Source organism: Pseudophaeobacter profundi (genome assembly GCF_029697505.1).
Taxonomy (GTDB): domain Bacteria; phylum Pseudomonadota; class Alphaproteobacteria; order Rhodobacterales; family Rhodobacteraceae; genus Pseudophaeobacter; species Pseudophaeobacter profundi.
Window position 1 is genome coordinate 1 of record NZ_JARJEF010000005.1, and the last position, 112,616, is coordinate 112,616.

Below are 112,616 nucleotides of genomic sequence, written 5' to 3' on the forward strand. Positions count from 1 at the left end.
TGACCGGCACCGTGACCCTGCCCGAAGGCACCGAAATGGTTATGCCTGGCGACAACCTGAAGTTCGACGTTGAACTGATTGCGCCTATCGCGATGGAAAACGGCCTGCGTTTCGCCATCCGCGAAGGCGGCCGCACCGTCGGCGCCGGCGTTGTGTCGAAGATCACCGAGTAAGTCGCTTTAGCGAATGATCAAACAGAAAGGCCGCCCATTCGGGCGGCCTTTTTTTGTCGTGAAACGATACCTCGGGCAGGCCTCCGTCTGGGTGTTTCAGGTGTTTTTCTTGGGCGGCGGCGCTAGGGCGCGGGTTCTGGGCTGCGCCCGACAGCGCGATCAGCGTGGTCCGTGATGTCATCCAACCTCGCCTGCAGGCTGAGCCGGAGAGCCTCGGCCTCTTCTTCGCTGGGTTTCTTGGGCACCGGGTCCGTCCATTCCTGACAGATCAGCACGCCGCGTGAAAAGGGCAGGGGCAACATCTGCTTGTCCCAGGTGGGCAGCTTCAGCACCCGAGGCTGCGCAAAGGCGACGGTAAAGACTCGACAGCCGGTCATCCGTGCCCAGGTTATGGGCACCCCGGATGAGATGCGCGCCGGGCCACGCGGCCCATCGGCGGCGATACCGATAGAACAGCCCTCCTTGGTGCGTCGCAACACTTCGCGCGATAGCGCGACATGGCGTTTGTGGCTCGACATCGGGATGGTTTCAAACCCCAGCCGCACCAAAATCTGCCCGGCCAGCCGCCCGGCCCGCGCTGCTGATGTCAGTGCGCAGATGCGCCCGAGCGAGGTGTCGAACAGGTAGGGTGCCATGATCAGCCGTTGATGCCAGAGCACAAAGATCACTGGCTCGCCACGGCTCACCGCCGCATCCATGTCCTCAAACCCGGTGCGCTGCCAGCGCGATGTACGATGGGCGAAATCAACATAGCGGGCAAAAAGCGCCTCGATCGTGCGATTGAAGCGAGGACTGTCGGCAATTTTCTTTCGCAGGCTCAATAGTAGATCCCTTTTTTGCCTGTCATAGAATATAATCCGTGCAAGAGCCAGTCTGCCGACTGGCCGAGCTGACAGTGAAGGGCCCACCGGGGTGAGCCCAAAAAAACCCCACTATTTCTGCTGATTTCCCCCTTGCGAGTCACGCAGAGGTGGCTTAGTTACACCGGCACTGCAGGGGTATAGCTCAGTTGGTAGAGCGACGGTCTCCAAAACCGTAGGTCTCGGGTTCGAACCCTGATGCCCCTGCCAGTAAGCTAAAGGATCTAGGCCTTCCAGGTTCGCATCCATAACATCGTTTCCCACAACATTCCCTACTTTCACGATTGTATTGTTTTGATCGCTGCAATCTTGTGATCCGTGCCGACGCGCCCGGATAGCCCGGACATGTTTGGATATGACGGGACGCTTCTGGCCTTGCAGTTTTGACAAGAAGCTTGGCGTATCGTACGTGAAGAGATGAAGCTGATTGCCGTAATTTTCTTGTCTTTTTGTGTTTTTGCTGCCGCGCTGGCTTTCTTCGTCTGGCCACGATCCGCTAAAATAAAGCACTACACGGCTGAGGAGCTGGTAGGAGCTACCTGTGAAGAGCTGGGCGCAGCGCACGAGGAGGTCATCTTTGCATATCACGATGCCGAGATTGCTTACGTTAGAAGGGCAGGTGTGTTTCACGATGACCTCGGCCTTCCGCAAGAAGACGTAGTGCCATTTGTTGTTCTCATGAGGCGGTTCATGGAAGATAACGACATAAAAGAGGCCGACCTAGCAGCGCCTTTGTCTCCTTCAATACCGCTCCAGAGTTCCAAGTTTTATTATGAAATATCCGCCATATGTGCAGCAAACCCCTTGCTCGGGGCGGTTGCGGCAATGCGGCAAGCGGCAACAAAACTCAACCTGATTAATTAGGCCGTGTTTCAATGTCGTTCTCGTTTATGGCTGCTTTGGCATGTCGCATCTCAGTACTGAAATACAGTACCAAATGACCGCGTTGGGCCGCCCGTGTCGAACGGTCCAACGGCGTAGATTTCAATAGCTCTCCATCTCGTTACAGATCTGGGTGCCTTTTGATCGTCGCATTGAACGCCTGCCGTATCTTGTGCGAGCGGCGGACAAAGATATTTTGGTCTGACTGACGTCCCCTTGCTGTGACGCAGGTGCGGTCTGCCGAGCCCCCCGATGCGCCAAGCGCCGAATGCAAATCGTGGTTTGCCGACAAAACGAACTGAGCGCAGCCTAGCTGTTGGCCAGATCCTTTATCATCGATCCGGTCTCGCGCAGTTCATCCGCGTAGCCTACGCTGGCAATGGTTATCGCAACGACCTTGTCTCCCAATTTGACAGCGGCGTCTGCGGTTTCCACCGCGTGGGTGGCATCCACCAGGCCGCCACCAGCGATCGCCCCCAGCTGGACCAGCACCTTGGCCGTGTAGTTGACGCCATCCTGCAGCTTGCTGTTCTTGCCAAGCGCCGCCAGCGCCTTGCTAAGATGGGGCAGTTTCCGGTCCACTGTGTTAAAGCTCTTGGCTAGGTCCGCTGTCTTGTCGAGCAGCTCATTGAGCGATTTCTCGTTGCGTTTGAGGTTCTTCTTGAGGATCTTCTTGTAAGGATGGGTGTCGGACAGGCCGTTCACCGTCTGGTCCAGGCTTTTGCATGAATCCATTGCATTCATGATTTCATTTGTCAGCTTCTGCGTCTTGAAACCGGCATGGGCGGTGTTGACCTTGAGATCCTTAAGGCTGGATTTGGCCTTGTCCAGCGTCGGCACCAGATCAATGCCCAATGCGGCATTCAGGGTGGTGCCAAGGGTTTCCGATGCGCCCCGACCGACGCCCTTGCTGGCCTTGTCAAACGCAACGGCCAAGTATTTCAGATGTCCCTGCAACAGGGTAGCAGCTTGGGTGATCTTCATGTTGTGTTCAACCAGCTGTTGGGTCAGGCCTGCAGCCGAGCGCGCAAAGCCATAAATCGCGAGAGCCTGGGTGCCGGGCAAGGCAATGGCCACACCGCTGGCAGTGGTCATAACTACCGACTTGGCAATATTGACGCGCCTTTTCTTCAGGTCCTTCTGATACTGCGCTTCCAATGATGCATTCAGTCCCATCTTCTTCAGAACATTTGTCGGCACCTTGTGATGCAGATCCGCCAGGTCGTTGGCATGTTCGTCCAGCTTATCACCCAAGACCTTAGCGGTTTTTTTTGCATCCATCCCGACCCGCGCCTTGGACTGTGCCCGAATTTCGGCCGCAGCCTTCTTGACAGTATCCTCGAGGGCATTGCTGTATTGCGCATGCAGCGTGTTCAGCGCGTTCTTTTTATCCAGTTCCTGAACGATCACCTCCAGCAACATGATCGTCACCTGTTTGCCCTTCAACTTCAGGCCATCGCAGTACTTGTCACCTTTCAGCCTATCGTTGACCTTGTCGGCAATATTGTAGCGGTAGACTTCGCGGGTCTTGCTACCGAATTTCAGCGCCGCTTTGTGTTCTGCCTTGATCAGCTCATCGAGCTTGTCCAGATCGCTCAGGATCGCTTTCTTGCGTTTCGGCGTGGCAGACAGGCTGCTTGCGTCCTTACGCACAGCCTTGCTGGCGACGGTAAGCGCGTTGAGCGACGTAACCAGCAAGGATTGCACGGTGTCGCGCTTTGCCTCCTTGTAGGACTTGAGCGCCGCCGTCATCTTGGCCGCCGATGATGGTGGTTTCGCCCCCGGCCAGGCGGCTTTCCACCACAGGGAACTGATGGTCACGGGTAAACGCTTCTTGAGGTCCTTGTCGGTAAAATCCGCCATACAACATACTCACACTAATTACACAAAAAGGCGCTCTGTCGCGTAAATGCTGCGAAGAGCATGGTTAACTCTGTTTCAACCGAAATTCTCAAAGCGGATGATCTGCAGGCATATCCTGTCGCTGCTTTGGGTTTGAAGCAAGCATTTTAAACCCGCCGCGGGGTGGCCCAGACAGATCAGGCGCCCCCGTGTCGGACACCTGGAAAACCAGGAGGAAGTCATCAGTGTTGATGGCTGGAGCGGCCTCAAGTTGCGCCAGTCGCGCGGCATTGTCGCAGACGGTCCCTTCGACCCGCAGGCCTTTCAGGCTGGCCTCCGAAGTCTCAGCTCCTGAGCAATCAATTCCAATTGCGCGTGCAAAGATATGCGGCAAGCCGGAAGCCCGCTTCGGACCCTACCGTCAGCGGCTCTTGCATCCCGCTTTCGAGCGCTCTCAGAGATCCCGAAGCGCGTGCTCTCCACCACGGTTTAACGCCCCCCCTGATGAAGGGCGGGTGGAAACCTGTCGGCACTCACGCAAAGCACAGCAAAAATCCATTTTACCGGCACTCAGACAGATGATCTTACTGACACATGATCTTACTGACGCTGCGCAGATTGGCGGCAATCTGGACCGTCACGGAATCAACGGTCATGGTTTCGTCGGCCGCCCAGGCGACCACTGCTTCAGTCAGCGCCCGCGTCGACAGTTCCGCCAGCAGCCGCGACTCGATGGCCAGATCAGACCCCAGCCGCGTTTCCAAAAGCCCCGAAATCGAGCTTGAGGTTTCGTCGACCTGCGTCCGGAACATATCGTGAAGGGTGGGGTTCGCATCGACGACCGCAATAATTTTCAGCAGCAGGGCGCGGTCAAGTGGGTCTTCATGCAGCCCCTGGCCCAGCAGTTTCGCAAGATCATCCAGGATAGGTCCACTCGATTCAACGAACCAACCTGCGCCCTTGATATCCAGTCTGATTGCTTCGCCAAGGATCGCAGCCTGTTTGTTATTGTAATAATTAAAGAATGTCCGCGTGCTGATGCCCGCTTCAATTGCGATGGCTTCGGTCGTGGTTTGGTCCAGCCCATTGCGCAGGGCGACCGTGACAGCGGCCATCTGGATATCTCGTGCCGTCTGTAAACGGCGCCTTTCACGAAGATTCATGCCCATACCTTGCACAACCAAACTATTCACATCATGTAAATATTGCACACTGTGTATTATTATGCAATCAGCCATCAACACCTGACGACGCGCGGAACAACCGGATTATATGACCATGTACAAGTTTCCCATTTTCACCGGTGCCGCATTGGCCGCACTGGTCTCGCTGGCGACCTCTGTTGCTGCACAGATGCCACCCAAACAGGTTGGCGTCATCAAGGCGGAGGTTCAGGATGTGCCGCGGATCGTTACCTTGCCCGGGCGCTCTGTGGCGGCATCGTCTACGGCGATCCGCCCGCGGGTAAGCGGTATCGTCACTGAAATCCTGTATGAACCTGGTCGCCCCATCGAAGCAGGCACACCGATGTTTCGCATCGACGACATCACCTATCAGACCAACGTCGCGGCAGCTGCGGCTCAGGTCGCTGGCGCCGAGGCAAAAGTGACCGAGGCCCAGGCCGCCTTTTCCCGCACCGAACAGCTGGTCGGGTCGGGCAGCACACAAGCGCAGGTCGAATCCGCCCGCGCCGCGCTGGATCAGGCCCGTGCCGGTCAGGATTCCGCCCGCGCCAGCCTGACACTGGCCCAGGCACAGCTGGCCTGGACCACGGTCACCAGCCCGCTGTCGGGTGTCGCCAGCGTCTCGGCGGCTTCGATCGGGGATCTGGTGACCGAAGGGCAGGCGGATGCGATGGCTACGGTCACGCAACTGGACCCGATCGAGGTGGATATGTACGAGCCCTCGTCGCGGTTTCTCAGTGTGATGGACGACATCACCGATGGCACCCTGCGTCTGAATGATCAGCTGAACGCCACGCTGACGTTGGAGAACGGGCGCACCTATCAGGGCAAGGGCGCGCTTGTCGCGCCGGGTGTGACGGTGTCGACCTCCACTGGGTCCATCGACACGCGGTTCCGTTTCGACAACCCCGACAACATGATCCTTCCCGGAATGTTCCTGCGCGGACAGATCGACCTTGGTATCACGCAGGCGATCCTTGTGTCGCAATCGGCAACCAGCCGCGACAAGCTGGGCAATCTGTCGGCGTGGGTTGTTGTCGACGGCAAGGTCAGCCAACGCGATCTGACCGAAAACGGCAGCTACCAGCAACAGTGGATTGTTACTGCCGGTCTTGAAGGTGGCGATATGGTTGTCGTTGACGGGCTGACAGGGCTGAGCGAAGGAGCCGAAGTTGTGCCTGTCCCGGTCAGCTTTGACGCAAACGGCGTGGTACGCGAGGCCGCGCCTGATGCCGATGCGCCTGACGCCGAAATTCAGGCAGAAATGCCGACCGAAGCGTCCTCCGACGCGTCCGCGACGGAGTAACGAACAGCATGGCCCGTTTTTTCATTCACCGTCCGGTTTTCGCCTGGGTGATCGCTTTGGTCGTTATGCTGGTTGGCGCGCTTGGCCTGAACTCGCTTGCGATCGAACAATACCCGCAGATCGCGCCCACCACTGTGCGTATCTCCGCCAGCTATACGGGCGCATCGGCTGAAATTGTGGAATCCTCGGTGACCACGGTTGTCGAAGACGCGATGACCGCGCTGGACGGTCTGATCTACATGACCTCCAGCTCGACCCCTGGCGCGGCATCAGTCTCACTTACCTTTGACGACAGCGTGGATGCGGACATCGCGCAGGTGCAGGTGCAGAACAAGTTGCAGCTGGTCAATTCACAACTGCCCGACGTCGTGCAGCAACGTGGTGTGAGCGTTTCAAGGTCGACCAGTTCGATCCTGCTGGTCGGCGCGTTGACCACCTCGGAAGGACAGATGAACACCGTCGAGTTGGGCGACCTGATCTCGCAACTGATCGAAGATCCGGTGAAACGCACGCCCGGCGTGGGGTCCATCAACATCTTCGGCTCTGGCTATGCCATGCGGATCTGGATGGATCCGATGAAGATGGTCCAGTATCAGGTTACCCCCGCCGACATCACGGCAGCGGTTGCGGCGCAGAACACGAATGTCACCGTGGGTGATCTGGGTGCACAACCCAGTGCCGGCGGCCAGCGGGTGACAGTACCGATTTCGGCGCAGTCGCAACTGTCCTCGGTTCCCGAATTCGAAAGCATCCTGCTGCGTGTCGACCCTGACGGATCCACCGTGTTTCTGGGCGATGTGGCCAATATCGAGATCGGTCAGGAAAGCTATGGCGGTGCGGCGCGCCACAACGGCAATCCGGCGGCAGGCTTTGCGGTGAACCTTGCGACGGGGGCCAATGCGGTCGACACCGCCGCGGCGGTGCGCGAGACGATCAACGGTATGGCCAAGGCGCTGCCCGCAGGGGTTGAGGTGGTTTATCCCTATGACACGTCGCCTTTTGTCGAAGAATCCATATCGCAAGTTTATCACACGCTGATTGAAGCCGTTGTCTTGGTGTTTCTGGTCATTCTTGTCTTTTTGCAAAGCTGGCGCGCCACACTTATTCCCGTCATCGCGATCCCCGTGGTTCTGCTGGGCACCTTTGCCGTGCTGGCGGCAGCCGGATTCACCATCAACACGCTGACCATGTTCGCGCTGGTGCTGGCCATCGGCCTGCTGGTGGATGACGCCATTGTTGTGGTCGAAAACGTTGAACGTGTCATGGAGGAAGAGGGCGTCGGCCCTGTCGAGGCCACCGAAAAAAGCATGGACGAGATCACTTCGGCGCTGGTCGGCATCGTGCTGGTTCTATCGGCGGTCTTCCTGCCGATGGCATTCATGGGCGGGGCAACGGGCGTGATTTACCGCCAGTTTTCGGTCACGATCATCACGGCGATGGTGCTGTCGCTGGGTGTGGCTGTCATCCTGACGCCCGCGATGTGTGCCAGCCTGCTGAAGCCGCGCAAACATGGCGACGGCATCGCGCCCGCCCGCTGGTTCAACCGCAACCTTGACCGGGGCACAAACGGCTATGTGGCTGTGGTGACCCGCTATGTAAAGCGCCCGCTGCGCGCGCTGCTGGTGCTGGCTGCGGTGGTGTTTGGTGTGGTGGTGATGTTTGACCGCCTGCCCGGATCGTTCCTGCCGGACGAGGATCAGGGCGTGGCGCTGGTCATCATCCAGGGGCCCGACGGGTCCACCACCGCACAGACCCTCGCATTGGTCGAAAAGGTCGAAAGCTACCTGCTGAACGCCGAAAGCGACACGGTCGAATCCGTCTTTGCGGCGCTCGGCTTCAGCTTTGGCGGCAGTGGCCAGAACAACGCGATGGTCTTTGTGAAGCTGCGCGACTACGACGCGCGCGAAGGCTTTGACATCGGCGGGCTGGTGAACCGTGCCAACGGCTATTTCTTCAGCACCAACCGCCAGGGCAATATCTTTGTGCTGCAACCGCCCGCCATTCAGGGCATGGGCAGCTCGTCCGGCTTCACCATGTATCTGACCGACCAAGGCGGGCAGGGACAACAGGCGCTGGCCGCCGCCGCTGACCAGCTGGTTGCAGATGCTCAGGCCGATGGGCGGGTCACATCGCTGCGTGGCAACGAGGCCGCCAGCCAGACTGCACTTCGGCTGGATATCGATCAACAAAAGGCCGCGGCCTTCGGTCTGTCGATCACCGATGTGAATGCGATGCTGTCAGTCATCTTCGCAGGCCGCGAGGTCAATGATTTCGCCCTTGGCAACGATCTGCGTCCGGTGATCGTGCAGGGGCAGGCCGAACAGCGGTCACAGCCTGAAGACATCAACAGCTGGTACGCGCGCAATAGTGCAGGCGAAATGGTGTCCTTTGCCGCCTTCTCGGAACAAAGCTGGACGCAGGAACCGCAGGCGGTCTCGCGCTATGGCGGCACCCGCGGCATGGAACTCAGCGGCGCTTCAGTGGCGGGGCTGTCGTCCAGTGACGGCATGAACGCGATGGAAGAGCTGGTGGCGGAACTTGACGGTAACTACGGCACCGCATGGACGGGCCTGTCCTATCAGGAACGGCTGTCGGGCAATCAGGCGCCGTTGCTGTTCGCGCTGTCCGCCCTTGTGGTGTTTCTGGCGCTTGCGGCCCTCTATGAGAGCTGGGCAGTGCCGCTGGCCGTGATGCTGACAGTTCCGGTCGGCATTCTCGGCGCGCTCGCCGCGGCCTATTTTCTGGGGCAGTCAAACGATGTCTACTTCAAGGTGGGTCTGCTGACGACCATCGGCCTGGCCGCGCGCAACGCCATCCTGATCGTGGAGTTTGCCCAGTCGCAATTGCACGAAGGCAAAACCGTGATCGACGCGGCACTCGTCGCGTCGCGGCAGCGTTTGCGTCCTATCCTGATGACGACCTTTGCTTTTATGCTGGGCGTGCTGCCACTGGCCATCGCATCCGGTGCGGGAGCAGGGGCGCAAAACTCGATCGGTATAGGGGTGCTGGGGGGCATGACCTCTTCGGCGGTGCTGGGGATTTTCCTTGTGCCGGTGTGCTACGTTGCGGTTCTGAAACTGCGCGATCTGATAGCGCGAAAGGGAAAAACAGGGTTACCTGACCGAACAAACCCGTCGCAGCCCTGTCCTTGATCGCGCATTTGTTGACCGCCGCCAGTGCGGTCGGCGCGCAGTTCTGCCGCACCCAAGAAGACCGCTTCATGCGTCGCGCGGAGGAGTATCGCGTCGTCCGAAGGCTCGCCGGAAAACGGGAAAAGGCCCGGCGCATTGACAAGCTGATCGCATGAGCAACTGCCGCCCCTCATCATGGGGCGGCTCGCCACAGCGATCAAATAACGGGTCACGCCGAATGTGCCGTGATCGCGGAGCGGCATCGCACCCACGCAAGCGAACCGCAGGGCGGCACCATATCCCAGATCCCCATTTGCAGCGTCGAGATGGATCACCCGTCAGGCACGCCGCAATTGCAGCAATCTCATATGGCAGCCCACGTTCAAGAATGGCGCATGTCGTCAATGGGGTGGCAGGCCCATGTCAAAGCGCCCTGAGGCGCCCGACAGAAAGATCCGGGCTTACCAAGAAAGGGAATGTCGGGACCTTCACGAGGATGACATGGCCTCGTCACATATCCTTTAAGCACCGGAGGTACTGACGCGGTTAACTCTTTTACCAATAGGACAAAAATATGGCTCACGCAAAATACAGTCTGTCGCGCCGCGCGTTCCTTACCACCAGCGCCGCAAGTTTTGCCGCCCTCTCGTCAATCGTCGCCTTTCGGGCCAATGCGCAGGCCTCTGCGGGCGAACTGCTACTGGTGCCCGCCACGCCGAACCCGAATGGCACGATTGAGCGTCTCTTTCTGCTGCACGGCGACCCGCTTGCCGGGCCGATCCGCCAGATCGTGACAGAGGCCGGGAATCCCGTGCCCGCCCCCACGATGGAGCCGGGCGCGCGCCGGGTGCTGCGGCTGATGCACTTCAACGACATGCACAACCACATCACCGATATGGACGACAAGCGCGGCGACACGCATCGCATGTCCCAGATCGCGCGCCGGATGCAGGACACCCGCGCCGCCGCCGCTGAGAACGAGGTCGTGCTGCTGCTGGGCGGCGGAGACGACCACACCGGTTCGGTCTTTGACGAACTTCTGGGCTGGGCGCCCGAGGAATTTGTTGCCGATGCGGGCTATCGGGTGAATTCGGCCGCTGGTGTTGATGTCGCGGTCCTGGGCAACCATGAATTCGACCGTGGCGCCGAGATGCTGCGCATCGGGATCGAACGGGACGCCCGCTTTCCTCTGCTATCGGCCAATGTTCACAGCTCTGCGCATATCGCGCGCGACCGCGACTACACCGCTGCCGCCGTGGCCGAGGTGAAGGGCTTGCGCATCGGCTTCATCGGGCTGACCACCCAGGTCGACACTCGCATCGGCCAGCCCGATGATCCCAACATGGGGGTTGCCAGCCCGGTCGAGGCCATCCGCAACGTGATGCCCGCGCTTTCGCAGATCTGTGATGTCGTGGTGATCCTGTCCCACTGTGGCTATGGCACCGGCCAAAGCCGCTCGGGCAAGGCGGGCGCGGACCGCTCGATCGGCGAGGGCGATTTTGACATCGCGGCCGCCGCGGGTCTGCTGACGGACAAGCCCGTGATCCTTATCGGGGGCCATTCTCACACCCGCCTGAACGCCGAAGGCCTGAACCCCGACAACATTATCGAAGGCGTGCTGATGACCCAGGCCGAGGCAAACGGGAAGTACCTGGGCGAGATCACAATGTCCCTGGCTGCGGATCAGGGACGCAAGGGCTGGTTCACACATGTCGGCCTGCATCCGATCAAACCCCGTGATGACCGGGTCGCCGCTGATGATCCAAAGTTTGCGACCCTTGAAAAGGATGGCGATTTCGATACTGCCTTCGAAGAGACCCATGTCGCGCCCCTGCGTCTGGCACTGCAAAGCAAGCTGGCTGAGACCATCGGCATCGTCACCGCAGGCGAAGCCGTCAGTACCGCGACCGTGGAGGCCGAGCGCTATGTCGGGGAAAATGCGCTGCTGAACTTCATGAACGACGCGCTGGTGAAACGCTCTGCAGGCTTTGCAAATGGCACGATCGATCTGGCCCTGTTCAACGCCACCGCAATTCTGGCAGGCGTGGCGCAGGGGCCGCTGTCCTTCGGCAGCTGGTATGACGTGATGCCCTATGCCGACCAGGTGCATGTCGCCACGATGACTGGTGCGCAAATTCACGAGATGGTGCAATCAAACGCCAAGCGCATCGTCCGGCCCGAAGAGGCCGATACCCTTGATTTCAAGGGCTTCATCTCGCGTGGTTTCCTGCATTTCTCCGAAGGACTGCGCTATCGGTTGGTGCTGGGCGACAGCGTCGGCGAAGCCCGCGCCGAGGAGATCACCCTGCATGGCCAGCCACTCGCCAGCATGCCTGAACGCCTGTTCCGCGTGGCCTTCAACAGCTACGTTCGGCTTGGCGGTTTCTCTGAAGCTTGGAACGGCAAGGCCATCGGCGCCGGGGTACCCGGCCAGATCCCGGGCATGGACCTGCGCGGTCTGGATTACGAGGAAAGCGGTCTGGTCTATCGAAACGAGATCATCGCTCAGATCCGCCAGGATGGCGGCATTAGTGCCGAAACCGCGCGGCTGGATGGACGCCTGATCATCGCCTAACCGTCACGCTTACCCCGAGGAATCAAGAGCCCCGTCCGGACGCCCCGGTCGGGGCTTTCTCTACGCAGAGCTGCCGTTGATGCACACAGTCCGCCCGAGGTGATAAAACCCTACCTTTGCTTCTGATTGTGTCCTTTGCTGCGATGCCGCGACCTTTGGCCAAACAGTTGTTTGCGCCCCCCCCCGGCGATTGCACCGGGGGCCTCTCACAGCGGAATGCTGGACCCGGAAGGCCTGGCGCCGCTCAGCTGGCTTGAGAGTGGCGCAGGGCTGCTCATGCATAGTTTTGAGGGAGAGTTCCGATCTGATCTCATCCTGACGCAAGAGTTGGGCGCTGCCACGGCCTTTCGCTAAAGCCTCATTGCGGGGGGCTTCGACCGCCAGGTCGCCGAAATTCAGGTCGGCATTACTGTCCTCAATCGCTATACGGCTCTTGGTGTACCTGTTCCCGAGCCCGTAGGGTGAGACAGTCCGGGGAAAGGGCGATCATGCCCCTAGGCACTAATTTCACTGGCATTCTGTTGCTGTTTCCGGGCAAGGGATAGCGCTGCCTCAATGGGGTCGACGACGGTAAGGTTCAGCGCTTGCGATAGATCCGCAGCCAAACCGCCCATGCCGGCACACCCTAGGACAAGCGTGCGGGTCTGCGTGTGTTCCGCGCAGCGTCGTCTGGCCTGTGCGATCAGCCGTTCTTTGGCGTTTGCTCTGTCGTGTTCGAAATCCAGCACCGGGACATCTGAGGCAAAAACGCCGAGACAATGACGCTGCAGATTGTAGCTTGCGATGTTGGCCTCAAGTACCGGCACCGATAACTGGGACGTGGTCAGGACGATAAAAGGCTCGGCCAGGTCATGCGCAGTGATGAAACTGGCCTCGCCCAGCCCCACAAGCGGCATGCGGCTGCGAGATCGGGCGATCGGCAAGCCGGTGTCATCGAAACAGCCGATTACCCCCAGGTCGAATCCGCCCTCGGCCAGCAGAGAAAGCGTGCCCGGTTCCGCGGCTTCGCCATCGGCCTGGCCCTGAATTGAGGCCGGCCCGGCAGTGTTGGTGACACCTGTGACAACAAAGTCGCGAGGCGCGAGACCGCGAGCCTGGTCTACCATGCGCTCGGTCATTTCAACGGTGGAATTCGGGTTCACAAAACAGAGCTTCATCCGCGCAGGCCTTCGCTTTGGCGGCTGGTGAAGGCGGCCCATTCTTCCAGCGACATGGTCGGAAGATCAAAAGTCTGGTTAGAACGGCAGTACCCATGGCCGCCCATGCGCCCCAGCGCATCCAGCGCCGTCGGATTGACATGGTGGCGGTCGTTCACCAGGCCTGGGTGGCTGTGCATGGCCAGCACCTCGCCTAAGATGATCTCACGCGATTTGCCGATGTTGAGCGTGGTGTGGCGGCGGCATTCGAACCGCACCGGGGCTTCGGCGATCTGCGGGCAGGAGACGAACTCGCCCGGCAACATGGTCAGCCCGGCTTCGGCGATCTCGTCGATCTCGGGGCCGAAGGGCACCGCGGTTGCATTCATCGCGTGCAGGTTGGCATGCGCAGCGATGTTGACGGTGAATTCTTCCGTCACCCTGATGTTGTGGGCGGTGTCCTTGAAACGCATATCGGCGTGGTTCTCGACACCGATGGCCAGGATGGCGGGGTCGGAAGATAGGCAGTTGAAGAAACTGTAGGGCGCGGCATTGGCAATGCCCGCCTCGTTGACCGTTGTCACCCAAGCGATTGGGCGCGGCACCACCGCCCCGATCAGCAGCTTGTAGCGTTCGCGCGGTGTAAGTTCGGCGAAGTCGAATCGTGTTTGCCCTGTTGCGGGCTGGATGTCGTCGGTCATAGCGGATCTTCCATAGTCTAGGGTTTTGTCTTGGTTGGTCGATAACGTGACAGAATCGCGGCGACGTTGTCGGACTGAGCGTCTTCGGGGTTGAGCAGGGCGCGATCTTGCACCCCGTGCAGATGGCTGTGCATGCAGGCGTTGGCGCGTTCGGCGTCTCCATCTGCCAGAGCGGCTATCAGCTCGGCGTGTTCCTCGACGCCGCATTCGGCGGAGTGGACTTGTGCAAACCGCGCCAGGATCAGCGAGCAGCGTGAGACGATCTCATTGACGTAATTGGCAAGGATCTTGGAGCCCGTCAGTTCTGCCAAGAGGATGTGAAACTCGCCGGCCAGACGGATCGAGCGGGTCGAATCCTTGCCCAGGTATTTCTCTTCTTCCTTCAAATGTTCCTTTAGCGTTTTGACGATGGGCTTGGGATCCATCTTGCACAGGCGCTGAATCACCTCACGCTCAAGGCACTGGCGCATTTCAAAGATGTCATAGGCTTCCTCGATGGTCGGTTCTGCCACCGAAGCGCCGCGATTGGGCTGCAGGTCTACCAGCCCCTCGACGTCCAGGCGGACCAGCGCATTGCGTACAGTCGTGCGGCTTACACCAAAAGTTTCGCCAATCGAATCTTCGGGAAGTTTCACGCCGGGCTTTAGCGCCTGCTCAATGATGGCTTGGCGCAGGGAATCGTAAACTGGAAAGCTGCGGGTTGATGATTTGTACATTTACTGTGCTCTCATGCTTGAAATTTAAGCGTTTTCAGGCGGTGGCCTGAGGCTTTGATGAAACTAGCAGCTTTCAGTTGCTTTGTGTTGGATACAGTAATTGAATACAATCTGTAAACATTTTTGTAGACAGAAAGAAATCCAGACCATAACCTCACCTCAACGCCTGGCAGGATCCGGGTGCCGCGGATACCGCAATAAAGGCTCAGAGAAAGCCGCATTCGAAATGGATGCAATAATAACAGATTTTGTATTCACAACAGGGAGACCACAAAATGATCTCGAAGACTGGACTGAAGGCCGCGCTATTGGGCGGTATGGCGGCGGCGACGCTCGCCTCGACCGCAGCGGCGGAGACCCTTCGCTGGGGCGCGCCGCGCGACATTGTCTCGCTCGACCCTTATTCCTACGGCGACAGCTACACGATCAATTTCCTTAACCATATCTACGAAGGGCTGGTGCGCTTTGATCGCGACCTGAAGATCAAGCCGGGGTTGGCAGAAAGCTGGGAAGTCATCTCGCCAACCACCTGGCGCTTCAGCCTGCGTAAGGACGTGACATTCCACAACGGCAACACCTTCACCGCCGAGGATGTGCTCGCTTCGCTGACTCGCGTCAGTCACGAAACCTCGCCGTTGAAGGGGAACCTGCCGACCTACAAAAGCGCCACAGTGGTCGATGACCATACCATCGACATAGAGCTGACCGGCGCGTATCCGCTGTTGCTAAACGACCTGACCAACATTCACATTTTCGACAAGGACTGGCTGGTCGACAACAACGCCGAGATGCCGACGGATGTCAGCGCCGGCGTGGAGGGCTACGCCACCTTCAATACCAATGGCACCGGCCCGTTTGTTTTGGAAAGCCGCACCCCCGAGGCGCAGACGGTGTTGACCGTCAACGAGGGCTGGTGGGACGAACCAGAGCACAATCTGACCCGGATCGAATTCCAGCCTGTCACTTCTGCGGCGACCCGCGTTGCTGCGCTGCTATCCGGTGAGGTCGATTTCGTCGATAGCGCCCCGGTTCAGGATCTTCCACGGCTGGCGGCGGCGGCAAATTTGAAGGTGCTGGAACGCACCGATCTGCGCACCGTAATGCTGGGCTTCAACCGCCGCGATGAGCTGGTGGCTGGCGGCGAAAACCCATTGAATGACCTGCGCGTGCGCCAGGCGATGCAATTGGCGGTGGATATGGATCTGATCCAATCTCGCGTCATGCGCGGCAAGTCCCGCAATGCCGGTACGTTGGTCGCTCCCTCAATCCCCGGATACTCCGAAGCGCTGGACACTGTCGTTTCGGCCGCCCCGGAAAAAGCGAAAGCCCTGCTGGCTGAGGCTGGATACGAGGATGGCTTTGAGTTCGAGTTCGTTTGCACCAACGAAAGCTACGTCAACGAGGAGCAATTCTGCCAGGCGATTGCCTCGATGTGGTCGCGGATCGGGCTGAGCCCGCGTCTGGACATCGGCCCAACCGCCAAGCAGACGCCCAAGCGCGCGGGCGGCAAGGCGGATGTCTATACTATCGGTTGGGCAACACTGCCGATGCTGGATACCTATTCGATCCTGGTGCAGATGCTGCACAGCAAGGAGGGCAACTCCGGCGTATTTAACTGGGGCAACTGGTCCTACCCAGAGATCGACAAGCTGACCCAGGCGGCCTCTGTCGAACTGGACCGCGAAAAGCGCCTGTCGATGGAGACCGAGGCGCTGCGCATCGCCAAAGAGGAAATCGTGATGATGCCGCTGCATCAGCAACCGATGGCTTGGGCGGTGTCGGCAGATTTCGAGGACTTTCCGCAGTTCCCGGACAACAAGCCGCGCATGTGGTTTGTGACCCGATAATCCCCGACTGGGGCAGCGCCATTAGGGGTTGCCCCGCATTTTTCACACTACAGGGGAGAGGCACCGATGCTGGCTTTTCTGATCAAGCGGACGGCGAACGCAATCTTTGTGATGCTCTCCGTCAGTTTTATCGCCTTCATGATCTTTCGCTTTGTCGGCGATCCGGTCGAATTGATGCTGAACGAGCAGGCAACCCAGGCTCAGCGGGATGCGTTGCGCGCCAAGCTTGGGCTGGATGATCCGTTCATCGTCCAGTTCACCACCTTTGTCAAAAACGCGGCGCAGGGAGATTTCGGCATTTCCTTCCGCAACCAGCAGGACGTGCTGGCGATGATCGCAGAACGCTTCCCTGCAACTTTTGAACTGGTGATCGCGGCAACGCTGATCTCGTTGATTGTCGGCATTCCGCTGGGAGTGATCACCGCCATTCACCGCCAGCGCTGGTATGCGGAAACGCTGCAATTCACGTCGATCATCGGCATTTCGCTGCCCAGCTTTGTGGTTGGCATTGGCCTGATCCTGATCTTTTCGGTCTGGCTTGGCTGGTTCCCCGCCTTTGGTCGCGGCGAAACCGTAGACCTGGGCTGGTGGTCGACCGGGCTGCTGACGTCGTCGGGGCGCATGTCTATCATCCTGCCTGCGCTTTCACTGTCGCTGTTCCAGATCACCCTGGTGATGCGGCTGGTGCGGGCCGAGATGCTGGAGGTGCTGCGCACCGATTTCATCAAGTTCGCCCGAGCCCGCGGCATTCCAGCCCGCGCTATCCATTTCCGCCATGCGTTGCGCAATTGCCTGATGCCGGTGGTCACCATGACCGCCATGCAGATCGGTGGGCTGATCGCCTTCGCGCTGGTGACCGAAACCGTGTTCCAGTGGCCTGGCATGGGGCTGCTGTTCATCCAGGCGGTGACGTTTGTCGATGTGCCAATCATGGCGGGTTATCTCTGCATCGTCGCGCTGATCTTCGTCACCCTCAATGCCCTGGTCGACATTACCTATGCGGTGATCGACCCTCGCCTTCGCGGAGCTGACAAATGACTGATACCCGACCCCAAACCGCCGCGGCCGCGGCAACCGTTCAGGGCCGACTGGCCCGGTTCGCCGACAGCGATCTGTGGTGGAGCTTCAAGAACTCGAAATCCGCGGTCGGCGCGGCGACGGTGCTGGCCTTTGTGATCATGACCGCATTCTTGGCGCCGGTGCTGGCACCACAGAACCCCTATGATCTGGCGGCGCTGGAGCTTTGGAACGCTGAACTTCCGCCAGTGTGGATGCAGGGCGGGCAGATGCCATTCATCCTAGGCACCGATGTGCAGGGACGCGACATCTTGTCGGGTATTCTCTATGGGACGCGGATTTCGATCTTCATCGGCATTGCATCCGTCGCGGTATCGCTGGCGATTGGCCTATTGGCCGGGCTGGCCGCCGGTTACTATGGCGGCTGGGTCGACAACGTGCTGATGCGCATCGGCGATGTGCTACTGTCGATCCCGATCATCTTGGCGGCCATTCTGGTTAGCTCTGTTGCGCAGGCGCTGCTGCCGCCAGAACTGCGCGAGGCGGGCATTGCTGCGGTGCTGGTGCTAGCCATCGCATTGTATTCCTGGGTGCAATACGCCCGTGTTGTGCGGGCCCAGACCATGGTGGAGCGGCGCAAGGAATATGTGCAGGCCTCGCGGCTGGTGGGCACGCCGGGACGGCGGCTGATGCTGAAGCATATCCTCCCCAACACGCTGACCCCGGTGTTCGTGGCGGCAACGCTGAACTTTGGTCTCGCGATCCTGATTGAGGCGACGCTGTCGTTTCTCGGCGTTGGAATGCCGCCGAACCAACCCTCGCTGGGGACGCTGATACGGGTCGGCAACCAGTATCTGTTCTCAGGCTCTTGGTGGATCGTACTCTTTCCCTCGGTCCAGCTGTGTATCCTGGTGGTGGCCGTGAACATGCTGGGCGACTGGCTGCGCGATGCGCTCAACCCGAAACTCCGCTAAAGGACGACTTTGATGACTTCGCTTCTGATAAAAAATGCACACATCGGTGATGGCGAACGCACCGACATCCTGATCCGGGACGGCCGGATTGCCGAAATCGCGCAAGGGCTGGAGGCCCCCGGCGTGGCCACCGAAGACGCTGCGGGGGCGATTGCCATTCCCGGGCTGGTGGATGCTCACACCCATCTCGACAAGTCGTTGATTGGCTGGCCCTGGTACAAGAACGATATCGGCGGCGGCAACCTGATGGCGATGATCGACAATGAACGCGCGATGAAAGCGCGGCTGGGGCTGGATCCGCATGTGCAGTCGATGCGACATGCACTGCAAACCGCCGCCTACGGCGCGACGTTGATCCGCAGTCATGTGGACATCGACACTGACGGCGGTCTGCGCGCGCTGGAAGGCGTGATGCGGACCGCCGACAAGCTGGCCGATGTGGTCGAGATCGAGACCGTGGCCTTCCCGCAATCCGGGCTGACGATCCGCGAGGGCACCGCCGAACTGATGGATCAGGCCCTGGCGATGGGCGCCGACCTGGTGGGCGGGCTAGACCCCTGCGGCGTCGACCGCGACCCCAAAGGGCACCTCGATGTGGTCTTCGATCTGGCCGAGAAACATGGCAAGGGCGTGGACATCCACCTGCATGAACGCGGCGAAATGGGCATGTTCTCGATGGAGGAAATCCTGACCCGTGCCGAGGCACTGGGCATGACCGGGCTGGTCACCATCTCCCATGCTTTCTGTCTGGGGATGAATGATTACCAGCGGGTCGAGGCGATGCTGGAACGGCTGGCGGCACTGGATGTGCGCATCATGACCACCGCGCCGGCCTCTTCGCCCGCACCGATGGTCAAGCAGTTGATGGCGCATGGCATCCGCATCGGTGCCGGCAATGACGGCATCCAGGATACCTGGGGGCCTTATGGCAATGGCGACATGCTGGAACGGGCCAAGTTCATCGGCCTGCGCAACAACCTGCGCATGGACAGCGAGGTCAAGACTGCGCTTGATATCTGCGCTGGCGGCGGTGCCGAGGCAATGGCCAAGCCGCGCCGCGCACTGGAGGTCGGGGCACCAGGTGATGTGGTGTTGGTATGTGGTGAAACCGTTGTGCAGGCCGTCGTCAACCACGCGCCGCGCCAGTTGGTGGTCAAAGGCGGTCATGTGACAGCCCGCGACGGCAAGACCCTGGTGGAGGCCCCATGACCAGCTTTACCGATCTGCCACTGGGCGCGCGTCCGCCCGGTCGCTGGGCGCTGCGGGCGGCCTGGGTCATTGCCGACACCCCGTCAGGCCGCCATCTGGTGCCGGATGGTGAGGTGGTGATCGAGGGCGGTCAGGTGATCCACGTGGGCACCGCGTTCGAGGGCGAGGTCGCCGCCCGGTATGACATGGGGCAGGCGCTGATTGCGCCGGGCTTTGTCGATCTCGACGCGCTCTCGGACCTCGACACCACGCTGCTGGCGCATGACAACTGGCCAGGCGACAAGAAAGGTCGGGTTTGGCCGCGCTCTTACGTCGATCACGGCCCATATGAGATGTACAGCCCCGAGGAGCTGGCCTTTCAAAAACGCTTTGCCTTTGGCCAGCTGCTCTTGAACGGGATCACCAGTGCCGCGCCGATTGCCTCTCTGTTCTACCGCGAGTGGGGCGAGACGGTTGCCGAATTCACTGCTGCCGCCGAGGCGGCAGAGGAACTGGGCCTGCGGGTCTGGCTTGGCCCGGCATACCGCAGCGGCGGCATGATCGCCGAGGCGGATGGTCGCCTGACGGCCGAGTTCAACGAGGCACGCGGCATGGCAGGCCTCGACGCTGCTATCGGCTTTGCCGCGAAATGGCAGGGGCATGATCTGATCTCGCCGCTGCTGGCGCCCGACCGGGTGGAGACCTGTACCGAAGACCTGCTGCGCCGCACCATGGCTGCGGCTGAGGACCTGAACTGCCCGGTGCGGCTGCATATGGCGCAGGGCCAGATGGAGCGGGACACCGTGCAGATGCTGCATGGCATGAGCGCACCGCAGTGGCTGGGCAGCCTGGGGCTGCTGAATGGCCGACTGCTGGCACCGCATGCCACAGTGGCGGATGATTCCGACCTTGATCTTTATGCCAGTCACGGCGTCAGCATCGTGCATTGCCCGCTGGTCTCGGCGCGGCACGGCGGCGCGCTACGTTCGTTCCGGCGGCTGCGCGACCGGGGCATCGGCATAGCCATGGGCACCGATACCGCGCCGCCGGACATGGTGCTGAACATGGCAGTGGGCATGATGATGTGCCGGATAGTGGAGGGCGATATGACAAGCATCACCTCGGCTGAAATGTTCGATGCTGCCACTTTGGGCGGCGCAGCGGCGCTCGGTCGCGACGACATTGGTGTGCTGCGAACCGGGGGCCGGGCGGACCTTGCTGTCTTTGACCTCGCCGACAGCGCCATGGCACCGGCCATCGACCCGGTTCAGACGTTGATCCTGGGCGCCACGGGCCGGGTGGCAAAGGCCACCATCGTCGATGGCCGCCTGTCGATGCGCGATGGCGCGGTTGCCGGTATCGACATGGCGATCGCCCGCCGCCGCGCGCAGGTGCAGTTCGACGGTCTCTTGGCCAAATACCCTGACCGCACTGTTGGCCACCCGCCGGTGGCCGAGATCTTTCCCCCGACATATCCGCCGCTGATGCGGCCCCAGACGTGAAGGAAGATGAGATGATGCTGAGGCAAGCGCCTGCACCGCAGGATCCTGGCAGCCAGCCCGTGCCCGAGGGGACGCCAGCACTGGAGGTCGACAGCCTGACCGTGGAATTTCCGACCCGGCGCGGGGTATTGACTGCCATCGATGATGTTTCGATCCAGATCGCACCGGGGGAGATCCTGGGGGTGGTCGGGGAATCCGGTGCGGGCAAGTCCATCACCGGTCTTGCGGTTCTCGGTCTGCTGGAGGCACCGGGGCGGATTGCCAAGGGCGAAATCCGGGTTGGCGGCCGCCGGGTAGACACCCTGACCGAAGAAGAACTGACCCGTGTGCGCGGTCGGGAGATGGGCGCGATCTTCCAGGACCCGCTGACTGCACTGAACCCGCTGTTCTCGATAGGGGCACAGCTGATCGAAACCATCCGCCTTCACAAACCGATGCCGCGCGAGGCCGCGCAACACCAGGCGGTGACACTGCTGCGCGAGGTCGGCATCCCCGCTCCCGAAGAGCGGTTGAAGCAATACCCGCACCAGTTCTCCGGTGGGATGCGGCAGCGGGTGGTGATTGCGCTTGCGCTGGCAGCAGAGCCACGGCTGATCATCGCGGATGAGCCAACAACGGCACTGGATGTCTCGATCCAGGCGCAGATCACCACGCTGCTGCGACGGCTGTGCGACGAACACCGTACTGGCATCATGTTGGTCACCCACGACATGGGCGTGATTGCGGAGACCGCCGACCGGGTGGCGGTGATGTATTCGGGTCGGGTGGTGGAAACTGGTCGGGTCGAAGACGTGCTGCATGATCCGCAGCACCCCTATACCCGCGGGCTGATGGCAGCGATACCCAGCCTGCACGCGCGCAGCGGCACCCTGGCGCAGATCGACGGTGCCATGCCGCGGCTGAACGCGCGCCCCTCAGGCTGTGCCTTTCACCCGCGCTGCCCGCAGGCCGGACCGCGTTGCCTGTCCGAACGGCCGCAGTTGGTTTCGGCGGCGCGCAGCGAAGCGGCCTGTTTCATTCAGGATGGAGGTACCCAATGATGCAGATGAATGATCCAATCCTAACTGTCGACCGGGTCTCGAAACGCTTTGACGTTTCCGCGCCCTGGCTGAATCGTGTGCTGGAAGGCAAACCGCGATTGCTGGTGAACGCGGTAAATGAGGTCAGCTTCACCATCGCCCGGGGCAGTTGCTTTAGCATCGTCGGTGAATCCGGCTGCGGTAAATCCACAGTGGCGCGGCTGGTGACCGGGCTTTATGCCACCAGCGGGGGCGACATCCGTCTTGGCAGCGGCACCGAGGGGCGGCCAGTGCGAGTGCAGATGATCTTTCAGGATCCGCACTCCAGCCTGAATCCGCGCTGGCGCATCGGCGACATCATCGCTGAGCCAATCCGCGAGATGGGACTGCGCAACAACGAGGCTGAGACCATGGCTCGCGTCGAGGAACTGCTGCGCACGGTGGGACTGGCGGCGGATGATGCTCGCAAGTTTCCGCATGAGTTCTCTGGCGGCCAGCGGCAGCGCATTTCAATTGCGCGGGCGCTGGCCTGTGAGCCGGAGCTGCTGGTCTGCGACGAGCCGACCTCGGCGCTGGACGTGTCAGTTCAGGCCCAGATCCTGAACCTCATGCGGCGGCTCCAACAGGAGCTGGGGCTGACCTATTTGTTCATCAGCCACGACCTGAGTGTGGTGCGCCATATGTCTGATATGATTGCGGTAATGTATCTGGGGCGCATCGTCGAGATGGCCCCGGTCGAGGCGCTGTTCAGCCAGCCGCTGCATCCATATTCGCAGCTGTTGCTGAACACGATTCCCGACATCCATGCCCCTAAGCGCGACCGATGTGTCGACAACGGCGAGCCGCCAAGCCCGCTGAACCCGCCTATGGGTTGTGCCTTTCATCCGCGCTGCGCGCTGGCCAACGAGGCCTGCCGGGAAACGGTGCCACCCCTGCGGCATATTGCAGACGGGCACCAGGCAGCCTGCCTACTGGCAGGCTGAGGCACGGCGGGCGTGCGGGAGCTTCGTGCCCGCGCGCGACCAGATCCTTGGCGAGAACAGGTTGCAATTCGACCGCGTGACCCACCATGTGAGAGGTGACCTTGATGTTGTGTCGGTCCCAAAGATCAAGCAGCCTCGGCATGCCGTAGGCATGCCAGGTCGTCATTTCCCAATCTCCTTTGTTGCGAGGGAAGAGGTTTCTGGAACACCGCCATTGCCATCCGGCAGGAAGACGATGATGAGAGAAAGCACAGCCGCGCCGCCAACCGCGTAAATGGACGGAGCGAGTGCCAACCCCAAGGCTGCGAGCCACAGCAAGAGTGTCAGGACGCCGCGCTGGTCCCACGCTCTGCCGCTGGCCAGCATGGCAATAGCACAGGTCATGATTGTCGCCCGAACTATGCTGAGAGCGATATCGGTCGCGCTGCCCTGCCCCAAGAGCCCGGGGATGAACAGGAAAGCAAATGGCAAAAGGTAAATCGCGCTACTGAGCCGCATGGCCTGTTTGGCTACTGCGAACCAGGAGGTCTTTGCGATACCGGACGCTACGAACACCGCCACACAAACCGGCGGAGTGATCGCCGAGAGAGCCGCAAAGTATAGTACGAACAGGTGGGTTGCGAGCGGATCGAAACCGATCCGGATCATCGCCGGTGCCAGAATGGAGGCAACCAGGATATAGGCGGCGGTCGTCGGGACACCCATGCCGAGAACAAGGCACGCCAGGGCCACAACGACCGGCGCCAGCAGGGGCAAAGATGAAAATCCATCCACGATCAGCGACGACAAGGCCACGCCCACGCCTGTCAGGTTGATGATGGAAACCAGGATCTGAGCGCCCGCAAGCAATACCGTGATGGTAACAAAGCCGACACCGGCATCTTGCGCTCCCGCCAGAATGGCCTTTGAACAGATACGCAGATCTTCTTTCCCCCGAATATTGAGCGCTAGGTAAACCCCAAGCAGAACCACGGTTCCAATGAAGGCAGAGAAGGCAATCGACCGGCCGCTGAACACGGCCACGATCAGGGCGGTCAGCCCGGCAATCAGCGGCAGCAGACGTTTCAGGTCCAGCGCTTCGCGCCAGGCTGGCATGTCCTCTTCGGGAACCAGGGGCAGTTGCCAGCGCTTTGCGAGCAAATGCAGTATGACGAAGATCGACGTATAGAACAGCAAGGAGGGAATTATGCCAGCCTTCACGATGGTCAGATAGCTGACGCCGACAAGTTCCGCCATGACGAAGGCGGCCGCCCCCATGATCGGAGGAGCCAATTGCCCGCCCGTGGATGCAACAGCCTCGACCGCGCCCGACAGTCTCGCCGGATATCCGAGCCGTTGCATGAGCGGGATCGTCAGGTTGCCTGTAGTGGCGACATTGGCCACCGCGCTGCCGCTGACCATGCCGAAGAGCCCGGAGGCGACTGTCGCCATTTTCGCTGCACCGCCGGGAGAGCGTCCGCTGACCCGCATCGCAATGTCCATGAAGGTCTGGCCGCCGCCGGTATTCAGGATCATTGATCCGAACAGAACAAAGGGGGCAATTGTTGTCGCAGCCACGCCTGTAAGCAGCCCCCACAGACCGATATCGCCAAGAAACAGCGTTTCTGTCAGGAACCAGATATCCACGCCACGATGACCGAAAGTGCCCGGAATGACACTACCCCAGAGCGCATAGGCAAGTGCTAGGATAACAAAACTCGGGAATGCCCAGCCCACCATCCGGACCATCAGGGTGACCGATGCCAGCAGGAGTATGATCAGAAGCGCGAGGTCCAGTGGTTCAGCGAAGGGTAAGGAAGTTGCAATGATGTCCGATCGCCAGATGATCGAAGCACAGGCAGCGGCACCGCCGGAAGCCAGGATGAGATCGACGATCCATCCCCCTCTTCCGAAGTTTCTTGCTGGGTAAAGTGCAAACCCGAGCAAAATGATTAGCAGCAAAAAGGCCGGGCGTTGGACCAGGTTTGTGAATTGACCAAACCCGGAAGTGAGGGTGACATAAGCAACCGCGCAGAGCGCCAGCACGATCGCCACCAGGGATCGACCGTCCTTAGTCGGGGAAGACGTGGTATCAGACATGGGGGTTTCCTCCAAGGAGGGGGCGGCACCGGGCACCGCCCCAGTCATTTTCAGGGGCGCAAATGGTCCGGAACCTCGTAGCCCTTTTCTTCGAGGTAGCGGATCGTGCCGGGGTGCAACGGCGTCGTGGCGACATCGATAGTCAACTGTGCGAGGTCGAATTCTCCGGTGACGGCAAAGGCACCGCGCTGGATTTCCCGGTCTTCAAAGATTGCCTTGGCAATGCGATAGGCGGTCTCTTCATCGAAATCAGGCTTAACGACCGTGGCAAATCCTATCGACCAGGTCGTATAAGGTTCTGCGCCTTCAATAGCGCCCGCCGACACATCCATTAGGGTCACGTCGCTGACCTTTTCCGAGATTGCCTGTTTCTGCTCGTCGGTAAGCCCCAGGATTTTCACTGGGACAAAAGAGGCGAGATCGAGCGTTGATCCGTCGACCTTGTAACCGACACCTGACTTTACGTATCCCGCAACGCGGTTGTCCTTGATCGCGTCGACCGTATCCCCCGTCGAGCCGCGCACGAATTCAGGCTGAACACCCATCGCTGCGAAGACCCGTTCAGCGGTGCTTTCGGTAGCCGAGCCTCGGATGCCGGGGTTGTATTGGACGCCCTCGAGTTCGGCGATGCTGTTGATCCCCGCGTCCGCCCTCACGATCACGTTCTGCGGCAGTTGTGCATAAATCCAGAGCGTCTGGGTTTCGCTTTGCTGTGGGATCGATTCGTGCCCTTCGGCCGCCAGTTTGGCGATATTCGTCGTGACGAGCCCCATATCCACCTGGCCATGATCAAGTCGCCGCAGGTTGTCGAGAGACGCTCCGGTTTCGACGACCTGCAGGTCGATCCCGGCGGATTTTAAAACCTGAGCTACGGCAACGTAGTAGCCGTACTGGCTTGATGACGATGAGGTCGTTCCGACCGCTAGGCGATCCTGCGCAAATGCCGGTGCGGCAAAAGCAAGACCCAATCCCAGTACGAGGCCGTGTTTCAGGCCAGCAAAAGTGTTCATGATGTTCCTCCACAAGATTGTCCTACAATCTACAATAGACATCATTTACTTCATCAAGTAATCTTTCGTCAAGGAAATGAAGAAAGGAAGTGTCATGCCCATCTACGAAGAGCGGATTTACGAGATCCAACCGGGTCGCCTTGAGGAATACCTTCAGCGCTACAAGGAACTGGGCTATGATGTTCAGACAAAGCATTTGGGCCGACCGATCGGGTACTTTGTTTCCCAGATCGGGGATCTGAATCTTGTCATTCAGTTGCGGCGCTACGATTCACACGCGGACCGCGATTGCCGACGTGCAGCCATGGAAACGGATCCGGACTGGATTCACTATCGAAAGGTGAATTCTCTTCAAATCAGTCAGAAAAACCGGATACTTAAGTCGATGGAGTTTTGCCTGCTCAACGAGGAAGAAGAACACTAATGACAGAAGCCACTTCCCTTGCCTCAGATCTGGATCTCTTGCGCGGCACTAGTATTGCTTCGCTGGTGCGCGCAAAAATTGAGGACGAAATTATCTCTGGCCAGCGGCAGGGTGGGGATCACGTCACTGAGCAAGAACTCACAAGTAAGTTTGGCATCAGCCGTGGACCTGTGCGCGAGGCGCTCCGCGCGCTCGAAGGCCAGGGCCTCCTCGAACAGAAAAAAAATAAAGGCTGGTTTGTCAAAGTCCTGAATCAACACGAGGTCGCATGCGTTTTTGAGATGCGGGCTATCCTCGACAACGGACTGGCAGCCCTTCTGGTGTCAAAACGCACCTCTCGTTCCTGGGAAGAAGGTTTGAAGAGCCTGAAACGCCAGGTCTCCGATATGGACGAAGCGATCAGGTCGAACGACACGGCTAGCTACGCCAAGAACAATCAGGCGTTTCACGACACGTTGCTGGGCATGGCTGGAAACGATCATCTGGCACGAACATATCGTAACCTGATGGGGCAACTCGCCTCACACGTCGCAAACAGTCTGACGCTAGATGATGCGATGAAGATTTCTAACGCCGAACATGTGGACATGATCGACGCGATATCCGAAGCGGATGAACGGAGATTGCGGCAGATCTTCGCCTCGCACAGGGTGGAGACTCTGAACAGAATGACCCAAGTGTCGAACCAGAGCGGCGAAAGCTGAAAGGCCCATTAGGTAACTTGGGGATCTGCTCGAAAGTCCAGCACAATCGCGTCCATCAATGCCCGAACCCGGCGCGGTTGCGTGCGCGCCGCAGGCATGACCGCCTGCAGGCCGATAGGAGCAACTTCAAACTCCCTTAGAAGCGGGATGAGTCGCCCTGCAGAAATATCGTGATGTACATCCCATTGCGATTTGCGCACAATCCCGCGCCCCTCCAAAGCCCAGCGTCGTATCAGGTCGCCATCATTGGCAATCCTGTCACCACGCACCGTGATCATTTGCCTGGCACCGTCGATCTCAAAAGGCCAGGCACGGTCTACATCCGAGCCGAACCGCATGAGAAGGCAGTTGTGGCTTTCCAGGTCGACGGGATGGGCCGGTGTACCGTTTCGCTCCAGGTAGCCAGGTGCAGCGCAGACGATCCGTGAATTGTTGGCTAAACGCCGGACGATCAAACTGCTGTCCGCCAGGTCGCCGTAGCGTATCGCCAGATCGAGACCCGCTGCGGCAACGTCGACAAACCCGTCGCTCAGATGCAGATCGGCCGAGACTTCGGGGTTTTCTTCAAGAAATCTGTCGATGATCTGCGCCAACCGGTTGCGGCCCAGATCGGATGGCGCACTCAACCGGATCGGCCCGGCAATGCGCTCAACTCCAAGCCGGATGCGCGCTTCCAGTTCTTCTGATTCAGCCAGCAAGCGCTGCGCACCATCAACCAGTTCGCGCCCTTCCTCCGTCAGGCTGATGGAGCGTGTTGTCCGGTTCAACAGCCGCGCGCCGTAATGCTTCTCAAGCGCAGCAAGGCGTTCCGACACTGTTGCCGGTGACAACCCCATCTCGCGTCCACCAGCTGCCAGCCCACCCTTTTCGACGATACGCAGAAAGAGCGAAAGATTGTCCAGTATCATTGTTCGTGATCTCCGAAGTATTATTTCGGAAGTTACTCAATTCTCTTGGAATGCCGCAAGGGGTAAGTTGTTGGCAAGCAAGGGAACAGCACGATGCAACTTGACCATGTGACCATACGCACCCGAAACCTCACCGGAACACGGGACTTTTTTGTCGATGTCTTCGGGCTTGAAGAAAAGCCGCGCCCCAAGGTAATCCAGCGGATTCCGGGCCACTGGCTTTATGCCGGTGACGACCCAATTGTCCATTTGATCGGTTCCCGTGGGCTAGGTCCGAACTCCAGCCCCGAAGCCTGGGACCACGTCGGATTTCGCCTAACGGGCTACTCCCGCTTTCGCACTAGCCTCGAAGAAAAAAGCATCCGGTATTCCACCATGGATCTGCCCGAACTGAACGAGCGGCGCCTGTTCTTCCATGCCCCCTGCGGACAGCTCATCGAAACCGTGTTCCGCGAAACCACCCCTTTCTCAGGAGAAGAAAATGACTGACATGACCGGAAAGAAAGCTATCGTGATCGGCGGCACATCGGGTATCGGCGCGGCGGTGGCAGATGCCTTGACCGCGCGCGGTGCCGAAGTGGTACGCGCCAGCCGTTCGACGGGCGTCAATGCCTCGGACGGCGCCGCTCTGGCTGCCTGGATTGCACGACAGGGCCTGATCGACCATCTTGTCTTCACCGCAGGCTCGCAAGCGCCGGGTGGAGCCATTGCATCCCTCGATCTTGACGCCGCGCACGCAGCCTTCGACACGAAATTTTGGGGTAGTATTCGCGCGGCGCAGGCCGCAGCCCCGAACCTGCGGCCAGGTGGCACGATCACTTTCACCAGTGGTTTCCTGGCCAGGCGAACTGTCCCTGGGACATTCGCCAAAACCGCGATGAACGCCGCCCTCGAAGCCTCCGCCAAAATCCTCGCCAAGGAGTTGGCCCCGATCCGTGTCAATGTGGTCAGCCCCGGCCTGACCGAGACAGAGGCTTATGCGGGCATGGATGCGGATGCGCGCAAGCAGATGCTTGACGGGGCGGCGTCCCGCTTGCCCGCTGGTCGCGTGGCCCAACCGCAGGACGTGGCTGCAGGTCATCTCTTTGCCATCGAAACCCCCTCCGTTACCGGTGCCGTGATCGACATCGACGGCGGTGCGCTGATCAACTGAACAGGATTATTCCAATGTCTACCGGATCAAAACTCCCCCTACAGGTCTGGGTCCTCACCCTCTCCGCATTTGCTATCGGAACCGCGGAATTCGTGATCGCGGGCCTCCTCACCCAGGTCGCCGAGGATCTGGCCATCACCGAAGGTCAAGCCGGGCAACTCATTACAGCCTATGCTATGGCGATTGTGATCGGTGGTCCGATCCTGACGCTCTGGCTTACGCGGTTCGACAAACGCAATGTGTTGCTTGGTCTGATGGGATTGTTCATTTTCGGCAATGTCATGTCCGCCTTTGCCGGGGATTATACTACGCTTTTGGTGAGCCGTGTTGTTGCCGGTCTGACCCAGGGCCCCTTCTATGGCATTGGGGCCGTTGTTGCGACGCGGCTTGTTTCCAAGGATATGGAAGGCCGCGCAGTGGGGCAGATGTTTGCCGGTCTGACCCTTGCCAATGTGCTCGGTGTGCCGGGCGGTGCCTGGGTCGGCAATGCTTTTGGCTGGAACGCCACCTTTCTGATTGTAGCGGTTCTGGGTGTGATTGCCACGCTTGCCATCCTGTCCGCGATTCCGCGTCAGGGTCGTGAAGTGGTGGCATCCATTCGGGGCCAAATCGGTGTATTTGCCGACCGCAACCTGCTTGCGAGCCTCGCCTATACCGTTTTGGCCTGGACGGGGTTCATGGGTTTCTATGGCTACATCGCTCCCGTGGCCGAACAGGTGGCTGGATTTGCACGCGCTGACGTGACTTGGGTTCTTGTCATCGTCGGGCTGGGGCTTGTCTTGGGCAACGCCTTGGGTGGCCGTACCGCAGATGCCAATCTGCGCCTGTCCCTGATCGGCTGGCCCATCGCGATGATCGCAGCCCTTGTCGTGGCTGGTTTTGCCGCACCTTCCAAATGGCCCTTTGTCGTCGCTGCTTTCCTCTTTGGCGTGATGAGCTTTGCAAACGTGCCAGCGATGCAAATGCGGGTGATGAAGTTCGGCAGCAAAGCGCCAGAGTTCGCTGCGACGGCCAATATCTCTGCCTTCAATATCGCCAATGCGCTGGGCGGGATCATCGGGGCTGCCGTCGTCGACAGCACACTGGGAGCAACCGCAATACCCTTTGCTGCAGCCATGGTTCCGGTCCTGGGCGTACTGTTCATCCTGACACAGGAACGCAAATCCCGTTCCGGCGTGCAATGCCACGCCTGAGCCAACTTTACCGCAATTCAGACCAAACCTCTCCGAAAGGATCAAAGATGACCACTCTTTTTGATACAGCCAAAGTCGGCGCCATTGACCTGCCATCGCGCATTGCACTTGCCCCGATGACACGCTGCCGCACCGACCAGCCCGGCAACATCCCCAATGCGATGATGGCCGAATACTATGCCCAACGTGCCAATGCGGGGCTGATCATCACCGAAGCCACCCAGATCAGCCAACAGGGCCAGGGGTATTCCTTCACTCCGGGGATTCACTCGGAAGAACAGGTTGCAGGCTGGCGTAAGGTGACCGATGTCGTGCATCAAGCAGGCGGGCGCATCTTCAACCAGCTTTGGCATGTCGGCCGGATGAGCCATGCGATGTTCCATGAAGATGGTCAGCCCGTCGCGCCCTCGGCGATTGCCCCCGATTCAACCGTCTGGGTCGTCGACCCCGCCACCGGCGACGGCGGCATGGTGGAGTGCCCGACACCCCGCGCGCTGGAAACAGTTGAAATCGCAGCCGTCATTGCCGATTATGCCAAGGCGGCCCGCAATGCCAAGGAGGCCGGCTTCGATGGTGTCGAGATCCACGCGGCCAACGGCTATCTGATTGAGGAGTTCCTGCGCGCGAGTTCGAACAAGCGCACGGACGAATACGGTGGCAGCGTTGAAAACCGCATTCGCTTTGCGGTCGAGGTGGTTGAGGCCGTGGCCGCTGAAATCGGTGCGGATCGCGTCGGCATCCGCATCTCACCCTTCATCACGCAGCGTGGGATGGATGACCCCGCAGCGCCGGATGCAATCCTGGCGATGGCCAGGGAACTGGGGCGTATCGGGATTGCTTACATCCATATCGCGGAAGCCGATTGGGATGACGCCCCGGAAACACCGCGCGCCTTCCGCAAAGCCCTGCGCGAGGCTTTCGCAGGTGCAATCATTGTTGCCGGTGGCTATGACAAGAACAAAGCCGATGCCATTCTGAACGAGGGTCTAGCGGATGTTGTGGCCTTTGGACGCCCCTTCATCGCCAATCCAGACCTGCCGCGCCGCTATGCCGAAGGTTTGCCGCTAGCAGATTTCGACGGCGATACGCTCTTTGGTGGCGATCGGAAAGGATATACCTCCTACAGCAACTATGGGGCGGCGGCATGAGCTGCCCCCTTTCCGCCGACGAGGTTGAGCGCGCCCACGGCAACGATCGGACCGGCACCGAGCGTGTCGCCGAAGCCGGGGGTATGCGGATCTGGCACTTGCGTCTTGCCCCCGGCGAGACGCTTTCAGCACATCGCCATGATCGCCCGTATTTCTGGACCGTCCTGACCGACGGAACGGCAAGGTCGCACTACGGCGATGGCCGGATTCAGGACATCACCTATACCAATGGTCAAACGCAGCATTTCCCCGACCTGACCGCCGAAAGTGGCTTCATCCACGATCTGACCAACACCGGCGACGCCGAGCTGGTCTTTGTCACAGTCGAGTTCGATCACTGATACCCAAAAAAGGAATACACAAATGCAACACATGACCAACAGCAAAGCCGTTGCGCTGACCCGCTATCTGCCGGTCAGCGATCCAGAAGCCTTCATCGACGTTGAATTGCCCGTCTCTGCACCAATTGGCCATGACATTTTGGTCGAGGTGAAGGCGATTGCCGTGAACCCTGTCGACACAAAGGTACGTGCCCCGAAGGACAAGATTGAGGAACCACCGCGCGTTCTGGGTTGGGATGCGTCTGCGATCGTAAGCGCGGTCGGCCCGGATGTGACGCTCTTTAAACCGGGCGACGAGGTCTATTACGCGGGTGATATCACCCGTTCCGGCACCAACCAGCAATTTCAACTGGTCGATGAGCGTATCGTTGGACACAAGCCTAAAACCCTCAGTCACGCCGAGGCAGCTGCTCTGCCCCTGACCACGATCACCGCCTACGAGGCCATGTTCGACCGTCTCGGCATCGACCGTGATGGCGCTGATGTCGGTCAATCGATCCTGATGATCGGTGGCGCTGGCGGCGTTGGCTCGATTGCCATCCAACTGGCCAAGCGCGCTGGTCTGACCGTGATCGCCTCCGCCTCGCGCCCAGAGACCATCGCGTGGGTCAAGGAGCTGGGGGCGGATCATACAGTCAACCACCATGAGGATATGGTTGCGCAAACCCGGGCGCTTGGATTCCAACATGCCGATCACATCGCAATCTTCAACGACATGCGTCACTGGGATGCTGCAGTCGAATTGATCCGTCCGCAGGGGGGGATCGTGACAATCGATGATGCCGACCTGCCGATGCCGATGGCCGGCATGAAGACCAAGGCAGCCTCGCTACACTGGGAGTTCATGTTCGCCCGCGCCATGCATCAGACGCCAGACATGATCGAGCAACACAAGCTGCTGAGCTTTGTGGCCGATGAAATCGACACGGGCCGCATTCGTACCACAGTGAGCGAGATACTGTCGCCGATCAATGCGAAAAACCTGCGCAAGGCTCATGCTGCAATCGAAGCTGGCACCGCAAAGGGCAAGATTGTGCTTGAGGGGTTCTGATACACAGGATCAGGAAACAAGCCATCGGCCAACGCATTGTACGCTCGGCCGATGTCACTCCCGGACAGGTTAGTGCTCTTGACATGCTTGGCCTGTCTGTTTTGCTGTTAGGGGTGAACTTGCCCGTGATGAAGTCCGGGCTTGACCATTTTCCCGGTTTTGGATGGTAAGCCTTCGCTTTCTGCTTCGTGCTCCAGTCGTTGCTGTCCTGATCGTCATTGCCAGACACCGCCTGCCGATTCTGACACGAGGCGACTTGCCGGTCATCCTGAGTGTCGCGGTCCTGCAATTTGCGGGTATGATTGTCGATCGGCATTGAATGCTGCCCCCTCTGGTGTTGAGTAGGCCCGGCGCAGCGTAGTTCTCACTTAACGCAGCTGCGGTGGGGCTGCGCGGTTTTTTTAAGCGCCAGCTTTCGTTTCCGGTTTCGACAATTTCGCAGTGATGCGTCAGGCGGTCGAGCAGTGCGGTGGTCATCTTCGCACCACCGAAGACACTTGGCCATTCTACTCGGTTCACGCCGCCATACGGAAATCAATGGGTCCTGACCCTAGGGCTTCGTCTTACCCAAGCTTTAGTCGGATAGATGGGCCGTAAAGATCAACAGCCAACTTGGGTGTCCTACGGTTATAGTAGAAGACGTTCTTTCGAAGAATTGTGTACGGAATGTGTGACAAAATCATAAGTTTCTGCATGGATTTTAGCAGAAGAAACAAGAACTTAAGTTTGATCTAATGGTGCCCTGGGGCGGAATCGAACCACCGACACGAGGATTTTCAAACATTCTGCACTCAAAGCCAGTCAAGGCCGGTTGGAGTATCTTGAGACGCATTGAGACGGCTTAACGTCTTAAAACTCAAAGATAAGTCTAAACTAAAGTGCGACATTCTGACGCACCTCGTGTCTCAGGTTGTCTCACGCTGTTTCAGGCAATCCAACGGTCTTTGCAGTCCCGTGCAGTCCCGCTTTGTGTCTCGTGGTTTGGCCAATGTCCACCTCGTAATCAATACGAGGAACGCAATGAATACCACCCAAAATTTGACGGACAAACTGGTCCAGAACATTAAAACAGATAAATCCCGGCTCCAGATCACAGATGCAAAGACCACTGGCCTGAAACTCCGTGTTTCGCGCTCTGGTCACAAGTCGTTTGCCCTAATGATCCGAGGTAAATCTGGGAAATACGAGACATTTACCATCGGTTCCTATCCGGATGTTTCTCTGAAGAAGGCCCGCGAAATCGCAATTCAGATCCGCGTAGACCTGAAAATCAACGGAGAGCATAAACCGACTTCGCCATGCGTTGCGCGGAAGGAAAAAATCACATTACGGCAGTTGCTGGATGAGGTTCAGCCCGTTTTTGCAAAAACCAAGAAAAGCTGGCGTCCCCGTGGAGGTGCTGAATCGTCAGCCTATACTCGAAACACGATTGAGCGCGTCTTCGGATCTTTGCTGGACAAACAGGTCGAGAGTTTAACAGCAGAAGGCTTCGGCGTGGTTGCCAATGCCTATAAGCCTGTCCGCCCTCTTAATGGCAAAACTACAGCGAACGGCCAAGTGTCGAGGGCATTGTCTTATCTTTCCCCGGTTCTGGATTGGGCTGCACATCGTGGTCGCAAATTCGGCAAGATTGGTGCAGGCCGCGCCACCCGACTTGACGTGGCCGAGTTACGACGCATTCACGATCCCGCAAGCGATGACCCCACTATTAAGGGCAAGCGAGAACGCGTTTTGAGTGTTGAGGAGATCGCCGCAATTGTCCCTCTTCTGCAATATCCAGCGCCGTTGAAAATCCGCCGCCGGAACATGCTACCAAGTAACGATTATGGACCAGCCGCCATGCGATTTTTGCTGCTGACCTTGGCACGCCGCGAGGAAGTCGCCAATACGCGCTGGTGCGATATCGACTTCACCAACGGCGTTTGGACCAAGCATGAAGTGAAGGATATTACCGGCAAGGGACGCAGCCAACGCCTGCCACTATCTCAAGCTGCCTTGGACCTACTCAAGACATTGCCAGGTTACTCCAAAGGGGCGCGCGATGCATTCGTGTTTCCAAACCGGGGCGGTGGAAAGCTCGACAACTGGAACCGCATTGCGGAGCAAATCCAAAAAGGTAGCAAAACCCGCGACTGGACACGGCACGATCTGCGCCGTACGGGTGCAACCTTGTTGGAAGAATTGCAGATACCCGTCCAAACAGTTGAGGCGATTTTGGATCACACCAATCGCTTCGCCACCGCCGGTGTCAGCGGCTCTGCAGGGCACTATATGGTCGCCACTCGGATCCTAAACCAAACCGAAGATCCGAAAGTTGTCGCACTGAACAAGTTAAGCGCTGCGCTGGACCACATCGTGGATGGTGCGCATTCGCCGGTATCTGAATAGGACACCGGACGGACGGACGCCTCTCTTTTAGAGAGCGTCCGTCCGTCCGGCTCCCCCGTAAAAAAATCCGGATATTGTTCACCTTTTGTTTTTCGCCCGGACATCATCGCACCATATCCTTTTTGGCACCGCGAGTTGTGCCGTAACCAACAGAAAATGTGGAAATAAATGAATATTGAAACTCAGCGCAAAGCCGCAAATCCCGAGCAACCCCTGCGCATTTTGGGGCAAGAAACCGTGTCGGCAAACAACCATAAACCAAACCCTGATCCCGACTATATCGTTCAGCGTTTTTTATTCCCCGGCGAAGTCAGCATGTTCGCCGGCCCCTCCAATCTCGGCAAGTCAGCAATCGTCGCCAGCATTGCCGCACATGTGGCAATGGGGCGTAACTTTTGCGGCATGCGTGTTTCGCGCGCTGCAATCCTCTACGTTGCTGCCGAGGCTGCAAAAGGTGCTCTAAAACGAGCTTATCCATTTTTGAGCCAAACGTCTGCAAGAGCTGCGGCATTTGAGGTCTTGGATATGGCTGTTGACCTGTCAAACCCTGATGAGGTCAAACAGTTTGCCGCCGATGCTGCAAAGTTCCGCGATCATCATGGTTGTACTGATCTGCTGCTCGTGTTCGACACCTTGAACCTTTGCATGGGCGACGGTGACGAAAACTCCTCCCGCGACACAGGACGAGTGCTTGCCAACGCAAATTACATTGCCAAAACGACCAACGCTCACGTCCTCATCGTGCATCATATGGGAGCTTCCGAGTCATCAAGACCGCGAGGTTCAACTACGTTGACCGCCAATGTGGATACGGGCTTCACTCTGCACAAAGCTGATGACAACCAACCTGATGGCACAGTCTTCATTCGCGTCAACAAGCAACGTGAAGACGAAAAGCCTGCTCCGATGGCCTTCCGGATCAAAGGGTTTGAAATTGGTGAGAATAGACACGGGGAGATGACAACCGTGCCTTGGGCTGTGCCGTTCGAGCCGGGAAGTTCTCTTGTCGAAAAGAGCCGCCCGAAGGCCTTCAAAAAAACTGGGCCGTCAGTTTCATCTCTTCGTTCAGAAGAACTGCTCCGTGTTATGATTGATCTGCACAAGCAAGATGTTCAAGCATGGCACAAGCCCAAAGATCTCGGCGAAATGTCAGGCGAACCATTCAATGGGATTCGCTCGAATGCAGACACCATGCGAAAGAAAGTTCGTGGAGCTTTGGACACGCTTTTGAAAGAGGGCAAAATTGAAGAATGCGAACAGGGGGTAAGATTGCGGTCTGCACGCCCTCCCGTGGAAGGGGACAGTCCTTACAGCCCGCTTCACTGACGTTGATCACGCCCCCGGACGCGGGGTTTCCCATCACTGATTGCCGCCCCCGTTTTTGGGGGCGTTCTCTTTTTGTAGTGACCAACACGGTCGACAAATAGGTCGACAACCTCGGTTCCAATCCTCTCCAGCGTTTCGGGAGTGAGGGAGTTGAGGTCCAGATCCAACATGCGGTGTATTGCGCAATGCTTTGAAAGCATCGTCAGCGTCTGGATACTGTGCTTACGCTTGTCAGCGAGTATATCGGGATTTTTAGATTGCATGGTTCGGTTCCTATGTTCCTGTTGAAAGGAGATAGGGAAGGCGCACAACGGATAAAAAGCTTCGCAATTTTATCCCCGCCACCCTCACGGATTAGATGGCACTTTTTTCATTTCGGCATTCGGTCAAGACATTTTCGGAAAGGCGCACGGAAGAATCCCGTGCAGCAGAACAGGGTCAAACAGCAGCTCATCTTCGTTACATCACCCGTCCAAAGGCGGCGCGTGTGGTAGTGCAGGAGCGGCTTTCAGGCGGCACACAGGCCAGAGCAGCCACCCTTGCCGAGGACGAAGCACAGAGGCGCAAGGGACGGGTCTGTGAGCGGTTTGTCATTGCTCTGCCATCAGAGGCATCGCGCGAGCAGAGGGAAGCCCTGACACGGGCTTACGCGAAGCAATTGAGCAAGGGCATCGCCGGGTATGTCGCGGCCATCCACGACCAGCATGGCAACGACACGAAGAACCCGCATGCCCATTTCGTGTTCTTCGATGTTCAGCAGAAGACTGGCGGGCGGGGAAGGCCAAAGAGCGCGCTTGGCTTTGCCAAAAAGAATGCCATAGAAAACGCTGCGCGGGCGTGGGCTGAGCTTCATAACAGGATGATGCGCGGTTGGGGCTTTGGGGAAGAATCCGAGATCAGCCACCTGTCATATGCAGATCGTGGCATCGACAGGCTTCCTACGATCCACGAGGGCGCAAGTTCCCGGGCAACGCCGACAGCCAAAAAAACAAGCAAAGAGAAATGGAAATACATCGACCAAGGCCACACGCGGGCTGAGGCCAACGCAGTCATCCGTGAAATCAACAAACTGAAAGAGGAGAAGGAAGATGCAGGAACCGTTCGATTGGGAACAGGCCATGGAAACGACACGGCGCAGCGCAACGGCGGCGTCGCAGAACAGCGAGAATTCGGTGGCGGGCATGTCAAAGCTGCTGCGGGAAATCGACCGCCATTCAATCAAGATCGCGAGCCTGACCGAAACCATCGACCAATTGGCATACAAGCAGGAACAGCAAGTGGCCGCCTCCAAAGCCGCCCTCAACCACGCCCAGGGCGACAACCGCCATTCTTGGCGGCTGCCCGCCTTGGGCTTGCTCGCAGTTTTCGCCGTGGGCGTAGTTTTCGGCGAATTTATCGTGAACTAATTATGCTACGTGATACTCTTAGGGCGCAGCTACTGTCTCACTTGGCGCAACAACAGTTTTCCCTGTCAGCATTGGTGCGCGACAGTCAGATAGGAGCACAGCCAAAACCGACAAAGCCCCGCATAGGCGGGGCAGAGCGTTAAGTGTAGAGGTCAAACAGAACTGACTATCCTGCCAAGAGATAGCCCTTAATGGGCTATGATTCTTTCGAGGTCAGATTGACGCCAGCGCGATGAATGGCCCAGTTTGATGGCGGCCGGGAAGTCACCGCGCTCAATGTCGCGATAGATGCTGGCCCGAGACCGACAGAGTATTTCGCAAACGGTTTTCATATCAACCAGACGGTCTCCGGGTTGTTTTGGTTGCTTGTCGTGCATATCTAATTCCTAACATTGAACTCGTGGCGGGGCCACGAGTTCAATGTTGGCCATCTTTATCAAACCCGAAGAAGAAACACGAAAACACCTTACCTAATGTCGGTTTGTCCGTGTGAGCCGTGTTTTGTTCAAGGCGATCTTGCGCCCGTATGCGTTCAGCCTGGCCGCGCTTGGATGCAAGGTAGGAACGAAAATCCAGCTTTCAACCCGTTCATCCGCACGATGGTGGTCATCCCATCCATAGCGGTTGACGGAACGGCTGGCAGGGTGTTGCGCAGAAAGTGGCAATATCCGCTTGACCATGTTAATTTTTCCCGCCACAATTGTGGTGTCAAAAATTAACATGAGCAGGCTTCAATGGAATCTCTACGACCCGTCACGGTAACCGACCTTTACGAAGGGGATATTCTTCTCACGGAGCTGGAATTGAAACGTGATCAGTTGATCGCAGCAGGCCATCATGCACTTGCGGCGCGTGCGGGTGCATCTCCGTTTCATCCCGCGAACGCGGCAGGCTACTTCTCTTACGCCGATGGCGTCAAAGGGCTGCGCTTGGAATGCATTGGCGATGACTGGGAGTTTTTCAGGAGCGAAGGAGTTGAAGGCATCTGCAACAAGAAGCTCAAGAAGCGTGTTCTTTTTGCAAATGTCCATGAAGCTTGCGGGAATGACGACCCCCAGGCACGTTCCCGAAAAGGTGCCGGATCAGAGCGCGTTGCGTGCGGTGATATGTTTGATGCAGCGGGAATCGATCTTCCAGTCAGCGTTGTGAAGTTCACTGGCGACTACAAGACCTACTACCTCATGGTGGATCAAAACGGTGCGATGGAGTTGAGCCTTCCGATTGTGAAGGCGGGTGGTAACTTCCTGCGTTGTGTCGAGAGAATCTTTCTGATTGATGGGAATGACCTTGACGAGATCGACTTCGGCGTCGATGAACCAGCCGACGATACCGACCTGGATATTGTCCTGACTCGGAAATGACGTAAAACACTATGTTTAGCAGCAAAAGACTTAGCCTCGCCAGAAAACGGCGGAGGCTGACAGCGAAAGGACTCGCAGAGGGTGCGGGCGTCTCTCCTGTTACAATCACTCGATTGGAAAACGGCCAAAACGAAGCCGAACCCGCGACAGTGGAAAAACTTGCAGATGTCCTTGGCTATCCAACGGACTTTTTTTTCAAGGAAGAACCCACGCCTCTGACCAAAGAGATTGTAAGTTTCCGCAGCCTGAAAAGTATGAGCGCCAAGGAACGTGATGCCGCGTTGTCTGCTGGCGAGATCGGTGTGGAGGTCTATACTTGGTTGGATAATCACTTCAATCTACCGTCGTTGAATCTCCCTCCTTTTGACCCGGAATTGACGCCCGAAGCCGCCGCCGAGGCACTGAGACAACATTGGGGTCTCGGGTATGACCCTATCCAGAACCTGCTAAAACTACTTGAGGCAAAGGGTATTCGTGTTCTTGGATTGGAGGAAAACACTGCCAATGTGGATGCATTCTCCTTCTGGCAAGACGACAGCGCTTATGTCTTCTTGAACTCTTACAAATCTGCTGAGCGGAGCATATTTGATGCCGCGCACGAGTTGGGCCATCTCGTGCTGCATAAACACGGCGAAACCTCTGGCGCAAACGGAGACACACGGTCAGTTGAGATGGAGGCCAACAGATTTGCTTCAGCATTCTTGATGCCTGAAGAAGACATTCGCGCCCGAATGCCGCGCCTTATTACGGCAGACCTCATTATCAAAGCCAAGAAGCGGTGGCGCGTATCTGCTATGGCGCTGGCGTATCGTCTGAGCCACTTCAACAGGCCATTGCTGACGGAATGGCAATATCGTTCAATTTGCATTGAGTTGGGCAAGCGCGGATACAGAAGCGCGGAGCCAGATGGGATCGTTAGAGAAACCTCTGTTCTCTGGGGAAAGATTCTGTCTGAGCTGTGGTCAGATAGGAAGAACCTTCAGAACCTGGCTGACGATCTATTTTTGCCAGTAAGCGAAGTGGAAATGTTGCTTTCAGGGATATTGCCCCGAACAGATCAAAGTGCTGCTGGTAGCGGCGATGAACGCCCAGCTTTGCGTATCGTTGGGTAAAGTGTGATAGCTTGCCCTGCTGGTTGCGAGACGTCAGCAGGCGCACCATGTCGTCAAAGGTGGATGATCTCAATGTTACCCCATTTTTGATCAAGGTATTCAGCCAATAGTCGTCGATGGCAAAAGTGGGGAGTGTCCTCACTGCACAGCAAACAACACCCGTCCAAATCCGCCGGGCGCAGTTTCTCAACTTTCCGTTTCATCATGAGATCAAGATACTGGTTTTCATAATTTGACCAGTCGATCTTCTTTTTCTTGTATGCATCAAGCATTGGCTTTGTTGGAGCGAAGTTTGGCGCGTGCAGGTAGTCCATATTGCAAAGACTTCTGGCGAAGAATTTGAGGTCGTCCCGTTTTGCAAACCCCGCCAACTGCGAAACATTATTCAAACGAACATCGACGAGCTTACGGGATTGGGCCTCCTTCAATCGACCAAAGAAATGCTCGGCAGTGGTTTTCGTAAATCCGATAGTAAACACTTGAACCATGTTGTCTTCATCCTTCCCGCCGGTAGGCAACTTGCTTTTCACGACCTTCATAGGCCCGAGCAATCAGATCATCTTCAGAATCGAGCATGTCGCCTCTGGGTGTTCCAAGAATGTCGAGCACCCTCAGCATGGTATTTCTGTGTGGTTCCAGCGTCCCATCACCAAGGATGTGGCTGATCTGCGCACCTCGCTCTTGTAGCACCTTCGAAACCAAAATCGTTCGATGGCACTCAGTAGGGTCACGCTCAGAGCACATGAGTGCAACACGATAACGCTGGCTTCCATCCTCAACACGCTGGATGCCCGACAGGAAGAGGGACGTTTTGGCCAGTTTCTTGTAGCTCACGGTGTTGTCGATGTAGCAAGAATCATCTTCGGACCTTGCGCCAAGCTCCTTCCCCAAGAATACATAGGCAATCCCATTCTCTTTGAGCGCGTTCTTCAGAGTATCTGTGTTGAAATGCGGCGCATGGCGACTGTATGGTGAAGACCTTACGTCTGCCACCGCGGTAACTTGGTTCTTCGACAGCAAGCTTAAAAAGCTCTCAAAAGGCTGCGTCGAGTGCCCCACTGTATATATGCTTTTCGCACCTTCCATAAAGTCAAACTATCAAGCCAGCGACCAACTTGGAAGCTGTGCCCCGCTTCTCCCAAACCTTTGCTAAGCTTACGCAGAGGATTGGATATTCAAGCGTATGAGACGCCCCAGCGCCGGTGTTAAATCTTTGAAACTGAACTGGGTCAGTGAGCTTGATCTTGTGGCTCACGCCTGCCCAAATGAAACTCACCCATAGATGATCCTCGCCAGAAAACGGATTGTGGATCACTTCAACTGTTGCGCTCTCAGGCTGAATGAGAATGAGCGAACTTGTCGCTGCATTCGCAAAAATAGCTTTCAGCTCGTCCTTGCGCCCGTTGTAAGTGCTACCAGCTGGGCCCCAAAGCGCTCTGTTGGAAGGCGCAACAGCATCTTGGGCTTGTGCCGGGCTTAATTGCCCCACTTTCTTCCAGCGAACACCTGCAGAAATCACCCAGTTTTCGGTTTGATGTTGCTCTGGATGGTGTGCGTCAAAAGTTATTTCAACCACATCCAATAAAGCAAGTTGGGTGCCATCGGCATACGTCTTCTCGTCAACATTGATTGCTTGATCGCCGCGATTACTAACGGGTCTAACCCAATCGCCAAATACGCCGTTATTGTATTCGATCCCGGCTACGCAGCTTCCGCCCGGGCGAAATGAGTTTGCCAAGCAAACAATTGTTTTTGTTGTGGGCATAAAATGACTCCGAGTAATGCAAGGTCAAGTTAAGGGTTAGTGCAGCGACTTCAAGATCGCCTGACGCTAAATAGCTGCGATCCTGCGCCGCAGAGTCGTTGGGTAAAGCTCGATAAGGGCGCTCACTGGTTCCCAACAACAAACGCATATGAAATAATGATATGCAGTCCCGGTGCAGTCCAGGGTAATCAACCAAAGAGGTGCAACAGCGGCCAAATCGCCAACACATTGCTTTTACTTGTAAAAAGTGGTGCCCGGGGGCGGAATCGAACCACCGACACGAGGATTTTCAATCCACTGCTCTACCCCTGAGCTACCCGGGCATGGGAAAGGCTGTTCGCCTTGGGTGTGGGCGGTTAAGATGCTGTGAACATTAGATAACTTAAGTAGAGCTTGTGTTCTCCTTAGAGTGTGAAGCAATAGGAATGGATTGGTTTAGTCAAGCGAAAGAAACCATTGATATGCTCTATGGTTTCAAGTGTGTGACAAGATGTGTGACAGCTACAAAAGGGCTGAGGTCAGGTTGTAGGGGGTCAGGTACCGTACTGGAATTTTCCTGTAGTACCATCACTGAAATCAACATCAACGATGCCACCAGCCATACCTGTTCTGGTCGTTTGTGCTGTACCAGTCCTGCCATCATCGCAGGTAAATGTGGCCCGTTGAACCTTAGCCGTGCCTGTCGGTGTCTCCCCTGTGCAAATGACTGATCCATCGGAGAGCGTAAATTCGTCTAACGTGAAATAACCTGTCCAGCCCTTACCGTCACTGGTCACCCCAGAAGCGGGTATCGACAGTGAACTACATGCCCCAAGAGATACCAAAGCTACCACACCTAATTTCAGTTTGGATTGAAAGTTGATCATTAGTTCGTTCCCATACCTATATCATTCAATAGTTTGTACCCTCTGTTAGTCAAACAACGGTCTACAATGCGGTTTGGACCATATTTCACAAGAGTCGCATATTCACTTCCAGCAGTAGCACCACCAGCAGCGCCAGCGGCAGCACCAGTGGCAATTAGATTTCCTTGGTTTGCTGACCCGGTGCCTACAGCAGCACCGACAAGTGCACCACTTACAGCCCCAACCATTAGGTTAGTAGCTGCCTGTTGAGAGGCCTGTTTCTCATATTTGGCCTTAGCTGCTGATGCTATGCCTCGACATTGTACAAGGTCCGGCTGAAATGCTGCCATGTCTGTTGAATATGGATCGACCACGGGTTCATAAGTCGCAAGTGAAGGTGGGGCGCAGCCAGAGGAGATCAGGATTAGATTAATCAAGATGAAGTATTTTTTCAATGCAAAGCAACTTCCATGAGTGCAAAATAGGTTTATTTGAAGCTACAGTACAGCTTATAGGTGAAATGTAAATTAGTCATTTTTTACAGTGGTATAAGGGTGGGTGGAGAAGCTACACAACTTGAAGAAGCTGGCGTTTCCAAAAACATTTCGGCACGTTTGATAGGTCACGAACTCAAGACCATGACATACGGACTGTACTCTGGCGGTGTGACGTTCGGAATGCTTCAAGATGCAGTCGAGATGCTGGACTGGGAGAGCTGACGTCATCACAGTTCCACAGAGGGCCACAGAGGGCCACAGAGGGCCACAGAGGACCGCTAGTAAGCACTGTAGCAGCAACGTAAGCCCTCCCTATATGTCCCTTTGCGCCCCTTCTGGTGGCTTAGTGATGTGAATGACGGGGTAATAGTCCCTAACGCCCAGCGCAATTAGGCGCAACGGATGCCTGATCATTTGGCCTTGGCTTCAGCAGACCACTGCAAAAGGCTACACAATCAACCACCTAGGGCGAAAGCTTTCGACGGCAAGTCGTCCTTGCGGACGGTGAAGTAATGGAACAAGACTACACTTAAACTGTTCACGAAACGGCTCTACTACTTGCCAGAATGTGACAGTCACCGAAATCCAGATCCTATTGGGAGATATGAAAAGTGGCAAGCTGTTTGAGTTGCGGGAAAAAGTTTGGCTTTTTGGAAGCGGGTGTTGGTGGCCTATGTGGTCAATGCGATTACCTTGCGTCTGTAATTCCAAATGAAGTCGATGACATCGTTCAGCATGCTCACCGGAAACAAGAAATTGAAGATATCTTATTAACCACCGAGGCGGCACCTAATCTAAATATCACCAAACGTATTGAGATTGTTACTGCAGAGTGTGCCTTTGGAATGAATATGTTTAAGGATTTGTTTGCAGGTACCCGCAATGTCTTCGGCGGAAGATCGGAAGCTGTGCAAAATACAATGCGTGATAGTCGCAGATTGGCACTTTACGAGCTTAAAAAGGAAGCATACGAGGTTGGCGCTAATGCGGTAGTCGGTGTTGACTTGGATTATGTAGAGCTATCGTCAACTGGCACCATGATTATTCTAGTAGCTTCAGGAACTGCTGTTTTACTTGAACAGAACGTTGATGCGTGAGTGGGAATTATCCATTTCAAAATTATAACGACCGACTTATTCGAGCTCTGGGAACATGATCTCCGACTGATGCCCAGCATAGCTTATTTATTTAATGGCAGTGGGTAATCAATATTGGGTATTCCAGATTATCAGCTACCCCAAGCTCTGGACGAAGCAACAAAGGTCACTCCTGCAAATGTTGTGGGCATTAATGAGTTTTGAAAGTCATACGCTGCCCCTCTGAGAGCCACTGAGAGGCCACACAGGCACACGGGTCAACACAGGAGGCAGTTAGCGAAGAAGGGCCACTACAGCCTCTCCGGGCCCCTCTCAGCCATGATCTACTTAGTTAGTGATATGTGCTTCCCTCTTCCAAGCCTATCGTCTCTAAGGATTTTGCCATCATCCATTAATAGACCTAAGATACTATATGAGAGGTAGTCCTTCGCCCCTCCGCCGTAGCTACTTTGTAAGCCTAGAGCCTTGGCAGTATCGGCATTAGTAATCCCTTTTGGGTTTGCTTTCGCCAGTTCAACCACAGCATCTTTGAGAAGTGTCAGGCCGATAGATGCTTTCTCTTGAACTCCACTGGGAACCTTCATGTCAGACCTGGTTGCGTTGGGTTTTCCCGATGGAATGACTGTATTGGTGAGGAAGCCGCCTGTTTGCTCGGTTCCGAAGGATGAAATTAGCTCAGATTCAAGCTTCAGAGCCTGCACTTCTGTAAGACCATCTGCCAGTATTGTAGTGACCACCTCATGCTTAGATGCTACAATTTCAGCAATTCGTCTTCCCTTTGCAGTTTCATCTACACTAGCAGTATGGTCCCAAGCTCTTGTTCCGGTTCCCTTCCCAATATAAAAGGGGAGAACAGGGTTATTGCGAGGATCTTTCAGGGCGTATATATAGTAAGATCTTGATGGCATGATTTTCTCTAATTACATTGTTATCAAAGACTTGGGGTAATTGTCTATTATATGGGAACCAAAGGTTGCCACTATAGTAATGACTTCAGATGATTCCCATTATAATTATTTACTTATAGATAGAAGCCTTTCTTTCTAATCTTATTAACTCCTGCCTCCTCTACTGAATAAGCCAACATAATATTGATCTCTTGTGGTCTATTGTGGGTGCGACAGTGTTCTAGGATGTAACGATTAGCCACTTCCCTGAAGGTCTCGATCCCAGTTTGCTGATGTGAGGCCCCTACAATCAGGCAGTCGTGCATTGGATAAGCAGGGATGCTCAAGCTGTGTAGCCTTTGGATTGTTTTCAGCACTATCTGGCTCTCGTGATAAGTAATAAACCCAGCTCCATTGTGGTGGTTTTTGTCAAGATGCTTCAAAGCTGGCACCCACTCAAGAATCTTGCCCCGATACATCTCAAATAACCATTCATCAATTCTATGCTCTCTTTGTAGTTCCTGAGAAGGTTTTCTCTTATGTGGGTTGCCGGAACCGATCAGCTCCACCCCTACAGCTTTAAGTTTAGCCCTACCTTCTTCGGCCTCGTCAGTCGCTAGGCCGTGAAACTCTGCTGATATTTCACCATACAGGTCAAACCACCCACCATTCTCTCTACCAGTATCTTTGATTTTGTAGCCCATCAGGGATGAAAAGAGGATAGGTTGAGCAGCATTCAGATCAATCTGCACGATAGGTTCGCCATCAATCCTACATTGCATCCTGTAATCACCATCTAGGCCCGTATAGGCCCCATAGAACCTACCTCCAGCATCTAGCCTACCCTGGTGGAACACACGACCTACAGAGCCACAGAAGGCCTCTGAGTGGCCATTTGAGGGGAGTTGCAATGGGTGCTGTTGATAGAATGCGTTTAACTCTTCAACCTCATCTTTAAGCCTGTGGTAAGGGCCTTTGAATGTCTGTTCTGCTTGGCGCTTGCCATACTTGGGTGATGATTTTCTATTAGCTTTTCTAATGACCTTTTCACCACGAGTTTCTGGCTTGCTGATTAGAACTTTAGGCCTTCCTACATCAATAAATTGGGAGCTATCATAGAAGGGCGTAGTCTTCAGGGATTGGTCTACTGTGTATAGTGTTGTCACCTTTTCTGAACTGCTTTTCCCGTCTTTATCCGTGATATGATCCCACGACCCAGACCCTTCTACGTGATGCAGTATCTTCCCTTGTAGCCCTGCAGCCAGACTACCGATAATCGACCAGCTAACCAAAGGATACTTAGACCAAAAGTCTTTGACCTTTGGGCAAGCCAAATGCCTGCTAGTTTGTAGGCACCAACGTGCAGTATAGAGGAAAGAGGCCATTGCATCCTTTTGGTTTTGGTTCGGTGATGGAATGTGCATTTGGTTTAAAGCTGTAGTCACCCAAATCTGCGCCTCTTGGTTGTAAGCTCGCCATGTGGGTCTATAAAAATTCACAGCTGTAGTTTCTGTAGTCATATGATTTCCTTTCAATGAGAAAACACAAACGAAAAAAGACCCCAGAAGGGTCTAAGCCTGCAGCAATGACAGGGAACGTTGTGCTAGATATTAAATGATACGGTTGATTAGCTCAGCCGCAGCTCGCCCCCTGTTAGCCGATAGATACGACTGATAGCCGCAATGGGCATATAATTGTTTTGGGGGAGACGCATATATACTTATGCCTGTCAGGAAGTCAAGATATTCTGCAGAAAGAATATGAGTGTTAGATTCTACCCTCTATGGAGCAATTCAGATCGGCACCTGCGAATTTCAAGTTAAGCCATTGTTATTAAACACTTAAGTTGCATTTTGGCTGGTGTTTGGAGGTGCGGAAGTGGCTTCATTTCCTTGTACACTTGTCTGGCTCTCGTACCTCAGTGTGGATGGCAATATCAGCCTACAGCCTGCTGTTACCGTTCCTTTGTGACCACTAAGCGGTAACATATGGGCTTATTTACTTGCAGATGTGACTAGAATCAGTTTAGTCTAGATTCAAATGTTACTGTAGGCGGGATGGATTATGGCACTTGTTGGATATCGTAGGGTAAGCACATTCGATCAGAACCTAGATCGTCAGGACCTAGGCAAAGTTGACAAACTATTTGAAGAGAAGGCTTCAGGGAAATCAGCCAAGGAACGCCCAGCGCTTCAGTTGATGATTGACTACGTTAGGGAGGGTGACTGTGTAGTTGTTCATTCTATTGACCGTCTGGCCCGAGACCTAAGAGACCTTCAGAGCATAATCGAAACCTTGAACAGCAAAGGGGTAGCTATCTCTTTCAAGTCAGAGAGCCTGACATTTTCTGCAAGCTCAGATGATGCCTTTGCTAAGCTACAACTACAGATGATGGGGGCCTTTGCTGAATTTGAACGTAATATCATTAGGAAGAGGCAAGCTGAAGGTATAGCCAAGGCCAAAACCAAAGGGGTTTACAAAGGTGGCAAGAAGCGGATCGACAGAGAGAAGGTGAAGGACCTGAAGCGAGAAGGCCTGTCCACCTACAAAATTGCAGAGGCGCTGGGCATTAGTCGAATGTCAGTCCACAGGATACTGAATGAAGAAGCTTGAATTTGTAGCTGTACGGAAGGCCCCATGTAACGGTGGGACCCTCCTGAAAATCACAGATCGTTTTCGCTTTGGCTAGTTTTCACCTCAGAATCCAAAAAAGATCATGTACTTGATGCCCCCTTCAGTCATCCAACTTTCCCACTGTTCCGTCACCGTACCAGAGCATATTATCGACACTCCAAAGCTGCTGCAGTACTCCGCCAGTTTTTTGGCCATAAGTGAAATTGGCAATATAGTTACCACCAAGAGACAAAGCCTGTACGGCCATGGCCTCTTTAACATCTCTGAGGCTTTTCAACTGGTCTTGCCCAAACCCACTATTTAGCTGTGTGCTGAGTTTCTCTAGTTCAACAAATTTTTCGGGCATTCCTTCATCAAACTTCACTCCGCCCCTTTCTGTAATAGGGGGCATATTACGCTTCCCTTTCGAATAGGACAATAACTTCATCTCTGGACCCACCAAAAGAAGGCATACTTGCTGTTGTCATAGATACGACCTCCCATCCTTGTTCAGCATAGGCGTTGATAGCCTGCTCTAGGAGTTGAGGGTCAAACTTTCCGCTGAAGAATTTATCTTTCTGTGACAGTATCTTGTACTCTTTCATATTCAAACCCTTGGAAATTATTGCTTTATATCGTGTGCTATTAGGTCGGCAAATGTTGCTTGAGTCTAATCGACGTCTTCACTTGTGGCAAACTGTAGGAAGCATCGCTATTTCTAGCCACTTGCGCAAGATTTCAGCCTTGTAGCCTTGACCATATTTAGAGCCAACACCACCCACAGTAGACCACCCACCAATTTGGTCAATCAGTTCCAAGGGGGCCTCAACCTCTCTGAGACGGTCTCTCATGGTATGTCTGAGGCTATGAGCAGTTAGGCCACCAAATCTAGCCTTCAGCCACTTATTCAAGGCATTCGAAGCATGTGTGGCCCTACACCCATCATCATGGATATATCTGGGGAAAAGCCATTCATCGTCAGACTGCCTGAGGGCCATTCTCATGGCCTCTAGCCCATGACCAACCAAAGGCAAGGAACGTTCGCTACCTGCTGTCTTGAGGCGTCTCATGGGGTTTGGGCGTATGTGAATAACCTCATTGGTTAGGTCTACATCATCCAGCCTCAACCCAACAATTTCACCAAGCCTACAACCAGTTTCCCCAAGTATAGGCATCAGCAGCCGTATCGGACTACTGGAGGCCATAGCCTCTTTGTAGCCGTCCTGTAGCTGTTCTTTTGTGAAAACTCCCCGTTTCTTTCTGTCTTGTCCTTCATCCTTGATGATCAGTCGAGAGAAGGGGTTTCGCTTTTCGACCTCTAGTTCAGAAAAACCATAGTTTAGTAGGGCGCAAATACTGTTGACCCTTCGTCTCATAGTGCCACTTGAGTTTCCACGGCTGCACAGAAGGTTCTGAAAGGCTTTGCTGTCCGCTCTGGTGTAGCTGGAAATGTCTCGGTCTCCCGCTACCTCGTACAGTGCTTGTACTGCCAGTTCGATGGGCTTTGGAGCTATCTGTTTTAGTTCAAGATATTCCCGGGCTATCTCTGACATAAGCTTGATCTTGGGTTTACTGGCCTCAAGTACCGCCTGTAGATCTAGCTTGTGATTAGAACGAAAGCTTTGATCCAGTAGGGTCGTCAAGCGCTGGGCCATTGATGAGGCTAGGGCTTCGTCTGACCCAAGCTTTAGTCGGATAGATGGGCCGTAAAGATCAACAGCCAACTTGGGTGTCCTACGGTTATAGTAGAAGACGTTCTTTCGAAGAATTGTGTACGGAATGTGTGACAAAATCATAAGTCCCTGCATTGGTTTTAGCAGAAGAAACAAGAACTTAAGTTTGATCTAATGGTGCCCGGGGGCGGAATCGAACCACCGACACGAGGATTTTCAATCCACTGCTCTACCCCTGAGCTACCCGGGCATGGGAAAGGCTGTTCGCCTTGGGTGTGGGCCTTCTAAGACGTCCATGCGGCGGTGTCCAGAGGCTTTTTGCAAGAAAAGCACTAATGTCGGATTGGCGCAGAACTATCGCCGGTCGCCTCAGCGTCAGTGGATTCTTCTATTGCCTTTTCAATGTCTTCAGGGTCATTGCTGGGGATGGCATAGCTGCCATTGAGCCATTTGGCTAAATCCTGATCGGCGCAGCGTTTGGAGCAGAAGGGGCGGTAGCCTGGCGCGGTCGGGGCGCTGCAGATTGGGCAGCTCATGTCAAAAGGTCAGCAAGGACGGTGCGGCCGCGTTTGCGCTGCAGTTCAAAATTGCCAAGATTGGTCCAGCCAACCAGGATGGTGTCTTCACTGTCGGTGCGCAGGGCTCCGCGCAGCGCACTTTCAAAGGTGCTGCGGTCCTTCTTTGGCATCGGTGCCACGTCAATCACGATCTGGCCGCCAAGTCCGCGCAGGCGCAGGGCGCGGGGCAGGTGCTTGGCACAGGCGATATTGGCCTTGGTCCCAGCCGCCAGAGAGGTATCATTGCCGGTGTTCACATCCACCGCGACCAGGGCGCGCGTGGCTTCGATGAACAGATGGGCCCCGCCGGGCAGCGGTTCGCGGATGGAGAGCGTTGTTTCCAGCGCATCCAGCACGCCGTGATGTTCGAAATCGCCGGTTTCGCGGTAGATATCCGCAGGCGCACTCCATTCGCGCCAGGCGCGCAGATGCGGGCCATCGCCTTCGGTCAGCACCTCGGTGTCGCCCTCGGCATCGGCCAGAACCTGTGCTGCCAGATCAGCCATGGCTTCGATATCCTCTGCCACTTCATCGGCATCGGTCCCCGCACAGGCAGAGCGCAGGATCATGCCATAGCTGGCCCCTTCCAGCACCCCGTGGGCGATTTCGAGCAGCCGGTCACGCTCTTCCTCGTCGCGGATGGAGCGAGAAATATTGAGCCCCGGCGCATCAGGTGTGGCAATGGCGTAGCGGCTCTTGAACAAGAGTTTCTGCGTCACCGGAATCGCCTTGCCGGGCTCGGCATAGCCGGTGACCTGCACCAAGAGCATCTGTCCCGGGGCCAAGCCCTTGACCTGGCGCAAAAAGGCGGGGCCATCCGGGGTTGACAGGAACATGCCGCCCTGGCCTTTGACGGGGCGGTCGGCGCGGGCGCGGTACACGGTGCCGGGCAGCGGTGCATCACCATCAATGAAGAAGTCTTCAAGCTTGCCATCCACCATCAACGCAGCGGCTTCGCGGCCTTGAATGTGGTCCAGAATGATCGAGCGGCCCTTCATGCGGTGGCCTCCTTGTAGAGTGTGCAGCCTGCGGCCAGCAACAGATTTGCGGTCTCGGCCAGGGGCAGGCCAACGATGCCAGTGAAAGAGCCGCTGATCCAGGGAATAAAGGCCCCAGCGGGCCCCTGAATGGCATAGCCCCCTGCCTTGCCCTGCCAGTCGTTGCTGGCGAGATAGGCGTTGAGTTCGACATCAGACAGGCGCTTCATCCTGACCTGGCTGACCACCGCGCGCTGCCAGAGCTGATCCCCCCTGCGCACGGCAACCGCCGTAATCACCTGATGGCGACGCCCTGCCAGGGCCAGCAGAAACTCAGCGGCCTGGCCCGCATCGGCGGGTTTGCCCAGAATGCGCCGTCCCAGTGCCACTGTGGTATCGGCGCAAAGCACCACGTCGCTGTCCTGGGCAGGCACAGCAGCAACTTTTTCGCGAGTGACCCGGGCGCAATAGGCGCGGGGCAATTCCCCCTTCAGGGGGGATTCGTCGATATCCGGCGGGCATATGTCATCCGGGGTGATTCCCAGTTGCGCCAAGAGCTCCAGCCGTCGTGGACTGCCTGATCCCAGAATGAACGCCATGCTTGGCTCTCCGCTATTCTTTGTGCCCGGCCTCTGTATCAGTCGGCCCTGTCTGTCAGCCTGTCATAAGCGCAGGCCGGAAAAAACAAAAGCCCGGCGGAACAGCCGGGCTTTGGTTCAATTGGTGGATCAACGGCTTACTTGAAGCGATAGTTGATCCGGCCCTTGGTCAGGTCATAGGGTGTCATTTCCACCTGGACCCGGTCGCCAGCCAGAACACGGATGCGGTTCTTGCGCATCTTGCCTGCCGTATGTGCGATGATCTCATGGCCGTTCTCCAGCTCGACCCGAAACGTCGCATTGGGCAGGAGTTCCTTCACAACACCGGGAAATTCGAGCGTATCTTCCTTGGCCATGTTGTCTCCATCTTCGCATTACCCCGCCAGTCTGCGGGAACTGCGCCTAAATGATCCCATTTGGCCAATATATCAAGGGCGCAATCACCGCTTGAGGCGGATTCTAGAGGTTTTTATCCTCTGCTCCTGCTCTGGCCAATGGCTTCGGTTGCGTACTACGCCGTCGACGCGCACATCGGCAATGGTTTTTACATCGACTTCGGCATAGGTCCAACCCGGCTGATTGAGCTCTCCTTCAGCCAGCACGCCGGTGGCGGGAAAACCGGTATCTGGCGGGCCAAAGATGCCGCCGGTGCCGACATTGTTGTCCACAGATGCGGTCCAGGGCGCCGCACCAACAACAGAGGACTGCGCAGTCACACATTGGGTTTCCAGCGCCCGCGACATGGCGCCAATCCGCACCCGCCAATAGCCGGCCAGGGCCTCGGTGCAAGAGGGCATCAAGAGGATATCTGCCTCGGCCAGCGCCCGCCCCAACAGGGGGAATTCGCTATCATAGCAGATTAGCACGCCAATTTTTCCAAGCGCCGTGTCAAAGATTTTCAACGGCCCGCCCGCCCCAATTTTCCAGGGGTCACGCTCAAACATTGTCATGATCTGCTTGTCTTGATGATCCCGTTTGCCGCAGGGGCTGTAGAATTCCGCCCGGTTGACAGGGAGATCATACCCTGCATGGACAGGGGCAGAAGCCCCTAGAATATATACATTATGTTCCGCCGCCAGGGCCTGATGAAGTGCCGCAGCTTGTTCCATCCGCTTAGATACTGCGGTAATGGATCGTTGCAGATCCGCCGCGACCTCTTCACCCGCCAGGGTCGATAGCTCCATCGCGCCATATTCGGGAAAGACCAATAGATCCGCCCCCTGGGTCGCGGCCTCAGCAACCCAGGCAGAAAGTTTGTCTTCGTACTGCGCCCAGTTATCGAACCAATCAAGCGGATATGCTGCAGTTGCAATTTTCATCGGATCAGGCCCTCACGTTATCTCTGGTTTGGCGCAGCAAGACAGAGCCGAGGTGAAATGACAACCACTGCACTGGCTTTGCGCAGGCCAAGCTGTCTGACAGAGGGAGTATGTTTGAAATTGCAACTGTTCGTGCCTGCCCGTGCGGCTGCCGACCCATTCCCAAGCGAAACGAACACTGGCTCCTGCTTGGGGATATCCGCGTTTGCGTCGCCAAGGGCGAGCGGGGCGTGATTTGTGGCGCGTACGGGCGCACGGGGGAGTGCCCCTTGCAAAGGCGGAGGGGGGAACCACTTCTACAGGCCTGGAGACTTCGGCAATAGTTGCGATTCGGTGTCGCAAATACTTTGTGAAACGCTTGATAAAATACCTTGGCAATATGCCTGGCGTGGCCGACCAATGGCATGCGGGTCGCGGTGTCAACCTGCCAGACAGCACCAAGGCGACGCTCAGGGACTTTCAGCACTTTTTGATAGTCTCGCGGATTGGGGCGCCTCTGGCGCATCACACTTCAGCGCGGTGGCCATGTCGCTGAAACGGCTGACGATGGTGTCTTGGCTTATGTGATCTCTTGAGGGGGGGGCCAGCGGGCGGTGAGATGCTTGATGATCTGGTCGCGGGTCTGGCGATAGCTGTCCAACTTGGCCGCACGGGTTTCGCCCAGCCCGGTTGGGTCCATGATGGGCCAGTATTCGACCTCTAGATGAAAGACGCGCGTCAGTTCCAACGCCCGGCGTTGGCTCGCGGGCGAGAGCGCCACCACCAAATCAAAAGAGGAGAGATCGTCGCCCCATTGCTCCATCTCGTCGAAAGAGCGTGACCTATGACGCGATAACTCCACATCAATCTCTTGACAGACCGCAATGCAAAAACCGTCGATCTCAAGATCATTCTTGACGCCAACGGATTGCACATAGGTGCCAGTGCCATAGAATTTCTTCATGATCCCCTCGGCCATGGGCGAGCGGACCGCGTTGTGGTCACAGCAGAACAGGATGGACTGCGGCAACTCCTTCACCCGTCAGCCCCCGAAATGCAGCACACAGATGAGCGTAAAGAGCCGACGGGCAGTGTCGGTGTCGACCTCTGCTTTGCCTTCCAGGCGCTCTTGCAGCACCCGGCTGCCTTCGTTGTGAATGCCACGCCGTGCCATGTCGATGGTTTCAATCTGACTGGGCGGCAGTGTCTTTACCGCAGAAAAATAGCTCTCGCAGATCTGATAGTAGTCCTTGACCACTTGGCGGAAGGGAGACAACGATAGATGAAATTCTGCAGCTTTCGCCCCAGCTTCGGTTTGCAGATCAAAGACCAAGCGTTTTTCACGAATGGCAAGACCCAGGTGGTAGGGGCCGTCAATTCTTGAATGCCCGTCGCGGGAGGGCAGGGTAAAGGAGTTTTCCTCAATCAGGTCATAGATCGCCACCTTGCGTTCCTGCTCGATCTCAGCAGTGGGCGGGGGGAGGTTGCGGTCGTCCAACTCGATTTGACTGATGCGGCTCATGGCGTTTGATCTCTGACGGGATAGCGTTTCATTCAAGTCCTAAGCTATGGCGCGATCTGGGGCAAATGCCCAGTTCTCAAAACAAGCATTTGCCCAGCAGAAAGGCAGCATTATATTTGCGTCATTTTTCTATGAAAAATGCACGCATGCCTTCGGCGAGGATATTTCGGGCCAAATGAAGCTGGCGTTTGCAACCGAATCTTTTCTAGCCTGTCTGCGCGGTACAGGCGGGGACGCCGATGACCGCGCCAAGTGAAGCCTCCCGGTTTTGTCTACGGAATCGGGAGGTGAACCAGGTTTCATTTGGCGAAAAATATCCCTGGGTGAATTGGCCAGAGGCCAAGAGGGGCAGCGCCCCTATTTCTTATTCAGTGCCTTCAGGCGAGCGGTGACTGAGAGGCCATGCGCTTCAAGGCTCTCGCTCCGTGCTAGGACCTCTGCTGCAGGACCAATGGCGCGCAGTGCATCGGGCGTCATCTGACTTAGGGTTGTGCGTTTTATGAAATCCATCACCGACAATCCGGAGGAAAATCGGGCTGACCGCGCCGTGGGCAGGACGTGATTTGGCCCGCCGACATAGTCGCCGATTGCTTCAGGGGTGAACTGCCCGAGGAAAATGGCGCCGGCATGGATGGTTTTGTTGCTCAGCGCGCGTGGGTCAGCAACACAGAGCTCCAGGTGTTCTGGGGCGATACGGTTGGACAGGGCGGCGGCTTCGTCCAGGTCCCGCACCGTGATCACGGCGCCATAGTCACGCCAGCTGGCTGCAGCAATGGCCCGGCGTTCCAGGGTTTCCAACCGGGCTTCTACTGCAGCGGCCACGGCGCGGCCAAAGTCGGCATTATCGGTTATCAACAGCGACTGGGCGCTTTCGTCGTGTTCGGCCTGGCTCATCAGATCCAGGGCAATCCAGTCAGGTGGGGTGTTTTTGTCGGCGATCACAAGAATTTCAGACGGGCCGGCGATCATGTCTATTCCCACTTTGCCAAATACCCGACGCTTGGCCGCCGCGACAAAGGCATTGCCGGGGCCAGTTATTTTATCGACGGGGGCAATGGTTTCAGTGCCATAGGCCAGGGCGGCAATCGCCTGGGCACCGCCGACGCGGTAAATTTCGGTGACGCCAGCCAGTCGGGCCGCCAGCAGTACCAGCGGGTTCAGCACCCCATCCGGGGTGGGGACAGTGATAGCCAGTCGTTCGACACCGGCGACCTGGGCGGGGATTGCATTCATCAAGACGGAAGAGGGGTAAGAGGCCAGCCCCCCTGGTACATAGAGGCCAGCTGCAGACACTGCGGACCAGCGCCAGCCCAGCGTGGCCCCCGTGGCGTCTTGCCACTCGGCGTCTTCGGGCAGTTGGCGGGCGTGGTAGGCCCGTATCCGTTCAGCGGCCAACTCTAGCGCGGCACGATCCTGGGCAGAGACTGTTGCAATTGCCGCGTCTACCTCGGCAGGAGAAATCGCCAGTTGCTCAGCGCTCAGCTCCAGCCGATCAAATTTCGCTGTCAGCTCCAGCAGGGCGGCGTCACCCCGGTGGCGCACATCGGCGATGATTTCAGCGACGGCGGCGTCCACATCCGGGCTGTCTTCGCGCTTGGCGTTCAGCAGGGTGGCAAAGGCTGTTTCGAAATCGGCGTCAGATGAATCAAGGAAAACGGGCATATTGGCTCTCTCCGGCTGGTAGTGCGGACATATCGCCCCGCGGGGCCGGCGACAAGCGTTAGCGCTTGGTTTGCAGCGTTTTGCCTATCTGCCGCATCCGCGGCTTTGGCGGGTCCTGTGGCGCAGGGCTGTGGTTGTGCCAGCCTGTTGCGCGCTCTGGCGTGCTGGTAATTGTGGAGGCTGCAGCTGCGCTGTCATGAAGGCATCAAAGGCAGTGGCCGGGCGGTCTTACTTTTCCGTCCTGATGTCTGCCCTGGCTGATGGGTTGCCCCGCACAAAGGAGTTAGAGGTTATGGTCTGGAGCCGATTTTGAAGGGGCCACATAGGGTTTGGTGACATCACGCAGCGTGACTTCGAGCGCTTCGACCGACAGGCGGATACTGCCATCGCCTGCAAGGGTCAGCAGCACATGGCCCGCGCCATCCTCGCCGGGCTCAAAGTGAACGGACAGCAGCGACAGCACTAGGTCCTTGTTGCCGCGATCAAGCCCCTGCGAGGCCACGCCCAGAACAGTGTCGATAACCAGCAGAGACTGGACCCGTTCATAGGCGCGTGCGCGTTTTTCGGCGCTTGGCTTGTCCTCCCAGCGGAACCGATTGAGCAGCAGAGCGAAGCGGTGCTGCGAGGCTTGCCAGCTCATTTCCGTGACCGGAAAAACCGCGTCCTGTACCAGGCTGGAAATCACCTCCAGATCCTCGGGGCTGAGTGCGCCGAGGTTCACAGGAACTTCGCGGCCATCATGAAAGCTGGCGTCTGACATTTGCCTAGCTCCCCTTGATGCGTTCGATTTTGGCACCAACGGCAGAGAACTTGCGCACAACATGTTCATAGCCGCGATCCAGATGGTAAACCCGGTTGACGATGGTTTCGCCTTCGGCCGCAAGGCCCGCCAGGATCAGCGAGACAGAGGCCCGCAGATCAGTAGCCATAACCGGTGCGCCCTTGAGGCGTTCAACGCCTGTTACCGTGGCATGCCCGCCCTGTACGTCAATCTGGGCGCCCATACGAATCAGTTCTGGCGCGTGCATAAAGCGGTTCTCGAAGATTTTCTCTTCTAGCACGCTGGTGCCGTCGGCGGTGCACATCAGGGCCATCATCTGCGCCTGCAGGTCGGTGGGAAAGCCGGGGAAGGGTTCGGTGGTGACATCCACTGCCTTGACCCGGTCGCCACGACGCTTGACCATCAGTCCTGCCTTGGTTTCGGTAACATCAATGCCTGCCGCATCCAGTTTTTCGACAAAGGCACCAATCAGATCAAGACGTCCGCCCAGCAGCTCTACCTCGCCGCCACAGATTGCCGGGGCGAGCATATAGGTGCCCAGTTCAATCCGGTCGGTGACAACGGGATGGGTGGCCCCATGCAGCCGGTCCACTCCTTCAATGGTGATGGTTCCGGTTCCGGCGCCATCAATATGGGCGCCCATTTTTGTCAAACAGTCCGCCAGGTCGACGATCTCTGGCTCGCGGGCGGCGTTCTTGATCACCGTGGTGCCCTTTGCCAGGGTGGCGGCCATCATGATGTTTTCGGTGGCCCCCACCGAGGCAAAGTTGAGCTCGATCATCGCCCCCTTGAGTCCGCCTGGCGCCTTGGCGTGCAGATAGCCGTCTTTCAGCTCGATCTCGGCGCCAAGCGCTTCCAGGCCGTGAATGTGCAGATCCATCGGCCGCGCCCCAATGGCACAGCCGCCCGGCAGCGAGACCACTGCCTGCCCCAGCCGCGCCAGCATCGGCCCCAGTACCAGATTGGAGGCCCGCATTTTGCGCACGATTTCATAATCGGCGACGTGGTTGTCGATATTATGGCTGGAGAGCGCCTGAACCTGCCCGTCCTGCAGGCTGGAAACTTCCGCCCCCAGGGATCGCAGCAGTTCGGTCATGGTTTTGATATCGCTCAACCGTGGCGCATTGGTCAGGGTCAGCGGTTCTTCGCTGAGCAGCGTGGCTGGCATCAGGGCGAGGCAGGCGTTCTTGGCACCTGCAATTGGAATCTGGCCCTTCAGGGGGCCACTGCCTTTTACCAAAATCGAATCCATCTCGCCTCTACCTTTCCGACTCTTCGGTCGTTGTCTCTTGTTTCACTGCGCGTGCCTTTGCCTGCGCCTTTCGGCGCGCCATATTGGCTTTCAATGAGGCTTTCAGTCGATCCTCTCGCTGCGAGGCGGCCGGGCTCGGTTTTTGCGGTTTTTTCTCTGCCATAGACCTTCTGTAACTTAGTGTGAAAAAACCGTCCAGAAGCTCTTGCGCCCTTCAGCGTTTATCCCTAAAAGCCCCTTCACCGGCGCTGCTGTAGCTCAGAGGTAGAGCACTCCCTTGGTAAGGGAGAGGTCGAGAGTTCGATTCTCTCCAGCAGCACCAGTAAAGACTTCTCACCCAAGATAGCTATAAAGCCTTGAAGGCAAACACTATTTGGATGTGCGATACCCCCCCCACAAAACCAGCCTCGGGATGATTACGCGTGGGTTTCAGCGCTGATTTCCGTATTTACCAAGGGGTTGATCGGGGTGCCGGGGGCGATTTTGGTCGAGGGTCGTTCCGCCCCGCTAGCTTCTCGTGCCTTCAGGGCGCTCGCAGTGAAGCTGCCCGTAAAGGAGGCCCAGGTTTAACTGAGCCTCCCTGCATCGTTACTTTAACAGGTCGCGGGCGATGATGGTGCGCTGAATTTCCGACGATCCTTCGTAGATTCGGAAGATCCGCAAATCGCGCAGATAGCGTTCCAGCGGGAAATCGCGAGTGTAGCCATAGCCACCGTGAATCTGTAGCGCCCGGTCGGCAATGCGCCAGGCCGCTTCGCTGGCATACAGCTTGGCAAAGGCCGAGTCGGAGGAATAGCGGGCACCGGTGCCCCGTTTGCGGGCGGCCTGCAGCCCCAATGCCCGCGCCGCCGCCAATTCGGTGGCGCTGTCTGCCAGCATCCATTGTAGCCCCTGGAAATTGCCGATCGGCTGGCCGCCGACCTCGCGTTCCTTGGCATATGAAACCGCTGCATCCAGGGCGGCCTGGGCTATGCCGGTTGCCTGCGCGGCCACTTCGATGCGGCCATTGTCCAACACTTTCATTGCAGTGCGGAACCCTGTGCCTTCCTCGCCCAGCCGGTTTTCCTGTGGTACATGGCAGTCAAACGAGATTGGGAAGACATGCCCACCGCGTAGCCCCATGGTTTCTTCGTGGCGACCGATCTCTACCCCGTCTGTCTTGTCAGGTTCGACTACAAAGGCGCTGACCCCGCGGGCCCCCGCCGCGCTGTCGGTTTTGGCATAGACTACGATGAAATCCGCCGCACCGGCGTTTGAGATAAAGCACTTGGATCCTTTCAACCGGTATCCGTCGCCGTCCCGTGTCGCCGTGGTGCGCATATCTGCCGGGTTGGATCCGGCCTGCGGTTCGGTCAGCGCAAAGGCTCCAAGGGTGGTGCCCGCCGCAGCCTGCGGAAGAAAACGCTGTTTCAGCGTCTCATCCGCCCCCAGCAGCAGCGAATCCGTTGCCAGAAAATGTGCCGTCAGCATAGACGCGGTGGAGCCGCAGGCCCCGGCTATCGCCTCTACCGCGCAATAGAGCGCAGGTCCGGACAGGCCAATACCGCCATAGGCTTCGGGCAGGTTCATCCCCATGATGCCCATCTCTGCCAGCGCCGACTGATGCAACGTTGCAAACTGCGCTTTGGCATCGATACCTGCAGCGGCAGGTGCCAGAACCTCATTCGAAAACCGTTCTATCTGGCCGATGACGGCCTGCTCTTCAGTGTTCAGATCATCGGTCATCCGGCATTTCCTTCTTTCAACCGTTGTAGAATTTCCGTGGTATGCGCCCCCAGTTCCGGGGCCGCCTGTCGCCCGCCACGCGGGGCACCGCTGAAATGCACCGGCTGTTCCGGCACGGTGAATTCCCCGAGAGCAGGATGGGCAACCGCTGTCGCCAGTTCGCGCGCCTGTACCTGGGGCGAATCCCAAGCCTGTCGCACCGAACACAGCGCAGCAGCGGGAATGCCCGCATCTGACAGCGCCGTAACCACGTTCTGCACGTCCCGCGTGGCGGCCCAGCTTTCGATATGCTGCGCCAACGCGGGTTCATTCTGCCGCCGCAATGTGTCGCTGGCAAAGAGCGGATCTTGCGCCAGTTCCGGTGCGTCGATGGCCGTCGCAAAGGTCGCAAACAGCCGATCGTTCAGCACCGCAACGGTAAAGCTGCCGTCTTTGGCCGGATAGGTGCCAAAGGGGGCCGAAAGCGGGTGCTTGCTGCCGGTCCGCTTTGGCGTCTCTTTGGTCATCAGCGCCCGGCAGGCCCCGACCGGCATCATGGACACGAGCGAGTCATACAGTGCCAGATCAACATGCCGCCCCTTGCCGCTGCGCGCGCGGTCAAACAGCGCCACCATGGCGCCGAAGGCCGCAAACATGCCACCTGCCACATCGGCAAAGGCATCCCCGGCCATCATCGGCGGGCCGTCCTCTGCGCCGGTCATATCCATTAGGCCGCTCATTGCCTGGATGATGATGTCATAGGCTGGCAGGCTTCGGTTCGGACCGGTCTGGCCGAAACCGGAGACCGAGACATAGACCAAGCGGGGAAGGGCTGCGCACAGCTCATCCGGACCCAACCCAAACCGGGCCATCACGCCGGGGCGGAAGTTTTCGATGACAATATCGCACTCAGCCGCCAAGGCCCGCGCCGCGGCGGCGCCCTCAGCGGATTTCAGATCCAGAACAATGGATTTCTTGCCGCGGTTCACCGATTGGAACAGCAGGCTTTCGCCGTCCTGGAACGGGCCGATGTGGCGATAGTCATCGCCCGAGGGCGGTTCCACCTTGATCACCTCTGCGCCGAGATCGGCCATCAGCGCGGTACAGTAGGGGCCGGCCAGCACGCGGGAAAAGTCCAAGACCCGGACCCCCTCTAGCGGTCTGTGACCCGCAGTTTCATCATGTTTGAACATATATCCACCATCAATTGCTTGCTGGAAGATAGCGCTTGTTTGGATATACTCAGAAATACAAGATGCATATAAGGGGTATTCAAAATTGAATATACCATTGAACTTTCGTCAGGTCGAAATCCTGCTTGCGGTTGCGGATACCGGCAGCACTGCTGCAGCAAGCCGCGCGCTGAATACCTCGCAGCCCGCGGTTTCGCTGGCTATTACCCGCTGCGAGGAGGTCTTTGGGCAGAAGCTTTTTGTCCGCATTCCCGGTCGGGGAATGGAACTAACACCCTATGGGCAGCACAAGGTTGCGCAGCTGCGCGAGTTGGAGAAACAGGCGCGCTGGGTGCTGAGCGGCGGCGAGGGCACACCGGAATTTCTGAACCTCGGGGTGTTTTCCACCCTCGGCCCACGCTATGCACCGCAACTGGTGCGCAATTTTAAGGATACCCATCCCAATGCTGAAATCCGCATCCTTGAAGGCGATCTGCAAACGCTGTTCGACTGGCTTAGCGAAGGCCGCCTTGATCTGGCGCTGCTATATGATTTCGGGGTGCCGTCCGATTTCGCCATCACCCCGCTGATGGCGGCGGAACCCTATGCACTGCTGCCCCTGGGGCACCGGCTGGCACAGCAGGCCAAAGTCAGCGCGCCAGAGCTGGCGCAGGAGCCGATCATCCTGATGAACCTGCCGCACAGCCGCGGTTATTTCCTGTCGTTGCTGCAAAACGCCCGGGTGCCGGTGCGGGTGGCCCATGAAACCGGTTCGATCGAAATGCTACGGTCGATGGTGGCCAATGGGTTCGGCATCGGTTTGCTTGCAACAGATCTGTCAAACGGAGCGTGCTACGATGGCAAGGCAGTCATCCGGGTGCCGCTGGCTGGTCGACCGCCGCGGCACCAGATCGCCCTTGCCCATCGCGATATGGCGATCAAACGGCCCATCATCCAGGCTTTCACCGCCTTTGCCGAAGCCTTCTTCAGCTCGCCTCCTTGAATGCCAGGCGCACCCGGCGCGGACCCAAGGCGGCATGGGGTGCACAGGTCCGGGCCGATGGCGCGGCAGCATCCTGCCCGCCTAGGATCGACTGCGATGGCCTAGCAGTATTAACCGCCCTGATGGGGGCTGGCAGGTTAGAAATACTTGCCAAAGGCCTTATAATCGTCCCGGTAGACTTTCATCAGCTTTTGGCGCTGTTTTTCTGTCAGGTCGCTGGGTTTGAATTTTGGTCCCCCGGTCTGTTCCCGGCCAACAGTGAGCGGCTGCCCGGTGCGTTCGGTGAAATCGCTGACAAACTGTGCCATTTCAGAGAGCAAATATATGCGCGAAAAATAGTCGGCATCGGCGCCAAGGAACAGCACCAGGGGCTGGGTGTGGTGGAGAATAGACGGATGTGCCTTTTGATAGTCTGCCAACCGGTCAACAAAGAGATCCAGATCTGGTGTTGGCTCTAGCTTCTGTTCCTCCAGGCCTTTCCGGGCGATCTGAAGCGAGAGCTCTTTATGGGCGATTACCCGGTTGCCATAGGCTGAAAGCAAGCGTGCAATGGGGTCCCTGACAAAAGTCGTGCGGAAATAATCTTTGATGCGATGCTCTGGGTATGCAGACCGCAACAAGGTGCGATACCCAACGTTGTGGATGTGCTTTTTGTTGCGGTTGATGGTGTATTTTTCGAATGGTCTGCCATTTTCCAACTCGAAAAACGCCAGTTTCAGAGAAGAGCACGCGACCTTTGGCGCAGCCGCATAAAAGAATTTTTGCGTGTCTAGGATTACAGTCATGAATGTGTCTTTCCGAAGATCGAATTTCTGGCAGCCTGAGGTGGAGGTTGAGTAGTCGTATTTGCGTGTTAAGGCAATATGGCAGAGCGGCAGGTGCTCTGCGAGAGCGGTCTTTTGTGAAGGCTGGAAGGTGACGCTGTCGCACCAAAAAACCTTGCCAGAGTGGCTGGCCCTCTCGCAAAACTTGCAGTAATGGGGGCTTTATGCGCAAGACACTGTACCTTCATATCGGACACTTCAAGACGGGCACGACCGCCATCCAGGAGTTCCTGGATCTGAACCCGAGATTGCTCAAACGGCATGACTTTGCGCTTGCCCAGACGACGTTGCAGTATTCCAAACATTCCGATCTTGCCTACAGCCTGTATAAGGCGGCAGGGGTTGAAACCTTTCTGCATGGCTACAATAAGCCAGAGACCCCGCAGCAGATCTGGGCGGCACTATTTGATGAGTTGCGCACCAGCAAGCACTCCCGGATGATTGTAAGCTCGGAAGAGTTCATGCGGCTTGCCTGTATTCCCAAGGCGGTCAAGACGCTGTCCAGGATTATCAAATCCGCGCGTGATATCGACTTTAAGGTGATCGCCTTCTTGCGCCCGCCAGACAGCCATTTGCGATCCTGGTATAACCAACTGATCAAGATGGGGATGAAGACGCCCCCTTATAACGTGGCGATGACTGATCTGGTAGAACCGATCCACTATGACTATGCCCTGGCGTTGCGGCCTTGGATCGAGATTTTTGGAGCGGAGGCCGTCACCCTGCGTAGCTATAGCGAGGCCAGCCGCGAGAACAATTTGCTCTTCAAGGATTTCCTCTCTGCTATTGATGTCGCCCTGCCAAAATTCGGCCTGGTCCTGGCAAAGGCGGATCCAAATCCACGTCTGGACGATACCTTGCTTGAGATGGTGCGCATGCTGCAAAACGCCGGAATTCCAGACAAGATGGTCCAGCCAATGGCAACCCGTTTTCTTGCCCATCTGGCCAGCGAAGAGGCGGGTAACCCTACGGGGGCTGGTGATGCGTTTGCGGCCCTTCGTCAAAGAACGCTGGATGGGCTGACAGAGCTACAGCGTGAGATCCCTGAATTTGACGCAACCCTTGCGCCCTTTCACCAGCATCTGCCTGAGCAAGAGACACAGACCGCGCGTGAGGGTTGGCTTGTGGCCGGGCACTTGCTGGCTGAATTACAGGCGTTGCGCAAAAAGACACAGCAGCAGAACCGCGTGGTGACTGAGCGGCTAGATGCGCTTGAAGCGCGACTGCCCACTGATGATGGCGACCCGTCGTGAGGGTGCTTTACTACAATTGGGTTGATTACCTGGACGCAGAGAACCGGGGCGGTGGGGTGTCGCAATATCAGCGCAATATCTTGCAGGAACTGGATCAAGGCAGCGATATCGACGCGGTGTTTTTGTCTGCGGGGATTTCGTATGACCTGCGCAAGCGGCCACCACGTTGGGAGCAGACCCGCCACGGTCCACGCCAGGATCGCGGGCGGCGCTATGAAATTGTCAATTCTGCGGTCCTGTCGCCTGCGCATTTCTCCTTTGGCAGTGCAGCCCAGTGTGAGGACACCGCCACCGAAGCGTGCTTTTACGATTTTCTAGAGGCAACTGGCCCCTATGATGTGGTGCATTTCAACAATCTTGAAGGTCTGCCCGCGCGGGTCCTAAAGCTGAAAGCCCGCTGGCCTCAGATGCGGCTGATCCTGTCTTTGCACAACTATTATCCCTTTTGCCCGCAGGTGAACCTGTGGTTTCAAGAGCGTGAGAACTGCCTGGATTTCAAAGGTGGTGCCAAATGCGGTAGTTGCCTGCCGCAGGCGCATAACCAAAAGCAATTGCGCCTAGCCCATGCCTTGGCCTATCGGTTGAAGGCTGCTGGGTTCGAACCCAACAGCCGAATGTTTCAGCTGCTGTACCAGCCGACGATCCGGGTTGGGCGGCGGCTGTCGATCGGGCTGAATGCTGCGCGACGCAGTCTGCGCAAGATCACCGGCACCCGGCGACAGGTTTCCTCAGAAGTGGCGAGCGGCCAAAACCCGCAGCGCCAATCGGCCCCGGTCACTGTGCCAACTCCCTTTGCCAAACGGCGGGCCGAGATGGTCTCTTTGATTAACGCGCATTGCGATCAGGTTTTGGCGGTCTCTGACTTCACTGCCGGTGTAGCGCGTCGCTATGGGGTGCGTAGCGATCTGTTGCAGACCTCATATATCGGTACTGCGCTGGCTGACTGCTACCAACGAACCACACCGCGTCGGCTGCCCATCCAAGAGCAAGAGGTGCTTTCACTCGGGTATCTGGGCTATATGCGGCGGGACAAAGGGTTCTTCTTTCTGCTGGAGGCACTTAAATCCCTGCCATCCCCGTTGGCGAAACGCATCCGGCTGGTGGTTGCAGCCCGGCGTGGCGATGCGGATACCATGGCAGAGCTCTCGGCGGTGGGGCAACATCTGGCCGGGTTGGAGTATCACGATGGCTACACCCATGACGAGCTGCCGGCGATCTTTTCACAGATCGACCTTGGGGTGGTGCCGGTGCTGTGGAACGACAACCTGCCACAGGTCGCGATTGAAATGCACGCCAATCATATCCCGCTGCTGACCAGCGATCTGGGCGGCGCGCAAGAGCTGTCAAACTGCCGCGATATGGTGTTTGCCGCAGGCGACATCCAGGCGTTCCACGATCGGCTGCAGGCGATCCTGTCCGGCGCTGTGAACATGGAGACCTATTGGGCTGGCGCACGTGTGCCCAATTCAATGGCGAACCATTTGGCGCAGTTGACCGAGGTCTATACCTCATCCGACCTCACCCGATCCGCAGAAACAGGCCTGGGCTAGGTAGGGGGCGCGCACGGCGGGGGCCGGGCGCGCAGTTGTCTGTTCGGCGTCTGGCGCTAGGCCTTCTCAAGGCGGGATTTGACAAAATTGGCTTCCTGCCAGGGCACCGAAAGTCCTTCTTCATAAATCACATCGCGTCCCTCTGACATCAGGGCCAGGTATTTCCGGTATTCTTCCGCATCGTTGAAGTGTTGGCGGCGCGCCACCTCTATCTGGGCCTTGCGATGGAAATCGGCATTGTACTTGAAGTGGCCAAAGATCAGCTCGCGGCTGGACAGTTTGATATCGGTGACAAAGTGATACCCGGCCGAAATCCGCATCCAGGGCTGATACTTCAGCAGGGCGATTTTCTGCGCCACAAACAGATCCATGCGCGAACCGGCGATCAGCCGATGCCGTACGGCGCTGGTCCAGGTGGGCATGTTGGAAAAGGGTCCCTGTCCGGTCCAATTGGCCAAAAACGGTTCGCGGTCGACATATCCCGCCTCGCTAAAGGGATCGGTTTGGAAGGTTGCGTCCCCCAAAGAGCCCTTGGGGTACATGTCCAGCATGAAGATGCGGGCGGCATCGGCCCCCTCAAAAGCGGCGGTTTGCAGCAGGGCGGGCAGGCTTTGCTTTTGGGGAGTCTGCCAGACCAGCAATTCGTCGGTATCGGCGATCAGGCTCCACTTTCCGGGACGGAAGGCCGCAATCATAGCCTGTTGCCAGCCCGCGCCATAGTGCGACAGGCTATAGTCGGTATCGACAGAGAACAGCGCCACATCCGGCTGTTCCATCAGGTATTCCAGGGTGCCATCATCAGAGCAGTTGTCAGCGATGAGAAAGCTCTCGACGCCAAGGCGCCGGTAGTGGGCAAGAAACTGTGGCAGCATGAACATTTCATTGCGCATACAGGCGACCACTGCGATCTCTGCACCGCGTGCGGCCTCCAGGCGGTCTTCGCTGCTGATCAGTTCCAGCGCATTGCTTTGATAGACCAGCGCGGCATCCTGATAGGTGGGCCAGATTTTCTTGGGCGTCAGGCTTGGCGCTGACAGTTTGGCGCAGGCCTGGGCCTGGCTCGCGTGTTCATCCAGATGCACCAGAGAGACCGGTGCGGCCTGACTGGCGTCGAAGCTGTTGACCCAGCGCGAAACCGGTGTTGCCTTGCCCCAGGTGCGGCGGCGAATAGAGGTGCGATAGTCTTCATCCGCAGGACGAATGCCCTGTTGCGCCAAGAGATCCCCCAGCATCTTGTCTTCCATAAAGGACATCTGGATTAGGTGCTGTCCTTCCGGGCTTGCGCTTGCGGCACAGACTGCAGCCATGGCGGTACGGCTCAGCGCATAGCCAGTGCCGCCATCGGTATAAGTTGATGGTTCAGGAGATTTATCCAGTTCCAGCCGCCCGCGATCAGAGGTCGATTTTTCATTGTGCCAGGCCCGGTCCATATCGCCGGGGCGGCGGGTCAGGATTCGGCCGTAATAGTCGAATTTGCGATAGCTTTGCCCGTGAAAGAAAATATCCGGATTCAAAAAGCAGTCGTCATCAATCTTGATAAGGTGTGAAAAGCGGGTGTTTTCATAGACCCAGGCGATGGTGGCCAGGGTCTTTTGCGGCAACCCTTCGTAGGAATCGGGGGCATCAAGATGCACGATATCCCCGTCAAGCCGTCCATCGCCATCGCCAACGATGATGACATAGGGGATGTCCAGCGCCTGAAGTAGCGTCAGCCAGCCTGCGCGCATGGCTGGAACGCGGCTGTTCAGGTTGGGCAGGCAGGAAAACACCGTGACAATTGTGTCAAACAGGGGCGAGCCCGCAAGCGCGGGGGCGCCTTCCGGCAGCGGGTGGGGCGCTGGCAGGGCCTGGGCGAGATCTGGCAGAATGTCACGAACCCTGGCAAAGAGCGGCTGGCTTTCCGGCGTATCGCGCAGCGCCAACAGTGCCAGGTTGGCCGCAGTGGCTTTGCTCATGGCATTTTTTTCTGTTGCGGTCAGATCCTCGGTCAGGGATGTCAGCAATCCGATAAGGGCCTCCTGTGCCTCTTTCTGGGGCGTATGGGGATGCAGGGCCCGCAGCAGGGCAAGGGTAAGGCCGAAGCCGAGAAAGTGACTGCGTTGTGTCGACAACAGGCGCAGATCACGGCCCAGATCGAGGATCTGTGTCGGGGAAATCGGTTGGGTCGCGGCCTGCTTGATCAGCAGGTGACAGCGCTGGCTGACCCTTTGCTGCAATTGGTAGTAGGGCGCGCGCGGGATGTCGCGGTAAAATTTGGGCAGGGCCGTGGCGGTGGCAGAGACCAGATCTTGCGCCACAGCTGCCGCACCAGGAAAAGCCATATGGCGCAGGCCGGCTTCTTCCTGCGGGATCTCGGCACGTTTCAGCGCCTCGACGCTCAGGGGGGCATCCTCGGCCAGATAGGTGGCTGCGGGGCCAAGCAGCTCTCGGCGAATGCGCATCAGATCGCTGCATTGATAGACCTGGAACAGGTCGAGTGCCTGGCTAACCTCCAGGGTTGCCGTTGACCCGTGTTCGGCGCGGTCGAGTGCGGCCTCGATCACTGCAAAGGCTTGACGCAGCGTTGCTAGCTCGGAGTGGGTTTCCAGGGGGACACGGGCATCCATCTGGTGCCAGAACTGGCGGGACAGCCCGTAGGCACGCAGGGTGAATTCTATGATCGGGCGTTGGATATAATCGGTAAAACTGTCGATATTATGCAGCAGATCCACCGCGACACCGGTCAGATCCTGGCAATGGGCCCGTCCCCAGTATTGCCCCGCCTGCCGGTCGACCAGATCCATATAGGCATAGATGATGTGTTCGCGGACCTTTTCCTCGACACCCTGGCCGGCAATTGCCCGGCGTAGCAGCCAGGAAACTGCCGGGGTAACAATCCATCCAGCCGTCGGTTCGATCAAAGACCGCAGTGTTGGGCAGATCTCGGCGTGGCGATCTTCCAGGAACAAAAAAGGCAAGAGCGCCGAGCTTTTGTAAAGGTTGCCAGCCTCTGGCGACAGGCTGGCACGGAACCCTTCGGCGCAGTAGAGCTGATGAAACCCGTCAAAATCATGATCCGGGTGGCTGAAGAACTCGCTGAGGCTGAGAAACAGATAGCAACGTAGATCTTTGGGAATGTCAGGCAGCAGTTCGCCCAGCAGCGTCAGCGGGTCGGTCTCTGGCGTTTCGCGCATCCGCTGGCCAAAGACACCATGGGCGTGAACCACCGGGTCCCGTGGTGCCAGTTCAGGCAGGCTCGCGGCTTCGGGCTTTGGGGAAGAACCGCCTTCAGCAGGTTCGATATAGTCGCTCATGCCGTAAAACTGCTGTGCGGATGCAAGGTGGGCACGGCTTTGGTCGGATAGCTGGGTCTGCAAATCGCCAAATTGCACATGTTCAAAGATTTGCATTGCGGTGAGCGAATCGCCGCACAGATCCACATCGCAGATAATCTGCTCAATCTGTTCTACCAGATCCGCAGGGGTCAGGCGCAGGCGAGGGCAGGCGAGGCTGCCATCGGCATGCAGGAGCCCCAAATCCAGCGCGTCATCCTTGGCGCGCCCTTTCCAGATACGCCCGGGCAGCAAAACGATGACATCTGCGCATTGTTCGCTCCTGTCGCTGCCGCGATTTTTGGTGGCATCCGGGTAGAGAATGACCTGCGGCACCGAGTCCTCTCCGGGCAGGTCCAGGTGCAGGCTGGGAAGAGTGGAGGTGTATTTCACCCGCGCCCGCAACTCCAGCCGGTTGCTGAGACACAGCTGCCCTTTGTTGAGTTTGGCCTGGTTGTTCCGGGTGAGCGCCCCAAGAGATAGCTTCTGGCGCGCGTCATCGCCAAAGTCGATATCGGCATCTGCGATACCACCCTGGTAGGAAACAAAACTGATCTGGTCCAGATTCGGGTAAGAGCGGCGGAAGACATTGTAGCCAAAGCGGAACACGCGCACCTCATCTACCGTCACGGTAACATATGGTGGGGCAAAGGTAATTGTGACTTCAGCCTCGGATTTATCCAGAGATTTCTTATAGGATTTCTCGGCGGCCCAGACCTCTCCAGTGCGTTTGTTGCAGACGCAGAGCCCCTCGTCCTGACGCAAAGATAAATGGAACAGAATGTTGGCCTGCTCGCGATCAAAAAACGAGATATTGGCGTAAGGAACCTCAGTGAATCTGGCAGTGTAGCGAAACACCTTGGGACCCTGAACTAAGAACGACTGCATCGACTTTTCCATCTATTTTGACGTGTTTGATCGTATTCTTGCGCCGGATAGGGCGACTAGGGGCGGCGGCGAAGTTGGGCTTCAATACTCAGTAAGGTGGCTATCCGTTGCCCCTCTCCAGGGTCAAGGGGGCTTTGGGTTCGTGTCAGGCCGCGGCGCAGGGCTGCCCAGACCGCGGTGAGGCATAAGAGACCCAGTTTCAGGCGAGGCAGGGGGGCGCGGATCTGTGCCATGCGCTGCCGCAGGGCGCGCGCAAAGAGACGCCGTTGCCAGCCTTGGGGCAGTTTGCTGGACAGACCAGCCGCCTGCAACCGGGCAGTCAGTTGATCAAGCGAGCGCACAAAGGCAGCGGCCGCCCGGCCCGGGGCATACTGTGCCAGCGCCGCGTCAGACTGGTTCACATCGCAGCCGGACTGCGAAAAATACAGCGCTTTTGGTGCCAAAAGCGCCGCCTCAAGGGCCAGTTGCCATCCCGGCAAGGCACCAATGCCAAAGCCAAGCCCGGCCTCGATCAGAAAGGAACGGCGATAAAGCTTTGGCGAAATCTGGCCATCCAGGGCCAGGGCAAGTTCGGGGGAATACGTAAAATCAGCGGCGGCCAGCGGCTGCAGGATCTGCGCATCGTCGCAATAGATGGCGGCATGATAGGTCTCGCCCTCTAGTCCCAAGCGATAGGCTGAAACGGCAAAATCTGCCTCTGCTGTCAGCATTCCATCCACCCAGTCGTGCAGGGCCATTTCACCCAATGCATCCCCTGGCACAAGGAAGTTGAGATAGCGGCCGCGTGCCGCCGACAGCCCGGCCGCGCAAGCGGCGGCGATCCCTGCCTCAGCGTGGCGCAGAACGCGCGCTTCTGGGTGGTCCGCCGCAAGGAGACTTGCCTGGGTTTCCGCCTGCTGGCTGTTGCACAGGATCAGGATCTCCCGCCCTGGTGCGCCCTGTTGTGCCAGCGCGTTCAGGCTGATTTTCAGCAGATCCGTATCGCCGCCGGACCAGGGCAGCACCACGCTCAGCGGTAGGGTGCCAGTCATTTCGAGACCCCAGGCCGCTGATATATGCGGGTCCCAGTCCGGGCAATAGCGCAGCCCGTGGCGGTCTAGATACCTGATGCAGGCGTCGGCATAACGGGCGCGGCGTTCGGGCGCGCGCAGGGCAGTGCTGCGTTCAAACAGCAGGCGGCTGGCGATCTGTTCAAAGGCGGCATCAGCATCAGCGCGTGGTGCGGTGGCCATAAGGGCCTTGATGCGATCCAGCACCGGGAATTGTTCAAAAACCCGGTCGCTGTCGCTGCCGGTTATCTGCCCCTCGCGGGCGCGGGTCTGCAGGTAGAGCGGCGCTTCGATATGCAGCAGGTGATCGCTGCGCGCGGCGGCCTGATAATAGAATTCGTGATCCTCGAACCAGGTCCCTTCACGAAAGCGCAGATCCGCGATCAAGCTGCGGCGGTACAATTTGTTCCAGGCCGAAGGAAAGTGGACAATCGCCTGCTGCCAGGTGGTCAGCGGGTAGGTTCTGCGCTGGCCAGAGCTGTGCCGCGCGGCCTGGCCGTGAATGGCGGAATGGTCACTGTGACTGCCATCGGGAAAGCAAAAGCGAATGCCGCAGGACACCCAGTCAGCGCCTGTGTCCTCAAGCGCCTGCCACAGCTGCGACAGATAGTCGGGGGCCAGTTGGTCATCGCTGTCGAGAAAGGCAATGTAATCTGCCTGTGCCAGATCCAGCCCGGTGTTGCGCGCCCCCGACAACCCCTTGTTGGACTGTTGCACCAGTCGAAAACGCGGGTCCTGTGCGATGGCCTTGCGCGCCACATCAGCACTGTTGTCAGTGGAGCCGTCGTCGATCACTAGGGCTTCGAAATCGCACAGGTCTTGCGCCTGAAGGCTGCGGATGCAGGCCGCAACATGGTCTTTGACGTTGTAGACCGGCAGGATGACCGAAATCAGCGGCTTTGGCGTGGGGCTTGGCATTCAGCGGGCGATCTTTTCAAAAGGACCAGGGGAAACCTAGAAACTGTTCTCGTATAGCAAAGGCTGGGGGGCTGTCATCACCCCTGTGCCAACCTGGGCAGAGACTTGCTGCGTGCAGGGCAGGTTGGCGTCAAAATAGGCAACCCCAAAAGAAAAGAGGGCGTTGCCGCCCTCTTGCCATGTCTTGCTGCGCCGTTCTGCCCGATTGGGACGGCGTTTGATTTACAGGCCGGCCTGAAGTGCGGCCACCACGGCATCGCCCATCTCGCTGGTCGAGATCGGATCAACACCTTCTTCGCCCAGCAGGTCTGCGGTGCGCGCGCCATCGGCCAGCACTTTTTCAATGGCGCCTTCCAGCCGGTCGGCCTCATCACCCATGTCAAAGCTGTAGCGCAGCGCCATGGCAAAGCTGAGGATACAGGCGATGGGGTTGGCTTTGCCCTGGCCTGCGATATCAGGCGCGGATCCGTGTACGGGTTCATACATCGCCTTGGGGCGGCCATTGGCCATGGGGGCGCCAAGGCTTGCAGAAGGCAACATGCCCAGGCTGCCGGTCAGCATCGCGGCGCAGTCGGACAGGATATCGCCAAACAGGTTGTCGGTCAGGATCACGTCGAATTGCTTGGGGGCCCGCACCAGCTGCATGGCACCGTTATCGGCATACATATGCGACAGCTCAACCTCGGGGTAGTCCTGGCCGACGCGGGTGGTGACCTCGCGCCACAGGATTCCGCTCTCCATCACATTGGCCTTCTCCATAGAGCAGACCTTCTTGTTGCGGCGCATTGCCAGTTCAAAGGCAGAGCGGGCAGCGCGTTCGATTTCGGACTCGGTGTAGCGCTGGGTGTTGATGCCGACGCGTTCGTTGCCTTCTTCAAAGATACCACGGGGTTCGCCAAAATAGACGCCCGAGGTCAGTTCGCGCAGGATCATGATGTCGAGACCGGCAACGATGTCACGCTTGAGCGAGGAGAAATCCGCCAGCGCGTCAAAGCACTGCGCCGGGCGCAGGTTGGCGTAGAGATCCATTTCCTTGCGCAGGCGCAGCAGGCCGCGTTCGGGTTTGACGCTGAAATCCAGATTGTCATAGGCCGGGCCGCCAACCGCGCCAAGCAGAACCGCGTCGACCTCTTGCGCCTTGGCCATGGTCGCATCCGCGAGGGGCACACCGTGCTTGTCATAGGCGGCACCGCCGACCAGATCTTCGCTCACATCGAACTGAATGCCGCGGGCCTCACCAAACCAGGTGATGACTTTGCGTACCTCGGTCATGACCTCGGGGCCGATGCCGTCGCCGGGCAGAATCAGAATCGATGGATTGGACATGTGTGCCTCCTAAAAATCAGTTGGGAGTGGCCTACCTCTCTGGGGCTGCGGGGTCAATAACGGGGGGCGTTTCGGGGGGCTGAGGTGTTGATTTTTTGGTGTTTTGCAACGCCTTTGCCAATAGGGACCAGACCCGCCGGATGCGGGGCGTTTCCCGCATCGCGCGGTGGGTGGTCAGCCAGACCGGCAGGGGCGGGATGTCAACGCCAAGGGTGAGCTCTTCGATGCCGGGATCGGCGCGGGCAACGGCAGTTTGGCAAAACCCGATGCCGCAGCCCGCCCGCACCAATTGCCAATAGGTTGCCTGATTGTCACAGCGCAGGGCAAAGGCGGTGCGCTCGACCTGCCAGCCCAGGGCCTGCATGCTGCGCAGGATCAGATCGTTGCTGTCGTAGCCCACCAGATCATGCTGCCACAGGTCCTGGGCGTTTTTCGGACGACCCCGCCTGTCGAGGTAGGATTTGGCAGCAAAGATCCCCAGCGGCAAATCGGTGACATGCTGGGTGATCACATCAAGCTGGCTGGGGCGGTACATGCGCAGGGCAATGTCGGCGGCGCGATACAGCAGGTTCTCGCTGGCATCTGTCGGCACCAGTTCCAGCTCTATCTGTGGCTCGGCGATGCGAATTTCAGCGAGGATGGGCGGCAGCAGGTAATGGGCGGCAAAGACGCTGGCGGTGATGCGGACCGTGCCGACCAGCGCTTCGGACTGGCCTGCCGCCTGCAGCGATAGGTGGTACATTTGTTGCTGCATCTCGCGTGCCATTGGCAGCAGGGCGGTGCCCGCAGATGATAGCCGCAATCCGCGGGGATGGCGTTCAAACAGCTGCTGGCTAAGCTGCGCCTCAAGGCTTTGTATATGGCGTCCTAATGTGGGCTGGCTGCGCCCCAACTGCTGCGCTGCCGCAGACAACGACCCGTGGTCTGCAACGGCAAGGAAGCTCTGGATTAGGGACCAATCGGTGAGTTTTGCGATATCCATTCAATAATGAATGGCAGATCAGAATTTTTTGGCAATATTTAGTTTTTTATGAATGGGAGAAAGTGCCTGCAGGAGATCTTAAACAGGAGACAAGCGGATGACACAGGTTGCACTCATACTAGGGGCCTCGGGCCGGTTTGGCCGATCAGCGGCCGAGGCTTTTGCGCGGGCTGGCTGGCAGGTGCGGCGCTTTCAGCGCGGGACGCAGGATCTGGCCGAGGCCGCAAGCGGCGCGCAGGTTATCGTCAGTTGCTGGAACCCGGCCTACCCGGATTGGGCGGCGCAGGTGCCGGAACTGCATCGGCAGGTGATCGCTGTTGCTGAAGCCAGCGGCGCTACGGTGATTGTGCCGGGCAATGTCTATGTGTTTGGGCCGCAGACACCGTCACCCTGGTGTGAAAACAGCTCGCATGCGGCGCAAAACCCGCTGGGGCGCATTCGCATTGAGATGGAGAAAGCCTACCGGGCCTCCAGCGCCCAGGTGATCGTGCTGCGAGCCGGGGATTATCTGGATACCGAAGCATCGGGGAATTGGTTCGATACCATGATCACCGCCAAGCTGCACAAAGGGAAATTCAGCTATCCCGGGCGGGCGGATATTGCCCATGCATGGGCCTATCTGCCGGATGTTGCCCGCGCCGCAGTTGGCCTGGCCGAAATCCGGGCCAACCTGCCACGCCATCTGGATGTGCCTTTTGCGGGCTATACCCTGTCGGGGCAAGAGATGCTGTCAGCGATCAACAGACATCTGCGTCACCCGGCCCGGCTGCGGCAGATGTCCTGGCTGCCGTTGCAGCTGGCCCGCCCCTTCTGGCCCCTGGGGCGATGCCTGCTAGAGATGCGCTATCTATGGAATACCCCGCACAGCCTGTCGGGGGGGCTGCTGCAACAGCTCTTGCCGGATTTCCGCGACACACCACTGCGACAGGCCCTGCCGCGTTGCCTGCCAGGGGGGCTCTTGTCGGATCAAGGGTCTACGGCAGTGTGCAAAGATCTGGTGGTTTGACCCGGCAATTGGGCTAGTCCAAGGAGATATCAACCCAGACCAGCCTATGGCGGCTGGCCGTTGCGGCGGCAGAGACAGTGTCGTCCGGCCAGACCACTCCGGCACCAGTGACCTGCCAGTCGCGAGACGGCAGCAGGTAGTCCACCCGCATGCGGCGTCCGTCGCCCCAATCGACGGTCTTTGTGCCCGCCTGTGATGAAGCCGGGCGCGGATCCTGCAGCCTGGGGTCTTGCAGCAGGGCGGCAATGGCCGCGCGGTTGCCATCGCCGGTGTCGGGATCCAGATTGGCCCCGCCAGCCAGCACAAAGGTCTGCGTCGGTGGTGGTCCAAGCGTTTCTGGCAACTGCCCATCCAGGAACCGCTGCCAGAGGCGGATTTCATCAGCGTTGCGCAGCCCGTTGCGATCTTCGGGGCCATCAAACAGCGGCGGCGTGGCCTGAAAGCTGAGCAGGGTCAGCCGCGTCTGGGCATCCAGGGCAATTGGCAGCGCCCAATGCGCGGTCGAGGACAGGCGCTGAATGGCCTGGGCCTGGGGGGATGGAAAGGCGCTGCCATCAGGGTGACGTGGCAGGGTGGCACCAGGGATATCGCGCCACAATAGCGGCGTCAGATCTCTGATCTCCTCGGTTCGGATGGGGTATCTGGACAGCACGGCAATGCCGCCGCGTCCGGTGTAATTGCCATAGCCCTGGGAATCGCCAGCGCCGCCGCGCCGCTGATCGCCGTCCAGATCCAGCGGGGTGGCAAGGCCCGAATTGGGCTGCTGGGCAAAAAGATGGGGATAGGGCGCACCAGCCGCAGCGAGACGCTGCTCCAGCGCCTTGAGCGCCAGATTGTCATAATCCCAGTCGATCCCCTGCAGCGCCAGAATATCGGGCCGGGTGGCTGCGATGACGGTGACCACCGCCGCGATCTGGGCGTCCTCGCCCCGGTTGATATCGCGGAGCAGCAGGCCGGGGCCGGGGCGAGAGAGTTCTGTGTTGAAGGTTGCAATCCGCAGGCTGCCGGGAGCAGGCCCAGGTGCAGGGCCTGTTTGGGGGGTGGCCAGCAGCGTCAGGGGGGACAATAGGGGCAACAGGAGCAGCAGAAACCGCAGGACAGAGAGGGCGCTCTCTGCCGCGGGGCGCATCACACGGCCTGCAGAGCTTCGGCGTGGGCATAGGCCGCCCGTCGTTTCTGCGCGATCAGTTCTGCAACACGTAGAAAGGCCAGGCCGCGCATGATCATCGACACAGGGACAAAGGCCCAGGCGGCAACCAGCCAGATCAGCATTTGCGGTGCCGTCAGATGCGTGACATCAATAAGGCCGGACATCAGCTTGATGCAGGCCGGAATGGCAAAGGGCAGCAAGATCCCAATGATAATATTGATGCGGCCATCGCGCTGCAGCCGGGCAACCACATCGCCGCCCGTGGTCGGGTCAAACAGTGGCAGGTTCACCCAGACGTTGAAGGCCCCATTGGCAACGGGCCAGTTGCCCAGACGGATGGCCAGCACAAAGCCCAATACCGCCAACCCGGCGACGAGATAGGCAATGCTGGCGGCGCTGCGCATCAGCTGCTGGGTCTCGCTCGCGGTGTCCAGCGGCAGCATCAGGACGATCAACTGCACCGGGGAATAGCTGAAATCCAGCGCCGCGCCCAGGTGGGTTCCGAAGGTATGCACCAGTGCGGTCAACCCGGTGGGGTCCAGTGGGTGGCGGGTCAGCAGGCTTAGCAGGCCGACCATGGCAAAGGCTGCGATATAGCGCATCCGGTTCAAGGGTGGTGCTTCGCGGAATTCTACAAAGCTGGGATAATTGGAAAAATACTCGGCAAAGGTCAAAGCTCCGCCCAGGATCGCCATCAGGGCGATGATCTCTGGAGATTCTGTGGCAGAAACCGGCAAGAGCAGCGATGGCATTACAATCAGCAATGCAACCAATACCCCGCGAGTTGCTGCGCCTGTTATGCGAGCAAACACTGCTTATTTTCCCTTTCAAACTGGACTGGACGGTACTTTGCCGTGCCTTTGTTCCAACTTGATGCACTCTGAACCTCAGAATGCGCGCCTCAATTTCGCCCCATTTGTGCATGGATTGGCCGCAGGGCTCAAGTTTGCATTGGTGCAAAATTCACTTTCACCGCGCAGACCCCCTGGTCTGGTGCCGGAATGCATCAATATTCCCCCATCGAAACAGTGGGTTTTGATATGGTTACTATATGTGGTGTCTGTTGTGCCGTCATAACCAAGCCCATTGGCGCGGCTGGCGGCGGTGGTGAAATGCGGCAGCTTTGTGTCAAATTTGCCTGAATAGGGTGGAAACATCAGCTGGGATTGGGATCAGGCGCGCTGACGGCGGGAGCGGCTTGGCGCAAAAAACCCGCCCCAGAATACTGGGGCGGGTTTGGCCTGTGTTGTCGGGGCAGGGGGGCAGGACCGGTTCATTAGGCCCGGTGCCTGCTTGCCGCCCTTAGACCCAGGGGCGTTCCTGGGCCATCTTGCCTTCATAGCTCTGGACTGCCGCCTGCTTTTGCAGGGTCTGGCCGATGTCATCCAGGCCTTCCAGCAGGCACTGCTTTTTAAAGGCGTCGACGTCAAACTTGATGACTTCACCATCGGAGGTGGTGATTTCCTGGGCTTCCAGATCAACCGTCATGCGGGCGTTTTCGCCGCGCTCCGCATCTGCCATCAGCAGGTCGACCTGCTCTTGTGGCAGAACGATCGGCAGGATGCCGTTCTTGAAGCAGTTGCTGAAGAAGATATCGGCGAAGGAGGTAGAGACCACACATTTGATACCAAAATCCGCAATTGCCCAAGGGGCGTGTTCGCGCGAAGAGCCGCAGCCGAAGTTGTCACCTGCAACGAGGATTTCTGCGTTGCGATACTGCGGTTTGTTCAGCACGAAATCGGGAATTTCCGATCCATCACGATTGTAGCGCATCTCATCGAATAGATTCTTGCCAAAGCCGGTGCGCTGAATGCTTTTCAGAAACACCTTGGGAATAATCATGTCGGTGTCGATGTTGACCAAAGGCATAGGTGCGGCGATGCCGGTGAGTTTTTGAAACTTTTCCATTTTCAGTCCTGCGGTTTTTGCGCGTGCAGTCGGCGACGGCGCAATTTTTAGGTTGAAGGAATAAAGGCACTTGGGCGTTGAAGGCTCTCTGGGTCGATCCTGGGCCGAGATAGGAGTAGGCGAATTATCTCGTCCTGGAACCAGTCTGGTGTGATGGTGCCAGACAAAGCCGATCTTACCAGAGTGTCCAACAGTCCGTGTGCTTTTAGGATGCGAGGTATGATGTGTTTTTCGATTGGGAGCTGAAAAATCTCGATGTTGTCGCTTTGTGGCAGCAGGTCGAGATGTTTGATGTCCTGTGCTACTGTCCCGGTGAAGGCAATATATTTTGTCTGATCGACCAGATGCCCAGCAACGCAGCTGTAATCCCAGCGACGTAAGCCCGGCAGGTAATTGTCCAAGCGCCCTTCCCAGGGGAGCGCGGAAAAATTCGTGTCGATTTGAGGAACAAAGGCCACAGCATGGCGGACATCAAAGAAGCGCGGAGCAAGGAAGGCGAGAAAGCCGCCCATGGAATTGCCCAGCGTATCTACCTTTTTGCCTGTCGTGAACGGAGCGATTTCCCGGAGAAGCAGATCAAAGTTGATCTTGCTTCCCCAGGATTTCTGCAAATCATCGACAAAAAGAATGTCGTCATAGCCCGTGCCTGCAGCAAAGAATTCTGGCTTTTGGACCTCAATGCCACCGAGATGGTGACCAATACTGGTGAAGGAAATGAGGGTTTGCCCAGTGGCGCCAGAATTCCGGCGACAATGAGACACCCGCAGCCTGCCATCAGTAAAGATCACCTCGATTGGCAACATTACATCAGCTCACGAATATCTGTCAGCTTTCCTGTCAGTGCTGCGGCTGCAGCCATGGCGGGCGATACCAGATGGGTGCGTCCCTTGTAGCCTTGACGGCCCTCAAAGTTGCGGTTGGATGTGGCGGCGCAGCGCTCACCTTCCGACAACTGATCCGGGTTCATCGCCAGACACATGGAACAGCCCGCAAGGCGCCATTCAAAACCGGCCTGTTCAAAAATCTCGGCCAGGCCTTCTTCCTCGGCCTGCGCCCGCACCAGGCCAGAGCCGGGAACGATCATGGCGCGCATGCCATCCTTGATCTTTTTGCCTTTGACCACTTCGGCTACGGCGCGCAGGTCTTCGATCCGGCCATTGGTGCAAGAGCCGATGAACACGGTGTCGATTTCAATATCGGTGAGTTTCTGACCGGGGGTCAGGCCCATATATTCGATCGCGCGGCGCGCCGCTTCAATCTTGCCACCCTTGAAGTCTTCGGGGTGGGGGACAACGCCTGTGATCGGCAGAACGTCCTCGGGCGAGGTGCCCCAGGTCACAACCGGCTGGATGTCTTCGCCGCGCAGAGTGACGACCTTGTCAAAATGTGCGCCTTCATCGGTGAAAAGAGTTTTCCACCAGTTCAGAGCGGCTTCCCATTGGGCACCTTTGGGCGCATGGGGGCGGCCATTGACGTAGGCATAGGTGGTTTCGTCTGGCGCAATAAGGCCGGCACGGGCACCGCCTTCGATGGCCATGTTGCAGACGGTCATGCGACCTTCCATCGACAGATCGCGGATCGCTTCGCCGCAGTATTCGATGACATAGCCGGTGCCGCCGCCGGTGCCGGTCTCACCGATCACTGCGAGAGTGATGTCCTTGGCGGTGACGCCGGGCTTCAGCTTGCCGGTGATTTCCACCTTCATATTGAGCGACTTTTTCTGGATCAGCGTCTGGGTCGCCAGAACATGTTCCACCTCGGATGTGCCGATGCCATGCGCCAGGGCACCAAAGGCCCCATGGGTGGCGGTGTGGCTGTCACCACAGACCACGGTCATGCCGGGCAGGGTCCAGCCCTGTTCGGGGCCGACGATATGCACGATGCCCTGACGGACATCTGACACAGGGTAATAATGCACGCCAAATTCGCGGGCGTTCTTATCCAGGGCTTCGACCTGGATGCGGCTTTCTGCAGTCATCTGTGCAGGATCGTTGCGGCCCTCGGTTGTGGGCACGTTGTGATCGGGCACCGCGATGGTCTTGTCCGGCGCATGCACGGTGCGGCCCGCCAGACGCAGGCCCTCAAAGGCCTGCGGGCTGGTCACTTCGTGGACCAGGTGGCGGTCGATATAAAGAAGGCAGGTGCCATCCTCTGCTTCATGCGCGACATGCGCATCCCAGATCTTGTCATAAAGCGTTTTGGGGGACATGTGTCCTCTCCCGTATTTTCAGGTGGGTATAGCTGGCGTAGGGCGTGGGCTGCCGATTATAGGCGTGCCAGGACCGTGCGGGCGGCGCCATAGAATCGCTCGCGCAGGCGAGCGCGATCTTGCAATTCGATATTCTGGGCCAATACGAGGGTCATGCAGGTCAGATACAGGGGGGCGGGCGTGCGATCAAGGGCAGGCAGGGTGCGATCGGCACAATCTGCCAATCTTTCCTTTCGAAACCTTGTAAATATGGTGCCTTCCCTCTTTCGGCGGCGGCGCAGATCAGGCAGAGAGTATCGATGATTCGAGTCCCGTTGCTGCTTTCATTGAAATGCGGCGCGGGAATTGCTATTTTTAGCATATCCCCAGCGCCGGGGGAGGGTCGGCGCGCCTTACTGGAGGACAGTGTTCTGTCGACCGAACCTCACGCGGCCCCTGCCGCTGATAGCGAGGCAGCCGAGAGTGCTGCCAAGAGCCGCCCAACCAATGTGGAGTTGCTGGAGCGGATCCTGAGCTCCCTTGACGAAGACAAGGCCGAAGATGTTGTGCAGATCGATCTGCGCGGCAAGACTGCGATTGCCGATTTCATGGTGATTGCCACCGGTCGTTCCAGCCGTCAGGTGGCCGCAATTTCCGAAAAGCTGGCTGACCGGCTGAAGCATGAATATGGCATCCTTAGCAAGATCGAAGGCCGCGATACTGGCGACTGGGTGCTGCTTGATACCGGTGACGTGATTGTTCACCTGTTCCGCCCGGAAGTGCGCGAATTCTACCAGATCGAAAAGCTCTGGCAGTCGGGTATGACCCCAGGCCAGGGTGAGGCTTAGACAGGCCAAAGGTCTGATTCCATGCAATGTGGTGGCGCCTGACCTTTCGGCGCCATCTCTTTTCTTTGTGCTGCGATCATGTCCAGACGGTCCATCGGGCGACGTTTCGGGCCGGGCGCATAGTTGGGGCAGGCGGCGCGAGGGCAGGGCCGAACAGGGGGGCTTTTCTGATGCGTCTTCACATCTGCGCGGTTGGACGGTTGCGCGCTGGTCCCGAAAAATCCCTGATTGACGACTATCTCAGCCGCTTTGACCGTACCGGTCGGGCGCTGGGTCTGGGGCCTGCGCGCCTGATAGAGGTCGAGGACAAGAAAAACGCCGGCATGGGGGCCGAAGCCAGCCTGCTGCGCAAGGCCCTGCCCAAGGGCGCGGTGATCTGTACTTTGGATGAACGGGGCAAGCTTATGAGCTCGCCTGATTTTGCCAAGCGTCTGGGTGATTGGCGCGATACCGGGCGGCAAGATCTGGCGCTGATCATCGGCGGTGCCGATGGCATTGACCCTACGCTGCGGGCCGAGGCTGATTTTTCGATCTCTTTTGGCAAGATGGTCTGGCCGCATATGCTGGTGCGGGTAATGCTGGCGGAACAGATTTACCGCGCCGCCACCATCCTGTCAGGCAGCCCCTATCATCGCAGCTGACAGGGCTGATGCGCGCTGTGGCAATGCCAGGGTGCGCAGGCATTGTCAGCCCTCGGAGGGTTCGATCATTTCCATGCGGGTGGCGTGGCGGCCGCCTTCGAATTCTGCCGCAAGAAACGCATCGACAATGTCCAGCGCCAGCCCCTTGCCGACAACACGCGCGCCAAGCGACAGCATATTGGCGTCGTTGTGCTGGCGGATCATGCGGGCTGAAAAGGTATCGGCACAGACGCCGCAGCGGATGCCTGCAACCTTGTTGGCCGCCATCATGATGCCCTGGCCGGTGCCACAGACAAGGATGCCCAGCTGGCAATCTCCCGAAGCAACGCGTTCGGCGGCAGCCCGGCCGTGAATCGGGTAGTCGGTGCTTTCCGGCGTGGTTGGGCCGATGTCGATGACCTCCCAGCCCTGCTGCGCAATATGGTCGGCAATGGCCTGTCGGAGCGGAATGTCAGCATGGTCGCTGGAAAGAACGATGCGCGGTTTGGCAGTCATTGAGGCGGTTCCCGTGTCCTGTGGTGGCATGGTCTTGGGCGCAGGGCCACAACGGCCCGGCCCTAGAGGCAGCGTGTCGCGATGCCCTGTGGCACAGGATAGCATGGGCCGCAAGGTGGGTCACCCATCCGCTGGCCGCACCATGGGGGTGGCTCTGGGTCACTCTAGTCGGACGACAACGGTTTCCTGCGCCCACCCATCCAGCAGGCAGCGTGCCTGGATTTGCACCTGCGTGGTGCCCTTTGGCAGGGTGACATTGCCCAGCGATCTGGTGAAGGGCTGTTCGTGTTCATGCGGGTGGGCGAGGGGGCGCAGGCCCAGTTCCGTGCCCTGCATGTCCAGCACGCGCCAGCCATCTGCGTAGTGCCCCCAGCCAGTATCGGGATGTGATAGTGTGACGGCAAATCGCCAGGTCGCACCTGTGCGTTGCGCATCGACCGCCTCTATCTTTGGGGAATCTGCCAGCGTGGGCAGCGCCCAGAGGCAAGCGAACAGGCAGGCAGACAGGGGAGGGCTGTGGTATGGCATGCGGTCAGCCTAGCGGCACTGTGACTGGCGGGAAGTCACGATGGCGTGTGCCGGGGCGATTGCGGCATCCCATGGGGAAATCTGGGGGCTGGCAACTTCACGCTTGCCACCTGAGGTGAATTGGTAATATATTTTTACCAAATGCCACGCCGATCGGTAACCCCAAAGGAGAGCCCCATGGAGATGCCCCCCCCAGATCCCGCCATTCTGGCCCGCAAGGCGCATCTTGTTGCGCGATTGGCGGCGGTGCTGCCGGGGGATGCCCTGATCCAGGATCCGCGTGAAACCCGCGCCTACGAATGTGACGGGCTGGCGGCCTATCGCTGCCCACCGTTGTTGGTGGTGCTGCCACGCAGCACGCAAGAGGTCTCGGATATCTTGCGGATCTGCCATGAGGAAGGTGTTCCGGTGGTGCCGCGCGGGGCCGGAACCTCTCTGGCGGGGGGGGCGCTGCCGACGGCGGATAGCGTGATTCTGGGGGTGGCGCGGATGAATGCGGTGCTGGAAACGGATTACGAGGATCGGGTGATCCGGGTGCAGTCGGGGCGTACCAATCTCAGCGTCTCGGGCGCGGTCGAGGAAGCAGACTTCTTTTATGCGCCCGATCCGTCAAGCCAGCTGGCCTGTGCCATTGCCGGCAATATCGCGATGAACTCTGGCGGGGCCCATTGTCTTAAATACGGCGTCACTACCAACAACCTGCTGGGCGTCACCCTTGTGATGATGGACGGCACTGTGGTGGAAATTGGCGGCGCGCATCTGGATGCGGCGGGGCTGGATCTGCTTGGTGTGATCTGTGGCAGCGAAGGCCAGCTGGGCGTGGTAACCGAGGCCACCCTGCGCATCCTGCGCAAACCCGAAGGGGCACGGCCCGTTCTGATCGGCTTTGACAGCAATGAGGTGGCCGGCACCTGCGTCAGCGATATCATCAAGGCGGGCGTGCTGCCGGTGGCGATTGAATTCATGGACCGCCCCTGTATCGAGGCCTGCGAGGCCTTTGCCAAGGCGGGTTACCCGATGTGCGAGGCGCTGTTGATCATCGAGGTCGAAGGCAGCGAAGCTGAGATCGCCCATCAGCTGCGCCTGATTGTAGAAATCGCCCAGCGGCACAACCCGGTAGAGCTGCGCGAAGCCAGCGATGCGGATGAAGCGGCGCGCATCTGGCTGGGGCGTAAATCCGCCTTTGGTGCCATGGGGCAGATCAACGATTACATGTGCCTGGATGGCACCATCCCGGTGGGCTCTTTGCCGTTGGTGCTGCGCCGCATCGGCGAATTGTCGCAGCAATACGGCCTGGCCGTGGCCAATGTCTTTCACGCGGGTGACGGCAATATGCACCCGCTGATCCTGTTCGATGCCAACAAACCTGGTGATCTGGAACTTTGCGAAGAGTTTGGCGCCGAGGTCCTGAAGCTCTGTGTGGATGTTGGCGGCTGCCTGACGGGTGAACACGGTGTTGGCATCGAGAAACGTGATCTGATGCTGTATCAGTATAGCCCCCGCGACCTGGAGGCGCAGTTGATGGTCAAGGATGTCTTTGATCCCAAATGGCTGCTGAACCCTGCAAAGGTCTTTCCCTTGTCGATCAGCGAAGATCGGCGTCGTGCGGCGCTGGCGGCGGAATAACTGGATATGAACAAGATGTTGACCCCTCAGAGCGAGGCCGAGCTGGCCGAATGCATCACGGCAGCCCAGGCACCGCTTCATATCATTGGTGGGGGCACCCGCGGCTGCGCGGTTGCAGGTGATGCCCTGACAACCCAGGGCCTCAGCGGGATTGAGCTGTATGAGCCCGGCTCTTTGACGCTGGTGGCCAAGGCCGGAACACCTCTGGCCGAAATCGAGACCCTGCTGGCCAGCGAGGGTCAGCGCATGGCGTTTGAGCCAATGGATATGCGTAGTCTCCTGGGAGACAGTGGCACGCCAACAATTGGCGGGGCCTTTGCGGTCAACAGCTCTGGCCCCCGGCGTATCCAGGGCGGGGCTGCGCGGGATTACCTGCTGGGCGTACGCTTTGTCGATGGCAGCGGCCAGGTGATCAAGAATGGTGGCCGGGTGATGAAAAACGTCACTGGCTATGATCTGGTGAAGTTGATGGCTGGGGCGCATGGCACCCTTGGCGTGTTGAGCGAGGTTTCGCTGAAGGTGCTGCCGATTCCCGAGGCCAGCGTCACGGTGAGCCTGGCCGTGGCGGATTTGGCCGTGGCGGTTCAGGCGATGTCAGCGGCGCTGGGCTCTCCCTTTGATGTGACCGGGGCCGCCTATGATCCGGCGGTGGGGCTGGTGCATATCCGGCTGGAAGGCTTTGCGCCGTCTGTTGCCTATCGCCAGGAAAAGCTGACGGCCGATCTGGCGCGTTTTGGCACTGCAGAGACCCGGCAAAGCTCCGAGGCGCTCTGGAAATATATTGGCTCTGCTGCGGCCTTCGTGGGCCGTACCGGCGACGTTTGGCGGATTTCGGTCAAGCCCTCGGATGCGCCGCGTCTTGCCCCGCAGCTGGGGGCCGAAGCCCTGCAGTTTGATTGGGGCGGTGGGCTGATCTGGGCCCTGACACCAGAGGGCGCAGACCTGCGGACCCGCATGGCGCAGGCCGGGGTTGCGGGCCATGCCACCCTGGTGCGCGGCAGTGGCGAAACTCTGGCGGCGCTGGGGCGGTTTCAGCCGCAGGCCAGACCGCTGGAAGAAATTTCCAAGGGGCTGCGGCGGCGGTTTGATCCGCGTGGCCTGTTGAACCCGGGCCTTATGGATACAGACCCGATGACACCTGGGCGTATGGGATAGATTATGCAGACGACATTCACCGAAGATCAGCTGAAAGACCCAAGTGTTGCGCGCTCGAACGAGATCCTGCGCGCCTGTGTGCATTGTGGGTTCTGCACCGCCACCTGCCCGACCTACCAGGTGCTGGGCGATGAATTGGACAGCCCGCGAGGCCGGATCTATCTGATCAAGGACATGCTGGAAAACAACCGGGTGCCGGATGCCAAGACGGTCAAGCATATTGACCGCTGCCTGAGCTGCCTGGCCTGCATGACCACCTGCCCGTCGGGGGTGCACTACATGCATTTGGTGGATCACGCTCGCGCCTATATCGACAAGAACTACCAACGCCCTTTGATGGATCGGCTGCTGCGGGCGGTGCTGGCCCGCATCCTGCCCTATCCAAACCGCTTCCGTCTGGCCTTGTTGGCGGCCAAGATCGCCAGCCCGTTCAAACCATTGATGCCGGATCCGCGTCTGAAGGCGATGCTGGAGATGGTGCCAAGGCAGATCCCCCCGGTCAGCCGCAATGATGATCCGCAAAGCTTTGCGCCACAAAGTCCGCACAAAAAGCGGGTGGCGCTGATGACAGGCTGCGCGCAGAAGGCGCTGAACACCGACATTAACGATGCCACCATTCGTCTGCTGACCCGGCTCGGCTGCGAAGTTGTGGTGGCCGAGGGCGCGGGGTGTTGCGGCGCGCTGACCCATCATATGGGCCGCGAAGACGAGAGCCACGCCACCGCCGCCAAGAATATTCGCGCCTGGAGTGCCGAAATCGCCGACAAAGGTCTGGATGCGATTGTGATCAATACCTCGGGCTGTGGCACCACGGTCAAGGACTATGGCCATATGTTCCGCAATGGCCCTCTCGCTGCCGAAGCGGCGCAGGTGTCGCAGCGCGCCATGGATATATCAGAGCTGCTGATGCAACTGGACCTACCGACGGGTAGCGACAAGGATCTTACCGTTGCCTATCACGCCGCCTGCTCGCTGCAGCATGGGCAGCAGATCAAGACCCACCCCAAGACCCTGTTGAAACGTGCGGGCTTCAAGGTGGTTGAACCTGCTGACAGCCATCTGTGTTGCGGCTCTGCTGGTACCTATAACCTGATGCAGCCCGAAATCTCGGGCGAGTTGAAGGCGCGCAAGGTTAAAACGCTGGAGGCCAAGTCGCCGGATTTGATTGCGGCGGGCAATATTGGCTGCATGATGCAAATTGGCTCTGCGACGGAACTGCCCATTGTGCATACGGTGGAATTGCTGGATTGGGCGACAGGTGGCCCACAGCCCCCGGCGCTGAGCGCCGAGTCGCGGCCCAATGCCGGGGTGCCCATCCTGCGCTAGTCTGCGGGTTCCATGGCAACACTTCGGTGGCATCACGGTTTATTTTTCCATCGGGCTGTCATTTGCGCCCGCTTGCCGTATTTTTGCCGGAGCCTGCGGGTAAACATGCGGGCAACTGACGATGGAGGCAGATGTGCAGGGATTGCGGTTTGGTGCAGGGGTGCTTGGGCTGGTGCTTGGCCTTGTGGTGGCTTTCCCCTATGCGGCAGGGGCCAAGGACAGCCGTTTGCAACCCATGGAAACCTCTGACGCCGGGCGCGGCTGGGAGGCCGTCGGGCGACTGGATGTCGATGGCGAAGGCTTTTGCACCGGCGCGCTGATTGCACCGGATCTGGTGCTGACGGCGGCCCATTGCCTGTATGACGCGCGCAGTGGCACCCGGATGAAGCCAGAGACCATCGAGTTTCTGGCGGGCTGGCGCAATGGCCGGGCGTCGGCCTATCGCACGGTGGCGCGGGCAGTGGTGCACCCCGATTACATCTTTGATGGCGAGGTTTCGACCGACCGGGTGCGCAAGGATATTGCCCTGTTGCAGTTGCAGCGCCCAATCCGCAATACCACGGTGATTCCATTTCAGACGGATAGCCGTCCGCGCAGGGGCGCTGATGTCGGGGTGGTGTCATATGCGCATGACCGCTCCGAAGCGCCCTCGATCCAGGAGCTCTGTACTGTGATGGCGCGGCAGGACGGGGTGCTGATCATGTCTTGCGATGTTGATTTTGGCTCTTCCGGTGCCCCGGTCTTTTCCTTTGAAGGCGGCAAGCCGCGCATCGTCTCCGTGGTCTCTGCCAAGGCCGAGGTCGACGGCAAGCGGGTGTCTCTGGGGGCGGCGCTGGCAGAAGAACTGCAATTGCTGCGCGCCCAGTTTTCCTCTGCTCGGATTGGCAGTCGCCTGCCGACCGGCGTGGGCCGTGTGCAGGTTGGCGGTGCGCGGCCAACTGGTGGCGCCAAATTCATCCGCCCCGGCGGATAAAACCCGGTGCGCAGGCCCCTTGAAATCGGGTTGGGCAGGCATATTTCATCTAGTGTCAGGGTCGCCAAGATGGGGCCCCGACTGCAGCCGCCCGTCCCACTGGGAGGGCTTATGAATGTCGCTCATATCTGAGGATATAAACATGCGTAGACTAGATTTTGCACCGCTGAACCGCGCAACCATTGGCTTTGATCAGATCGCCGATCTGATGGATCGCGCCCTGACCAATGATGTCAGCCAACCCAGCTACCCCCCCTACAACATCGAAAAAACTGACGATGACAGCTATCGGATCTCCATCGCTGTCGCCGGTTTTAGCGATGATGACCTCTCCGTTGAGGTGAAGGAAAATGCCCTGGTGGTGTCGGCCCGCAAAGGGGAAGAAGACGAAAGCCGCAGTTTTTTGCATCGCGGCATCGCCACCCGCGCCTTTGAACGTCGCTACACCCTCGCTGACCATGTGCGCGTGACCGGGGCCAGCCATGCCGATGGCATGCTGCACATTGATCTGCACCGCGAAGTGCCCGAGGCCTCTAAGCCCCGGCGTATCGAGATCAGCACGACAGGCCCCAAGCAAGCCTCGATCGAAGCCGAAGCGCAGTCTGTGAACTAATACCTCGCCGCGCCGAACCCCGTTCTGTTTGTTGGCTTTCTCCAGGGGCCTGAACAGACCGTGCATAGCCCCAGGTCAACTTTTGACCTGGGGCTATGTGTGTTTGTGCGCCCTTTTTGGGCATCCCCACCGGTAAGCTGAACAAGAACTTACCAAACGGTAAGCGCCTCAACTTACCATTTGGTAAGTATCGGGCTCCATGCTAGGAACTGATTGTCCCTTCAGGAGAAACGTCCATGCCTGCTGTTGCCCAAACCCGTACCCGGTTGCTACAGGTGGCCAGCATCAGGCTGGCCGAACGGGGCTATCATGGTACCAGTCTGGCAGCAGTTGCCGAGGATGTCGGGGTCAGCAAGCAGGCCCTGCTGCACTACTTTGGTTCAAAGGCGCTGCTATATTGCGCGGTGCTGGATCAGCTGGGCCAGGATTTGTTGCAGATGCTGTTTTCAGCCATGCAGGACGGGCAACCCGCCGAACAGCAGCTTGACAGTTTCTTTGCCGCGCTGACCGCAAGAGCGGTGCAGGATCCCTGGCTGCCGTCGCTGTTGCTGCGGGTGCTGATTGAAGAGCGGGCGGCCGGATCCGGGGACGCTGCCGAACCGCTGCCCCTGCAGGATTTCCTTGAGCCACTGATTGCGGTGATCCAGGCAACAGAGCGCTTCAAGGCCAGCAGCTTTGCGCAGGCTCTGGCCACGGCCCTGCAGCTATTGGGCGGTGCCTGCCTGTTCCCGGCGGCGCAGGCCGGGCTGGCGCATAGGTTTGGACCGGAGGTGGTTGATCAGCTGTGTGACATTTCCCCAGTCCAAATTCAGGCTTTGCTCGCGGCCAGACTATGAGACATCCAGCACAGCTTTAAGGGGAGCGCGATCAATTTTACCACTTGTCTGAAGTGTCCAATAAAGATTTAGTTGGGGTCAATCTTTAAGAATTGCAACTAAGAGGCCAGAGGATGGATCCGAAGGACATTGAAGAGATGCAGGCGGGTTTCGCGGCGATCTATGGGCGCAAGGCGGAATTTGCGGATCGTTTCTATGTTCATCTTTTTGCCCGGATGCCAGAGGCTGAAGCGATGTTCGTCGGGGATTTTACCAAGCAAAAAGAGATGTTTGCCTCGATGTTGACCTATTGCCTTAAAGGCGTTTCCGACCACAAGAGTCTGATTCACGCAGGCGATACCCTGGCCAAGACTCATGCACGTTTTGACCTTGGTACACGGGAAGCGGAACTGGCGATCGATGCGATGATGGCGGCCTTTGACGATGTGCTGGGGGGTGATCTTGCTCCCTCCCAACGCGAAGTCTGGCGGGCGGCAATTACCCGGATCACGGGGTTGGTTCTGGCGGATAGAAGCCTAGAACACTGAATGTTTCATCTAGGGTCTATCCTGCAGCGGAAAACCGGGCCGGGCTGTCGCTGCGGGCCCCAGAAAACCTACTGGAGCCCGCCACTTGTCTGACTTGGGTACTGCCTGTTGGCAGGTCGTTCACACAGCCATGCAGATGTATTTCATTTTTCTCTGTAGTCTCAGCGACGAATGCGATCACAAGGAGATAACATTTAAATACATGATACTTATCGTTAAAATCTTGACAAGAGCAGTCACTTTCTACTTTGTGGGTTTGTTCGTTGTTCCAATAGTGGGTGTAAGTTGTCCCAATAAGGGGTCTGGTACATGTCTCAGTTTGCGCCACGAAGCGGTAATGCCAACTATATAAAGCGACGTGGCAAGAGCTATTATTATCGCCGTGTCATACCGGTTAAGTTCCGTTCGTTTTTTGAAGGCAAGACGGAATGGAATATCAAGTTGGAAGCTGCGACGGACGCGGGTCGAAAGGCTGAGGCAGGCACTTTGGCGCACAAGCACAACAAGATGATGACAATCGAGAATTTCGATGACATCGTAACTTCAGAGCATAATCCGGTTGATGATACTCTAAGCGTGAAGCTGGACTTCAGTCCCGAAAACCTGCCGGTCAACAAACAAGTGCCGCCATTCGAGTTTTACCGAAATGGTAAGCTCGTTAAGGCTTACAAGATTGCAGGAAGCAATGATCCTGATTTTCTGAAGCAAGCCGAGGCCGAAGGTTATTTCGCTATGACAGGCCCTGAGTTTTGGCAGCAGACCAAATTCTCAAAGCTGCGACAGTCGTTTAAATTTGCTGAGGAACGCGATGACAAAGAACTCGCGAGGTTTCGACTTAGGAAGGCTCAACTCAAACTTGATAAATTGGCACCACCAAAGGGTGATACGCTACGTACAATTCTTCCGAAGATGCACCAGCAGTATCAGCCACGTCAATCAACGAAGGATGGTCATAAGCGGGCAATCGAAGAGTTCATAGCGTTGCATGGCGATCTTCCTGTGGCCAGCATTACGAAACGCCACGTATCAGAATACTTGGAATATCTGGGTACGATTAGATTTAGAAACCGACCCTTGGCTCCAACCACAGTAAAGCAACGCCTAGACAAGCTGGTCGCTATCTTGCAGTTCGCAACTACGGTCGATGCTGTTGATTACAATGTTGGCAAGTCCATCAAAGCCCCCAAGGATACGCGCCCCCAAGGTGACCAGACTTATAAGCCCTTCTCAAAGCCAGAGGTGCGAAAGTTGATTGATTTGGCGACGAATGCTTGGACCACGCGACGCTACCAGTCCCATCGAACCCAGATGTCACGCATGACAGACTCGATCACTGCGTTACATATGCTTGTCTGGACGGGGGCTAGACCAGAGGAGGTATGTCAGCTTCGGCTTGATGATGTGGATTTGGATCGTATGGGCATTATGATCACTAACGAGACTGATGAGCTTGAGGCATCTGATCGGAAACTAAAAAATGAAGAATCTGTACGCGGCGTACCGATCCACAATACCTTACTTCCAAGATTGTCCGAACACATGGAGCAAGTGCTCCAAGTCAGCAATTCAGGATTGTTGTTCCCATCGTTCGAACCAATGTCAGAAAAGGGCCGCTACGCCACCCCTATTGGGGCCGATTGGAGCAAACATTTCCGCGCTCAAATAACGGCTGATCCGCAAAAAGTGCTCTACAGTTTGCGGCATAGTTGGGCAGGGGAATCTGTCAGGGTTGGGATGTCGGAAACAATGCGCAATGCGATCATGGGTCATAAGTCCGACTCGAAGTCATCTTCTGCCAAACGCTATAGGTTTCACTTTGAAGACTTGGACAACCAGTTGGAGTGGGTCAATAAAATGGATTGTATTGGTGGATAAGCCTACTGTCTGAATACGGGGGGTGTTCGATACGGCTGTGGATGTAGCATTCTTGCAGCAAACACAGGCTCATGTCGCAGAACTGGCCTGTGCTGTAATCAACTCGGTTACACATATGGGTTGGCAGTTTCCTGGTGGTGCTGGGACGGGAACACCAATTTGGTCAAAACCCTAAGATCAAACTCACGCTGGTGGTGCCGCAAAGAGCTACCAGCCACGTCCGTCAATGCGGTTAGTCGCTGACATCCACGAGATCGATAACCGTGAATGAGACGCTGATGGTGCCATCTGGCTTGCGAAGTGTTCCCTTTTCGATGGTAGCTCGGAACGTATCTCCCAGCGTGATACCATCGCGGCCTTCGATACGTTCGAGATAATCCTGACTGATCTGATGACTGAACTTGCCAGACATGATGGTTTCTTCACCACGTTTTCGGAAATCAAATGTCCGCTTGATTGGTGACAGCCCGACCAAGGTGCCTGTCCAAACTTCTTTTGCAATGTTGACGTTGCTATCCGAAATTCGCTTGTAAGCACGATTCACTGCGGCTCTATCGAATGAATACGCCTTGTCGGGGAAGTTTGCCTTCAACGTTGCTTCATTCTTTTCAAGGTGACGGAAAAACTTGGCAAGTTCGTTGAAAACACGCGGGTTGATGTCGTCCACATCTACAAGAAATTCATCATCATCAACCTGCGCAAACTCTTCGAACAGGTCCGCAGCTTCTTCCATCGCCTCACGCAACGGGGTCTTCATGACGCTTGCCTGTCGGGCTTCCTTTTCTTCAAGAACAAACCCGAACGAACCCGTCGCCAAGCCGCGCAGGTTCAGTTGCGCCATGTCAGAACCTTTTATCTTACCCTTGCTGCTTAGCTGACCCTTCATGCTTGCAGCATACAGGCGTGTTACAATGCCCTGAAAGTGCAGCAAAGCTTGTGCAGCAAAGCCAGCGTCAATGGCAGATGTTCCGATCACGGGTCGCCCATCGAATAGGACAGAAACCTCTGCGATCTGAGCGTCTTGGCGCTCAGCTTCATCGAGTTCATCAGAAATGATATCGAAGCGTGACTGATAATTCATCATGGCCACAATGTCAGATGAACCTGACGCTTCGGAAATTCTTGCCTGAAGCTCGGACTTTTGGCGGCGAAGATCAGCGATTTCTTGAAGACTAGACATTGAACTTACCTCCTATCGCATTGGTCACAGCAACAAACTCCATTGGGTCGTTCGCTAGTGGTATGCTCACAATACCTTTCTTTTCGGTTGACCCTCTGATGTCGGTGAACAAGCCACCCCAATACATCGTCGCGCTGACGAGTGATGTGGCATCAGCGTCCAGATCAATCGAAAATGTGTCGCAACTGTATACTGGTTTCATGTTCTTGGTTTCGAAAAAGTTCCAATGCAGGGCGGTCTGGTATGCTGCGGCCCAAGATGCGTCACTGCCTTGGTATTTTATGGGGCGGTTGAACAACGTAACAACATCAATGTCACTGGGTGGCCTCCTTCTAGTGGCCTCCACGTCCTCAACAAAGCTACCGTCCACCCATTGATGGCCCGACACAAAGCCACCATTGAAAAGATGTTTGCGGTAGGCGTTCAGGCCCAAGATGAGTTTTGCCCGATGGGGGGATGTGCAAAATCTTTCCACCAACTGAAACATATCGGTCTGATAAGGGGACCGTTTGGCCGGGTCGGTCGGGCTTGCATCAATAAATGGTGGTAACGCGCCTGACGCGGCGAATGGTGGAATAATCATACACAACTTCCAGACAAGTTTGTTTCACCATGCCTGCGAATGCCAGAGTTGTCCAACCCTCTACGGGTCTGCTCAGAAACAGCCTATCCACAGGTCAATAAACGAAGAACGGGATTTGATTAACTGGATGTCTTTCGGCCATGATCATCAAAGCCCCCATCGTTCCATTGCCGCCGCCGCCGCCGCAGGCTCATCACGAATGCGGATCAGCGTTTGGCGTGACAATCCAGTTTGCTTTGATACAACGCTAGGCCCGTTCCCAAGCCCCAGCAGACTCGTAGCCAAGTCGAATGTCGCGCGATCATACGATGGTTTGCGCCCACGAAACCGATCCCCCTTTTTCTTTGCAAGCTCGATGCCAGCCTGCTGTGCCACCCTTGTTGCCTCAGCCTGCGCCTGCGCAGTGGCAGCAAGGAACGCGATCATGGCATCTCTTACGGCTTGCTGCACTGGGTCCGTTGTAGAACCATCAAAGGTCATGTCGTTGATAACTGTTCTGATGATGACGCCTTGCCGAATGAAATGTCTGACTGCATCAGTCACATCATCATAATTACGCCCCAGTCGATCCAACCATCGCAGTACAAGCGTGTCACCTGAACGCAGTTTGTCATAAAGCCTGCGTCCTTCAGCGCGATCACGCAGTCTGTGCTTCACACCAGACACACCGTGGTCAGCTACGACTTCGTCAATTATGAACCCCGCTGCTTCTGCTTGAGTGACTTGGTGTTCCAACGTCTGATCTCGCGTCGAGACACGTGCATAAAATATGGTTGTCAAAATCTCTCCAGTAAGTCCGTTAACATGGTGTCCGTATATAGGGGTGTCCGTATGGTGGAGTCAAGTCTTGCGGACATCGTTACGGTTGGCTTCGGTCGTTACGTATAGGTATACTTGTACGGACATGACCGATTAGAGTGTCCGAGATTATGCGGCTAGTGAATTGGGTTGTTGAATAGCCAATTCGAACACCACGCGGTCGATCACATCGGTCCGACTTGGGTATACACTATTCGGACACGTTACCATCGGGGTGCCGATATTGCAGTCAGCAGTTCCGTCGAGATGTAACTGGAAGCTCTTCACCAAAATACATGCTCAGGAATTTCACCATGTTGAACGGCTTTGGATTTGGCCGACGCAGCCCTGTATCGTCGAACAATGCCTTTTCAGCGTGTTGGTATACGTCAATGTGTTGCTTGAGCCTATTAGCCACACCAGGGCTACCAGTGTAGATTTCGTACGCTGCAACCAGATATGGTTCCAACAGTTCTTCAAACTTATCGTCAGCCAGCTTTGCGGCGCGTCGGTCAAACGTTTCCGCTTCATTGAACGGTGTTAATCCAGAAGCATCGCGCGTCTTGTTCTCACGAGATATCTCCTCCCGTAGTTTTTGACGTTCGGCTTTGGTGGGTTCGATGTCTGTGATTATTGGCTGATGTTTGCGTGGCATCGCTGTCTCCAAGTTGATGTTAGTTCAACTGTATTTATGAATGCAGCGCAAAAGAACCGATGTTAGGCCAACAAGTGCAGGTCTGGATTATGTAACACACACGCTCTCCGTTCGCTGCATTTACTTACAGCGTGTTTTGGCGTTGATGCTCAATTAACCTGCGTTTTTAGCGGGGAGATGAGATATTTTATTCCAATTTTGAGCAAGTCTAGAAAGGTCTTCTCTAGTCGCTAGTCTGGTGGTTCTAACAGGGCCAACTTTGAGTCTGACGCACTCATGAAGCCAACGAAATCAATTACTTCAAAGAAATTCAACCTTACCCAGTTACAATGTAAGAGCAAGACTGCACTGAACTTGTCCATGAACTGAGCGCGGTAATTTGGCAGGGATTTGATACCAGCCAAGATATCTATACCGTTGGACATCCACTGATGAATGAACTTCTCAGCATAACTCAACTTTGACCAGTTCTTCTTGATCCATTGCAATCGGTTTTCTCGCTCGAGGTATTTCACACGATCTTGGTCGATGACTATACCGCTGACTGAGATAGATTTTCCAAAAGCGAAATTCCGGTTTCTTCTGTCCCAAGTGCTATCGATCTGGACGAATTCTAAAGCAGCGTCAGCAGATTGATCTCCGAAGGGCAATTCAACTTTCTCCATGCACATGTATTCTAGATACCCCTGAGCGCCACCTACCATGGTGCCGCACTCCAACACAGTATGATCTCTGGTGCGACGTGCACAAACCCTATTGCTGCCAGGAAACTCTTTGGCAAAGAGGTTCCGTAGCTCTACTCGCGTCATCCACGGATCGAACAGCAAAAAATGGATATGGAGCATCACGTGCCGAGTGTGAGGTAATGCAGCGTTGGAAACGCCAAAGGGGAGATCGATATCTGGAAACTCCGATGGCAGATCATCAGCATATTTTGATACAATATCAAATTTTCCTCGTGCAATGGCTCCATGGGACAATTTGTTTAACACTTTCCGTAGCTTCAAATGATACCGCTCTTTGGTTTCCTTGAGATCACCGTCGAAAGAGACAAGGCATAGATTAACCGTGAAGCTATGTAGCATCGCTATAGGCAAGCCCTCAAACGGGCCCATCATACGTTGCCCGCCGCGTACACGATATTCTTTAGATTTTGCACTGGTGGTTGTTGCTTGGGCTTTGCCCAGTGGTTTCAACTGTTTGGTTTTCTTTCTGACTGCTTTGGATTGTTTTGCGTTAGAGCAAGTGGGGCAGTGCTTTGAGTTGCATCTATAGGCTGGTTTGCATCGGCCAACTCGGTTTAGGATCGGCTGAATCCACCGCGCATTTTCAGGTGTAAGCGCCTGCTGTAAGTGTTCAAGAATGGCAACCTTTTGTTGGTATACCGTGCCACTATGAATACTTTCACTCCGGCGTCTTTTCTGAAGTGTCTTCTTTGATAATCTCGACATTATTTGTTCCTTTCGGACCAACAAAATGAGGCCCGTAAAGGTATCTAGGTAAATCGCCCGCCGAAATGCTCACGTTAAGCAAAATAAATACGGTCCAGAATGACTGTGCCCATCGGGATGACCCCTGGTGCTAAATACAGTTAGACAATCGGAGGACGCGAGATGGATAGAAAAAAGGTTACAGTCAAAGGTGTTGATACAGAAGCTTGGGATATCCTTTTGCATCTTCGTCAGGTTGAACAAAGATTCTGTGGTGCGATCCTATCCGACTGCATTCGTGAATATTATGCATGTGAGTATGATGAAGATGGTGATGAAGGTCAGGGATGACCGTTCAGTTTCCATCAACAATAACCCAAAGTCCATCGTGCCCACTGACACCAGCCCAATCCAGCTTTTGGTCTTCGAGAAAGGCTCGGACGTTATCATCCAATTCCCCGTTGGCGTACTGGCATTTATTACCCACTCGGGAGAAAGTGATCCCGAAAATTTCTTCGTTGGTCTGATTATCGCTCATGGCGGCACAGGTGGCTGCCAGTTCTCGCAGATCATGCAAAATGACGTTTGGGTCTTTGTATTTTGGATCACTGTCAGCAAGAGCCGTGGTGCCGAACAAGGCCAAACATGCCGTGATTTGAATGATTTTCATTTGTGTCTCCCAGTGTGAATTATTGTCTTTTTTCAGGGCACCCGCCAAACGTAGTGCTACGGCTTATGTTATCGTTCACCAGTTTTCACTTTTGCTGCGCCGCATCGGTGTCGTGATCTACCTTGACCAATTCCTGTATGCTGACAGCCCCGTTCGTGGCGTCGACGATTGCCCGAAGCGTTCTGCGGGATGGAATGTTAATACCATCTCTCGCCCTCAGTACCGTCGGAGCACTAACGCCGCAGCGGTCACCGAAGGCTTTCAGGCTAAGTTTGTTCTGATCGAGGTAATCCTTGAGTGTCATAAGGTCGTTACCTATCATGTAACAAATGATTCGTCACAGGTAATTTACATGTTTGTTGCATTTTCTTCCAAATCGTTACACGATATGAAATGGCCAAACTTTCAAGCGATTCAACGAAACATCTTTTTGACCGCATCCGAACGGCTCGGGAGCGGTCTGATATGAGTATGGATGATGCCGCTAAAGCCTTGGGTGTCAGTCGTGTACAGATTTGGCGACTGGAGCATAAATCCAAAACTGTAAGTGCCGAACGTCTGTTTGAATTGGCAGACCTGTACGGCGTTGATCCCCGAAAGCTTCTTCAAGGTGATGACGCGCTACCCGCACACCATGCTCACTACCGCCGTATTGCAGAAGTCGTGGCCATGGTGGAACAACAGGCACAAGCTCTCGATGCGCGTCCTGCCCCAGAACTGGTAGGGGAGGCCGTTGTCGAAATCCTACAACAGGAAGCCAACCAGCCGACCGAGGTTAAGTCGAACCCATTCGATCCCTCCCAATACCAAGGCTTGATCGCTCTCTTATTCAAACAGGCAGCACATAAATGACCCAAGTTTCCCAATCCGAAATCAACAATGCGGCGTGGTCGGCGTGTGATACCTTCCGTGGTGTGGTCGATCCATCGATCTACAAAGACTACGTTCTCACCATGCTCTTCCTGAAATACATCTCTGATGTTTGGAAAGACCATCTCGCCACGTATCAGGCGGAACACCCTGACAGCCCAGAACTGGTCGCTGCGATGATGCAGCAGGAGTCGTTCGTGCTACCACCCGATGCCAGCTTCCACACGCTGCACAAGCGTCGCCATGAGGCTGGTAACGGTGAACGCATCGACAAGGCCCTCCATGCCATCCAAGAGGCCAACGGCAACAAGCTGGATCAGGTGTTCCAAGACATCCACTTCAACAGCACCAAGCTGGGGGATGAGGAACAGAAAAACGACCTGCTGCGCCACCTGCTAGAGGACTTCGCCAAGCCCGCGCTTGATCTGCGTCCATCCCGTGTGGGGCAGTTGGACATCATCGGCGGGGCCTATGAATATCTGATCAAGCACTTCGCGGCCACAGCGGGCAAAACGGCTGGCGAGTTCTATACACCACCCGAAGTGTCCGACCTGATGGCGCGTCTGGCTGACCCTCAGGAAGGCGATGACATCTGCGACCCCACCTGCGGGTCTGCGTCCCTACTGATGAAATGCGGGCGTCAGATCAGGAACAAGACGGGGACCAAACGTTACGCCCTCTACGGTCAGGAATCCATCGGCTCCACATGGGCCTTGGCCAAGATGAACCTGTTCCTGCACGGCGAAGAAAACCACGAAGTCCTCTGGGGTGATACCATCCGCAACCCGAAGCTACGGGTGAAGGAAGATGCGCTGCGGCACTTCGATGTGGTCGTCGCCAACCCGCCGTTCTCTCTCGACAAATGGGGGACTGCGACCGCTGAGGCTGATACATTCGGGCGCTTCCGTCGTGGTATCCCGCCCAAGACCAAGGGCGACTATGCATTCATCCTGCATATGATCGAGACGCTGAAACCCAAGACGGGCCGCGCTGTGGTCGTCGTTCCTCATGGTGTTCTGTTCCGTGGATCGACCGAGGGGAAAATCCGTCAGAAGCTGATTGAAGAGAACCTGCTGGATGCGGTGATCGGTCTGCCCGAAAAACTGTTCTTTGGGACTGGTATCCCTGCCGCGTTGCTGGTGTTTCGCAAACAGAAGGCGGACGACTCCGTGCTGTTCATCGATGCCAGCCGAGAGTTTGCATCTGGTACCAACCAGAACGCGCTGGAACCGTCCAACATCGACAAGATCATGCAGACATTCACGGATCGCACATCGGTGGACAAATACGCCTATCGTGCAACGATGGCCGAAATCGCAGAGAATGACTTCAACCTGAACATACCACGATATGTGGATACCTTTGAGGAAGAGGAAGAGATCGACCTGATGGCGGTGCGGGCCGAACGGGTGCAGTTGAAGGACGAACTGGCCGAGTTGGAAACCCGCATGGCGGGGTATTTGCAGGAGCTTGGATATGGCTCCTGAGGGGTGGGAACGTAAGCAGATTGGTGACGTTTGCGCAGCAATTGTAGATTGTGTGAACAAAACGGCACCTGTCGTTGATCAACCGACACCCTACAAAATGATTCGTACTACCAACGTTCGACATGGGCGAGTCGACACTGAAAGTGTCCGTTATGTCACTGAAGAAACCTACCGCACTTGGACGCGCCGTGGCGCACTTCGGGATGGTGACATAATCTTAACTCGTGAAGCCCCTGTCGGGGAGGTTGGCCAGCTTCGAAACGCTGACGGAATGTTCTTAGGTCAACGAACAATGGTGTATCGGGCAGATGATGCACTGATGGATCAGCGGTTTTTATACCAGTCGATGATCGGCCCAAGCCTCACTCGCCAATACCATGCCGATAGTGCCGGTGGAACAGTGGCACACATTCGAGTTCCCGATTGCTCGAAGTTTCTCTTGATGGTTCCCCCACTCCCCGAACAACGGAAGATCGCGGATATCCTCTCGACGTGGGATCAGGCCATTGAAAAGACCGAGGCCCTGCTGAGCAACGCCCGCACCCAAAAACGCGCCCTAATGCAGCAACTCCTCACAGGAAAACGCCGCTTCTCCGAGTTCGAAGGCCAGCCATGGAAAGAAGTGCGGTTGGGGGATGTTGTGCAATGTCTCGACAACAAGCGTGTCCCCCTAAACTCAAGCCAACGCAATGAAATGCAGGGCGACATTCCATACTGGGGTGCGAATGGAATTGTGGGTTATGTGAATGACTACATCTTTGACGAACCTCTAGTGTTACTGGCCGAAGATGGTGGGTATTTTGACGAATTTGCCACACGTCCAATTGCCAGCTTGTCCTATGGCAAGGCGTGGGTGAATAATCACGCACATATCTTGAGAGCGGGCGAACAGGTGCAGACCGAGTGGCTCTACTATGCTTTGGTAAATCGAAATATTCTCGGTTTCATTAACTCTGGAACCCGTTCCAAGTTGAACAAAGGTGACATGCTCAAAATACCGTTGGAATTACCGTCCCTCTCTGAGCAGGAACGTATTGCCGAAGCAGTTGGCCTCGCAGATCGAGACGTAACCGACTTGGAGCAACAAATCACCAAACTCCGCACCGAGAAGAAGGCCCTGATGCAGCAACTGCTCACGGGCAAGCGGCGGGTGGTAGTATGACGCTTTTTCCCCTCACACTTTGGCACGGAACATCGGCACATTTATTGCCTAAGATTGAAGAACACGGGCTTGGTGGGCGGAATGTCATGCAGGATTGGCGTGTCATGGATTTCATCCAATGGGCGTTACCGCTCGTTGATGTCGATGAAACCGACTTTGCGCATCCTGACTACCTTAGACTTATGCCGATCAAAGCTGCGGCCAAAGGTGGTGCAGGTGGAATGAATTTTGAATACGGCGATGTGTATGTTGCGGGCGGGTTTCATAAAGCTGCTGATTACGCCCTGAACGCCCCAGAGCTTATGTCGTTCGTGCCGACATTGCTGGATGTTGCCGATGATCGTGGGGTTGATGCCGTTCGTGATGGATTGGCTGAATTCCCTGAGATCAAAGAATTTATCAGCCTAGAACCCCGTCCGGTTGTCCTGAAGTTGCCACCTGTACCGGCAGATATGGTGATGAGCGAGAAGGGCGAAGCGGTCCCGTTGTTAGATCGGATGCGAGATGATCCAAACAGTGCTGTATGTGCTCAACTCGGGTTTCGTCTGACAACCGTGGTGCCATTCGATGCAATTGAAGTGATCGATACAAGTGACCACAAACGTGTTTTTGTTCTTTAATTTTTCTGGATACTAATTTGAGTATGACTCTATGACCAACGCCACCCCCGATACCCGCGAAGAAGCAGCGTCAAAGCTCCCCGCCTTGCACGTCCTGATGGTTATGGGGTGGACGTACCTGCCACCCGCTGAAGCCTTGGCTATGCGTGGGTCTGAACGGTCGGTGGTATTGGAGCCTGTGCTGCGGGAGTGGTTGGCCGCGCATCGGTTCGATTTCAAAGGCCAGCAGCATCCGTTGTCGGAGAGTGGTATCAATCAGGTGATCAAGGCGATCACGACCACCAAGCTGAACGAAGGTCTGATCGCGGCGAATGAAGCGATTTACAAACAGTTGACACTTGGCGTCACGGTTGACGAGTTTGTCGGGGGCGACAAGACATCCGTTACAGTCCCGTTGGTTGATTGGGCCAACGTCGATGCGAACCTGTTCCATGTCACCGAAGAACTCAGCGTGGAGCGCCCTGCGGGGATGGGACGGTATCGGCCCGATGTTGTGTGCTACGTGAACGGCCTGCCGCTGGTGGTGATCGAAGCGAAGCGACCCACGTCATCGTCGGCAGAAAAGTCCATGGTTGCCGAAGGTATCAGCCAACACAATCGAAACCAAAAGGTGCAGGGCATCCAGACCCTCTATGCGTATTCGCAGTTGCTGCTGTCGATCTCAGGCACCGATGCCAAATACGGCACGACCGAAACGCCGAAAAAGTTTTGGGGATCGTGGAAAGAGGAAGAAATTTCTGAGGCTCAGATGCAGGATGTGAAATCCACACCCCTGAGCGAGGATCAGAAGGCCTTGCTGTTTGCCGACAAACCGCGCTGGGCTAGGAATGACTTTGAGCGCCTGCACAGCGGCCTTGTGCTGCCCACTGAGCAGGATCGCATGATCATCAGCCTGCTTGGGCCCGACAGGCTGCTCGACTTCACCAGGCGCTTCATTTTCTACGACCGTGGCACCAAAAAGATCGTAGCCCGATACCAGCAGTTCGGTGGTGTCAAAGCGATCCTGTCACAGGTGGCCAAGCAAAAGCCCGATGGTCGTCGCGAAGGCGGCGTGATCTGGCACACCACGGGGTCAGGCAAGTCGAACTTGATGGTATTGCTGACTAAAGCACTGTTGCTCGATCCCAAGCTTGCCAGCAGCCGCATCATCATCGTCACCGACCGCGTTGACCTTGAGAAGCAACTAGCTGCGACGTTCCTGACGGGCGGTGCATTCGGATCGGTCGTTGCGACTAAGAAAGACGGTGAGAAGGCCAAGGTGCAGTCGGGTCGTGATCTGGCAAAGCAGATCGGATCGGGGAACGGTCGGATCATCTTCACGCTGCTACAAAAATTCAATTCAGCCACCCAAATGCCCGAGTGCAAGAATACGTCAGACAAGTTGATCGTGCTGGTTGATGAAGGTCACCGTAGCCAAGGTGGTGAGAACCATGAACGGATGCGGCAGGCTTTGCCAAACGCCGCGTTCATCGCCTTCACTGGCACACCGTTGCTGAAAGAAGACAAGACCCGTAACAAGTTCGGTCCTATCCTTCATGCTTATACCATGCAGGATGCCGTTGAAGACGGTGCGGTCACCCCGTTGGTTTATGAAGAACGCAAGCCCATCGTTGATATCAACGAACGTGCTGTCGATGTTTGGTTCGAACAAAGAACCGAAGGTCTGTCCGAACAACAGCTTTCCGATCTAAAGCAGAAATATGCGACCCGTGGGCAAGTCTACAAAGCTGAGCGTCGTATCGAACTCATCGCACGGGATATAGCCAAACACTTCAAGCAAAACTTCATTGATCAAAGTCCTGGCCTCAAGGCGCAGCTTGCCACCGACAGTAAATTGTCGGCGATCAGATACAAGAGAGCATTGGATGATACTGGTATGGTCACCAGTGCCGTTGTGATATCGGCACCCGATACCCGTGAAGGCCATGATGACACCGATGAGGCCAAGACACCCGAAGTGCAAACATGGTGGAACCAAACCGTCGGCGATGACCCTGATGCGTATGAGAACGATGTCATCGCTGGCTTTGCTACAGACGGTGCGCCTGACATCCTGATCGTCGTGGACAAGCTGCTGACGGGCTTTGATGAGCCGCGCAACGCTGTCCTCTACATCGACAAGCACCTCAAAAGCCATAACCTGCTGCAAGCCATCGCTCGGGTGAACCGTCTGCATGAGGCCAAGCAGTTCGGCTATCTGATCGACTACCGTGGTATCTTGGCCGAACTGGACACATCCATTCAGGATTACCAAGACCTCGCGGCACAGACCCAGAACGGGTATGAGGTTGATGATCTGGTTGGCACGTTCTCCAACGTCTCGACAGAATACAAACGCCTGCCAAGCCTGCATGATGCCCTATGGGCGATCTTTGGGTCCGTTCAAAACAAAGGGGACCGTGAGCAGCTTCGCCGCGTGTTGGTGCCAAGAGTCACAGAGGATGAGGCAGGCCACAGCTTCGATCAGGCTCAGAAGGTGCGCGAAGACTTCTACGACGCGCTTACGGCATTTGGCATGTGCCTGAAGCTGGCCCTGTCATCCCGCACCTTCTTTGAAGATGGTGCATTCGATGAGAAGACGATCCAGCGCTACAAACGCGATCTGCGGTTCTTCACAGAACTGCGTGTGCAGGCCAAGCGCGATGCTGGTGAGACTGTCGATTTTTCGGCATACGAAGACCAGATCAGGCGCATGGTTGATAAGCAGGTCAACGGTATCGAGATCATTGATCCCGAAGGCTTTATACGAGTTGATACGCTTGGACAGGATGATGGCCCCGATGATTGGACGGACGAGAAGACCCGCACCGAAGCCGATGTCATCAAAACCCGTCTTCGCAAAACCATCGAGCAAGACCTGATCGATGATCCCTATGCCCAACGTGTTTTTTCAGAACTGCTGAAAGAAGCGATCCAAGCCGCCGAGGCGATGTTCGATCATCCTGGTAAGCAATACACTATGTTCAAAGACCTTGAAGAAAAGGTTGCTGAGCGCAACACGCCAGGCGTCCCAGATCGTTTCACTGATCAGCCACGTGCTAAAGCCTACTACGGGCTGCTGCTTGATCATTTGGACGGAACGAGTCCAACCGAGGACAAACTTGTCGAGGAAGCACTGTATATCGAGTCTGTGGTAATAGATGCGGTGCAGTCCCATTCGATTAGTCCAGGAAACCTAGAGGCCGCGATCAAGAAGAGCCTGCTGGTGCGGTATTTCAACCTGCTTGGCGGCACCAATGCGGCATACGCGCTGATTGATCAGGTTCTCGCCGTTGTCCGTGCTGGATCAGTGAGAGACTCTCAGTGACCCAGTTTGTGCTGGTATATGGGGATGACCGTATCCCGTATCAGGTGGCCTATGACGACGCCCGAACATCCCGTGTAGCAATCCACGTGAATCCTGATGGCTCTGTGTCTGTCGATGCTCCCAAAGGCTTCAATGACAGCACCATCAAAAGCGCCGTTCAGAAACGTGCCAAGTGGGTGGCCAACCATGTCAAAGATGCCCGAGAACGCTATGCCCATGTCAGGCCCAAGGAATATGTGTCTGGTGAACAAGTCCTGTATCTGGGGCGTCGCTATATGCTCAAGATCATCCCCGTCACGGGCAAGCCAACAGCGGTCCGCCTCATAGGCAACCGACTGGAAGTCCAATCCGCGACTGGGACACCAGAAGACATCAGGGGGCGTGTTCGAGCGTGGTATCGTGTCAAAGGCCGCGACTATCTTGCCCGACGGATCGACAACTTGTCCCAGTCGCTGCCGTGGGTCACTTCTCCACCGCCGTTTCGCTTGCTTGAAATGTCAAGCCAGTGGGGAAGTTGTTCACCAGCGGGCGAAGTCATCCTAAATCCGCATCTGATCAAAGCACCCCGTGCCTGTATCGACTACGTGCTGGTTCATGAGCTTGCTCACCTCAAGCACCACGACCACGGCACCGCCTTCTGGAAGCTGATCGACGCCCACGCTGGAGACTGGCGTAAGGCCAAGCATCATCTGGATGGATTGGTCGAGCTTCTCATAAGCGAATGACGCAAAATGATATGATGAGCCGCCAGCACCTACGTTGGTCTAGCCCGGTGTCGTTCTATAGGAGAAGTGTCCCAATAGTGAGTAGGTTTTGTTCCAATAAGGGCATTTGAAATTTTACAAATGCCCTTATTTTTAAGGGTGTATCACACGCTCATGCAGATGTATTTCATTTCCAGATAGTCTTCGATGCCGTGGTGGCTGCCTTCGCGGCCCAGGCCAGACTGCTTGATGCCGCCAAAGGGGGCAACCTCGGTGGAAATGATGCCGGTATTGACGCCGACAATGCCATACTCCAGCGCCTCAGCGACTTTGTAGACGCGGCTTAGGTCCTTGGCGTAGAAATAGGACGCAAGGCCAAAGATGGTGTCATTGGCCAGTGCGATGACCTCGTCTTCGTCGTCGAATTTGAACAGGGGCGCCAGCGGGCCAAAGGTCTCATCGGTGGCGAAAGCCATGTCGCGGGTGGCGCCGGTGACGATTGTGGGTTCAAAGAAGGTTCCCCCTAGGTCAGACGGGGCACCGCCCAGGATCACCTCTGCGCCCTTGGCCTTGGCATCGGCGATATGCTCTTGCACCTTTACCACCGCCTTGTCGGTGATCAGCGGACCAAAGAGCGTATCTTCCTCGAGGCCATCCCCGAGTTTCATCTTGGCGACGGCCGCTTTCAGTTTCGCTGCAAAGGCATCATAGACGCCGGCCTGTACGTAGATCCGGTTGGCGCAGACGCAGGTTTGCCCATTGTTGCGGAACTTGCACATGATGGCGCCCTCAACCGCGGCGTCGAGATCTGCGTCATCAAAGACGATGAAAGGCGCGTTGCCGCCCAGCTCCATCGAGCATTTTGTAACCGTATCTGCGGCCTGGCGCATCAGGATGCGCCCTACCTGGGTTGATCCGGTAAAGGTAAGCTTGCGCACGGCGTTGTTCTCGCAGAACTCCTTGCCGATTTCCGAAGCATTGGTAGAGGGCACAACGCTGAAGACACCAGCCGGAATGCCGGCGCGATCAGCCAGAACGGCCAGGGCTGTGGCCGACAGCGGCGTCAGTTCGGCCGGGCGGGCGACAAAGGCGCAGCCCGCAGCCAGCGCCGGGCCGGCCTTGCGGGTGATCATTGCATTGGGGAAATTCCACGGGGTGATAGAGGCGGCAACACCAATGGGCTGCTTCAGCACCGTGATGCGTTTGTCACGCTGATGGCCGGGGATGGTCTCGCCGTAGATGCGTTTTGCCTCTTCCGCAAAAAATTCGATGAAAGAAGCGCCATAGGCGATTTCGCCGCGCGCCTCTGCCAGGGGTTTGCCCATTTCTGCCGTCAGGATCACCGCCAGGTCTTCCTGATTCTCCATCATCAGATCGAACCACCTGCGCAGCACGGCGGCGCGTTCCTTGCCGGTCCATTTGGCCCAGTCTTTCTGCGCCGCCTCTGCCTGAGCGATAGCACCGGCAACCTGTGCACGGCTGAGATCGGCCACCTGGGCGATGACATCGCCGCGGGCAGGGTTGATGACGTCAAACTGGCTATCGCCATCAATGAAAGCGCCGCCGACATAGGCGCGGGTTTCCAATAGGGTGGGATCGTTCAAGAGCGATCTCAGCGCGGTGGTTTGTTGCAGCATTGGGGCCTCCTGGAGTGGATATGCAGGCATGGAAAACAGCTGCCTCTTCATATGTCCAGAAAGAACGATAAGTCCAGATTTGATCAAATCCTTATTGAGCCGGTGCCAAGCGCATCTCTCAAGCCATAGAAAGGTCCAGGGTCGGGGATTGAGGAGGCAACCCTGTAGATAGTTTGACAATGGCTGGCAGAGCTTGTCACTTAGAGTGGCAAGCAGGAGAGACAGATGACGATCGATTTAGACGACGCCTATGCCAATGGGGCCTATATTGCCGGCGCAGATAACTATCCTGCGCGCTGGGCTGCCTCGGCAGAGGATTTTCGCAATAGCCTGCATGAGCGGGCGCGCCTTGATCTGCCATACGGTGATGGTGCGCGGCACCGGTTTGATCTTTTCCTGCCTGAAAGTACGCCGAAAGGCGTTTTGGTCTTTGTGCATGGCGGCTATTGGCTGGCCTTTGACAAAAGCACTTGGTCACATCTGGCAGTGGGGGCGCTGGCCCATGGCTGGGCGGTGGCGATGCCGTCATATGATCTGTGCCCCGAGGTGCGGATCGCGGATATTACCCAACAGGTGGCCAGCGCGGTGACCCAGATCGCACAGGAATTGCCAGAGGTGCCGATCTCGCTGGCAGGCCATTCTGCGGGCGGCCATCTGGTGGCGCGCATGTTGGACCCGGAGGTGCTGTCGCCTGTCGTGGCAAATCGGTTGAAGATTGTGGTGCCGATCTCGCCCCTGGCGGATCTTGTGCCGCTGCTGCGCACCACAATGAACAAAAAATTTCAGATGGATGGCCCTGCAGCCAAGGCCGAAAGCCCGGTTGAAATGCAAGAGCGATATCGTGTCGATGTCACCGTCTGGGTCGGCGCCGAGGAACGCCCGGCCTTTCTGGATCAGGCGCAGTGGCTGGCGGATGCTTGGCAGGCAGATCATGTGATTGCCTTTGGCAAGCATCACTTCAACGTGATCGACCCGCTGGCAGATCCGGCCAGTGACCTGGTGCGCCTGCTTACAGATTAGTCTGCCATCCGTGATCCTGGCTTGCTGGACCGGCCACCGCGAGGCGAGCCTGTACCCGCGCAGGAATAGCGGACCGGAGGGCGGATAGGGGCGGGCGCCGAAATCACTTGCCTCTGGCGCGTTTCAGGGGCATTTTGCAGCTAGACCGGGCGATGGCGTCGCCACATGGCAGTCTTTCGGGCGATATGCAGCACAGGCGCTGCCAGGCCCAATTGCAGTCAGCCATGGGTCTTTCTCAACATTCCGTCCTGTACGCCAGGACCTTTCTGTCAAAAGGAAGGATCCAGCATGACTGCACGTCCTGACATGTACCGCTTTCACAATGGTGAAAAAGCACCGTTGCAATTTGCCACCTCTGAATATGAGGCCCGAATTGCCGGGTTGCGCAAGATTATGGAGCAGACCGGCGCAACAGCCGCTGTCTTCACATCGATGCATAATATCTCGTATTATTCGGGGTTTACCTATTGTGCCTTTGGCCGCCCCTATGGGTTGGTCGTTACTGCGACCGAAGCGGTGACCATTTCCGCCGGCATTGATGCAGGCCAGCCCTGGCGGCGCTCTTTTTGCGACAACATCACCTATACCGACTGGCAGCGCGACAATTTCTGGCGGGCCATCAGATCGGTGACGGGCGAAGGCGCCGTGGTGGGCTATGAAAGCGACCATCTGACACTGCTGCAAAAGACCAAGCTGGAGGCGTTTCTTAGCCCTGCCCGTCTGGTGGATCTTTATGCGCCGACCATGGTGCAGCGCATGGGCAAATCCGAGGCGGAGCTGGAGATGATCCGCGCCGGGGCTGCGGTGGCTGATGTGGGCGGCTTTGCCATCCGCGAGGCGATCAAAGAAGGCGCGCGCGAAATCGACGTGGCCATGGCCGGGCGTGATGCCATGGAGCTGGAAATTGCCAAGCGGTTTCCAGACGCTGAATACCGTGACAGCTGGGTCTGGTTTCAATCGGGGATCAACACAGACGGGGCGCATAACCCGGTGACGGCGCGCCGCTTGCAGCGCGGCGATATCCTGTCGCTGAATACATTTCCGATGATTTCCGGCTATTATACGGCGCTTGAACGCACGCTGTTCCTGGGCGAGGTGGACCCTGAAAGCCTGAAAATCTGGGAGGCCAATGTGGCGGCGCATGAATACGGTATATCGCTGTTGCAGCCCGGTGCCAGCTGCGCCGATATCACCCATAAGATCAACGCCTTCTTTGAAGAGCGCGACCTGCTGCAATATCGCACCTTTGGCTATGGCCACTCCTTTGGGGTCTTGTCGCACTACTATGGCCGCGAAGCCGGGCTGGAGCTGCGCGAGGATATCGATACGGTTCTGGAGCCGGGGATGGTGATCTCGATGGAGCCGATGTTGACCCTTGCTGAAGGACAGCCCGGTGCCGGGGGCTACCGGGAGCATGATATCCTGATCATTCATTCGGATGGCAATGAGAATATCACCAAGTACCCCTATGGGCCTGCGTTCAACGTTGTAGGCTAGGGGCAGGGCCCTAAGCGCCAGCGTTGCCAGGCGGGCAGAGCCGAAGGCTCCCGCCCAGGTTTGATCCCTGCCGGGATCAAACCTCGTTGGGCCCGGCACCGCGCCAGTGCGCGGTGCTGTCGGTGGTGGTTGCGGGCGGTGAATCTGGCCGCAGGCGATTGCGCGACCTGCCGCTTTGCGCCGCTTGCTCCTGGAGGCAGGGCTTCCCCCTTGCTTTCAAGGCCAAACCACTTATGAGTAGCAGCCACCCCCTCTCTTGCAAAAGGGGGCTCTGTTGTGATGCTGTGCTGTAGAGCCGCCCCTGTCTGCAGGGGAAATGCGCGTCAACAGATGACACCTGCTTCAGAAAAGTGACCAAGCTGCACCATGGATGACCCCCACGACCGAAGATTGACCGAGTTCGCACTGATTCAGCTGTTGCCGAACATCATGACCGTGGGGGCGATATGCGCCGGGCTATCGGCCATTCGCTTTGGCGTGCAGGGCAACTATGTGCTGGCGGTACAGCTGATCCTGGCGGCGGCGATCCTGGATGGGTTGGACGGGCGGCTTGCCCGCGCCCTGGGCAGTGACAGCAAAATGGGGGCCGAGCTGGATTCACTGGCGGATTTTCTCAACTTTGGGGTTGCGGCGCCGCTGGTGATTTACTTCTGGGCGCTGCAGGACATGAGCAATGCCGGCTGGATTTCGGTGCTGGTGTTTTCGGTCTGCTGCGTGGTGCGCTTGGCGCGATTCAACGTGGCCACCAAATCGGAAAAGGTGAGCGAGGTTTCCAGCGGCTACTTTGTCGGTATTCCCTCACCTGCGGGGGCACTGCTGGCGATGCTGCCAATGTTTGTCTCTTTTGCCTTTGATACCGGGGGCGGGTTTCCCAAGTTGCTGATCTGCTTTCACATGGTTGTCATCGGATTGCTTATGATTAGCCGTATTCCGACCTGGTCGCCCAAGATGGTTCGCATATCGCGCGAAAACGTGAAGTATTTTTTGGTGGCCTGTGCCTTTGCAGGTGCCGCAGTTCTGACCTACGCTTGGACCACATTGGTTGTGCTCTGCCTGAGCTATATCGTTCTGGTGATGTGGGGGTTAATTAAAAAAACGCCGGTATAAACCCGGTACCTTGGGAGAATTCTAATTTGGATATCAAATCTGTTGAAACCTCTTATGCCCGTTGGGCACCGGTCTACGACAAGACATTTGGCGCCGTGACAAGCGCAGGCCGTCGTCGTACCGTCGAATTTATCAACAGCCATGGCGGATCGGTGCTGGAGGTGGGCGTCGGCACTGGCCTGTCGCTGCCCGACTATGGGCCAGGTGTTGCCGTTACCGGCATTGATTTTAGCGAAGATATGTTGGCCAAGGCCCGCCGCCGGGTGGCGGAAAAGGGGCTGAACAATGTAATAGCCCTACGCCAGATGGATGCGCGGCAGCTGGATTTCCCGGACAATAGTTTTGACACGGTTGCCGCGATGCATGTGCTCTCGGTGGTGCCAGAGCCAGAGCGGGTCATGGCAGAGATTGAACGGGTGCTGCGCCCCGGTGGCAAGGTGGTGATCTCGAACCATTTCAAAAGTACGCAAGGCGTGCTGGCATCGATCGAGAAGTTTTCGGCCCCCTTTGCCAATGTGCTGGGCTGGCATTCCGATTTTGCGATTGAACGGGTGCTGCAGGAAGAGCGCCTACAGGTCGAGACCCAGCAAGCCCTGCCACCTTTTGGCATGATGACCTTTCTGGTTCTATCGAAACGGCACCGGAACTAGACCCGCCACTGCCGAGGGTGGTGTGCCAGAAGCTAGGCAGCAGAGGGGCCCGGTTATCAATTGCTAGATGCGCTAGCCACGGCAGAGGAGAAGCCGACGCATGTTTGCCTTTTTACGCCTGCTGGTAGTGCTACTGATATGTCTGACCCCAATCTACTGGGGCCTGTTGTTTTACGCACGGTCGCGATGCCGGGCGCGGCTGTCGCAGCGTTGGCAAGAGAAGGGGTTGACCACAAGTCGGCAGGCCTTCATCCAGCGGGGGTTGAAACGCTATGATCGCTCTTTCCGGCGCAGGCTGGTCTTATTGGTCTATATTCTGCCGCTGGGCGCGATTGCGCTGGTGATCTACCTGGTTAACTTTAGCTGAGAGGCATGTCTGATGGCCTATATCAAATGGGGTGTCCTGATCACGATCTGGTCCGCTTTTGCGGGGTTCTTGCACTATACCCTGCCGCAATATGATGTGGTGCGGATCGTCAATACATACGAAGAACGTCAGGAGTTGGACAATTGGAAGAAGATCTTCTGGTCCACCCCAGATAGCCAAACGCAGGCTGCTGTGACGCGGGATGTTCAGTTCATTCAGGCCTTTCGTGCCAATGGCGATGCCATTGTCTATCGCAACGAGGACACTGGCTGGCACTGGCCACCCTATTTCAAGTTCGATACCGCCAATCTGTATTCCGAGGCCAATGACGCGATCTCTACCAAGGATAATCCTGAATGGGTTTCGGTGCTACACTACGGCTGGCGCAGCGTTTTCCTGTCGACCTTTCCCAATGCGATCTCGATCAAGCCAGTCACTGGCCCCGAGGATAAGCCATTCAATTGGATCAGCACAGTCATCCTGGTGCTATTGGCAGCGCTGTTCTGGGCGATCTATGTGCGCTGGCGCAGAT

At 57.0% G+C, this 112,616-nt stretch carries 111 protein-coding genes, 4 tRNA genes and 3 pseudogenes (1 of these 118 running past the window's edge); 61 read left to right on the plus strand and 57 right to left on the minus strand.

Features of this window, described 5'->3' with window-relative positions:
• The coding region (locus P2081_RS09700; protein ID WP_490363270.1) for an EF-Tu C-terminal domain-related protein at positions 1-173 on the plus strand (173 nt) is incomplete at its 5' end.
• Between the two features lie 122 nt (positions 174-295).
• Here P2081_RS09700 and P2081_RS09705 read toward each other — a convergent pair.
• Positions 296-994 (minus strand): lysophospholipid acyltransferase family protein, encoded by a 699-nt coding sequence (locus tag P2081_RS09705; protein ID WP_278922678.1) that lies wholly within the window; start codon positions 992-994, stop codon positions 296-298.
• A gap of 173 nt (positions 995-1,167) precedes the next feature.
• Between P2081_RS09705 and P2081_RS09710 the strand changes: the two genes are divergently transcribed.
• Together P2081_RS09710 and P2081_RS09715 are read left to right on the plus strand one after the other, a co-directional pair.
• Positions 1,168-1,243: transfer RNA gene (locus P2081_RS09710), tRNA-Trp, on the plus strand.
• A 207-nt stretch (positions 1,244-1,450) separates the two neighbouring features.
• The gene (locus P2081_RS09715) at positions 1,451-1,897 is read left to right on the plus strand and encodes a hypothetical protein (RefSeq protein ID WP_278922679.1); all 447 of its coding nucleotides are present in this window, start codon (positions 1,451-1,453) and stop codon (positions 1,895-1,897) included.
• Positions 1,898-2,224: 327 nt separating this feature from the next.
• Here the strand turns inward: P2081_RS09715 and P2081_RS09720 are convergent, their stop codons facing one another.
• Together P2081_RS09720 and P2081_RS09725 are read right to left on the minus strand one after the other, a co-directional pair.
• Complete coding sequence (locus P2081_RS09720; protein WP_278922680.1) at positions 2,225-3,778, minus strand: hypothetical protein; 1,554 nt, start codon at positions 3,776-3,778, stop codon at positions 2,225-2,227.
• A gap of 563 nt (positions 3,779-4,341) precedes the next feature.
• Entirely contained in the window at positions 4,342-4,968 is a 627-nt protein-coding gene (locus tag P2081_RS09725) for a TetR/AcrR family transcriptional regulator (RefSeq protein WP_278922681.1), read from the minus strand.
• Between the two features lie 67 nt (positions 4,969-5,035).
• On the opposite strand from P2081_RS09725, the gene P2081_RS09730 reads away from it, so the two are divergent.
• The 6 genes and pseudogenes from P2081_RS09730 to P2081_RS09755 form a co-directional block, all read left to right on the plus strand.
• A complete protein-coding gene (locus P2081_RS09730) occupies positions 5,036-6,247 on the plus strand; it encodes an efflux RND transporter periplasmic adaptor subunit (protein ID WP_278922682.1) in 1,212 nt (403 codons plus the stop codon).
• An 8-nt stretch (positions 6,248-6,255) separates the two neighbouring features.
• The gene (locus P2081_RS09735) at positions 6,256-9,399 is read left to right on the plus strand and encodes an efflux RND transporter permease subunit (RefSeq protein ID WP_278922683.1); all 3,144 of its coding nucleotides are present in this window, start codon (positions 6,256-6,258) and stop codon (positions 9,397-9,399) included.
• Complete coding sequence (locus P2081_RS09740; RefSeq protein WP_278922684.1) at positions 9,396-9,554, plus strand: hypothetical protein; 159 nt, start codon at positions 9,396-9,398, stop codon at positions 9,552-9,554. Before P2081_RS09735 ends, P2081_RS09740 begins: the two co-directional genes overlap by 4 nt.
• Positions 9,555-9,952: 398 nt before the next feature.
• Positions 9,953-11,953, plus strand: a complete 2,001-nt coding sequence (locus P2081_RS09745) for a bifunctional metallophosphatase/5'-nucleotidase (protein ID WP_278922685.1) — start codon at positions 9,953-9,955, stop codon at positions 11,951-11,953.
• Positions 11,954-12,169: 216 nt separating this feature from the next.
• Complete coding sequence (locus P2081_RS09750; RefSeq protein WP_278922686.1) at positions 12,170-12,307, plus strand: hypothetical protein; 138 nt, start codon at positions 12,170-12,172, stop codon at positions 12,305-12,307.
• Between the two features lie 3 nt (positions 12,308-12,310).
• Positions 12,311-12,418 (plus strand): annotated as a pseudogene (locus tag P2081_RS09755) (IS5/IS1182 family transposase); the annotation flags it as partial.
• Between the two features lie 29 nt (positions 12,419-12,447).
• On the opposite strand, the gene P2081_RS09760 reads toward P2081_RS09755, so the two are convergent.
• The 3 genes from P2081_RS09760 to P2081_RS09770 are packed head-to-tail and all read right to left on the minus strand — an operon-like array spanning position 12,448 to position 14,506.
• Positions 12,448-13,110, minus strand: a complete 663-nt coding sequence (locus P2081_RS09760; RefSeq protein WP_278922687.1) for an aspartate/glutamate racemase family protein — start codon at positions 13,108-13,110, stop codon at positions 12,448-12,450.
• Positions 13,107-13,790 (minus strand): flavin reductase family protein, encoded by a 684-nt coding sequence (locus P2081_RS09765; RefSeq protein ID WP_278922688.1) that lies wholly within the window; start codon positions 13,788-13,790, stop codon positions 13,107-13,109. Before P2081_RS09765 ends, P2081_RS09760 begins: the two co-directional genes overlap by 4 nt.
• 17 nt (positions 13,791-13,807) lie before the next feature.
• Complete coding sequence (locus P2081_RS09770; protein WP_278922689.1) at positions 13,808-14,506, minus strand: GntR family transcriptional regulator; 699 nt, start codon at positions 14,504-14,506, stop codon at positions 13,808-13,810.
• A gap of 275 nt (positions 14,507-14,781) precedes the next feature.
• Here P2081_RS09770 and P2081_RS09775 point away from each other — a divergent pair, with 275 nt between their 5' ends.
• The 7 genes from P2081_RS09775 to P2081_RS09805 all read left to right on the plus strand — a co-directional run bounded on the left by P2081_RS09775 (position 14,782) and on the right by P2081_RS09805 (position 23,036).
• Complete coding sequence (locus P2081_RS09775; RefSeq protein ID WP_278922690.1) at positions 14,782-16,353, plus strand: ABC transporter substrate-binding protein; 1,572 nt, start codon at positions 14,782-14,784, stop codon at positions 16,351-16,353.
• A 66-nt stretch (positions 16,354-16,419) separates the two neighbouring features.
• The gene (locus P2081_RS09780) at positions 16,420-17,391 is read left to right on the plus strand and encodes an ABC transporter permease (protein WP_278922691.1); all 972 of its coding nucleotides are present in this window, start codon (positions 16,420-16,422) and stop codon (positions 17,389-17,391) included.
• Positions 17,388-18,344 carry an ABC transporter permease gene (locus P2081_RS09785; protein WP_278922692.1) on the plus strand — a complete coding sequence of 319 codons (957 nt, stop codon included), beginning with the start codon at positions 17,388-17,390 and terminating at the stop codon, positions 18,342-18,344. The genes P2081_RS09780 and P2081_RS09785 overlap by 4 nt, the downstream gene beginning before the upstream one ends.
• 12 nt (positions 18,345-18,356) lie before the next feature.
• Complete coding sequence (locus P2081_RS09790) at positions 18,357-19,553, plus strand: amidohydrolase family protein (RefSeq protein ID WP_278922693.1); 1,197 nt, start codon at positions 18,357-18,359, stop codon at positions 19,551-19,553.
• Complete coding sequence (locus tag P2081_RS09795) at positions 19,550-21,034, plus strand: chlorohydrolase family protein (protein ID WP_278922694.1); 1,485 nt, start codon at positions 19,550-19,552, stop codon at positions 21,032-21,034. The genes P2081_RS09790 and P2081_RS09795 overlap by 4 nt, the downstream gene beginning before the upstream one ends.
• A gap of 14 nt (positions 21,035-21,048) precedes the next feature.
• Positions 21,049-22,074 (plus strand): ABC transporter ATP-binding protein, encoded by a 1,026-nt coding sequence (locus P2081_RS09800; RefSeq protein ID WP_278922898.1) that lies wholly within the window; start codon positions 21,049-21,051, stop codon positions 22,072-22,074.
• A complete protein-coding gene (locus tag P2081_RS09805; RefSeq protein ID WP_313790339.1) occupies positions 22,071-23,036 on the plus strand; it encodes an ABC transporter ATP-binding protein in 966 nt (321 codons plus the stop codon). The genes P2081_RS09800 and P2081_RS09805 overlap by 4 nt, the downstream gene beginning before the upstream one ends.
• Before the next feature lie 162 nt (positions 23,037-23,198).
• Here the strand turns inward: P2081_RS09805 and P2081_RS09810 are convergent, their stop codons facing one another.
• Together P2081_RS09810 and P2081_RS09815 are read right to left on the minus strand one after the other, a co-directional pair.
• Positions 23,199-25,115, minus strand: coding sequence for a TRAP transporter permease (locus P2081_RS09810; RefSeq protein WP_278922695.1), 1,917 nt, complete (start codon positions 25,113-25,115; stop codon positions 23,199-23,201).
• Positions 25,116-25,165: 50 nt separating this feature from the next.
• The gene (locus tag P2081_RS09815; protein WP_278922696.1) at positions 25,166-26,125 is read right to left on the minus strand and encodes a TAXI family TRAP transporter solute-binding subunit; all 960 of its coding nucleotides are present in this window, start codon (positions 26,123-26,125) and stop codon (positions 25,166-25,168) included.
• Between the two features lie 94 nt (positions 26,126-26,219).
• Here P2081_RS09815 and P2081_RS09820 point away from each other — a divergent pair, with 94 nt between their 5' ends.
• On the plus strand, positions 26,220-26,549 hold the full coding sequence (locus P2081_RS09820; protein WP_278922697.1) for an NIPSNAP family protein: 330 nt from the start codon (positions 26,220-26,222) through the stop codon (positions 26,547-26,549).
• On the plus strand, positions 26,549-27,253 hold the full coding sequence (locus tag P2081_RS09825) for a GntR family transcriptional regulator (protein WP_278922698.1): 705 nt from the start codon (positions 26,549-26,551) through the stop codon (positions 27,251-27,253). Before P2081_RS09820 ends, P2081_RS09825 begins: the two co-directional genes overlap by 1 nt.
• A gap of 8 nt (positions 27,254-27,261) precedes the next feature.
• Here the strand turns inward: P2081_RS09825 and P2081_RS09830 are convergent, their stop codons facing one another.
• A complete protein-coding gene (locus P2081_RS09830) occupies positions 27,262-28,161 on the minus strand; it encodes a LysR family transcriptional regulator (protein WP_278922699.1) in 900 nt (299 codons plus the stop codon).
• Positions 28,162-28,254: 93 nt separating this feature from the next.
• Between P2081_RS09830 and P2081_RS09835 the strand changes: the two genes are divergently transcribed.
• The 6 genes from P2081_RS09835 to P2081_RS09860 are packed head-to-tail and all read left to right on the plus strand — an operon-like array spanning position 28,255 to position 33,047.
• Positions 28,255-28,650: a VOC family protein gene (locus P2081_RS09835; RefSeq protein ID WP_278922700.1), complete on the plus strand. Its 396-nt coding sequence runs from the start codon at positions 28,255-28,257 to the stop codon at positions 28,648-28,650.
• Positions 28,643-29,314: an SDR family oxidoreductase gene (locus P2081_RS09840; RefSeq protein ID WP_278922701.1), complete on the plus strand. Its 672-nt coding sequence runs from the start codon at positions 28,643-28,645 to the stop codon at positions 29,312-29,314. The genes P2081_RS09835 and P2081_RS09840 overlap by 8 nt, the downstream gene beginning before the upstream one ends.
• Positions 29,315-29,328: 14 nt before the next feature.
• Entirely contained in the window at positions 29,329-30,507 is a 1,179-nt protein-coding gene (locus P2081_RS09845) for an MFS transporter (protein ID WP_278922702.1), read from the plus strand.
• A 47-nt stretch (positions 30,508-30,554) separates the two neighbouring features.
• Positions 30,555-31,655: an alkene reductase gene (locus tag P2081_RS09850; protein WP_278922703.1), complete on the plus strand. Its 1,101-nt coding sequence runs from the start codon at positions 30,555-30,557 to the stop codon at positions 31,653-31,655.
• Positions 31,652-31,996, plus strand: a complete 345-nt coding sequence (locus P2081_RS09855; RefSeq protein ID WP_278922704.1) for a cupin domain-containing protein — start codon at positions 31,652-31,654, stop codon at positions 31,994-31,996. Before P2081_RS09850 ends, P2081_RS09855 begins: the two co-directional genes overlap by 4 nt.
• Before the next feature lie 22 nt (positions 31,997-32,018).
• The gene (locus tag P2081_RS09860) at positions 32,019-33,047 is read left to right on the plus strand and encodes a zinc-binding alcohol dehydrogenase family protein (RefSeq protein ID WP_278922705.1); all 1,029 of its coding nucleotides are present in this window, start codon (positions 32,019-32,021) and stop codon (positions 33,045-33,047) included.
• A 399-nt stretch (positions 33,048-33,446) separates the two neighbouring features.
• Here P2081_RS09860 and P2081_RS09865 read toward each other — a convergent pair.
• Positions 33,447-33,554 (minus strand): annotated as a pseudogene (locus tag P2081_RS09865) (ATP-binding protein); the annotation flags it as partial.
• 513 nt (positions 33,555-34,067) lie between these two features.
• Here P2081_RS09865 and P2081_RS09870 point away from each other — a divergent pair.
• Positions 34,068-35,435 carry a tyrosine-type recombinase/integrase gene (locus P2081_RS09870; RefSeq protein WP_278922706.1) on the plus strand — a complete coding sequence of 456 codons (1,368 nt, stop codon included), beginning with the start codon at positions 34,068-34,070 and terminating at the stop codon, positions 35,433-35,435.
• A gap of 168 nt (positions 35,436-35,603) precedes the next feature.
• The gene (locus P2081_RS09875) at positions 35,604-36,761 is read left to right on the plus strand and encodes an AAA family ATPase (RefSeq protein WP_278922707.1); all 1,158 of its coding nucleotides are present in this window, start codon (positions 35,604-35,606) and stop codon (positions 36,759-36,761) included.
• Here P2081_RS09875 and P2081_RS09880 read toward each other — a convergent pair.
• Positions 36,755-37,024: a hypothetical protein gene (locus tag P2081_RS09880; protein WP_278922708.1), complete on the minus strand. Its 270-nt coding sequence runs from the start codon at positions 37,022-37,024 to the stop codon at positions 36,755-36,757. The two genes, P2081_RS09875 and P2081_RS09880, sit on opposite strands and share 7 nt — an antisense overlap.
• Before the next feature lie 95 nt (positions 37,025-37,119).
• On the opposite strand from P2081_RS09880, the pseudogene P2081_RS20965 reads away from it, so the two are divergent.
• Both P2081_RS20965 and P2081_RS09890 read left to right on the plus strand, forming a co-directional pair.
• Positions 37,120-37,671 (plus strand): annotated as a pseudogene (locus tag P2081_RS20965) (MobA/MobL family protein); the annotation flags it as partial.
• A gap of 178 nt (positions 37,672-37,849) precedes the next feature.
• Entirely contained in the window at positions 37,850-38,167 is a 318-nt protein-coding gene (locus tag P2081_RS09890) for a hypothetical protein (RefSeq protein ID WP_278922710.1), read from the plus strand.
• Positions 38,168-38,355: 188 nt separating this feature from the next.
• On the opposite strand, the gene P2081_RS09895 is transcribed toward P2081_RS09890, so the two are convergent.
• Positions 38,356-38,544: a helix-turn-helix transcriptional regulator gene (locus tag P2081_RS09895; protein ID WP_313790340.1), complete on the minus strand. Its 189-nt coding sequence runs from the start codon at positions 38,542-38,544 to the stop codon at positions 38,356-38,358.
• Between the two features lie 93 nt (positions 38,545-38,637).
• Complete coding sequence (locus tag P2081_RS09900) at positions 38,638-38,889, minus strand: hypothetical protein (RefSeq protein WP_278922711.1); 252 nt, start codon at positions 38,887-38,889, stop codon at positions 38,638-38,640.
• 12 nt (positions 38,890-38,901) lie between these two features.
• Between P2081_RS09900 and P2081_RS09905 the strand changes: the two genes are divergently transcribed.
• Positions 38,902-39,528 carry a hypothetical protein gene (locus P2081_RS09905; protein ID WP_278922712.1) on the plus strand — a complete coding sequence of 209 codons (627 nt, stop codon included), beginning with the start codon at positions 38,902-38,904 and terminating at the stop codon, positions 39,526-39,528.
• Between the two features lie 11 nt (positions 39,529-39,539).
• Positions 39,540-40,640 carry a helix-turn-helix domain-containing protein gene (locus P2081_RS09910; protein WP_278922713.1) on the plus strand — a complete coding sequence of 367 codons (1,101 nt, stop codon included), beginning with the start codon at positions 39,540-39,542 and terminating at the stop codon, positions 40,638-40,640.
• Between the two features lie 53 nt (positions 40,641-40,693).
• Here P2081_RS09910 and P2081_RS09915 read toward each other — a convergent pair whose 3' ends face one another.
• The 6 genes from P2081_RS09915 to P2081_RS09940 form a co-directional block, all read right to left on the minus strand.
• Positions 40,694-41,179 (minus strand): DUF488 domain-containing protein, encoded by a 486-nt coding sequence (locus tag P2081_RS09915; protein WP_278922714.1) that lies wholly within the window; start codon positions 41,177-41,179, stop codon positions 40,694-40,696.
• On the minus strand, positions 41,136-41,726 hold the full coding sequence (locus P2081_RS09920) for a DUF488 domain-containing protein (RefSeq protein ID WP_278922715.1): 591 nt from the start codon (positions 41,724-41,726) through the stop codon (positions 41,136-41,138). The genes P2081_RS09915 and P2081_RS09920 overlap by 44 nt, the downstream gene beginning before the upstream one ends.
• Positions 41,727-41,730: 4 nt before the next feature.
• Positions 41,731-42,405 (minus strand): dual OB domain-containing protein, encoded by a 675-nt coding sequence (locus tag P2081_RS09925; protein WP_278922716.1) that lies wholly within the window; start codon positions 42,403-42,405, stop codon positions 41,731-41,733.
• Positions 42,406-42,653: 248 nt separating this feature from the next.
• Positions 42,654-42,728: transfer RNA gene (locus P2081_RS09930), tRNA-Phe, on the minus strand.
• Between the two features lie 210 nt (positions 42,729-42,938).
• The gene (locus P2081_RS09935; RefSeq protein WP_278922717.1) at positions 42,939-43,271 is read right to left on the minus strand and encodes a hypothetical protein; all 333 of its coding nucleotides are present in this window, start codon (positions 43,269-43,271) and stop codon (positions 42,939-42,941) included.
• On the minus strand, positions 43,271-43,705 hold the full coding sequence (locus P2081_RS09940; protein ID WP_278922718.1) for a YMGG-like glycine zipper-containing protein: 435 nt from the start codon (positions 43,703-43,705) through the stop codon (positions 43,271-43,273). Before P2081_RS09940 ends, P2081_RS09935 begins: the two co-directional genes overlap by 1 nt.
• A 746-nt stretch (positions 43,706-44,451) precedes the next feature.
• On the opposite strand from P2081_RS09940, the gene P2081_RS09945 reads away from it, so the two are divergent.
• Positions 44,452-44,844: a YbjQ family protein gene (locus tag P2081_RS09945; RefSeq protein WP_278922901.1), complete on the plus strand. Its 393-nt coding sequence runs from the start codon at positions 44,452-44,454 to the stop codon at positions 44,842-44,844.
• Positions 44,845-45,167: 323 nt separating this feature from the next.
• Here P2081_RS09945 and P2081_RS09950 read toward each other — a convergent pair whose 3' ends face one another.
• Both P2081_RS09950 and P2081_RS09955 read right to left on the minus strand, forming a co-directional pair.
• On the minus strand, positions 45,168-45,752 hold the full coding sequence (locus P2081_RS09950; RefSeq protein ID WP_278922719.1) for a GIY-YIG nuclease family protein: 585 nt from the start codon (positions 45,750-45,752) through the stop codon (positions 45,168-45,170).
• A gap of 113 nt (positions 45,753-45,865) precedes the next feature.
• Positions 45,866-47,251, minus strand: coding sequence for a hypothetical protein (locus P2081_RS09955; protein ID WP_278922720.1), 1,386 nt, complete (start codon positions 47,249-47,251; stop codon positions 45,866-45,868).
• Between the two features lie 544 nt (positions 47,252-47,795).
• On the opposite strand from P2081_RS09955, the gene P2081_RS09960 reads away from it, so the two are divergent.
• A complete protein-coding gene (locus tag P2081_RS09960; RefSeq protein ID WP_278922721.1) occupies positions 47,796-48,344 on the plus strand; it encodes a recombinase family protein in 549 nt (182 codons plus the stop codon).
• 121 nt (positions 48,345-48,465) lie between these two features.
• Here P2081_RS09960 and P2081_RS09965 read toward each other — a convergent pair whose 3' ends face one another.
• From P2081_RS09965 to P2081_RS10015, 11 genes are all read right to left on the minus strand, one after another.
• Complete coding sequence (locus P2081_RS09965; RefSeq protein WP_278922722.1) at positions 48,466-48,729, minus strand: hypothetical protein; 264 nt, start codon at positions 48,727-48,729, stop codon at positions 48,466-48,468.
• A 28-nt stretch (positions 48,730-48,757) separates the two neighbouring features.
• Positions 48,758-48,949, minus strand: a complete 192-nt coding sequence (locus P2081_RS09970; RefSeq protein WP_278922723.1) for a DUF4177 domain-containing protein — start codon at positions 48,947-48,949, stop codon at positions 48,758-48,760.
• 78 nt (positions 48,950-49,027) lie between these two features.
• On the minus strand, positions 49,028-50,068 hold the full coding sequence (locus P2081_RS09975) for a tyrosine-type recombinase/integrase (protein ID WP_278922724.1): 1,041 nt from the start codon (positions 50,066-50,068) through the stop codon (positions 49,028-49,030).
• A 124-nt stretch (positions 50,069-50,192) separates the two neighbouring features.
• Positions 50,193-50,267 (minus strand) — tRNA-Phe (locus tag P2081_RS09980).
• An 82-nt stretch (positions 50,268-50,349) separates the two neighbouring features.
• Positions 50,350-50,553, minus strand: a complete 204-nt coding sequence (locus P2081_RS09985; RefSeq protein WP_278922725.1) for a DNA gyrase inhibitor YacG — start codon at positions 50,551-50,553, stop codon at positions 50,350-50,352.
• Positions 50,550-51,572: a ribonuclease E/G gene (locus tag P2081_RS09990; RefSeq protein WP_278922726.1), complete on the minus strand. Its 1,023-nt coding sequence runs from the start codon at positions 51,570-51,572 to the stop codon at positions 50,550-50,552. The genes P2081_RS09985 and P2081_RS09990 overlap by 4 nt, the downstream gene beginning before the upstream one ends.
• Positions 51,569-52,150 (minus strand): Maf family protein, encoded by a 582-nt coding sequence (locus P2081_RS09995; protein WP_278922727.1) that lies wholly within the window; start codon positions 52,148-52,150, stop codon positions 51,569-51,571. Before P2081_RS09995 ends, P2081_RS09990 begins: the two co-directional genes overlap by 4 nt.
• Before the next feature lie 137 nt (positions 52,151-52,287).
• Positions 52,288-52,506, minus strand: coding sequence for a translation initiation factor IF-1 (infA, locus tag P2081_RS10000; RefSeq protein WP_005620785.1), 219 nt, complete (start codon positions 52,504-52,506; stop codon positions 52,288-52,290).
• Positions 52,507-52,590: 84 nt separating this feature from the next.
• Complete coding sequence (locus P2081_RS10005; RefSeq protein ID WP_278922728.1) at positions 52,591-53,469, minus strand: carbon-nitrogen hydrolase family protein; 879 nt, start codon at positions 53,467-53,469, stop codon at positions 52,591-52,593.
• Positions 53,470-54,028: 559 nt separating this feature from the next.
• The gene (locus P2081_RS10010; protein ID WP_278922729.1) at positions 54,029-54,487 is read right to left on the minus strand and encodes an arsenate-mycothiol transferase ArsC; all 459 of its coding nucleotides are present in this window, start codon (positions 54,485-54,487) and stop codon (positions 54,029-54,031) included.
• A gap of 3 nt (positions 54,488-54,490) precedes the next feature.
• Positions 54,491-54,970, minus strand: a complete 480-nt coding sequence (locus P2081_RS10015) for a UPF0262 family protein (RefSeq protein ID WP_278922730.1) — start codon at positions 54,968-54,970, stop codon at positions 54,491-54,493.
• Positions 54,971-55,016: 46 nt separating this feature from the next.
• Between P2081_RS10015 and P2081_RS10020 the strand changes: the two genes are divergently transcribed.
• Positions 55,017-55,226, plus strand: coding sequence for a hypothetical protein (locus tag P2081_RS10020; RefSeq protein ID WP_278922731.1), 210 nt, complete (start codon positions 55,017-55,019; stop codon positions 55,224-55,226).
• A gap of 101 nt (positions 55,227-55,327) precedes the next feature.
• Here the strand turns inward: P2081_RS10020 and hisD are convergent, their stop codons facing one another.
• The 3 genes from hisD to murA form a co-directional block, all read right to left on the minus strand.
• Complete coding sequence (gene hisD / locus P2081_RS10025; RefSeq protein WP_278922732.1) at positions 55,328-56,632, minus strand: histidinol dehydrogenase; 1,305 nt, start codon at positions 56,630-56,632, stop codon at positions 55,328-55,330.
• 283 nt (positions 56,633-56,915) lie between these two features.
• Positions 56,916-57,392: a DUF2948 family protein gene (locus P2081_RS10030; protein ID WP_278922733.1), complete on the minus strand. Its 477-nt coding sequence runs from the start codon at positions 57,390-57,392 to the stop codon at positions 56,916-56,918.
• Between the two features lie 4 nt (positions 57,393-57,396).
• Complete coding sequence (gene murA / locus P2081_RS10035; RefSeq protein WP_278922734.1) at positions 57,397-58,665, minus strand: UDP-N-acetylglucosamine 1-carboxyvinyltransferase; 1,269 nt, start codon at positions 58,663-58,665, stop codon at positions 57,397-57,399.
• Positions 58,666-58,912: 247 nt separating this feature from the next.
• On the opposite strand from murA, the gene P2081_RS10040 reads away from it, so the two are divergent.
• Positions 58,913-58,987: transfer RNA gene (locus tag P2081_RS10040), tRNA-Thr, on the plus strand.
• Positions 58,988-59,253: 266 nt separating this feature from the next.
• Here P2081_RS10040 and P2081_RS10045 read toward each other — a convergent pair.
• Positions 59,254-60,390, minus strand: coding sequence for an acyl-CoA dehydrogenase family protein (locus P2081_RS10045; RefSeq protein WP_278922735.1), 1,137 nt, complete (start codon positions 60,388-60,390; stop codon positions 59,254-59,256).
• The gene (locus P2081_RS10050; RefSeq protein WP_278922736.1) at positions 60,387-61,562 is read right to left on the minus strand and encodes a CaiB/BaiF CoA transferase family protein; all 1,176 of its coding nucleotides are present in this window, start codon (positions 61,560-61,562) and stop codon (positions 60,387-60,389) included. Before P2081_RS10050 ends, P2081_RS10045 begins: the two co-directional genes overlap by 4 nt.
• 85 nt (positions 61,563-61,647) lie before the next feature.
• Between P2081_RS10050 and P2081_RS10055 the strand changes: the two genes are divergently transcribed.
• Positions 61,648-62,544: a LysR substrate-binding domain-containing protein gene (locus P2081_RS10055; RefSeq protein ID WP_278922737.1), complete on the plus strand. Its 897-nt coding sequence runs from the start codon at positions 61,648-61,650 to the stop codon at positions 62,542-62,544.
• A 137-nt stretch (positions 62,545-62,681) separates the two neighbouring features.
• Here the strand turns inward: P2081_RS10055 and P2081_RS10060 are convergent, their stop codons facing one another.
• Positions 62,682-63,329, minus strand: coding sequence for a sulfotransferase family 2 domain-containing protein (locus tag P2081_RS10060; RefSeq protein WP_278922738.1), 648 nt, complete (start codon positions 63,327-63,329; stop codon positions 62,682-62,684).
• 203 nt (positions 63,330-63,532) lie between these two features.
• Between P2081_RS10060 and P2081_RS10065 the strand changes: the two genes are divergently transcribed.
• Positions 63,533-64,621, plus strand: a complete 1,089-nt coding sequence (locus P2081_RS10065) for a sulfotransferase domain-containing protein (protein ID WP_278922739.1) — start codon at positions 63,533-63,535, stop codon at positions 64,619-64,621.
• Complete coding sequence (locus P2081_RS10070) at positions 64,618-66,171, plus strand: glycosyltransferase (RefSeq protein ID WP_278922740.1); 1,554 nt, start codon at positions 64,618-64,620, stop codon at positions 66,169-66,171. Before P2081_RS10065 ends, P2081_RS10070 begins: the two co-directional genes overlap by 4 nt.
• 56 nt (positions 66,172-66,227) lie before the next feature.
• Here P2081_RS10070 and P2081_RS10075 read toward each other — a convergent pair whose 3' ends face one another.
• The 4 genes from P2081_RS10075 to P2081_RS10090 form a co-directional block, all read right to left on the minus strand.
• The gene (locus P2081_RS10075) at positions 66,228-70,370 is read right to left on the minus strand and encodes a glycosyltransferase family 2 protein (protein ID WP_278922741.1); all 4,143 of its coding nucleotides are present in this window, start codon (positions 70,368-70,370) and stop codon (positions 66,228-66,230) included.
• A 56-nt stretch (positions 70,371-70,426) separates the two neighbouring features.
• Entirely contained in the window at positions 70,427-72,337 is a 1,911-nt protein-coding gene (locus tag P2081_RS10080; protein ID WP_278922742.1) for a glycosyltransferase family 2 protein, read from the minus strand.
• Between the two features lie 222 nt (positions 72,338-72,559).
• Entirely contained in the window at positions 72,560-73,663 is a 1,104-nt protein-coding gene (gene leuB, locus P2081_RS10085; protein ID WP_278922743.1) for a 3-isopropylmalate dehydrogenase, read from the minus strand.
• 31 nt (positions 73,664-73,694) lie between these two features.
• On the minus strand, positions 73,695-74,645 hold the full coding sequence (locus tag P2081_RS10090) for a LysR family transcriptional regulator (protein ID WP_278922744.1): 951 nt from the start codon (positions 74,643-74,645) through the stop codon (positions 73,695-73,697).
• A 97-nt stretch (positions 74,646-74,742) separates the two neighbouring features.
• On the opposite strand from P2081_RS10090, the gene P2081_RS10095 reads away from it, so the two are divergent.
• Positions 74,743-75,651: a sugar nucleotide-binding protein gene (locus P2081_RS10095; protein WP_278922745.1), complete on the plus strand. Its 909-nt coding sequence runs from the start codon at positions 74,743-74,745 to the stop codon at positions 75,649-75,651.
• 13 nt (positions 75,652-75,664) lie between these two features.
• Here the strand turns inward: P2081_RS10095 and P2081_RS10100 are convergent, their stop codons facing one another.
• From P2081_RS10100 to leuC, 5 genes are all read right to left on the minus strand, one after another.
• Positions 75,665-76,780: an endonuclease/exonuclease/phosphatase family protein gene (locus P2081_RS10100; RefSeq protein ID WP_278922746.1), complete on the minus strand. Its 1,116-nt coding sequence runs from the start codon at positions 76,778-76,780 to the stop codon at positions 75,665-75,667.
• On the minus strand, positions 76,780-77,613 hold the full coding sequence (locus tag P2081_RS10105; RefSeq protein WP_278922747.1) for a hypothetical protein: 834 nt from the start codon (positions 77,611-77,613) through the stop codon (positions 76,780-76,782). The genes P2081_RS10100 and P2081_RS10105 overlap by 1 nt, the downstream gene beginning before the upstream one ends.
• Before the next feature lie 490 nt (positions 77,614-78,103).
• Positions 78,104-78,709: a 3-isopropylmalate dehydratase small subunit gene (gene leuD / locus P2081_RS10110; RefSeq protein ID WP_278922748.1), complete on the minus strand. Its 606-nt coding sequence runs from the start codon at positions 78,707-78,709 to the stop codon at positions 78,104-78,106.
• 47 nt (positions 78,710-78,756) lie between these two features.
• On the minus strand, positions 78,757-79,512 hold the full coding sequence (locus tag P2081_RS10115; RefSeq protein ID WP_278922749.1) for a hypothetical protein: 756 nt from the start codon (positions 79,510-79,512) through the stop codon (positions 78,757-78,759).
• Entirely contained in the window at positions 79,512-80,918 is a 1,407-nt protein-coding gene (gene leuC / locus P2081_RS10120; protein ID WP_278922750.1) for a 3-isopropylmalate dehydratase large subunit, read from the minus strand. Before leuC ends, P2081_RS10115 begins: the two co-directional genes overlap by 1 nt.
• A gap of 410 nt (positions 80,919-81,328) precedes the next feature.
• On the opposite strand from leuC, the gene rsfS reads away from it, so the two are divergent.
• Together rsfS and rlmH are read left to right on the plus strand one after the other, a co-directional pair.
• Positions 81,329-81,745: a ribosome silencing factor gene (gene rsfS / locus P2081_RS10125; protein ID WP_232403400.1), complete on the plus strand. Its 417-nt coding sequence runs from the start codon at positions 81,329-81,331 to the stop codon at positions 81,743-81,745.
• A 170-nt stretch (positions 81,746-81,915) separates the two neighbouring features.
• Entirely contained in the window at positions 81,916-82,386 is a 471-nt protein-coding gene (gene rlmH, locus P2081_RS10130) for a 23S rRNA (pseudouridine(1915)-N(3))-methyltransferase RlmH (protein WP_278922751.1), read from the plus strand.
• A gap of 45 nt (positions 82,387-82,431) precedes the next feature.
• Here the strand turns inward: rlmH and rpiB are convergent, their stop codons facing one another.
• On the minus strand, positions 82,432-82,881 hold the full coding sequence (gene rpiB, locus P2081_RS10135) for a ribose 5-phosphate isomerase B (protein ID WP_278922752.1): 450 nt from the start codon (positions 82,879-82,881) through the stop codon (positions 82,432-82,434).
• Positions 82,882-83,040: 159 nt separating this feature from the next.
• Positions 83,041-83,409, minus strand: a complete 369-nt coding sequence (locus P2081_RS10140; RefSeq protein ID WP_278922753.1) for a hypothetical protein — start codon at positions 83,407-83,409, stop codon at positions 83,041-83,043.
• A gap of 177 nt (positions 83,410-83,586) precedes the next feature.
• Here P2081_RS10140 and P2081_RS10145 point away from each other — a divergent pair, with 177 nt between their 5' ends.
• The 8 genes from P2081_RS10145 to P2081_RS10180 all read left to right on the plus strand — a co-directional run bounded on the left by P2081_RS10145 (position 83,587) and on the right by P2081_RS10180 (position 92,340).
• On the plus strand, positions 83,587-85,035 hold the full coding sequence (locus P2081_RS10145) for an FAD-linked oxidase C-terminal domain-containing protein (RefSeq protein ID WP_278922754.1): 1,449 nt from the start codon (positions 83,587-83,589) through the stop codon (positions 85,033-85,035).
• 15 nt (positions 85,036-85,050) lie between these two features.
• Positions 85,051-86,190: an FAD-binding protein gene (locus P2081_RS10150; protein ID WP_278922755.1), complete on the plus strand. Its 1,140-nt coding sequence runs from the start codon at positions 85,051-85,053 to the stop codon at positions 86,188-86,190.
• A 3-nt stretch (positions 86,191-86,193) separates the two neighbouring features.
• On the plus strand, positions 86,194-87,516 hold the full coding sequence (glcF, locus tag P2081_RS10155) for a glycolate oxidase subunit GlcF (RefSeq protein ID WP_278922756.1): 1,323 nt from the start codon (positions 86,194-86,196) through the stop codon (positions 87,514-87,516).
• Positions 87,517-87,637: 121 nt separating this feature from the next.
• A complete protein-coding gene (locus P2081_RS10160) occupies positions 87,638-88,489 on the plus strand; it encodes a trypsin-like serine peptidase (protein WP_438826533.1) in 852 nt (283 codons plus the stop codon).
• A 142-nt stretch (positions 88,490-88,631) separates the two neighbouring features.
• Positions 88,632-89,102, plus strand: coding sequence for an Hsp20 family protein (locus tag P2081_RS10165; RefSeq protein WP_278922757.1), 471 nt, complete (start codon positions 88,632-88,634; stop codon positions 89,100-89,102).
• A gap of 236 nt (positions 89,103-89,338) precedes the next feature.
• On the plus strand, positions 89,339-89,938 hold the full coding sequence (locus P2081_RS10170) for a TetR/AcrR family transcriptional regulator (protein ID WP_278922758.1): 600 nt from the start codon (positions 89,339-89,341) through the stop codon (positions 89,936-89,938).
• Between the two features lie 113 nt (positions 89,939-90,051).
• On the plus strand, positions 90,052-90,465 hold the full coding sequence (locus P2081_RS10175) for a globin family protein (protein WP_278922759.1): 414 nt from the start codon (positions 90,052-90,054) through the stop codon (positions 90,463-90,465).
• A 309-nt stretch (positions 90,466-90,774) separates the two neighbouring features.
• Complete coding sequence (locus P2081_RS10180) at positions 90,775-92,340, plus strand: site-specific integrase (protein WP_278922760.1); 1,566 nt, start codon at positions 90,775-90,777, stop codon at positions 92,338-92,340.
• A 232-nt stretch (positions 92,341-92,572) separates the two neighbouring features.
• On the opposite strand, the gene P2081_RS10185 is transcribed toward P2081_RS10180, so the two are convergent.
• The 5 genes from P2081_RS10185 to P2081_RS10205 form a co-directional block, all read right to left on the minus strand.
• On the minus strand, positions 92,573-93,520 hold the full coding sequence (locus tag P2081_RS10185; RefSeq protein ID WP_278922761.1) for an ABC transporter C-terminal domain-containing protein: 948 nt from the start codon (positions 93,518-93,520) through the stop codon (positions 92,573-92,575).
• Positions 93,513-94,103, minus strand: a complete 591-nt coding sequence (locus P2081_RS10190) for a DUF6932 family protein (protein ID WP_278922762.1) — start codon at positions 94,101-94,103, stop codon at positions 93,513-93,515. Before P2081_RS10190 ends, P2081_RS10185 begins: the two co-directional genes overlap by 8 nt.
• 147 nt (positions 94,104-94,250) lie before the next feature.
• Positions 94,251-94,886 (minus strand): recombinase family protein, encoded by a 636-nt coding sequence (locus P2081_RS10195; RefSeq protein ID WP_278922903.1) that lies wholly within the window; start codon positions 94,884-94,886, stop codon positions 94,251-94,253.
• Positions 94,887-95,151: 265 nt separating this feature from the next.
• The gene (locus tag P2081_RS10200) at positions 95,152-95,556 is read right to left on the minus strand and encodes a hypothetical protein (protein ID WP_278922763.1); all 405 of its coding nucleotides are present in this window, start codon (positions 95,554-95,556) and stop codon (positions 95,152-95,154) included.
• Between the two features lie 230 nt (positions 95,557-95,786).
• Positions 95,787-97,007, minus strand: coding sequence for a hypothetical protein (locus P2081_RS10205; protein WP_278922764.1), 1,221 nt, complete (start codon positions 97,005-97,007; stop codon positions 95,787-95,789).
• Positions 97,008-97,169: 162 nt separating this feature from the next.
• Between P2081_RS10205 and P2081_RS10210 the strand changes: the two genes are divergently transcribed.
• Positions 97,170-97,337: a hypothetical protein gene (locus P2081_RS10210; protein ID WP_263763922.1), complete on the plus strand. Its 168-nt coding sequence runs from the start codon at positions 97,170-97,172 to the stop codon at positions 97,335-97,337.
• Positions 97,338-97,341: 4 nt separating this feature from the next.
• Here the strand turns inward: P2081_RS10210 and P2081_RS10215 are convergent, their stop codons facing one another.
• Both P2081_RS10215 and P2081_RS10220 read right to left on the minus strand, forming a co-directional pair.
• Positions 97,342-97,656, minus strand: coding sequence for a hypothetical protein (locus P2081_RS10215; protein ID WP_278922765.1), 315 nt, complete (start codon positions 97,654-97,656; stop codon positions 97,342-97,344).
• An 85-nt stretch (positions 97,657-97,741) separates the two neighbouring features.
• Positions 97,742-97,960 (minus strand): helix-turn-helix domain-containing protein, encoded by a 219-nt coding sequence (locus P2081_RS10220; protein ID WP_278922766.1) that lies wholly within the window; start codon positions 97,958-97,960, stop codon positions 97,742-97,744.
• Positions 97,961-98,049: 89 nt separating this feature from the next.
• On the opposite strand from P2081_RS10220, the gene P2081_RS10225 reads away from it, so the two are divergent.
• Genes P2081_RS10225 through P2081_RS10250 form a run of 6 tightly spaced genes read left to right on the plus strand, consistent with a single transcriptional unit; the run spans position 98,050 to position 105,827 of the window.
• The gene (locus tag P2081_RS10225; protein ID WP_278922767.1) at positions 98,050-98,508 is read left to right on the plus strand and encodes a helix-turn-helix domain-containing protein; all 459 of its coding nucleotides are present in this window, start codon (positions 98,050-98,052) and stop codon (positions 98,506-98,508) included.
• The gene (locus P2081_RS10230) at positions 98,505-100,013 is read left to right on the plus strand and encodes a type I restriction-modification system subunit M (RefSeq protein ID WP_278922768.1); all 1,509 of its coding nucleotides are present in this window, start codon (positions 98,505-98,507) and stop codon (positions 100,011-100,013) included. Before P2081_RS10225 ends, P2081_RS10230 begins: the two co-directional genes overlap by 4 nt.
• On the plus strand, positions 100,003-101,175 hold the full coding sequence (locus P2081_RS10235; RefSeq protein WP_278922769.1) for a restriction endonuclease subunit S: 1,173 nt from the start codon (positions 100,003-100,005) through the stop codon (positions 101,173-101,175). Before P2081_RS10230 ends, P2081_RS10235 begins: the two co-directional genes overlap by 11 nt.
• Positions 101,172-101,795 carry a hypothetical protein gene (locus P2081_RS10240; RefSeq protein ID WP_278922770.1) on the plus strand — a complete coding sequence of 208 codons (624 nt, stop codon included), beginning with the start codon at positions 101,172-101,174 and terminating at the stop codon, positions 101,793-101,795. The genes P2081_RS10235 and P2081_RS10240 overlap by 4 nt, the downstream gene beginning before the upstream one ends.
• A 31-nt stretch (positions 101,796-101,826) precedes the next feature.
• Positions 101,827-105,102: a type I restriction endonuclease subunit R gene (locus P2081_RS10245; RefSeq protein WP_278922771.1), complete on the plus strand. Its 3,276-nt coding sequence runs from the start codon at positions 101,827-101,829 to the stop codon at positions 105,100-105,102.
• Positions 105,099-105,827 (plus strand): M48 family metallopeptidase, encoded by a 729-nt coding sequence (locus P2081_RS10250; RefSeq protein ID WP_278922772.1) that lies wholly within the window; start codon positions 105,099-105,101, stop codon positions 105,825-105,827. The genes P2081_RS10245 and P2081_RS10250 overlap by 4 nt, the downstream gene beginning before the upstream one ends.
• Positions 105,828-105,970: 143 nt before the next feature.
• On the opposite strand, the gene P2081_RS10255 is transcribed toward P2081_RS10250, so the two are convergent.
• A complete protein-coding gene (locus P2081_RS10255) occupies positions 105,971-107,443 on the minus strand; it encodes an NAD-dependent succinate-semialdehyde dehydrogenase (RefSeq protein WP_278922773.1) in 1,473 nt (490 codons plus the stop codon).
• Between the two features lie 231 nt (positions 107,444-107,674).
• Here P2081_RS10255 and P2081_RS10260 point away from each other — a divergent pair, with 231 nt between their 5' ends.
• The 6 genes from P2081_RS10260 to P2081_RS10285 all read left to right on the plus strand — a co-directional run.
• Positions 107,675-108,463 carry an alpha/beta hydrolase gene (locus tag P2081_RS10260; RefSeq protein WP_278922904.1) on the plus strand — a complete coding sequence of 263 codons (789 nt, stop codon included), beginning with the start codon at positions 107,675-107,677 and terminating at the stop codon, positions 108,461-108,463.
• 288 nt (positions 108,464-108,751) lie between these two features.
• Positions 108,752-109,960 carry an aminopeptidase P family protein gene (locus P2081_RS10265; RefSeq protein ID WP_278922774.1) on the plus strand — a complete coding sequence of 403 codons (1,209 nt, stop codon included), beginning with the start codon at positions 108,752-108,754 and terminating at the stop codon, positions 109,958-109,960.
• Positions 109,961-110,326: 366 nt separating this feature from the next.
• Positions 110,327-111,067 (plus strand): CDP-diacylglycerol--serine O-phosphatidyltransferase, encoded by a 741-nt coding sequence (gene pssA / locus P2081_RS10270; protein ID WP_278922775.1) that lies wholly within the window; start codon positions 110,327-110,329, stop codon positions 111,065-111,067.
• Positions 111,068-111,093: 26 nt separating this feature from the next.
• Complete coding sequence (locus P2081_RS10275) at positions 111,094-111,717, plus strand: class I SAM-dependent methyltransferase (RefSeq protein ID WP_278922776.1); 624 nt, start codon at positions 111,094-111,096, stop codon at positions 111,715-111,717.
• A gap of 100 nt (positions 111,718-111,817) precedes the next feature.
• Positions 111,818-112,084, plus strand: a complete 267-nt coding sequence (locus P2081_RS10280; RefSeq protein ID WP_278922777.1) for a hypothetical protein — start codon at positions 111,818-111,820, stop codon at positions 112,082-112,084.
• A 12-nt stretch (positions 112,085-112,096) separates the two neighbouring features.
• On the plus strand, positions 112,097-112,616 hold the 5' portion of the coding sequence (locus P2081_RS10285; RefSeq protein ID WP_278922778.1) for a DUF1523 family protein. Its footprint extends 122 nt past the window's final position; 520 of the gene's 642 nt are visible here — the first part of the coding sequence; the start codon lies at positions 112,097-112,099; its stop codon lies beyond the right edge, outside the window.

What these genes read in the sequence shown, in the direction of transcription:
- P2081_RS09825 (WP_278922698.1), top strand. Translation starts at nt 26,549, where the DNA reads ATGACAGAAGCCACTTCCCTTGCCTCAGATCTGGATCTCTTGCGCGGC.
- P2081_RS10170 (WP_278922758.1), top strand. Translation starts at nt 89,339, where the DNA reads ATGCCTGCTGTTGCCCAAACCCGTACCCGGTTGCTACAGGTGGCCAGC.
- P2081_RS09970 (WP_278922723.1), bottom strand. Translation starts at nt 48,949, where the DNA reads ATGAAAGAGTACAAGATACTGTCACAGAAAGATAAATTCTTCAGCGGA.
- P2081_RS10030 (WP_278922733.1), bottom strand. Translation starts at nt 57,392, where the DNA reads ATGTCAGACGCCAGCTTTCATGATGGCCGCGAAGTTCCTGTGAACCTC.
- P2081_RS10205 (WP_278922764.1), bottom strand. Translation starts at nt 97,007, where the DNA reads ATGTCGAGATTATCAAAGAAGACACTTCAGAAAAGACGCCGGAGTGAA.
- P2081_RS09855 (WP_278922704.1), top strand. Translation starts at nt 31,652, where the DNA reads ATGAGCTGCCCCCTTTCCGCCGACGAGGTTGAGCGCGCCCACGGCAAC.
- P2081_RS09950 (WP_278922719.1), bottom strand. Translation starts at nt 45,752, where the DNA reads ATGCCATCAAGATCTTACTATATATACGCCCTGAAAGATCCTCGCAAT.
- P2081_RS09800 (WP_278922898.1), top strand. Translation starts at nt 21,049, where the DNA reads ATGCTGAGGCAAGCGCCTGCACCGCAGGATCCTGGCAGCCAGCCCGTG.
- P2081_RS09955 (WP_278922720.1), bottom strand. Translation starts at nt 47,251, where the DNA reads ATGACTACAGAAACTACAGCTGTGAATTTTTATAGACCCACATGGCGA.
- P2081_RS10080 (WP_278922742.1), bottom strand. Translation starts at nt 72,337, where the DNA reads ATGCCAAGCCCCACGCCAAAGCCGCTGATTTCGGTCATCCTGCCGGTC.
- glcF (WP_278922756.1), top strand. Translation starts at nt 86,194, where the DNA reads ATGCAGACGACATTCACCGAAGATCAGCTGAAAGACCCAAGTGTTGCG.
- P2081_RS10200 (WP_278922763.1), bottom strand. Translation starts at nt 95,556, where the DNA reads ATGCCACGCAAACATCAGCCAATAATCACAGACATCGAACCCACCAAA.
- P2081_RS10190 (WP_278922762.1), bottom strand. Translation starts at nt 94,103, where the DNA reads ATGATTATTCCACCATTCGCCGCGTCAGGCGCGTTACCACCATTTATT.
- P2081_RS10090 (WP_278922744.1), bottom strand. Translation starts at nt 74,645, where the DNA reads ATGGATATCGCAAAACTCACCGATTGGTCCCTAATCCAGAGCTTCCTT.
- P2081_RS10095 (WP_278922745.1), top strand. Translation starts at nt 74,743, where the DNA reads ATGACACAGGTTGCACTCATACTAGGGGCCTCGGGCCGGTTTGGCCGA.
- P2081_RS10230 (WP_278922768.1), top strand. Translation starts at nt 98,505, where the DNA reads ATGACCCAAGTTTCCCAATCCGAAATCAACAATGCGGCGTGGTCGGCG.
- P2081_RS10100 (WP_278922746.1), bottom strand. Translation starts at nt 76,780, where the DNA reads ATGCGCCCCGCGGCAGAGAGCGCCCTCTCTGTCCTGCGGTTTCTGCTG.
- P2081_RS09785 (WP_278922692.1), top strand. Translation starts at nt 17,388, where the DNA reads ATGACTGATACCCGACCCCAAACCGCCGCGGCCGCGGCAACCGTTCAG.
- P2081_RS09995 (WP_278922727.1), bottom strand. Translation starts at nt 52,150, where the DNA reads ATGGCGTTCATTCTGGGATCAGGCAGTCCACGACGGCTGGAGCTCTTG.
- P2081_RS09990 (WP_278922726.1), bottom strand. Translation starts at nt 51,572, where the DNA reads ATGAAGGGCCGCTCGATCATTCTGGACCACATTCAAGGCCGCGAAGCC.
- P2081_RS09985 (WP_278922725.1), bottom strand. Translation starts at nt 50,553, where the DNA reads ATGAGCTGCCCAATCTGCAGCGCCCCGACCGCGCCAGGCTACCGCCCC.
- P2081_RS09815 (WP_278922696.1), bottom strand. Translation starts at nt 26,125, where the DNA reads ATGAACACTTTTGCTGGCCTGAAACACGGCCTCGTACTGGGATTGGGT.
- P2081_RS09840 (WP_278922701.1), top strand. Translation starts at nt 28,643, where the DNA reads ATGACTGACATGACCGGAAAGAAAGCTATCGTGATCGGCGGCACATCG.
- P2081_RS10255 (WP_278922773.1), bottom strand. Translation starts at nt 107,443, where the DNA reads ATGCTGCAACAAACCACCGCGCTGAGATCGCTCTTGAACGATCCCACC.
- rpiB (WP_278922752.1), bottom strand. Translation starts at nt 82,881, where the DNA reads ATGACTGCCAAACCGCGCATCGTTCTTTCCAGCGACCATGCTGACATT.
- P2081_RS09765 (WP_278922688.1), bottom strand. Translation starts at nt 13,790, where the DNA reads ATGACCGACGACATCCAGCCCGCAACAGGGCAAACACGATTCGACTTC.
- P2081_RS10165 (WP_278922757.1), top strand. Translation starts at nt 88,632, where the DNA reads ATGCGTAGACTAGATTTTGCACCGCTGAACCGCGCAACCATTGGCTTT.
- P2081_RS09845 (WP_278922702.1), top strand. Translation starts at nt 29,329, where the DNA reads ATGTCTACCGGATCAAAACTCCCCCTACAGGTCTGGGTCCTCACCCTC.
- P2081_RS09750 (WP_278922686.1), top strand. Translation starts at nt 12,170, where the DNA reads ATGCTGGACCCGGAAGGCCTGGCGCCGCTCAGCTGGCTTGAGAGTGGC.
- P2081_RS09900 (WP_278922711.1), bottom strand. Translation starts at nt 38,889, where the DNA reads ATGTTAATTTTTGACACCACAATTGTGGCGGGAAAAATTAACATGGTC.
- P2081_RS10220 (WP_278922766.1), bottom strand. Translation starts at nt 97,960, where the DNA reads ATGACACTCAAGGATTACCTCGATCAGAACAAACTTAGCCTGAAAGCC.
- P2081_RS09910 (WP_278922713.1), top strand. Translation starts at nt 39,540, where the DNA reads ATGTTTAGCAGCAAAAGACTTAGCCTCGCCAGAAAACGGCGGAGGCTG.
- P2081_RS10020 (WP_278922731.1), top strand. Translation starts at nt 55,017, where the DNA reads ATGGCGCGATCTGGGGCAAATGCCCAGTTCTCAAAACAAGCATTTGCC.
- P2081_RS10180 (WP_278922760.1), top strand. Translation starts at nt 90,775, where the DNA reads ATGTCTCAGTTTGCGCCACGAAGCGGTAATGCCAACTATATAAAGCGA.
- rlmH (WP_278922751.1), top strand. Translation starts at nt 81,916, where the DNA reads ATGCGTCTTCACATCTGCGCGGTTGGACGGTTGCGCGCTGGTCCCGAA.
- P2081_RS10115 (WP_278922749.1), bottom strand. Translation starts at nt 79,512, where the DNA reads ATGTTGCCAATCGAGGTGATCTTTACTGATGGCAGGCTGCGGGTGTCT.
- P2081_RS09790 (WP_278922693.1), top strand. Translation starts at nt 18,357, where the DNA reads ATGACTTCGCTTCTGATAAAAAATGCACACATCGGTGATGGCGAACGC.
- P2081_RS10140 (WP_278922753.1), bottom strand. Translation starts at nt 83,409, where the DNA reads ATGCCATACCACAGCCCTCCCCTGTCTGCCTGCCTGTTCGCTTGCCTC.
- P2081_RS10235 (WP_278922769.1), top strand. Translation starts at nt 100,003, where the DNA reads ATGGCTCCTGAGGGGTGGGAACGTAAGCAGATTGGTGACGTTTGCGCA.
- P2081_RS09715 (WP_278922679.1), top strand. Translation starts at nt 1,451, where the DNA reads ATGAAGCTGATTGCCGTAATTTTCTTGTCTTTTTGTGTTTTTGCTGCC.
- P2081_RS10050 (WP_278922736.1), bottom strand. Translation starts at nt 61,562, where the DNA reads ATGTTCAAACATGATGAAACTGCGGGTCACAGACCGCTAGAGGGGGTC.
- infA (WP_005620785.1), bottom strand. Translation starts at nt 52,506, where the DNA reads ATGGCCAAGGAAGATACGCTCGAATTTCCCGGTGTTGTGAAGGAACTC.
- murA (WP_278922734.1), bottom strand. Translation starts at nt 58,665, where the DNA reads ATGGATTCGATTTTGGTAAAAGGCAGTGGCCCCCTGAAGGGCCAGATT.
- P2081_RS10225 (WP_278922767.1), top strand. Translation starts at nt 98,050, where the DNA reads ATGGCCAAACTTTCAAGCGATTCAACGAAACATCTTTTTGACCGCATC.
- P2081_RS09830 (WP_278922699.1), bottom strand. Translation starts at nt 28,161, where the DNA reads ATGATACTGGACAATCTTTCGCTCTTTCTGCGTATCGTCGAAAAGGGT.
- P2081_RS09920 (WP_278922715.1), bottom strand. Translation starts at nt 41,726, where the DNA reads ATGGAAGGTGCGAAAAGCATATATACAGTGGGGCACTCGACGCAGCCT.
- P2081_RS10065 (WP_278922739.1), top strand. Translation starts at nt 63,533, where the DNA reads ATGCGCAAGACACTGTACCTTCATATCGGACACTTCAAGACGGGCACG.
- P2081_RS10245 (WP_278922771.1), top strand. Translation starts at nt 101,827, where the DNA reads ATGACCAACGCCACCCCCGATACCCGCGAAGAAGCAGCGTCAAAGCTC.
- P2081_RS10145 (WP_278922754.1), top strand. Translation starts at nt 83,587, where the DNA reads ATGGAGATGCCCCCCCCAGATCCCGCCATTCTGGCCCGCAAGGCGCAT.
- P2081_RS10175 (WP_278922759.1), top strand. Translation starts at nt 90,052, where the DNA reads ATGGATCCGAAGGACATTGAAGAGATGCAGGCGGGTTTCGCGGCGATC.
- P2081_RS10075 (WP_278922741.1), bottom strand. Translation starts at nt 70,370, where the DNA reads ATGCAGTCGTTCTTAGTTCAGGGTCCCAAGGTGTTTCGCTACACTGCC.
- leuB (WP_278922743.1), bottom strand. Translation starts at nt 73,663, where the DNA reads ATGTCCAATCCATCGATTCTGATTCTGCCCGGCGACGGCATCGGCCCC.
- P2081_RS10150 (WP_278922755.1), top strand. Translation starts at nt 85,051, where the DNA reads ATGTTGACCCCTCAGAGCGAGGCCGAGCTGGCCGAATGCATCACGGCA.
- P2081_RS09835 (WP_278922700.1), top strand. Translation starts at nt 28,255, where the DNA reads ATGCAACTTGACCATGTGACCATACGCACCCGAAACCTCACCGGAACA.
- P2081_RS10215 (WP_278922765.1), bottom strand. Translation starts at nt 97,656, where the DNA reads ATGAAAATCATTCAAATCACGGCATGTTTGGCCTTGTTCGGCACCACG.
- P2081_RS09810 (WP_278922695.1), bottom strand. Translation starts at nt 25,115, where the DNA reads ATGTCTGATACCACGTCTTCCCCGACTAAGGACGGTCGATCCCTGGTG.
- P2081_RS09760 (WP_278922687.1), bottom strand. Translation starts at nt 13,110, where the DNA reads ATGAAGCTCTGTTTTGTGAACCCGAATTCCACCGTTGAAATGACCGAG.
- P2081_RS10015 (WP_278922730.1), bottom strand. Translation starts at nt 54,970, where the DNA reads ATGAGCCGCATCAGTCAAATCGAGTTGGACGACCGCAACCTCCCCCCG.
- P2081_RS10265 (WP_278922774.1), top strand. Translation starts at nt 108,752, where the DNA reads ATGACTGCACGTCCTGACATGTACCGCTTTCACAATGGTGAAAAAGCA.
- P2081_RS09770 (WP_278922689.1), bottom strand. Translation starts at nt 14,506, where the DNA reads ATGTACAAATCATCAACCCGCAGCTTTCCAGTTTACGATTCCCTGCGC.
- P2081_RS09870 (WP_278922706.1), top strand. Translation starts at nt 34,068, where the DNA reads ATGAATACCACCCAAAATTTGACGGACAAACTGGTCCAGAACATTAAA.
- P2081_RS09960 (WP_278922721.1), top strand. Translation starts at nt 47,796, where the DNA reads ATGGCACTTGTTGGATATCGTAGGGTAAGCACATTCGATCAGAACCTA.
- P2081_RS10045 (WP_278922735.1), bottom strand. Translation starts at nt 60,390, where the DNA reads ATGACCGATGATCTGAACACTGAAGAGCAGGCCGTCATCGGCCAGATA.
- P2081_RS09935 (WP_278922717.1), bottom strand. Translation starts at nt 43,271, where the DNA reads ATGATCAACTTTCAATCCAAACTGAAATTAGGTGTGGTAGCTTTGGTA.
- P2081_RS09820 (WP_278922697.1), top strand. Translation starts at nt 26,220, where the DNA reads ATGCCCATCTACGAAGAGCGGATTTACGAGATCCAACCGGGTCGCCTT.
- P2081_RS09860 (WP_278922705.1), top strand. Translation starts at nt 32,019, where the DNA reads ATGCAACACATGACCAACAGCAAAGCCGTTGCGCTGACCCGCTATCTG.
- P2081_RS09915 (WP_278922714.1), bottom strand. Translation starts at nt 41,179, where the DNA reads ATGAAGGTCGTGAAAAGCAAGTTGCCTACCGGCGGGAAGGATGAAGAC.
- P2081_RS09905 (WP_278922712.1), top strand. Translation starts at nt 38,902, where the DNA reads ATGGAATCTCTACGACCCGTCACGGTAACCGACCTTTACGAAGGGGAT.
- P2081_RS09730 (WP_278922682.1), top strand. Translation starts at nt 5,036, where the DNA reads ATGTACAAGTTTCCCATTTTCACCGGTGCCGCATTGGCCGCACTGGTC.
- P2081_RS09745 (WP_278922685.1), top strand. Translation starts at nt 9,953, where the DNA reads ATGGCTCACGCAAAATACAGTCTGTCGCGCCGCGCGTTCCTTACCACC.
- P2081_RS10240 (WP_278922770.1), top strand. Translation starts at nt 101,172, where the DNA reads ATGACGCTTTTTCCCCTCACACTTTGGCACGGAACATCGGCACATTTA.
- P2081_RS09805 (WP_313790339.1), top strand. Translation starts at nt 22,071, where the DNA reads ATGATGCAGATGAATGATCCAATCCTAACTGTCGACCGGGTCTCGAAA.
- P2081_RS09875 (WP_278922707.1), top strand. Translation starts at nt 35,604, where the DNA reads ATGAATATTGAAACTCAGCGCAAAGCCGCAAATCCCGAGCAACCCCTG.
- P2081_RS09850 (WP_278922703.1), top strand. Translation starts at nt 30,555, where the DNA reads ATGACCACTCTTTTTGATACAGCCAAAGTCGGCGCCATTGACCTGCCA.
- P2081_RS09880 (WP_278922708.1), bottom strand. Translation starts at nt 37,024, where the DNA reads ATGCAATCTAAAAATCCCGATATACTCGCTGACAAGCGTAAGCACAGT.
- leuC (WP_278922750.1), bottom strand. Translation starts at nt 80,918, where the DNA reads ATGTCCCCCAAAACGCTTTATGACAAGATCTGGGATGCGCATGTCGCG.
- P2081_RS10210 (WP_263763922.1), top strand. Translation starts at nt 97,170, where the DNA reads ATGGATAGAAAAAAGGTTACAGTCAAAGGTGTTGATACAGAAGCTTGG.
- P2081_RS10060 (WP_278922738.1), bottom strand. Translation starts at nt 63,329, where the DNA reads ATGACTGTAATCCTAGACACGCAAAAATTCTTTTATGCGGCTGCGCCA.
- P2081_RS09735 (WP_278922683.1), top strand. Translation starts at nt 6,256, where the DNA reads ATGGCCCGTTTTTTCATTCACCGTCCGGTTTTCGCCTGGGTGATCGCT.
- P2081_RS09775 (WP_278922690.1), top strand. Translation starts at nt 14,782, where the DNA reads ATGATCTCGAAGACTGGACTGAAGGCCGCGCTATTGGGCGGTATGGCG.
- pssA (WP_278922775.1), top strand. Translation starts at nt 110,327, where the DNA reads ATGGATGACCCCCACGACCGAAGATTGACCGAGTTCGCACTGATTCAG.
- P2081_RS10160 (WP_438826533.1), top strand. Translation starts at nt 87,638, where the DNA reads ATGGAGGCAGATGTGCAGGGATTGCGGTTTGGTGCAGGGGTGCTTGGG.
- P2081_RS09780 (WP_278922691.1), top strand. Translation starts at nt 16,420, where the DNA reads ATGCTGGCTTTTCTGATCAAGCGGACGGCGAACGCAATCTTTGTGATG.
- P2081_RS09720 (WP_278922680.1), bottom strand. Translation starts at nt 3,778, where the DNA reads ATGGCGGATTTTACCGACAAGGACCTCAAGAAGCGTTTACCCGTGACC.
- P2081_RS10280 (WP_278922777.1), top strand. Translation starts at nt 111,818, where the DNA reads ATGTTTGCCTTTTTACGCCTGCTGGTAGTGCTACTGATATGTCTGACC.
- hisD (WP_278922732.1), bottom strand. Translation starts at nt 56,632, where the DNA reads ATGCCCGTTTTCCTTGATTCATCTGACGCCGATTTCGAAACAGCCTTT.
- P2081_RS09895 (WP_313790340.1), bottom strand. Translation starts at nt 38,544, where the DNA reads ATGCACGACAAGCAACCAAAACAACCCGGAGACCGTCTGGTTGATATG.
- P2081_RS09925 (WP_278922716.1), bottom strand. Translation starts at nt 42,405, where the DNA reads ATGCCCACAACAAAAACAATTGTTTGCTTGGCAAACTCATTTCGCCCG.
- P2081_RS10005 (WP_278922728.1), bottom strand. Translation starts at nt 53,469, where the DNA reads ATGAAAATTGCAACTGCAGCATATCCGCTTGATTGGTTCGATAACTGG.
- P2081_RS09795 (WP_278922694.1), top strand. Translation starts at nt 19,550, where the DNA reads ATGACCAGCTTTACCGATCTGCCACTGGGCGCGCGTCCGCCCGGTCGC.
- leuD (WP_278922748.1), bottom strand. Translation starts at nt 78,709, where the DNA reads ATGGAAAAGTTTCAAAAACTCACCGGCATCGCCGCACCTATGCCTTTG.
- P2081_RS10185 (WP_278922761.1), bottom strand. Translation starts at nt 93,520, where the DNA reads ATGTCTAGTCTTCAAGAAATCGCTGATCTTCGCCGCCAAAAGTCCGAG.
- P2081_RS09890 (WP_278922710.1), top strand. Translation starts at nt 37,850, where the DNA reads ATGCAGGAACCGTTCGATTGGGAACAGGCCATGGAAACGACACGGCGC.